Source organism: Allokutzneria sp. A3M-2-11 16 (assembly GCF_024213555.1).
In the GTDB taxonomy this organism is placed as follows: Bacteria; Actinomycetota; Actinomycetes; order Mycobacteriales; family Pseudonocardiaceae; genus Allokutzneria.
Genome location: NZ_JANAVO010000001.1, coordinates 2,039,318 through 2,154,660, shown reverse-complemented (window position 1 = coordinate 2,154,660; position 115,343 = coordinate 2,039,318). Strand labels below are relative to the sequence as shown.

Here is a 115,343-nt window from a genome sequence, read left to right as displayed (position 1 = left end):
GAGGCGCACCAGGATCTCGTAATCGGCCAGGGCCAAATTGTGGTTGTCCTGCAGCTCCCGGTGCAGCCGGTATGACAGCATCTGGGAACCGACGATGTAGGCGCGCCACGCGCGCATCTCCTTGTCGTCGAGCCAGCGCGGCTCGGCGTCGGCAGTCCGCGTCACGCCGTCAAGGCTATGCGTACCCACCCGGTATCTGCCCTTCATCGTGATGTAACCGTTTGACCTGGTGTCGGCGGGCGGCAGCGGGCACACTCCTCGCCCGTGCGCCCAGGAGGCGCCTGGAGGAGGACGCAAGTATGACCACGACCACCCGGTCGGCGACCCGGCAGCCACGGCGCGGCCGCGCCGTGGCGGTTGTCGCCCTCGCCGCGGCCGCACTGGTGGCCGGCACGAGCGGAACCGCCGCCGCCACCCCGCGCGGTTGGACGAGCGATGTTCGCCTGATCGCCTTCAACGACTTCCACGGCAACCTGGAGCCGCCGTCCGGCTCGTCGGGCCGGATCACCCTCTCCGACGGCAAGACCGTCGACGCGGGTGGGGCGACCTACCTTGCCACCCATCTGAGGAATCTGCGTGCCCAGGCGCGCGACTCGATCGTGTTGTCCGCTGGCGACAACATCGGCGGTTCGCCCGCGGTGTCGGCGTTGTTCCACGACGAGCCGTCGATCGAGCTGATGAACTCGCTGGACGTGAAGGCCTCCGCCCTCGGCAACCACGAGCTGGACGAGGGTTACCAGGAGCTGCGGCGGATGATGCACGGCGGCTGCCACCCCAAGGACGGTTGCCAGTTCCGCAAGTCTTTCCCTGGCGCCAAGTTCCCGGTCCTGGCCGCCAACATGAGCTTCGAGAAGACCGGCCTGCCCGCGCTGATGCCGTTCTCGATCGAGTTCTCCGGGCTGATGCCGGTCGGCATCATCGGCGTCCCGCTGAAGGACCTGCCGTCCGTCGTCTCCGCCGAGGCCGTCAAGGGGCTGAAGTTCGAGGACGAGGTCAAGGCGATCGACCGGACCGCGAACCTGCTGGACCGCCTCGGCGTCAAAGCCCAGGTCGTGCTGCTGCACCAGGGTGACAACACCGAGGGCGGCGGTCCGAACGACTGCAAGACCACGCCCGGCCCCGCGCGGGCCATCGCGGAGCGCGCCTCCGCCAAGGTCGACGCGATCTTCACCGGGCACAGCCACCAGCAGTACGTGTGCTCGATCAAGGACCCGGTCGGCAAGCCGCGACCGGTGCTCCAGGGCGCGTCGTTCGGCCGCATCCTGTCCGTGGTGGACGCCAAGATCGACTGGTGGACCCGGGACATCGACCGGTCCACGGTGAAGGCGTTCAACCACGTCGTCACCCGCGACGTGGCCGAGGACAAGGCGACCAAGGCGCTGGTGGACGAGGCCAAGGCCAAGGCCGCCCCGATCGCCAACCGCAAGATCGGCACCATCAGCGCGGACGTGATGCGCGAGGCAGCGCCCTCCGGGGAGTCGCAGCTGGGCAACCTGATCGCCGACGCGCAGCTGGAGTCCACCAAGTCCGCGGGCGCGCAGCTGGCGCTGATGAACCCGGGTGGGGTGCGCGCGGACCTGGTCTTCAAGTCCTCCGCGGGCAACGAGGGCGACGGCGTGGTCACCTACGGCGAGGCGTACACCGTGCAGCCCTTCGCCAACATCCTGCAGACGATCTCGCTGACCGGGGCGCAGCTCAAGGCCGTGCTGGAGCAGCAGTTCCAGACCGGACCGGACGGCGCCCCGATCAAGCGGATCCTCCAGCCGTCCAGCACGTTGAAGTACACCTGGACGGCTTCGGCGGCCGCGGGCTCGAGGATCTCCGGGATCACCGTCGGCGGTCAGCCGGTCCTGCCGGAGACCAAGTACCGGGTGACGGTGAACAACTTCCTCCAGGCGGGCGGCGACGGTTTCACCGAGCTGTCCAAGGGCACCGAGCTGACCGGTGGCGCGGTCGACCTGGACTCGTTCATCGACTACCTCAAGCTCAAGCCGAACGTGGCTCCCCCGGCCACGGACCGGATCACCGCGAAGTAGTCACCTGAGTCGGCTAAAGGACGCCCTGAGTAGGTGGAAACGCTCTCAGGGCGTCCTTTCGCGTTCCCGGCCACGCTAGCTTCGGGCCGATGGGAGCACGGCACGGAATTGTCCTCGGCGGCGGACACGCCGGAATGCTGACCGCGGCGGTGCTGGCGCGGCACCTGGACGAGGTCACGGTGGTCGAGCGGGACCGGCTGCCGGAAGCACCGGAGGACCGGGCGGGACTGCCGCAGGGCAGGCACACGCACGCGGTCTCCGGCGGTGGTGTGGCCGCGCTGGGCAGCCTTGCCCGGCATCGTCGAGGAACTGGTCGACGCGGGCGCCCGCCGGATGCGCAACCCGGAGGACGTGCTGATCCACACCCCGGACGGTTGGCTGCCGCGCTACGACCGGATGGAGTCCTTCCTCAGCGTCAGCAGGCGGCTGCTGGACTGGAAGGTCCGCTCCCGGGTCCTGGCGAACCCGCGCATCACCGTCTGGCAGGCGACCGACGCCATCGGCCTGACCGGGGCCGCGGGCCGGGTGACCGGGGCGCGGCTGCGCTCGCGCGAGACCAAGGCCATCGACGAGCTCGGCGCGGACCTGGTGGTCGACGCGACCGGACGCGGCTCGCACGCGCCGAAGTGGCTGCGCGAGGTCGGGATCGCCCAGGTCCGCGAGGAACTCGTCGATCCCGGGCTGGTCTACGTGACCAAGGTCTTCCGCGCGTTGCCGGGCGCGGAGAACACGTTCCCGTCAGTCCTGATCAGCAGTGCGCCCGCGAGCGAGACGCCGAGCGGGGGCGCGCTGCTGCTGCCGGTCGAGGACGGCAGGTGGATGCTCACCGTCACCTGTCGACGCGGGGTCGCTCCGCCGTCCGACGACGCCGCGTTCGACGCGTTCGCGCGCGGCCTCGGCAACCCGCTCATCGACACGATCATCGACCGCGCCGAGCCGCTGTCCAGGCTGTACCGCTACGACCTCACCAACAACCGCCGCCGCCACTTCGACCGGCTGCGCCCCGCTCCGGAGGGGTTCGTGGCGATCGGCGACGCGCACTGCTCGTTCAACCCGGTCTACGGGCACGGGATGACCGTGGCGATGTTCGGTGCCCTCGCCCTGCACGGAGTGCTTGCGCAGCAAGGAATCGCGCCGAGCACCGCACGGCTCGCGCAGAAGGCCGTCGCGCGGGTGACGAACCCGGTGTGGTCGATGGCGCGGCGCTACGACATCCGTTTCCGCGGCACCAGGGGCACCAACGTCACCGTCCTCGACCGCGCGGTGCAGGCGTACGACCGCCGCCTGCAACGCGCCGCCATGGACTCGAGGGAGATCGTCGCCGCGCAGATCTCGGTGTTCGAACTGACCAGCTCGCCGAACCGGCTGCTCGCACCGCAGATCCTCTGGCAGGCCATGCGCAGGCCGCGCGCCACCGGCCTCGCCGAGCCGCCGCTGACCGAGCACGAGCGCGCCGTGCTCGGGCTCTGTTAGTCCCTGGCGCCAGGCCACGGCCCGATCGGCTTGTCCGCGACCTCGATCGTCGCCTCCTCGACCCGGAAGACCTCGAAGCCCCGCGCCTTGTAGTTGGCCAGCGCGGCGGGGCCGTCGAACGAGCACGTGTGCACCCACACGCGCTTGGTCGGCTGTAGCTGTGGCCAGCGCTGCGCGAGGTTCCACGCGCGGACGGCGCCCTCGTACAACATGTGCCCACCGAGCCCCCGCCCGATAAAGCCGGGCAGCAAACCGAAACAGGTGATCTCGACCTGGTCCTCCGGCTGGGCGTCCAGCTCGACATACCCCGCGGGGGTGCCACGCGACCACAGCACCCAGGTCTCGGTCCCGGGCTGCTCCAGCCACTTCGACCAGCGCTGGTGGTTCCACCCCAGGCGACTCGTCCAGTACCAGTCACCGCCGACCGCGGTGTAGAGGAAGCGGCTGAACTCCGGGCTGGGCACGTCCACCCGGACCAGGTCGACCGGCTCGGCAGGCGGCTTCGCCTGGCGGAGGCTGCCCGGATCGGTCTGCTCCAGCGACCACGTGGTCTCGATCCGCTCGCTCACCCGATCACGTCCACCCAGACGGCGTGGTGGTCGGAGGTGTCGTTGAGGCGGGCGAGCGGCGAGTGGCTCGGCTCCCAGAACACCCCGGCGCGCACCGGGATCAGCGGCAGCGACGGCAGCACGTAGTCGATCCGCAGGTTGCCGGGGCTCTTGTCGTTGAAGTCGCCGGTGTCCTGCCAGGACGGGCCGCGCTGGTCCTTGTTCGCGCCGCCCTGGACGAGCGCGGCCTCGACGGCGCCGATGCTGTGCGGCATCGGGTCGATCACCTTGTGCGCGTTGAGGAGCAGCTTCGCCGCGAGGTTGGCGCTGTCCCCGTCGACCGGATCGGCGTTCTGGTCACCGGCGAACACGAACGGGCCCTTGGCCAGCCCGCCGCGCTTGCCGGCGTCGTCGTAGATGTAGCCGTCCTTGCCGGGGTTGACGTAGTCGGCCCAGAAGCGGATCTCGTCGTGGTTGCGCTTGCCGTTGCGGTCCTCCGGGCCGTCGAAGGTGGGCGGCGTCGGGTGCGAGACGAGGAAGTGCACCTGCCTGCGGCCCACCTGGATCGGCAGGTCCCAGTGCGACTTCGAGGACAGCCGCAGGATCTCCTGAGCCTGCTTGGAGTAGAAGTCCTTGGGCAGCAACGGGTTCGGCATGTCCGCCCAGCGGAACTTCTGGAAGGTCCTGATCGCCGCGGTGTCGATCGGGTGCTTCGAGAGCACCACCATCCCGTACTGCCCGGGGAACAACCCGAAGCCGTACGCGTCGTCCCCGCCACCGATCTTGCCGTCGTTGTTGAGGTCGACGCCGGTCGGAACGCCGGTGTTGACGGGCGCGGTGAAGGCGTACCGGTACTCGATCGGCTTCGCGCCCTGCTGGCCGACTTCCAGGTAGTTGCGGCGGAACGCGTCCACCGCCCGGTTGCCCGAGACGTAGTCGAACTCGTTGAGCAGCAACACGTCCGGCCGAACGCGCTGCACGACCTCGGCGACCTTTCGCGCCTGCGGATCGTCCTTAGTGGACAGATTCGCCAGCAGTTCCCCTTCGGTGGCGCGGTTCAGCGACGCGTTGAAGGTCGCGAAGCGGGTGGTGAGCTTGTGCTCGGCGTAGGCCGTTGGGGCGGCGAGAACCACCATGGCGAGCGCGGCGGCGAGACTGCGACGGAACAACTTCGGACTCCTCAGGACTCCCGCACCACACTGGTGCGGTCCAACTGGGCAGGGTCGGCGTAACCGGAGAGCGCGAGCATCAGGTCGAACTCGGCGAGCAGGCAGCGCATGGCGTGCTCCACGCCCTGCCGTCCGGCGACACCGAGCCCGTAGATCCAGTGCCTGCCAACGAGAACGGCTGATGCGCCGAGGGAAAGGGCGACCATGACGTCCGCCCCGCAACGAATTCCGGAGTCGAAGAGCACCGGGATCTTGCTCGGAAGGGCACCGACGACGTCGGGCAGGCAGTCCAGCGCGGCGCGCGCGCCGTCCACCTGACGGCCGCCGTGGTTGGACACGATGATCCCGTCCGCCCCGGCGTCGACCACGGCGCGCGCGTCCTCGGCGTGGCAGATCCCTTTGACCACAAGGGGAAGATTGGTCCAGGACTTCAGCCGGGCCAGGTCGGCGAAGGTCAGCGTGGGGTTGCCGAACTGCCGGGACCACTCGGCGATCGCGGCGCGGAGGGCGTCCTCGCTGGACTCCGGCGGCTCGGCGAGCCCGGCCCGGAACACCGGATCGGTGAGGTAGTTGCCGATGCCCTGTCCACTGTGGAACGGCAGGTTGCGGTAGCCGAGGTCGCGTGGCCGCCAGGACACGGCGCTCGTGTCCACGGTGAGCACGATGGCCTCGTAACCGGCCCGTTCCGCCCGCGTGACAAGGGATTTCGCCAGTTCGTCGGTGCGCGGCCAGTACAGCTGGAACCAGCGGCGCCCTTCCGGCTCGGCGCTGGCGATCTTCTCCATCGGCGTGGTCGAGCAGGTGGACACGACGTGCACGAGTCCAAGAGAAGCTGCCGCGGCGGCGGGGGCCAGTTCGGCGTCGTCGTGCACGATGCTGTTGAGCCCCACCGGTGCGAGCAGCACGGGAGCGGCCATCGGGGTACCGAAGAGCGTCGTGGACAGGTCGCGCTGGGAGACGTCGCGGAGCATGCGGGGCACCAAACGCCAACGGTCGAAGGCGCTGAGGTTGGCGCGTGCGGTGCGCTCGGTACCGGCGGCTCCCGCGACGAAGGCGAAGGCCTGGGCCGTCATGGCTCTCTCCGCCGCGCGCTCCATGCCGTCGTAGGTGATCGGCAGTCCCTCGCCGGTGTCGGTGTAGATCTCCTGTTGGAAGTCCCCGAAGTGGCCCACCGGGGTATGTCTACCCGCCACATCGGGTACAGGGAAGGCTATCTTCGTCAGCTCTGGGGATCATCGCCGTGGAGGCAACGTGCGGTTCAACGAGGACGCCGAACTGGATGTCTCCCAGGTGGAGGACCTCCGCGGTTCGGGCGGCGGGGTCGGCGGGCGCGTGGCCATCGGCGGCGGCGGGCTCGGCATCGTCGGCCTGGTGCTCTACTTCCTGTTCTCGCAGTTCGGCGGCGTGGATCTGCCGGCGGCGCCCAGCTTCGGCCTGGACCAGGTGGAGCGCGGCGGCCGGGTGGACAACGCCAGGCTGGCCGAGGAGTGCCGGACCGGGGCGGATGCGAACGCCAAGCAGGACTGCGCGCTGGTCGCGGTGATCAACTCGATCCAGGGCTACTGGAAGCAGCAGTTCGCCGGTTCCGGGCGGACCTACCAGGCCGTGCCGACCAACTTCTTCCGCGGCGGCGTCAACACCCGTTGCGGCAGCGCGACCTCCGACGTCGGGCCGTTCTACTGCCCCGCCGACTCCGAGGTCTACATCGACCTCGGCTTCTTCACCGAGCTGCGGCAGAAGTTCGGCGCCCAGGGCGGCACCTTCACCCAGGCGTACGTGCTGGCCCACGAGTACGGGCACCACGTGCAGAACCTGCTCGGCACCTCGCGCCAGGTGCGCGGGAACGCGACCGGGCCGACCTCCGGATCGGTGCGGCTGGAACTCCAGGCCGACTGCTACGCGGGCGCGTGGGCGAACCACGCGACGACCACGCCGACCAGCTCGGGCAAGCCGTTGATCACTCAGGTCACCCAGCAGGACATCAACGGCGCGCTGGACGCCGCGGGCCGGATCGGCGACGACTTCATCCAGTCTCAGCTCGGCGGACGGCGGGTCGACCCGAGCCAGTTCAGCCACGGCAGTTCGCAGCAGCGGCAAAAGTGGTTCACCACCGGCCTGCGCACCGGCGATCCCGGCAGCTGCGACACCTTCCGCACCAACGACCTCGGCTGACGCTGACCTCGCGGCCCCGGGCGAGCACCCGGGGCCGCGACGGGTCAGGCGGTGATGTGGTCGTGCGTGTGCTTGGCCAGCTTCGCCGCGGGCGCCTTGCGCAGCGCCGCGAGCCTGGCGTCCTTGCGAGCCGCGCGCGAGGGAACGCCGTTCACGTCCTCCGTGCTGGTCGCGTAGACCCCGACCGACCAGGCGATCGCGCCGGAGTTCCGGTTCAGCGCCGCCCGGTTGATGTTGCCGAGGTTGTCGCACGCCTGGTGGTAGCACTTGTCGTAGGCCACGTTCGCCTGGCCGCCCCACTTCTCGGCCTGCGCGGCGGTCATGATGCCCTCGGCTCCGGTGAACAGGCCCCCGGCCGGGATGCCGACCGCGATGAACTCGCCGTAGTCGGAGCGACCGGAGAAGTCCGTGCCCTCACTGGCGACACCGCGGTTGCCGAAGTAGTCGACGAAGGTCTTCTCGATCTGCGCGGAGCCGTACGGGCCTGGCCCGGCGCCGGTCTTGTCCGAGTCGTCGCCGTCGTAGACGAAGTACGCCGCGTTCGGCGAGCCGACCATGTCGAAGTTCAGGTAGAGCGCGATGTCCAGCTGCTGCTCGAAGCTCAGGCCCTGGACGTACTTGGTCGAACCGACCAGGCCCAGCTCCTCCGCGCCCCACCAGGCGAACCGGACCGCGTTCTTGACCTTCGCGGTGCCGCCGAGCTGGAGTGCCGTCTCCAGCAGCGCCGCCGACCCGGAGCCGTTGTCGTTGATGCCCGCGCCGCCCTCGACGCTGTCCAGGTGCGCGCCCGCCATCACGACGTTGTCGACGCGGCCGGTGCGGGTCTGCGCGATCACGTTGCGGCTGGGCTTGGCCTCGATGTGCACGCGCAGGTCGACCGTGGTGGTGGTGCCCGCCTTGGCCGCGAGCGCGGTGCCCTCGGCCTTGGTCACGCCGCCGGTCGGGATCTTCGCGCTGGCGGCGTCGCCGAGGGTCCAGCCCTCCGGCCCGGTGTCGCTGTTGTCGGAGATGACCACGGCCTTGGCGCCGAGCCCGGCCGCGTTGAGCTGCTTCTGCGCGAACGAGCACGCGCCGCGGCGGATCAGCACGACCGCGCCGCTCACCGGGAGCCCGGCGAAGTCGCTGGTCTCGCAGCCGGGGGTGCCGTCCTCGGGCACGACCACCAGCGGGCCGCTGACACCGCCCACCGCGGTGTTCGGCGAGTACTCCAGCGGGTCGGCCGCCGCCTTCACGCCACCCGCGTCGACCAGCCCGGCGTCGATGACCTCGTGGTCGTAGGTGAAGGTCGGCGTGGTGACGTCGAAGCCCGCCGCGCGCAGCTTCCCGGCGACGTAGTCGACGCTGGCGTCGTAGCCCTTGCTGCCCGCGGCACGGGTGCCGCCGTTGGCGTCGGCGACGCGCTGCAGGGCGCGCAGGTGCCGGTGCACGTTGTCGACGGTGACCTTGCGGTCGAGCTGCTTGGCCAGCGCGGGTCCGTCGATCGCGCCGCCGGGGGCCGCGGGGCCGGGGATCGCGCCCGCCGACGCGGAGCTGATCGCCAGCCCCGCGCACACCGCGGTCGCGATCAGGGATGTTCGGAGAGCCGTACGGGGTGAACGCATGCATGCTCCTGAATTAGTTCCGCCCAATGGCGACACCCTCGTTGGCGCGTCCTGCCTGTTCAAGGGGTTATCCGGCCCTCTGGGCTAGGCCAAGCAGCCGTAGCGCCCCGGCCGACCTCTGCCGGAGAGCGCGTCTCGCTCGCGTAACCGTCTTATCCCGACTCGGTACGGGTGATGGTCGCTGCGCGTGGCACGAGCTTGCGCCGATTGCCGATAGCGTCGACGGCATGCAGGCGATCGTGATCCGTGAACCAGGTGGTCCCGAGGTGCTCAGGTGGGCGCCGCTGCCCGACCCGAAGCCGGGAAAGGGTGAGGTGCTCGTCGAGGTGACCGCGACAGCGGTCAACCGCGCCGACCTGTTGCAGCGCAAGGGTTTCTACCCTCCGCCGCCCGGCGCTTCCAAGGTGCTCGGCCTGGAGTGCTCCGGCACGATCATGGCCATCGGCCCGGACGTGACCGGCTGGAAGGTCGGCAACCAGGTGTGCGCCCTGCTCGCCGGTGGCGGCTACGCCGAACGGGTTGTGGTGCCCGCCGCGCAGCTGCTCCCCGTCCCCCAGGGGGTGGACCTGGTGACCGCGGCGGGCCTGCCGGAGGTGGCCTGCACCGTGTGGTCGAACCTGGTGATGAACGCGGGGCTGACCGAGGGCGAGACGCTGCTCGTGCACGGCGGCGCCGGCGGCATCGGCACCTTCGCCGTGCAGGTGGGGCGCGCGCTCGGCGCGAAGGTCGCCGTCACCGCGGGCACCGACACCGGCCTGGAGCGCTGCAAGGAGCTCGGCGCGGAGATCGCGGTGAACTACCGCACCGAGGACTTCGTCGAGGCGGTGCGCAAGGGCACCGGTGACCGCGGCGCGGACGTGGTGCTGGACAACATGGGCGCGGCGTACTTCGAGCGCAACGTCGAGGTGCTCGCCCAGGACGGCCGCCTGGTCGTCATCGGGCTCCAGGGCGGCGTGAAGTCGGAGCTCAACCTCGGCACCCTGCTGACGAAGCGGGCCGCCGTGTTCGCGACCGCCCTGCGCAGCCGCCCCGTCGAGGGCCGCAACGGCAAGGGCGAGATCGTCGCCCAGGTCCGCAAGCACCTGTGGCCGCTGATCGCGAACGGCCAGGTGCAGCCCGTGGTGCACACGAAACTGCCGGTCAAGTCCGCTGGCGACGCCCACCGCATCCTCGAAGCGGGCGGCGTCATCGGCAAGATCATCCTGGTGGTCCGCTCAACCTGACCCGAGTTCTCCACAGCGCTTGTCCACAACCCACCACCTACTGTGGACAAGCGCACCACGGAGTGGGGTCCCCGCCAAGGGGGTCCCCCATTTCCAGTGTTCAGGACGATTCGACCAGCACGAAAGCACCTTTCCTCAACCTGTGGACAACTACCCTCATTGTGGACAACTGCCCGCACCCGCCCACTCCGCCCCGGCAGTACGCGATCATCACCCCACCCGTGCGCGACCATCTCCCCAACACGCACACCTACGACCCCCACACCCCTCGTGGCGGCCGTAGTTTTTCCGTTTCGTACTCAAAGCCGTGGAATAGAGCGCTCTCATTCCCGCTATGAGTACGAAACGGGAAAAACGTGAGGGTTATTCGGTGGTGAGGGTGGCGATGGCGAGGCGGGTGCCGGAGGGATCGGAGCGGGTCTGGAGGTCGTACTCGTCCTGCCAGCGGGCCGCCACGGTCAGTTCGCCGGGGCGGTCGACGTCGTCGAGGACGAGGGTGGCCCCGGGCGCCATGGCCCAGCGCAGCGTCGGCAGGGCGGGGTAGCGGATCATCGCCCGGCCGGGGTCGGTGCTCGGCGGTCCGTCCACGATCAGCATGTCCACCAGGCCGTACTGGTCGACGTAGGCGGCGACGGCCGGGGAGACGATCTCCGTGGAGTACCACCGCATCCCGTTGGCGTTGTCGGCCAACGGCGCGTGCACCACCTTGGCGACGCCGTGCAGTCCTTCGCGGCGGAGCTGCGTCTCGGCGTAGGTGGTCCAGCGCTCGTCGTTGTCGATCGAGAGCAGGCGCCCGTACCCGCGCCTGGCCAGCAGCCGCGCCAGCACGATGGTCGACGGGCCGGTGCCGCACTCCACCAGCACCGTGCGCCCGCCGAGCAGGACCTCGTCCAGCAGCGCGGTCAGGCCGGTGGGGCGCAGGGTCGCGGTCGCCGAGAAGGGCAGGTACTCGGTCAGCAGTGGTCCCAGGCGAATCCACGCGCTGAGGTCCGCGACCGCACGGCGCAGCGACTCGTCCAACCCGGCCTCCAGCTCTTGGGTCAGCGCAGCTCGGCGATGGCGCGCACGAGCTGGTCGACCTCGACGGTGTTCGTGTAGTGCGCGAGGCCGATGCGGACGGCGCCACCGACCTCGCCGACGCCGAGTGCGGCGAACACGCCGTTCTGGCCGTTGTCGGAGAAGGCGCAGACACCGCGCTCGGCGAGGTGCTCGACCGCGGCCCACGCCTTGGTGCCCGCGATGGTGAACGCCACCGAGGGGATGCGGCGCATCGCGTCGCCGATCACCATCACGTGGCGCAGCGCCCGCAGTTCGTTGATGAGGCTGGCCATCAGGCCCGCCTGGTAGGCCTTGACCGACCCGAGCGAGGTCAGCAGCCGTTCGCGGCGCGGCCCGATCGCGGCGTCGTCCAACGTGGCCAGGTAGTCGACCGAAGCCACCACGCCCGCGAGCAGCGGGTAGGCGTGCGGGCCGAGTTCGAGCCGTTCCGGGCCGCGCGCGGTCGGGTCCAGCGAGCACGACGGCAGCCGGTCGAGCAGGCTCGCGTCGCGGAACACCAGCGCCCCCACGGGCGGACCGCCCCAGGCGGACGCGGAGACGGCGACGACGTCGGCGCCCATCGCGGTCATGTCCAGCGGCAGGAACGGGGCCGCCGCGGAGGCGTCGACCACCACGAGCGCGTTGGCCGCCCTGGCGTAGTCGGCGATCTTGCGGACGTCCGGGCGGGTGCCGACAGCGCCGGAGGCCGCGGTGATCGCGACGACCTTGGTGCGCGTGCTGATCAGGTCGTCGTACTGCCACGCGGGCAGCTCGCAGGTCTCGATGTCGACCTCGCCCCACCGGACCGTGCAGCCGGAGCGCTGGGCGGCGCGCTGCCACGGCAGGACGTTTCCGGGGTGGTCGAGGCGGGAGACGACGACCTCGTCACCGAGCAGCCAGCCCTGGCCGACCGCGTCGGCGAGCCGTTCCAGCAGCACCGGGGAACTGGGCCCGAGCACCACCCCGGCGGGATCGGCGCCGACCAGGTCGGCGAAGGCGCGGCGAGCGGCCTCGACGATCGCCTCCGCCCGTTGGGAGGCAGGGAAAATTCCCCCGGGACCGGAGACGGGGGCGCGCAACGCCGTCGACACCGCCGTCGCCACCTGTTCTGGCACTTGCATACCGGCCGGTGTGTCCAGGTGCACCCAACCGTCGCCCAGCGCAGGAAAGAGCCCACGGACTTGAGCGACGTCGAACGCCATGCGACACACCGTACGGAGGATGTCCAGTCCCGTGGTCGCCGGGTAGGCGACGTCACGCAGCAGAGTCGGACGGTTACCGCGGCCGGGTCGCATCGCGGCGGCGGCTCGGGCCAGGATGGGGGCATGACTCAGCCCAGCGACAACGACGGCGAGCAGCGGGTCGTGGTCATCGGACCGGACGGCACCCCGATGGGCGCGCTGCCGACCGGAGGTTTCGCCCAGAACGGCGAAGATGCCGACGCTCAGCACGAGGTGACCGATCTCGTCGAGCAGCCGGCGAAGGTGATGCGGATCGGCACCATGATCAAACAGCTGCTGGAGGAGGTGCGCGCGGCTCCCCTCGACGACGCCAGCCGCAGCAGGCTCCGCGAGATCCACCGCTCCTCGATCAAGGAGCTGGAACAGGGGCTGGCCCCGGAGCTGCGGGAGGAGCTGGAGCGGCTGACCCTGCCGTTCGACGAGGACTCGACGCCATCGGACGCGGAGCTGCGGATCGCCCAGGCGCAGCTGGTCGGCTGGCTGGAGGGGTTGTTCCACGGCATCCAGACCGCGCTGTTCGCCCAGCAGATGGCGGCGCGCGTGCAGCTGGAGCAGATGCGCAGGGGCGCGCTGCCGCCCGGTCTCGGTGGCGGGGACGGCGAACAGGCCGGCCCGAAGATCAGCGGAACCGGCCAGTACCTCTGAGTGCTCCGTTCGGCGGAGCCCTTCTCTAGTTGAAAATGGTTATCGTCTTCTCTGGACACTCCTTCCAGAGAGGCGATAGCCATGCGTTCGTTCTCCGCCATCGCGACCGCGCTGCTGAGCGCGGTCGCGCTCACCACCCCGGCGCAAGCCGCCCCGAGCCCGGCCCGATTACTGGTCGCCGATCCCGCCGCGAGCGCCGTCTACGTGCTCGACGCCCGCACCGGACGCGTCACGGGCACGCTGAGCGGCCGCAAGCTCAACGACCACGCGGGGACGGTCGTCCTCGCCGACGGACGCGTGCTCTTCGTGGACGACGCGGCCAAACAGCTCGTCGTGGTCAACGTCGCGGGAGCTGAGCCGCGCGTCGTCGGAACCGCCCCCGTCGAGGGCGAGGTCTCGCACTTCGCTGTGGACGCCGCGGGCCGCTTCGCCGTGGTGGCGGGCAGCGAGGGCCACGAGCACCGCGCCGAGGGGCACGCCACGCTCACCGCAGTCGACCTGACGACCTTCAAGTCCGGCCACGGCGTCGTCCACAGTGGAGAGCCGGGCGTGCTGGTGGACGGCGGCACGGTCCTGCACCGCAACGACGCACCCGCACAGCTGGAGAGCTACCGGCTCGGCGACGTCCTCAAGGCGGGCGGCGCCCACTTGACCGCTGCCGCAACCAAGGCGATCGGCGAGCACGGGCACGGCGAGGCGTTCTCGCCCAAGCACCGGCGGGCGATCACCGCCACGGAGCGCGGCGTCGACCTCACCGAGGTGACCCGGGCGGGTGACTTCGGCGCGCAGCGGGTCGCGGCGTGGGGCGGACCTGGGCGCGGCTTCTACCTGCGGCTGCACGATGACGCCGACACCGCTGTCACCTATGTGCGGGACACCTCCGACCCCGACTGGACAAAGTGGACGGAGCACGCGTTCCTGCTCGACGTGCGCACCGGCCGGACCACGCGCACGCCACTGGGCAGCGGTTACGTGTTCCGCTTCGGGCTCTCCGACGAGCTGGCCGGGTACGTGGTGCACGGCGCGGCGCGGGACGAGCTGGCCCTGGTGGACGTGAGCGGGCGTGGCTTCGGCGACCTGACACGTCGAGTTGATCTAGGGGTTCTGCCCGGCGGTCCACAGGGTGGGAAGGACCCGTTCGCCGCGCAGACGCGGAAGATCGCGCTCGACGACGCGGGCCGGACGGCCTTCCTGACCGCGGGCGGCCAGGGCCGAGTGGACATTGTGGACACCGCGGCCGGAAGGATCACCAGGTCACTGGCCGTGCCGACCCCGCTCGACCGGGGCGGGGCGATCGCGGTCTGGGAGCCCGGGGTGTCCCACGCGGACACCGTGGGGCGCTAGCACGGACGGGGCGCGCGTTCCGCCGGAAGTGGGACGCGCGCTTTTTCCACCCGACCGGGAATGCACTGGAGAAGCGCGAAAACGCCGTGGGTTGCACACTGGGGGACACAGCATTGCCCCTGACCCCTCGAATTCGGAGGAGCCCCCTGTGAATGCGCTCCGTGGCAGCAGAATCGGTGGCGTGAGCTACGAAGCCGACACCGACAAGGACCTCGCCCCGCGCCAGGTGACCCAATTCGCCTGCCCGCGCGGGCACGAGTTCGGTGTCATCTTCGCCGCCGACGCAGAGCCGCAGGACACCTGGATCTGCCGAAAGCACGGGGTCACGGCGGTGATCGTGGACGGGAAGCCCGCCGAGCAGCAGGCAAAGCCCGGGCGCACCCCGTGGGACATGCTGCGCGAGCGGCGAACGATCAGCGATCTCGAAGAGCTGCTTGACGAGCGGTTGGCGCTACTGCGTCAGCGGCGAGAACTCGACAACGAAGTCACCTAGCCGAATAACGCACCACCGCCCTTTTGGGCAACATTCATGCAATCGATTGGCCTAATCCCGGCGCACCCATCGCCAGCGCGTGCACAAGCCTGCGCCGGTGCCCGAGATCGAGCACGACGTCGATCCAGCAGCCCACCGGCCGGCACCTGAGGCCGTGCGCCGTGGCGCGCAGCCAAGCCCGGTGCACGGCCATTCCGGCGAGCACGTGCGTGCGCAACGCCTGCTCCGGCGTCGGATCGACCTCGCCCAGCACGAGCAGCAGCGCTCCGCACCCGGCCACCTCCGGTTGCCCGCAGGACCGCGCCGCCAGCGCGGCGGCCAGTTCGGGGTGCTCCGCGGGCTCGACCACCACGGCCTCGACGCCGTCCGCCGCCGCCAGCACCTCGTCGGCGACGCCTTGCGGAATCCGGCCTGACAGCGGCCAGGGCGCGCTGTGCCTGGCGAAGACATCGCTCGCCGCGACCGGCTCGGCCTTCGGGAGCGGGATCGGCGCGAGACCGGCCAGCTCCGCCAGCGCGTCCTCGACAAGCCCTGGTTCGGGCGTGTCCAATGGCGGCAGCTGTCCAATGTGGACAGAGCCGGTCGTCGCGAGCGGATACTCAGCGCGCGAGACCGGTGTGACGCCACCGAGGACGATCTCCTCTCCGGCCAATCCGGCGAGCGCGTGGCCGAGGTCCAACAGCAGCACCGGAAGCGAACGCGGGCCGTAACGCCAGGTCGTGCGGGACGGCACCAGCGAGAGGACGACGCCGTTGCCCGCGCCATCACGCGGCGCGGCCAGGGCGTGGGCGATCGGGTCGTAGGTCCATGCGACATCATCGATGACCACGTGCGCCTCGACCGGGTATCGCCCGCCCGCCGAGGGCACGCGACGAAGCCGAACTCCGCCGAGCGTGCGCGTGGGGTCGGCTGCGAGTGCGAGATCGAGCAGGCCACCGACGCCGTCGTCGGGCCAGCGCGGCAACGGGACCGACTGCCCTGGCCAGGTCCGGCGCACGGGCGGGCGCAGCTCGGGAACGGTCGGCCCGGGATCGACACCCGTCCAGGCGGCGTTGAGCGCTGCGCGGACTGCGCTCACAGGAACGGTGGCGGATCGAGCACCAGACCGGTCGGACCGGTGAGTGGATCAGCGCCAGGTGCCCAGCCGCGCTCGGCGATCACCTGGCGCCACCGCGGCAGACCGAGGTAGCGGAAGGCGGCAGGCGCGTTGGGCACCAGACCGGTCGCGCAGACGCGGCGCACGCGCAGCGGGGTCTCGGCGACGTCGGGGGTCGTGAGATCAACACTGGCGACCCGGCATCCGCTCGCGCGCAGGCTTGCTTGGAGCGAGTGGAGATCACCGCGCGGGAGGTCCTCGATTCCGATGACCTCGCCGGGCTCGGTGAACCTCGGCAGCAGCCGGTCCTGGACACGTTTGTCCAGCCAGACCTGCGGTTGAGCGCCCAGGTCCCGGACGCGTCCAAAGTGGACACCTGTGTCGTCCGCGTACGCGCGGTCCTCGCGATGCGCGAGGTACAGCCCTTCGGCCAGCACGCCCGCTTTGATCGCCGCGAAGACCCAGCCGTCCGGATCGAGCAGGCCGAGCGTGAACACCCACGTGTGCACGGCTTCGAGCACGGCCTTCACGCAGGCTTCGGCCGGATCGAAGCGCGCGGCGCCACCACCGGCGACGATGCCCGTCACCTCGTCGATCGCGACCGCCGCGACGCAGGCCACGGGGTGCTCGGTCGGCAGCTCCACGAGGTGCACGCGCAACCGCGATCCGGCCAGCTCACCCGCGAGTCCCGGCACGGAGTCCAGGTCGATCCCCCGGCTCGGGGCGCCGAGGTGCCACCACAGTTCCAGCGCGTCCCGCTCCAGCAGCTCCAGCAAACCGCGTCGGAAAGCGTCGTCCCCGTCCGCGCCGGTCGCGATGCCCGCGTAGTTGAGGTGGTGCGTGCGCGGCTCTCCGCGACGCTGCCCGGAGTGGAAGTTGAGGTGGACCCACGACGCGGGCAGCCAGCACAGCTGTCCGTCTTCCTCGCCCTCCACCCACAACTGGGACAGGTCGGGCGTGAAGGGCTTGAACGGAACTCGTTGCCACGGCGCGAAGAACGGCAGGTCGTCCGGCCCGAACAGGCGCGCGCCCTCGGCTTCGAGCTCGGCGGCCGTCGCCCGGCGCAACCCGTTGGGCACGCGGTTGCCGCAGTACCGTTCGACGGCTTCGCCGATCGCGGCGATGCGCGCTCGGTCCACATCGCCGAACGTGGTGCCGAGGCTGACCCGGTCGGCGGGCCACGCCCCGAGCCGCCTCGCGTCCGCGACCTCGGCGATCACCCCGCGATAGCGGTTCGGCGCGCCGGGCACTTGCTCGACGTCGACGAGCCGCCGGATGACTCCGGTCAGCGGATCGATCAGCGCGTCAACGGGCAGCGTCACCTGCCGACCTCCTTGATCACATCGACCGGAGCCCCGTCGGACCACGGCAGGCTGAGCGCGCAGTCCAGGACCTCGCGCAAGCTGGGCAGCAGTTCCGTCGCGTCGACGGCGTCGATCCCGGTGTGCGGGTTGCGGGCATGGCGCGGCCAGTGGTGCCCGGCGATCTCCAGTCGCAGCCGTGCGTTCGGCGGGACCTCGGCGCCGACCGGCCCGATCTCGGCGCGGACCTTGGTCGGCTCGCCAGGCGTGTGCCGATGCCGCACCACCGCGTGCCCGAGCTGCGGCCACGATCCGTCCGGCAGCTCCACCGCGAGGCGGAACACCCAGTCCGCGTCCGGCGCGTCCGCCACCGCCTCGATCTCCACCTCGACGAGCCCCGCCAGCACTCCGCCCTCGCCGCACTCCGCCAGCAGGAGCGCCCGATCCTCCCGCTCGGCGTCGCATCGAAGGTCGACCCCGACCTCGCGAGACGGGAACGGCCGCGTCGGCTCAGCCCTGAATTCCCGTTTCGTACTCATAACGGGGTTTGGGAGCGCTCTCTTCGCGGCTTTGAGTACGAAACGGGAAGAGACGGCGATGGCGGAGTGCCGCGGAGGCGGGGCGGTGGCCCAGGAGGTGTAGAGGGAACCGATGCGCCTGCCGCCGAGAGTATCTCGGGTGTCCAAATCGTGCGACCAGTCGCCGATGACGAGGGTTGTCGGGCCGCGCCAGGTTTCGGCCAGGCGGAGGGTGTGGCGGAGGAACGGGTCGCGGAGGCCGCCTACCGCTAGCAGCGGCGTGTCCATTGTGGATAGTTCTGTCCACAGTGGAGATAGCGGTGGTGCGTCCCAGAGGGACTGCCAGGCGGGGGTGGCGAAGGCGTCGCGGATCGGGAGGGCTTCGAGGGAGTAGGGCAGGGGTGTGGGGCGGGCGGTGGAGGTGCCGCCGTGTTCGGCCCACCAACCGAGGCGGCAGGCCAGGCGCGCGGCACCGCCGGGTTCGCGGGCGGTCTCGCCGAGCCCCAACGCGGGGACGGCCGCGATCACCCCGGCCAGCTCGCCTTCCAACGCGGTCACGACGGCGCAGTACGCGGCGTAGGAGGCGCCGACCGCGAAGGCTCTACCGTCGGAGAAGTCGTTGTCGTGCAACCACTTCAGCACTACGGCACCGTCCGCGCGCTCGTGTGCGTACGGCACGAAGTCCCCGGTGGACTCGTAACGACCCCGCACGTCGACGAGTACGCAGGTGAAGCCGCGCTTCGCCCAGCCATGCGCCTCGGCGATGTGGTTGTGGCGGCCGTAGGGCGTTCGGATCAGCACAGCAGGGCCCCGCGAAGCCGACCTGACGACAGTGGCTCCTAGACGGGCGCCGTCGAGGGGGATGACGTGCTGGGAGATCACGGAGCCGCCTCGGGCACGCGCAGCACGGCGTGGTCAGTGATCGCGGCCGTGTCCAGGTCGAGCACACGGAGGCGACGACGGACGGGCAGCGACGAAGTGAGCGAGCCGTCCCGCTTTGCCGCGCTTAGCGCCCACGCGCGGAGGTCCAGCGCGGCCAGCGACGCGACGGCTACCGCGTCGACCTCGTCCATGGCGGCGTCCCCGGTGACCGGAGCGTCCGCGTCCCAGAAAGCGGTGAGGTGTTCATGACCGGACCCGGAGGCGGCGAGGCGGCGCTTACGAACATCCACATGCCGGATATCCCCAGGCTCGGCGGCGACCGGTTCGAGCAAGGCGTGCCGCCCCTCGCGGCTCACCCGCTGCCACGCGATCCCGTGTTCGGGCAGGTCATCAAGGTTGTTCCACCAGGAGGGCGCGGGCCCGTCGGAAACGGCGCACACAGCCGCGAACCCACCTGTGGACAACTCTGTGGACAACAGGGCGGCAGTTGTCCACAGATCACCTCGCTCGGTGAGGGGTCCGAGAACACAGGGTTGTGCCCCGGCCCTGCTCAGGGCCACCTTTAGGGCCTCGACCAGCACGGACGAGCCGATTAAGGCCACGAACGAGTTATCCACAGGCCACTGTGCGCGACCGCCGAGGAAGCCCGCCTCGCGGAAGGCGGCCAGCTCAGCGGGCGCGTCGGCGGGGTTGTCCACAGTCAGCGCGTCGCGCACCGCGGTCGCCGTGACCGCGGGCAGCGCGACGTCCACGATCTCGCCGTCCGGGCAGCGCAGCGCGGGGCCGCGGCCGGGCACGTCGAACAGGACAGCTCCGGGGATGAGCCGCTCGCCCACTGGGGAGCCTCCAATCACACAGCGGTGACCGCCGCGCCCGGAGCGGGCACGGCGGTCACCTGTGGGTCAGTCCTGGTCGTCGAACGGGTTCTCCACCAGGGCGTTGCTGTGGCTGGCCGAGTTGTGCGGCAGCTCGCGCTCGGTCTCGACGCGCACGAAGATCTTCTCCATCTCGCAGTTCACCTCCCCCCGGGTCTCGTCGGGCCTCGGCTTCCAGGAGTACCACAAACGATAATCATTACCAACAGAGCTAAATGGGTGATGACTGACAATCGTTGTCAGTTAGCATGTCGCGGGTGAGCACCGAAACCCTGCGCGGGGACCCCGATTTCCGGCGATACCTGCTGGCCAGGGTGATCTCGGTGGCCGGGACCCTGGTGAGCCTCGTCGCGCTGCCGGTGCTCGTGTACCAGCTCACCGGGTCGGCGGCCTGGACCTCGGCGGTCGCCGCCACGGAAGCCTTGCCGTACCTGCTCTTCGGGCTCTTCGCGGGCGCCCTCGCGGACCGCGTGAACCGGCGGAAGCTGATGGTGGCGGCCGATCTGATCAGCTCCGCGCTGCTGGCGAGCGTGCCGATCGCCTGGGCCGCGGACATCCTCACGGCGCCGCACGTGCTGGTGGTCGCGTTCCTGGCGCAGACGATGTTCGTGTTCTTCGACGCCGCGAATTTCGGTGCCCTGCCAGCACTTGTGGGCCGCGAGCGCACCACGGCCGCCTTCTCCGCGGCGTTCGGCGCGACCACGGTGGTCGAGATCGCCGTGCCGCCGCTGGCCGCGCTCGCCGTGACGATGACCGTGCCCGCCCCCCTGATCGCCCTCGACGCGCTGACCTATGTGGCTTCCGCGATGCTGATCAGGGCCATCGTCCGTCCCCTGTCCACTTCGGACAGAGGACGACCGCGCTCAGGGCGCGAGGTCCTCGTGGACGTTCGCGGTGGTCTGTCCTTCTTGTGGCAGAACAAGATCGTGCGCACGCTGACCCTCGTCGGCGCGACGCATTCCGCGGTCGGCGGCGCGTGGATCGCGATGCAGCTGCCGTGGGCTGACCGCATCCTCGGCGTCGCTCCCTCCGGTGACGCGCGACTGGCGGTGCTGCTGAGCTGCTTCGCGGTCGGCGGCCTCATCGCCTCTCGGTTGGCGCCGCGGCTCACCGAGAAGCTCGGCGCGGCACGGCTCGCCCTGCTGGCGTTGCCGACGTCGCTCGGCACGGGTCTCCTGGTGACCGCCACCTCGCACTGGTTGGTGGCGACCTTCGCGATCATCTTGTGGGGCACGGCTTTCACCACTGTCGTGATCAATGGGATCACCTATCGGCAACAGGTCACCCCGGACGAGTTGCAGGGGCGCGTGAACACCACCGCGCGCATGCTGGCGTGGGGCGTCGGCCATCCGGGCGGTGCCGCATTGGCTGGAGCCGTTGCGGTGTGGGCCGATCCGCGCATCGGACTGGCTTCAACCTTGGTCGTGCTCGCCGTGGGCGTGATCGTCGCGTGGTGCTCACCGTTGCGAACCGAAGCCAAGAAGAAGCTTCAGAGCACCGCGTCGTAGGCGCACGCGGGGCGGCCGGTGGTCGTGTCGTGCCAGACCCGGCCACGGACGCCGAACACGTCGGCCAGGAGATCGGCGTCGACCGCGTCGGCAGCGGGGGCATCGGTGTGGACGATTCCGTTGTGCAGAGCCACGATCCGGTCTGCGTAGCGCGCTGCCTGCTGGAGATCGTGCAGCACGCTCACGACTGTGAGGCCACGCTCGCTTTGCAGACCGGCGATGAGTTCCAGGACTTCGAGTTGGTGGCGGACGTCCAGGTACGTCGTCGGCTCGTCGAGCAGCAGCACCGGCGCGTCCTGGGCGAGCGCGAGTGCGAGGCGGACGCGTTGCCGTTCACCTCCTGAGAGGTGGTCGACCGCAGCGTCCGCATAGGACTCCACGCCGGTCGCTTCCAGTGCTGCGTGGACCTGTTCGTCGTCGCCAGTGCGGAGCATCCCCAGCGGACCCCGGACCGCGTAGCGGCCTTGGCGGACGAGCTGGCGGACGGTGAGGCCCGGCACCGCGGGCATCGCCTGCGGGAGCGTCGCGACCTGACGCGCGATTTGCCTGCGAGACAAGGACTCCAGGGCCTTATTGCCGATGTGGATCGTCCCGTCGTCCGGCTTGTGCAGTCCGGCGATCACGCGCAGCAGGGTGCTCTTTCCGCAGCCGTTCCTGCCAACCAGCGCGACCCACTCCCCCTCGCCCACTGCGATGTCCACTGTGGACAGAATCGTGCGCTGCCCGAACTTGACCGTCACACCGGAGACGGTGATCACCGCGCTCCCCCTTCTACCTGTGCTCTTGACGCGCGCCGAGCCACCACCACGAGTACGACCGCGCCGAGCAGAGCTGTCACGGCTCCGGTCGGAATGCCAATGCGTTGCGAGCCCGACGACGGGACCAGCGCGGTGAGCGCTTGGGCGACGAAGTCGGCTCCAGCCACACAAGCCGCCCCGGCGAGCGCGGACGCCGGGAGCAGCCAACGGTGTTCCGCGCCAAGGACTTTGCGGACGGCGTGCGGCGCGAGCAGGCCGACGAAGGACACCGTGCCCGCCGCAGCCACCGCCGCGGCCGTCGCCAGCACCGCCGCCCCAAGCGCGCTCAGACGCCACGGCACCACCGCGAGCCCGACCGTGCGCGCGTGATCATCGTCTACCGCAAGGAGATCGAGCGCGGGCGCCAGCACGACCACGGCCAGCACCACGACGAGCAGCCATGGCCACAAGCCGTGCCAGTGCTCCCACGTGCGACCGGACAACGAACCGACCAGCCAGCGCGCAGCGGCTCCCGCGAGCTGCGGGCGGGCCGTGAGCAGGACCAACGACGCGCCCGCGAGGACAGCGGAGACCAGCACTCCGAGCACCGCGAGCCGCAGCGGCTCAGCCTTCGCCGCGATCAGCCACAACGAAGCCCCACCGAGGACTCCGCCGAGCACGGCCGCGATTGTCAGAGCTTCCGGCTGGTCGGCAATGCCGAGAAACACAGTGCCCGCAACCGCACCCAGAACGGCGCCGGAGCCGACGCCGGTCACCTCCGGGGAGGCCAGCGGATTGCGCAGCACCGCTTGCAGGATCGTGCCCGCGAGGCCGAGCGCCGCGCCCACGCCAAGACCGACAAGCACTCGCGGCACGCGGAGTTCGACGAGGACACCTCGGGTCAGCTCGTCGCCTCCGCCGAAGATCGCCGCGAGCGTGTCCGCCGGGGAAATCGTGGAGCCAACGAGCAGGGCCGCACAGGTCGCAAACACGACCAATACAGGCAAGACAACCAGGGTGAACCTCATCCCAGTTCCCCCCGTCGACGGATCACCAACGCGGCCAGCACGATCGCGACGAGCGCGGTGAGGCCGCCGACCGGAAGCTCCACCGGAGCGAGCACCGTGCGCGCGGCGAGGTCCGCGACGACCACGAGCAGCGCTCCGAACAGCGCTGACCAGGCCAACCAGATCCGCGGGTCGGCGTTCGGGCGGAGCCTGCGCGCGAGGTGCGGGCCGAGGAAGCCGACCCACGCGATCGGCCCGGACGGCGCCACCGCGATCGCCACCAGAGCACAGGCGACCACGAGCACGATCAACCGCGCTCGATCGGCGCGAACTCCCAGTGCTGACGCGGTTTCATCACCGAGCCGCAGCACCCCGAGCAACGGGACGCACAGCAAAGCCAAGGGCAGCAAGGCGATCAGGCCCGGCGCGGAGACCGCGACCGATTCCCAGGTCGTACCCGTGAGCGAGCCGAGGAGGTAGCGGAACAACACGCCCTGCTCGCGGGAGTCGGAGAGCGACACCGCCGTGAGCAGCAACGCCTGCATGGCCGCGTTCACCGCCACCCCGATGAGCAGCACCGCCGCCGGGCCGACCGCGCGCCTCGCGGCGAGCAGGGTGATGAGGCCGCCGACCACCGCTCCGATCAGCGCGGGCACGAGCGGGGCTCCGGGGAAGGGCAGCGCCCACACCACGCAGACCCCGACGAGCACCGCCGCTCCGCTGGAGACTCCGAGCAGTTCGGGCACCGCGAGTGGATTGCGCAGCGATTCTTGGAGGAGGAGCCCGGCCACCGCGAGCGCCGCGCCGACGAGCAGCCCGAGTACCAGGCGCGGGGCTCGCAGCAGCACGACCACCGCGTGTTCGAGGTCCGTCGCGCCCGCGAACGCGGCGGGCAACCGGTTCACGCCGACGAGCGGAGTGCCGAGACAGAGCGCGGCCACGCTCACCACGAGGAGGGTGAGCGTGGCCACGAGGACGCTCTTGGTCATGCCTTGGCGAGGAGTGACTGGGACTCGTCGATGATCAAGGAGAGGGAACGGGTGCCGCGGCCGGAGCCCCAGGGCTTGGGGGCGACCTCGTGCACCTGGCCGGTCTTCACGGCGGGGATCTGGGCCCAGACGGGGTTGGCTGCGAGCTGCTCGGAGAGTTTCTTTTCGGTGCCGAACAGCAGCGAGTAGACGAAGACGACATCTGGTCGTTTGACCAGGATCTCCTCGACGCTGAAGGTGTTCGCGGTCTCGGCGTTCGTGCCCTTCGCGGTCCAGGGGTACGTGTAGAGCGAGCCGAGCAGCTTGCCGACCACGGAATCCGTCGTGTCCACACCGATGGAGTCCGCGCTGCCGTACATCAGCAGCACCGTCTTCTTGGCGTAGCCCTTGTCGCGACTGGTCTTGACGGCGGCGGCCAGCTTCGAGCGGAAGCGGCCCTCGGCGTCGGTGGCCTGCTGCACCCGGCCGGTGAGAGCGCCGAGGTTGCGCAGGTAGCCGACGGAGTCCTTCCAGTCGCGGGGGTCGACCGTCCACAGTGGAGCGTTGAACTTGCCGACCGCCTGACGCAGCTGGTCGTGCACCCCGGCGAGACCGACCACCAGGTCCGGCCGCAGCCCCGCGATCGCCTCCACGTCCTCGGAGCCGAAGCTGCCCGGCACAACGGAAACGTCGCGCCCCTCCGAGCCGAGCAGCGCCGGGTGCGTGAGCAGGGCCGCGTTGCTGGTCCCGGCGGGCTTCACGCCCAACTCGGTCAGCATGTCGTCACACAGGCCGGTCAGGCACACCACACGGGAGGGTGCCTTCGGCAGAGTGATCTTGGTGCCGCGCGGGTCGGTGATGTCGAGCGCGGGCGACAGGGGCTCGACCCGGGTGTCGACCTGATCCACTTCACCTTGGGCGGCAGGGGTTTGCGCGGGCGCCGCGGTGCACGCGGTCAGTGCGAGCAGGGCGAGTAACGCGAGCGGGCTGCGCACGGACACCTCCGGGGTCGACCACCAGGACACCGAAGACGATAACGGTTTTCAAAAGCGTGTGTCGAGCGTCGTTATCGAGGCATTACCTGTCCAACCACAGGGCCAACCGGGGGCCGTGCGGCACGCCGGTACGCTCGTCCGCGTGTCCACCAGCACCATTGACGATCACGCCGCCCCACCGGCGCACACCCACCGCACCTGGGGCAAGGCTTTCGACGACTTGCGTCGCGGCTGGCAGCAGAAGGAACTGTGGGGCCATCTGGGCTGGCAGGACATCAAGCAGCGATACCGCCGCTCGGTGCTCGGCCCGATCTGGATCACGCTCAGCATGGCGGTCACAGCCGTCGGTCTCGGCTTGTTGTACTCACAGCTGTTCTCCGCCGACATCCCGAACTTCCTGCCGTACGTCACCGTCGGCTTCATCGTGTGGAACTTCGTCGCGGGCTGCGTCAACGAGGGCGCCGAGGTCTTCATCTCCAACGAGGGCCTGATCAAGTTCCTGCCGTCTCCGCTGTCGGTGCACGTCTATCGCCTTGTCTGGCGACAGGTCCTGTTCTTCCTGCACAACCTGCTCGTCTGGATCGCCATGCTGGCGATCTTCCCGCCGGACGGGGTGGTCGCGCACTGGAAGCTCACCATGCTGATGGCCATTCCGGCCTTCATCATCCTGGCGCTGAACGGCCTCTGGGTGGCGTTCCTGACCGGCGTGATCTCCACCCGGTTCCGGGACATCCCGCCGATCATCGGCAGTGTCATGCAGCTGCTGTTCTTCGGCACCCCGATCGTCTGGGAGCTGAAGACCCTCAGCGAGCGGACGCAGATCACCAAGGACGTGCTGGAGCTCAACCCGTTCCTGCACTTCGTGGAGATGCTGCGGCAGCCGATGCTGGGCAGGGACATCATCTGGCACCACTGGGTGGTCGCCGGGATCATCACCGTCGTCGGCTGGGTGTTGGCGCTGCTGTTCATGCGCAACTACCGTGCCCGCGTGTCCTACTGGGTCTGAGTGAGGCCGAAAACCAATGGTCAGCATTGACGTATGGAACGCTTCCGTCGAGTTCCCCATCTTCGACGCGAAGACCCGATCGCTGAAGAAGGCCGTCCTCGGCAAGGCTGGCGGCAAGATCGGCACCGATCAGAAGGTGCCCGTCATCGAGGCACTGCGGGACATCAACCTGTCGATCCAGCACGGTGACCGGATCGGCCTCGTCGGGCACAACGGCGCGGGCAAGTCCACCCTGCTGCGCCTGCTGTCCGGGATCTACGAGCCCACTCGTGGCGACGCCCGGATCATCGGCAGGGTCGCGCCCGTGTTCGACCTCGGCGTCGGCATGGACCCGGAGATCTCCGGATACGAGAACATCATGATCCGCGGCCTGTTCCTCGGCATGAGCCGCAGGGAGATGCTCAAGCGGGTCAACGACATCGCGGAGTTCAGCGAGCTCGGCAACTACCTGTCGATGCCGCTGCGCACCTACTCCACCGGTATGCGGGTGCGCCTCGCGCTCGGCGTCGTCACCTCCATCGACCCGGAGATCCTGCTGCTGGACGAGGGCATCGGCGCCGTCGACGCGGAGTTCATGGAGAAGGCCCGGGACCGCCTCAAGGACCTGGTCAAGCGCTCCGGTCTGCTGGTCTTCGCCAGCCACTCCGACGAGCTGCTCATGGAGCTGTGCAACTCGGTCATCTGGATGGACCGCGGCCAGATCAAGATGCAGGGCAGCCTGCGCGATGTGCTGACCGTGTACAAGGGCCGCGACCCGTTCGAGAACCTCCCCCAGCACGTTCTGGAAAGGATCGGCGAGAGCCGATGAGCAACCAGGCCACCCCCGAAAACCCGCCAGCGCTGCCGGCGGGGGCGGTCGTCGCCGTCATCGTCACCTGCCGCAGGCGGGAGCTGCTGACGGAGTCGCTGAAGGTGATGGCGTCGCAGACGCGGCAGCCGGACCACCTGATCGTCGTCGACAACGGCCCGGACCAGCCGGTCCGCGATGTCGTCGACAACTGCCCGCTGAACACCACCTACCTGCTGTCCAAGCGGAATCTCGGCGGCGCGGGCGGGTTCGCGCTGGGCATGCTGCACGCGCTGGCGATGGGCGCCGAGTGGGTGTGGCTGGCCGACGACGACGGCAGGCCCGCCGACGACACCGTGCTCGAGGTGCTGCTTGAGGAGGCCGACAAGCGCAAGCTGGCGGCCGTCTCCCCGGTGGTGGTGAACATCAACCACCCGGACAAGCTCGCCTTCCCGCTGCGCCGCGGCCTGACCTGGAAGCGCCAGCGCGAGGAGCTGTCCTCGGCGGAGAGCCCGGACTTCCTGCCCGGCATCGCGTCCTTCTTCAACGGCGCGCTGTTCCGAGCGTCCACTTTGGACGTCATCGGTGTTCCGGACTACCGGTTGTTCGTGCGCGGCGACGAGGTGGAGATCCACCGCAGGATCGTGCGCACCGGGCTGCGGTTCGGCACCACGCTGCGGGTGGCCTACGCGCACCCGGACGGCTCGGACGAGTTCAAGCCGATGCTCGGCGGCCGGTTCCACGCGCAGGACCCGGGCGACTCGATCAAGCGCTACTACACCTACCGCAACCGCGGATACCTGTTGGCGCAGCCGGGAATGCGCAAGCTCGGCATGCTGGAGGTGGCCCGTTTCGGGCTGTACTTCCTGGCCCAGCGCAAGGATCCGAAGGCTTTCGTGGAATGGGCGAAACTGGTCAACCAGGGCCGCTCGGAGAAGTTTTTCCGCCGTTGAGCCCGCCGGTTCGCCGTGAGCTGATCTGCTGACGGCGAACCGCCTTGCCGGTCCGGTCGCGTACTGGTCTGGTGAATGCATGGCTGACAAGAAAACCCTCGTGCTGCACCTGTCCGGCGTTCCCAGCCCGCTGCTCTTCGCGATCAGCGACGAGACCGCGGCCGAACTCACCGGTTCCCTCACCGACCTCGTCCGCTCCGGTTCCACCAGCCCGGTGCGCTGCGCGGACGGCTCCGACGTGGTCGTCGACTTCGGCAAGATCGTCACCGCGCACATCGGCCTGCTGCCGACGGTCGGCGAGGTCTACGGTGCGCCCGGACGGCGGGCCAGCGGCCTCAGCTGAACAGTCAACCGTCTTCACATGAAAACGCACTAATGGGCGATGCACATCAAAGAATCGATCAGCGTTTTCGCACAGTTACCTCAGGGTTTCTGAATCGAGATAGGTAGGAACGCGAGGGCCACAACACACTGACCGAATGGCGCGTGCGATTCGGCATTCGATGGTGACGGCCTGGGTCCTGATCGGTGCCGCTCTGGCGACCGCGGTGTGCGCTCTGCTGCTCCCGCTCGCGCCGGTGCACCAGGACGACCCGGTGCTGAGCTGGCCACAGGCCGGGGGGCGGGCGGAGAACACGGTCGTTCCGCTGATGCCCTACCGGCCGTTGGAGCTGACCGCGGAGCTGCCGTGCCGGACCCTCGCCTCGGTCGACGGCGACGTGCTGCGCACGCTGCCCGCGCGACCCGGCCAGGAGCCCGGCCGCGGCCTCGTGGTGCGGGCAAACGATGGCAGGCTGCGGATCAGCTCCTCGTCGACGGTGCTGCTGGACGAGGCGCGGCCCACCTCCGGGGAGTGCGCCTACCAGGTGCGCGCGGACGCGGGCGGAACGAGCGTGCTGCGCGACGGCGTGGTCCTCACGCAGCAGGCCGGGCTGCTGCCGCCGCAGGTTGCCATGTTCGAGACGGCCGGGGTCGGCCATGCGGCGACCGACGGGCTCAAGGTCACGCTGCACACCGACGCGCGCTTCCAGTCCTCACCGACCGCGACCAAGGCGATTCTTCTTGTACTGCAAGGGATTCTGCTTGTCGGTTGCACAGTGCTCGCCGTGCTGCGCTTCGGTGCGAGCCGCGCGGGGAGCCGGTTGCGCCTGTCCCCCGTGGACGCCGTCGTGCCCGCGGTCCTGCTGGGCTGGACCGTGCTCGGGCCGATCAACGAGGACGACGGCTGGTATCTGCGGCACGCGCTGAACTCGGCGAACAGCGGCTTCATCGGCAACTACTACCACTCGTTCAACACCTCGGAAGCCCCGTTCGTGGTGTCGCAGTACCTGCTCGGCGGCTGGGCCTCGATCAGCACTTCGTTGCTGTGGCTGCGGTTGTTCGCCGGGGTGATCGGGATCGGCACGTGGTTCCTGCTGCGGTGGTTCCTCGCGAGCGCGCTCGGCGACCGGCGGGTGTTCCGGGCCGTTCCGTGGTCGCTGGCGTTGGCGTTCCTGGCGTGGTGGCTGCCGTTCACACCCACGCTGCGCCCAGAACCCGTTGCGGCACTGGGGGTTGCCGCGACGCTGGCGCTGTGCGAGTACGCACGCCGCCGCGAGTGGCCGGGTCTGATCGCACCCGCGGTCGGCATCGCCGCGCTCACCACGCTGACCACCGTCGCCGGACTCGTGGCGTGGGGCGCGGTCCTCGTGCAGCTGCCGTGGTTGTGGCGGTGGCTGCGAACGCAGGCCGTGCGGAACCGTTTCGCTTACGTGGGCGCGGTTCTGGCCTCCGGGACGACCGCGTTCACCGCGGTGTTCGCCGACGCGAAGTTCACCGACGTCGTCGAGGCGACGCGCGTGCACTACCACTACTGGATCTCGATGCACTGGTACGAGGAGTGGTTCCGCTACGTAAAGCTCCTCGGCTTCGACCACCACGGCAACTGGGCGAAGCGCGCCGCGGTGCTGCTCACGTTGGCCGCCTTGGTGTTCGCCGCGTTCCGGCTCCGGCGGCGCGGCCGGCTCGACAGCACGATCGTGCGGCTGGCCGTTGTCGTCGTCGTCGGGCTGATCGCGCTCACGCTGTCGCCGACCAAGTGGTCGCACCACTTCCTGGCCATCGCCCCGCCCGCCATCGCGCTGCTCGGCCTGAGCGCGTTCGGCATCCCCGCGCCGCGCGGGTCCCGCGCCCTGGTGCCCGGACTGGTCACGGCCGCGCTGACCGCGGTGACCGCAGTGGTGATCTTCGCCGGGCCGAACCTCTGGTACGGCTTCTCCGACTGGGGCCAGCCGTTCGGTGATCACAGCTCGACGATCCCGACGTTGGCGTTGACGCCGGAGCAGACCGCCGACCTCATGGCCAGGTCGGCGGCGATGCGCCCGCCGCTGGACAGTCCGCTGCTGTGGGGTGCGGTGCTCGCAGCGTGCCTGCTGGTGGCACCGCGCGGCCGGAACGGCGGATGGGCGACGACCGGTTCCGCGCGGCTGCTGGTGACCGTGCAGGCGGCGGCCGTGGTGTTGCTGATCGCGGTGTTCACGATCGCTCCACTGAGGACTCCGGGCTGGTCGGTGGCCGGGAGCGTGCTGCGCGATGACTGCGGCCTCGCCGACGGGGTGCGGCTGTCCGGCGGCGAGGAGCTGATGGACGTGGTGCGCTCCCGGCCGGCCTCCATCGACTGGGAGTTCGGCCTGGTCCACCCGTGCGCGCCCACCCTGGCGATCGCCGATGGCCTGAGCACCGCGCCGGAGCTCCGCGTCCTGCCCGCGGGCCGGGGCCTGTTGGCGGGGGTCGTGCAGGGAGGGGAGTTCCTGGGCGGCACCCTGGGCTACCTCAGCCAGGTCGTCACCCGTGTAGAGCCGGTGCCGACGATCGGCCCGCCGAACGACGGAAGCGTCCCGACCTGGGGCGAGGTGCAGCGGGTGCACTACGCGCATCCGGTCGGCAAGTACACGCTGACGCGCACTTCGCGGGTGGTGAGTGGTCTGGAGGCCGCGCCGACGCTGGCGCAGACCGCATACGCGGGCATCCCGCAGGACTTCCTGCGCACCGTCCAGACCGGCGATGCGGGACGGGCCGCGGGCCAGCCCCGTTAACCACAATTCTCGACACTAAACATTGACTTCCTTCTTTACCGATTAAGGTTGTGACGGTTAGACATCTTCACTACAACTGGAAACAACGGCCCATCCGGGGTTACATGATTGCGGACCGCTGAGACCGTGATCGGGGATTCCCCATGCAGCAGCGCTTTACCGCGTGGATTTTGCTTGCCTCCGCGCTTGTCACCGCAGCAATGGCGCTGTCGCTCCCACTGGCTCCCGTCACCGTTGACCAGCCAGTCGTAACCTGGCCGAAACAGGGTGAGCGGGTCAGCAACACCGTCGTCCCGCTGCTGCCCTACCGGCCGCTCAGGTTCACCGCCGAGGTGCCCTGTTCGGCGATCTCGGCGGTGAACTCGCGGGGCGGTGAGGTGCTGCGCACGCTGCCTCCCGCGCGCGACGCCGCGCAGCAGGAACACGGCCTGATCATGCGCGTGGTGAACGGAATCGTGCAGGTCAGGGTATCCGGGAAGTCGATCATCGAGGAGCGGCTGCCCCGCGCGGACTGCTCCTACCGGGTGCACGCGGACGCGGGCGGGGTCGACGTGTGGCGCGACGGCATGCAGCTGGTCAGGCACGCGGGGGTGCTGCCGCCCCAGGTCGCGATGCTGGAGACCGGGGCGGCCGGGCTGGCCGAGTCCGATGGCATGCGGGTCGTGCTCGACACCGACGCGCGATTCCAGTCCGCGCCGACCAAGGCGAAATTCGTTCTGCTGATACTGCATGGATTGCTGTTGGTCGGTTGTGTCACACTCGCCGTTCTTCGCTACCGCGCGAAACGTCCATCCGATGATCGAATTCGATGGCGCCCGGTCGATTTCCTGGTCCCCGGAGTGCTACTCGCGTGGTCGGTGCTCGGGCCGACGAATGACGACGACGGCTGGTACCTGAGACACGCGTTGAACCTGGGCGACGTGGGATATGTGGGCAACTACTACCACTCGTTCAACGCGCCCGAGTCACCGTTCCTGCTCGCCCAGTACCTGCTCGCCGGCTGGACGTCGGTGAGCACGTCGATGCTGTGGGTGCGGCTGTTCCCCGCCGTGCTCGGCATCGGGGTGTGGTTCGCGCTGCGGTGGTTCCTGCACAGCGCGCTGGGCGAGCGCCGCGCCTACCGCGCGCTGCCGTGGCTGCTGGCGCTGGCGTTCCTGGTGTGGTGGCTGCCGTACAACCCGACGCTCCGGCCGGAGCCGGTCACCTGCCTCGGCGTCGCGCTGACGCTGGCGCTGTGCGAGTACGCGCGCCGCCGTGAGTGGGTGGGGCTGATGGCACCCGCCGTGCTGCTGGCCGCGTTCACCACGCTGACCATGGGCGCCGGGCTCGTCGCGTGGGCGCCGGTCGCGCTCCAGGTGCCCTGGCTGTGGCGGTCGGTGCACGGCCGGGAGCGGCTCGCGCTGATCGCGGCCGTGCTCAGCTCCGGAACGGTGGCGTTCACGGTGCTCTTCGCCGACGGCAAGCTGGCCGACCTGCTCGAAGCCACCAAGATCCATTACTACTACTGGATCACCATGGGCTGGACCGAGGAGTGGGGCCGCTACGCCACGCTGCTCGTGCCCACCGGCTCCGGCAACTGGGCCAAGCGCGCCCCGGTGCTGCTGATGATCGTCTGCCTGGTGTTCGTCGCGGTGCGGGCGCGGCGCAGACGGTGGCAGGTCGACGCGGTGATGGTGCGGCTGGCCGGGGTGCTCGGCTTCGGCATGGTGGCGCTGGCGATCATCCCGACCAAGTGGACCCACCACTTCGTCGGCATCGCCGCGCCCGCGATCGTGCTGCTGGCACTGATCACCTTCGCCGGGCCGCTGCCCGCACGTGTGCGCAGGACCGCGCCCGCGGTGGCGGCCGGGCTGTTCATCGCCTTCACCGGCGTGGTGATCTTCAGCGGTCCGAACATGTGGCACAGCTTCGGCAACTGGGGCCAGCCGTTCTCGCTGGCGGGCGATATCGACCCGATGCGAACGCTCGACCCGGACGAGAAGGACATGGTCGAGTCGCTGATGCTGGCCATCGGCCCGGTCAAGGTCAACAACGTGCTGGTCTGGGCGGGCGCGATCGGGCTCAGCTGGTACCTGCTGCGGCGGCGCAGACGTTGGGCCGACACCGGCTCGGCGCGGGTGCTGCTCGGCACCCAGGCGCTCGTGGTCGGCCTGCTGCTGGTGCTGTTCGTGATCGCGCCGCTGCGCCAGCTGCCCGGCTGGTCGCTGGCCAGCGGCACGCTGCGCAACGGCTGCGGGATCGCCGACAGCGTGCGCGTGCACGACGGCCGCACGCTCACCGAGCACCTCGCCGGGCGCGTGACGTACGTGGACTGGAGCATCGGCATCGGCTACCCGTGCGTCCCGGTCCCGCCGGTCAAGGACGGCATGGTGACGCCGCCGGAGTTCCGGGTGCTCGCCGCGGAGAAGTTCACGATGGGCGGGCTGGTCTCGGTCTACGAGGGCATCGGCGGCACCCACGGCTTCCTCGGACGGGTGGCGGAGATGGTCAAGGTGCCCGCAGATGCACCCAATGGAGTGGAATCTCCGTGGGGCGGCCTGGAGCGGGTGAAGTACCTGCACGAGCCCGGCCGCTACACCGTGACCATGACCCAGCGCGTGGAGCACGGCCTCCAGGCCCCGCCCACGATCGCGCGGCTCGACTACGCCGGGGTGCCCTCCGGCTACATCAAGCAGGCCATCGACCCGTCACGGCTGCCCACCGACGTCGACGACGACCGCTACGACACCCTCGGCCTCCGCTGACGCCCGCACCTCCACGAAACGGGAGATCCCTAGCTGGGCTTGAAGACGATGAGGCGGAGCATCACGAAGTTGATCGCGGTCGCGACGGCCTGGGCGATCACCCACGCGATGGTGATCTTGAAGATCGAGGCCGGGAGCAGGGCCAGGAACAGGGCGTTCACGCCTATGTTGACGAAGAACGTCACTCCGTAGAGCAGGATGAAGCCGCCCAGGCGACCCGCTCCGCTCGGCGCGGCCTGGAACGTGAAGCGCTTGTTCAGGAAGTACGCGGTGGTCGTGCCGAACACGAAGCCGAGCGCCTTGGCCAGGTGGACCCACACGCCGAGCGCCAGGATCAACTGGTAGCTGCCGTAGTCCACCAGCGCGGAGAAGCCGCCGACCAGCACGAACCGGGTGAGCTGGGCGGCGAGGCCGAGCTTGGGTGCCTCTCCCGAGGTCTGCTCCGCCGTTTCGGAGGTGGTCACAACGTCCGCCTTACTCGTTACACCGAACTGCCCTGGCAGGGTGCGCCCGAGCGGCGGACGCCCCGGAAGTACGCTACCGCGTGACCTGACCGCCTGAACGAATGGGCGTTTTCGCATGCCACGACGCCTTACGGGCCAACACGCAGTCACCGCGTGGGTGTTGGTCGGCGCAGCTGTGATCACCGCAGTGCTGGCAATCCTCCTCCCCTTCGCGCCTGTCCGCGTGCAGCAGCCGATCCTGAGCTGGCCGGAAGCGGGCGCGCAGCCGCGATCGACCGTGGTGCCGCTCGTGCCGTACCGGCCGTTGGAGATGACGGCGGAACTGCCCGGCAGAACCATGGACGCGCTGGACCGCAGTCGGTTCACGGCGGGCGGCAAATGGGCCGACGTGCTCACCACGTTGCCGGAGGACGAGAACCAGCCGGTGAGCCGTGGCCTGCGGGTGCAGACACGCGCCGGTGAGGTGCGGATCTCCGCCTCGGAGCAGGTGCTGCTGACGGAGCGCCGCCCCGCGGGAACGAAGAACTACCGCGTGATCGCGACGCCGAAGGGCGTGTCGGTGCTGCGCGACGGCAAGGTGGTCGCCGACCGCCAAGGGCTGTTGCCGCCCCAGGTCGCCATGTTGGAGACGGCCGCGGAGAACCTCCCCGAGGCGAACGGGCTCTCCGCGAAGCTGAACACCGACGCGCGCTTCCAGTCCTCGCCCGCGACGCTGAAATGGGTGCTGCTCGCGCTGTACGCGCTGTGCCTGCTCGGCTGCCTGTGGCTGTGCGTGAGCCGTTACCGCTACTCCGAGCGCGCACGGCGGGAACCGGACGAGCCGCGGTTCAAGCTCGGTCTCGTCGACATCGCCGTGCCCGCGATCCTGGTGCTGTGGGCGGTCATCGGGCCGTTCAACGACGACGACGGGTGGTACCTGCGGCACGCGCTGAACCTGCCGAACGCGGGGTACGTCGGCAACTACTACCACTCGTTCAACGCGCCGGAAGCGCCGTTCATGTTCAGCCAGTACCTGCTCGGTGCGTGGGGGCTGATCAGCAAGTCCACCCTGTGGATGCGGATGTTCCCGACGGTCATCGGGATCGCGGTGTGGTTCGTGCTGCGGCGCTACCTGCACGCGACGCTGGGCGGCAGGCGCGCGGCGCGCGGTCCATATCGGATGCTGCCGTACCTGCTGGCGCTGGCGTTCCTCGTGTGGTGGATGCCGTTCGAGCTCACGCTGCGGCCGGAACCCGTTGTGTGCCTTGGTGTCGCGGTGAACCTCGCGCTCTCGGAGTACGCCCGCCGCCGCGAGTGGCCCGGGTTGTACGCGGTCGTGGTCGCGATCGCCTCGCTGACCACGCTGACCACCGCGACCGGCATCGTCGCGTGGGGACCGCTGCTGCTTCACGCGCCGTACCTGGTGCGCTACACCAGGAGTTGGGTCGGCAAGGAGCGCCTCGCCTACCTCGGCATGCTGCTGGTGTCCGGAACCGCCGCGTTCCCCGCGATCTTCTGGGACATGACGCTCAGCGATCTGGTCGAGACGACCCGGATCCACTCCTGGTACTGGTTCGTCACGCCGTGGTACCAGGAGATCGAGCGCTACAACGCGTTGCTGCACCCGGGAACCCTTGGCAACTGGGCCAAGCGCGGCGCAGTGCTGCTGACCGTGGTGGCGCTGGTGTTCGTGGTGATCCGCCTGGCGACGCGGCGGGACCGCAACGGGCCGCTGGACCGGCTGGTCGTGGGCAGCGCGGCCATGTCCGGGATCGGCCTGGCGGCGCTGGCCATCTCGCCGACCAAGTGGGTGCACCACTTCGGCGGCATGGCGGTGCCCGCGATCCTGTTGCTGGCGCTGACCGCTTTCGCCAGCCCGATCCCGGCGCGGGTGCGGCGCACGGCGCCCGGCCTGCTCGCGGGCGGGGTCGCGGCCTTCGCCACGGTGGTGATCTTCAGCGGGACGAACTCCTGGCACGCCTTCTCGGACTGGGGCCAGCCCTTCGGCGACCACACCGCGATGGTCGACCCCGCCGCGGTGGCCAAGGACCCGAACGCCTTGAGCGGCAAGCAGATCCTCGAAGGACAGATCCCGCACATCGGTCCGCTGAAGTTCAGCAACATGGTGCTGTGGCTGGCGGTCATCGGCCTGTGCTGGTGGCTCGCGCGGCGGGCGATGGGCGGCGGCGGGCGGAGGTGGTCCGCGCTGGGCACCGCGCGGTTGTTCACGGTCGTGCAGACCTCGCTGGTGGTGTTGATGCTGACGGTCTTCGTGATCGCGCCGTTCAACCAGAGCCCGCAGTGGTCACCCGCGAAGGGCAACCTGAAGAGCATCACCGGCGGTTCCTGCGGGCTCGCCGACGATCTGCTCGTACCGCTGGACAAACTGACCCCGGTGCTGCGCGGACCGGACCGGCCCGCGGTGCGCGGCAACTCCGGTGAGATCCGGCTGCGCGAACTGCTCCGCGACCAGCCGACGTTCGTGGACTGGCCGATCGGGCTCGCCTACCCGTGCGTTCCGGTGCTGCCGGTGAAGGACGGCATGACCACTCCGGCCGAGTACCGCCTGGTCGCCTCCGACCAGCTCGGCGGGACCAGGACGGTGACGCTGAACGAGCGGGTCGGCGGGACGCAGGCGTTCATCAGCAGGGTCGCCACAATCGAGCGGGTTCCCGTGCGCGTGGTGCCGACGACGACGCCACGTGCGCCATGGGGGCACCTGGAGCGGGTCGTGTACCGTCATCCACCGGGCCGCTACACGGTTTCGCGCACCGAACGCGTCGAATGGGGCCTGGTCTCCTGGCCGAGGCTGGCCCAGTTCGACTACGTGGGCGCCCGCGACGGCTGGCTCAACGAGTAGCGCATCCACGGAGATTTGCACCTATGCCTGAGAAACTCGGCAGACTGACCGGATGGGGCCGCACCGCCCCGACCACCGCGAGGATTCTGGAGCGCGCCGATCGTGCCGAGCTGGCCGATGTCGTGCGCGCGGCCGACGGCCGGGGTGTGATCCCCCGCGGACTCGGCCGCAGCTACGGCGACGCCTCGCAGAACGCCGGTGGCCTGGTCCTGGACATGACCGCGTTCGACCAGATCCACCACGTGGACACGGAGACGGGCATCGTCACCGTGGACGCCGGGGTGAGCCTGGACAAGCTGATGCGGCAGATGCTGCCGCACGGCCTGTGGATCCCGGTGCTGCCGGGCACCCGCCAGGTCACCATCGGCGGGGCCATCGCCGCGGACATCCACGGCAAGAACCACCACGTGGAGGGCAGTTTCTGCAACCATGTGCTGGCGATCGAGCTGCTGACCGCGGACGGCGAGATCCGGACGGTGACCCCGGACGGCCCCGGTTCGGAGCTGTTCTGGGCGACCGCGGGCGGCATGGGCCTGACCGGCGTGGTGCTGCGGGCCACGGTGCAGCTGAAGTCGGTGGAGTCGGCGTACTTCCTCGTCGACACCGAGCGCACCAGGGACCTGGACGACCTGATGTCCAGGCTGATGGACAACGACGACCAGTACACCTACTCGGTCGCCTGGTTCGACGCCGCGTCCACCGGCGCGAAGATGGGCCGCGCGGTGCTCACCCGCGGCTGGTCGGCCAAGCTCGACGACCTGCCAGCCAAGCTGCGCAACGACCCGCTGAAGTTCAACGCGCCGCAGCTGGCGACCGTGCCGCCGGTGTTCCCGAGCGGCCTGCTGAACAAGCTGACCGTGAGCGCCTTCAACGAGGTCTGGTACCGCAAGGCGCCCAAGGAGCGGCGCGGCGAGGTGCAGAACATCACCCAGTTCTTCCACCCGCTGGACATCGTCGGCGAGTGGAACCGGGTCTACGGGCCGCGCGGGTTCCTCCAGTACCAGTACGCGGTGCCCTACGGCGCCGAGGACACGGTGCGCAAGTCCATGGAGATCATCTCCTCCGGCGGCGCGGTGTCGTTCCTCAACGTGCTCAAGCGTTTCGGCGCGGCCAACGGCGGTCCGCTGTCCTTCCCGATGCCGGGCTGGACCCTCGCGGTGGACATCCCGATCACCGACGACCTGGGGCCGCTGCTGGACAAGCTCGACCAGCTGGTGCTGGAGGCGGGCGGCAGGCTGTACCTGGCCAAGGACTCCAGGCTGACCGCGGACGCGTTCCGCTCGATGTACCCGCGCCTCGCCGAGTGGCAGAAGGTCCGGGACGCGGTCGACCCGCGTGGTGTGTTCAACTCCGACCTCTCCAGAAGGCTGATGCTGTGATCGACGCCGTTGGCAATCCCCAGTCCCTGCTGCTGCTCGGGGGCACCTCCGAGATCGGTCTGGCGATCGTGGACCGCTTCGCCGGCCAGCGTCCGCTGCGCGTCGTGCTCGCCGCACGCCCGTCCGAGCGGCTGGACGAGGCCGCGGAACGCTTGCGCGCCAAGGGTTGCACGGTCAGCACGCTGGCCTTCGACGCCCGCAGGCCGGAAACCCACGAGGAGGTCGTCGGCAAGGCGTTCTCCGACGGCGACATCGACGTGACCGTGGTGGCCTTCGGCGTGCTCGGTGAGGCCGAGCGCGCGTGGCAGGACGTCGAGCACGCGCGCGAGCTGGCCGAGGTCAACTTCGTCGCGCCGGTGACCGTCGGCGTCGCGTTGGCCAACCGCCTGCGCCAGCAGGGGCACGGCGCCGTGGTCGCGCTGTCCTCGGTGGCCGGGGAGCGGGTGCGCAGGTCGAACTTCGTCTACGGCTCCACCAAGGCGGGCATCGACGGCTTCTACCTGGGCCTCGGCGAGGCGCTGAAGCCGCACGGCGTCCAGGTGACCGTGGTCCGCCCCGGTTTCGTGCACACCAAGATGACCAAGGGCATGAAGGCCGCCCCGCTGGCCGCCCAGCCGGAGCAGGTCGCCGAGATCGCCGTCACCGCGGTGCGGCGGCGCCAGGACCTGGTGTGGGCGCCGGGCGCGTGGCGGTTCGTGATGTCGGTGCTGCGGCACATCCCCAGGGCGATCTTCCGCAAGCTGCCCATCTGATCCTGGGCCGTTCGGCGGCCTCCCAAGATCGCAGAAGGCGCACCCGGCTGGACCGGGTGCGCTTTTTCGCTGGTCGGGAGGTCTGGACCTGAGCAATATCATCGTTATTGTGACCGGCTCCCCCGCCTCCGCTCCGTCAACTCCCCCTCGAACCAGCGATCCCTCCGTTAGTTGCCGTCCAGCCGCGTGAGCTGGGCTTTGTTACCGAGTGTCAACTTGGTTACGGTCGGTAACACCATTGGCTTGTCCTACGAATGAGGGATCGTGCGCCTTCGCCTGTTCTCCGCCGCCACGGCAGCCGTGGTCGCCGCCAGCGCGGTCGTGCCCGGCGTCGCCGGTGCCGACGAGGTCCCGATCCTGCCCGCCGGTTTCGTCTTCACCGACCAGCGCAGCGGCCAGGAGCCCTTCGAGCTGACCGACTTCGCCCACCTCCCCGACGGCAGCGTGCTGACCACCGGGAAGAAGGGCACCGTGGCGTGGGTCCCGGCCGCCGGGGAACCGCGCACCATCGCCACCCTGCCGACCCGGTCCAACGGCGACCTCGGCCTGACCGGGCTCGCGCTGGCCAACGACTTCGCCACCACCCGGCAGCTCTACCTGACGCGCGCCGTCAACGTCGGTGTCGGCAAGGAACTGCGGATGAGCCGGTGGACGCTGGCGCTCAACGCGCAGCAGCAGCCGTCCGGGCTCGCCGACGAGGTGCCGCTGCTGCAGATCGTGGGCAACACCGACATCCACGGCATCACCGGCCTCGCGGTCGGCCCGGACGACTCGATCTGGGTCTCGGTCGGCGACAGCGCGGGCGTGCGCTACTCCGAGGGCGCGACCCCGGACAACGTGGACAAGTTCGCGTTGAAGTCGCTGGAGGTCGACGAGCCCTACGGCAAGCTCTTCCGGCTCAACCCGGACGGCAGCGGAGCGCCGAGCAATCCCTTCTACCAGGCCGACAACCCGCGGTCGTGGCGGAGCAAGGTCTACGCGAGCGGGTTCCGCAGCCCGTTCCGGATCTCCCTGGACCCGTCCTCGGGCGCCCCGCTGCTCGCCGACGTCGGGTGGGAGCGGCGCGAGGAGATCAACCTCGTGCAGCCGGGCCAGAACTACAAGTGGCCGTGCTGGGAGGGCGACATCCCCACGCCCGCCTACAGCCTGATTCCCTTGTGCACCACCGTGGTCAACACCTCGCCGCTACTGACCTACCTGCGCAACGAGGGCAACGCGATCACCGGCGGCATCGTGTACTCCGGCACGGCTTATCCCGAGGAGTACCGCGGCGCCTACTTCTACGGCGACTACGCGCAGAAGAAGATCTGGACGCTGCGCTACAACGCCGACGGCACGATGGTGCCCGGCTCGCAGAAGCCGCCCTTCGGCACGCAGATCGGCGGGCCGGTGAAGTTCGGCGCGGCGAGCAACGGCGACATCGTGATGGCCGACATCTACTCCGGCCAGCTGCGCAGGCTCAGCTACTCCTCGGCCAACCACGCGCCGATCGCGAAGGCCACCTCCACGACCGCCGCGTCCACCCGCACGGTCACCTTCAACGCGAGCAAGTCCTACGACTTCGACGGCGACGCGTTGACCTACAAGTGGGACTTCGGCGACGGCAGCACGGGCGAGGGCGTCGAAGCCACGCACAAGTACACGACCAGCCAGAACGTGCTGACCGCGAAGCTCACCGTGACGGATGCGCTCGGCAAGTCCGGCACGGCGCAGCTGACCGTGGCGCCCTCGAACAACGCGCCGAAGATCACGCTGACCAAGCCGCAGGCGAACAAGGTCTTCGCGGTCAACGAGCAGGTCCAGCTGAACGCGACCGCCACCGACGTCGAGGACGGCGCGCTCGCCGTGACCTGGAGCAGCGACCTCGTGCACTGCCCGACCAACGCCGCGTGCCACTCGCACCCGGACGTGGGCGGCACCGGCCCGAGCTTCGGCATGCCGTTCACCGACCACCCCGAGTCGCGGGTGGACATCAGCGTGAAGGCGACCGACCGCTACGGCGTGACCACCACGGAGTCCTACTCGGCGATGCCGTGGCAGCAGCGGCTCACCGTGGCCAGCAACATCCCCGCGGGCGTGCGCATCGGCTCCAACGGCGCGACCACCACGGCGCTGATGACCGTGGGCTCGGAGGTCGGCATCGAGGCCGCAGTGCAGGCTTCGGACGGCGTGGCGACATTCGCGAAATGGACCGACGGCTCCACCGCGCGCACCCGCAACGTGATCATGGGGCAGTCCGACGTCACCGTGACCGCGGACTACGTGACGCCGATCGACAAGCGCTACGACGGTGACGAAGCGCTGCGCGCGCAGTTCGGGGCGCCGCTCGCACCGGAGGTCTCCGAGGGCGGTCTGCGCTACCGCGAATACGAACGCGGACGCCTCTACTGGACGCCCGCGACCGGGGTGAAGGCCGTCCACGGCGCGATCCTGGGCACCTACGTCAACAACGGCGGGCACTCCAGGCTCGGCGCACCGACCACGGACGAGCTGCCGACGCCGGACGGAACCGGCCGCTTCAACCACTTCGCGGGCACCCCGTACAGCGGCTACGCCTCCGTCTACTGGACCCCGCAGATCGGCGCCGTGGCGATCTGGGGCGACATCCGGGGCGCGTGGGCCCGCACGGGTTGGGAGGCCGGACCTCTCGGCTACCCGATCACCAGTGAGACCGGAACGCCGGACGGGGTCGGGCGGTTCAACCACTTCAGCAAGAACGGCTCGGTGTACTGGACCCCGTCCACCGGCGCGCAGGCGATCTACGGCGACATCCGGCGGACCTGGCAGCGCACCGGATGGGAGGCCGGACCTCTCGGCTACCCGACGACGGACGAGCTGGGCACGCCGGACGGGAAGGGCCGCTACAACCACTTCAGCAAGGGCGGTTCGATCTTCTGGACCGGTTCCACCGGCGCGCACGAGGTCCACGGTGCGATCAAGGCGCGCTGGGTCGCGCTGGGCTGGGAACGGTCCTACCTCGGCTACCCGACCTCCGGGGAGCAGGAGGTGCCCGGTGGGCGGCGCAGCCTGTTCCAGAACGGAAAGATCTTCTGGGAACGGGCGACCGGGAAGGTGACCGACTCCCGCTGACGAAGACCCTCTGAATGTCCCTTGTGGACAGATGGCGGCGACGGTGTGCAGGGCGCCGTCGCCGCCGTCTTTTCCCCGGTTCGCACCTATCCCAAGAAGATCATTTGGTCGTACCGTGCGGGGATGCATCCAGGGCTTGAGATCGCGAAGACCATCGCGCGCGTCGGCGGCCACGTCCTTCGCGAGCGGGTCACCACCGCGCGCGCGACCGGCGTGGCGGACATCCCCGTCTCCGGCAAGGAGATCACCACGGAATGGCTGACCACGGTGCTCTGCGCCGAGCACCCCGGTGCGAGCGTCACAGCGTTCCGCACCGAGGACGTGAGCAGCGGGACATCGACCCGCTGGCGGATCACCGTGACCTACAACGAGATCGGCCGGGCTACGGACCTGCCCGAAGTGTTCTTCGTGAAGACCACCCGGGGGTTCAAACAGCGCCTCACGCTGAGCCTCGCCCACGTGCTGGACGGCGAACCAAACTTCTTCAAGCACCTCAGGCCGCAGCTGGGCATCGAGGCCGCCCGCGGGTTCCACGGCGCGGCCGATCTGGCGTCGGGGCGCTCCATCTCGCTGATGGAGGACATCACCGCCACCAAGGGCGCGACCTTCTGCACGCCCAAGACACCGATCTCCCGCGCGGAGATCGAGGAACTGCTCGCCACCATGGCGCACTGGCACGCGCGGTACTGGGACTCCGACGAGCTGAGCGGCCACGCCTGGCTGAAGCCGCCGAGCGGGCACTTCCACAACCTGGACAAGCTCATCGGCTTCGCCAAGCGCGCCGAGGTCGGGGCGCAGCGGGCCCGCTCCGTCATCCCCGACTCGCTGATCTCCTTGCAGGACAAGCTCTATCGCGGTCTCGAACGATCACTGGAGATCGCCAGCGAGGGCCCGCTGACCCTGCTGCACGGCGACTCGCACATCGGCAACACCTACCGCACGGCGGAAGGCCGGATGGGCTTCACCGACTGGCAGATCGTGATGCGCGGCAGCTGGGCCTACGACTTCGCCTACACCGTCAACTCGGGGCTGGACATCGAGGACCGCCGGGCGTGGGGCCGGGAGCTGCTGGAGTTCTACCTGGACCGCCTCAGCGCCGCCGGAGCCGCGGCCCCGGACCCCGACGCGGCCTGGCTGGCCTACCGCCAGCAGGCGTTCTTCCCGTACTTCGTCTGGCTGGCGACCATCGGCCACAGCGCGATCCAGCCGAAGTACCAGCCCGACGAGGTCAGCCGCGGCATCATCGAGCGCGCCGCGACCGCGCTGGTGGACCTGGACGGGCTCGCCGCGCTGGAAGAGTAGCCCCGGAGACGGCGGAACCGCCGCCCCGGAGACCGGGAGCGGCGGTTCGGCGCGTGCGGGTCTAGAGGTAGTAGGCGATGCCCAGGAAGGCGACCCAGGCGAGGCCGAGGACCTGGAGCCAGCGGTCCTTGAGCACAATCTCCTCGGGCTCACCGCCGTTGCCGCTGTCCACGTCCACCGCGTAGCGCAGGATCGCGACCACGAACGGCACCATGGAGACCACGGACCAGGTCGACTTGACGGTCTCGTTGAGCTCGAACGCCCACAGGCCGTAGGTCATGATCACCATGGCCGCGGCGATGGCCCAGACGAAGCGCAGGTAGCTGGCGGTGTAGCTCTCCAGCGACTTGCGGATCTTGGCGCCGGTGCGCTCCGCCAGCCGGATCTCGGCGTAGCGCTTGCCCGCCACCATGAACAGCGAACCGAACGCGGTGACCAGCAGGAACCACTGGGAGAGCGGGACACCCGTCGCGGCACCACCGGCGATGGCGCGCATCAGGAAGCCCGAGGCCACGATGCACATGTCGATCACCGGCTGGTGCTTCAGGCCGAAGCAGTAGGCCAGCTGCACGACCTCGTAGACCCCGATGACGATGACCAGGTCCCAGCTCGCCAGCGTGGACACGCCCAGCGCGCCGAACAGCAGCACCACGGCGGCGCTGAACGCCAGCGGCACCGGGACGATGCCCGCGGCGATCGGCCGGTTCCGCTTGGTCGGGTGCGCGCGGTCGGCCTCGACGTCCTTGCTGTCGTTGACCAGGTAGATCGCCGACGCCGCGAGCGAGAACGCCACGAAGGCGATCAGCGCGTCGACCAGCACGTTGACGTTGGCGACCTGGCCCGCGGCGAACGGCGCGGCGAGCACCAGGACGTTCTTGATCCACTGGCGCGGCCGGGCGGCCTTGATCAGGCCCTTGGCGGTGCGCACCAGGCTGGGCTTGTTCTCGCCTGGGTCCACGGTGGTGGCCTCGGGGGCGGACGTGGTCATGAGGGTCACTCCGAACGTTCGGATTTGCGCAGCCAGCGGCTGACGCCGGCGCCGATCGTGGCGCCCAGTACGGACCCGGCCAGCACGTCGGTCGGGTAGTGCACACCCAGCACGAGGCGGCTGACCAGCATCGGCGGCACCAGCAGCGGGGTGAGCCGCTTGCCGGTGAGCCCGCCGTAGATCACCGCGGCCGCCGCGGTCGAGGTGGCGTGCGAGGACGGGAAGCTGAGCTTGCTCGGCGTCCCGACCAGGATCTCCACGTCCGGGCTGTCCGGGCGGGGCCGCCGCACCACGCGCTTGACCGCGATCGACGCGCCGTGCGCCGCGGCCACCCCGGCCGCGCCGACCAGCCACTGCTTGCGGCGCTTGCGGTCGACCACCGCGCCGAGCGCGCCGATGGCCAGCCAGCCCGCGGCGTGCTCGCCGAAGAACGACATCGCCCGCGCCGCCTTCACCACCGGGGGCTTGGCGATCCGGCGCTGCACCTCGGAGAGCGCGGCGGTTTCCTGCGTAGACATGTTTCTCCAGCTTTCACGTGTGTGAGACGCATCGACCCGGGGCCGCGCGCTGTTATGACGCGCGGTCCCGGGCCGGTGTTGCGTCAGGAGCCGAACAGCTGCTTCCACGCGTCCCGGCTGGACAGCTGCGGCAGCGCCTGGCGGTACTCCCGCTGCACCCGCGGCCATTCCTTGGCCAGCCGCTTGTGGTTGTTCAGCGCGCGCGCCATCAGCTGCTTGAACAGCTTCGGGTCGCGGCGGCGGAACGCGACCCCGCTGCCGTCGGCGTTGGAGACCGTCGCGCTGTCCAGCGCGCCGAGCAGGAACCAGCGTCCGGCCTGCGCCGAAACGTTGATCTGCGGGCGGTCGATGGCCTCGCGGTCGGGCTCCTTCAGGTGGTGCGCCAGGGAGAGCGCGGCGCGGGCCGCGATGACCACCGGGTTCACCGGCGGCTTGAGCAGGCGCTCAGCCTTCACCGGGTCGAACGTCGGCGGCGGGAACTCCCTGGCCGAGGGCAGGATGTGCGCGTCGGTGTACTGGTTGCGGATGTCGAGGATCTCCCGGCGCTTGGTGCCGAGGGTCTCGAACAGCTTCCCGGGACCGTCCAGGAAGTCCTCGATCGCCTTCTGGTGCAGGGCGACCGTGGAGTACTCCATCGAGAACAGGTGCCGCAGCGAGAGCTTCAGCCCCTGCTTGAGCAGCGGGCCGCGCACGTCGTACGGGCTGTGCAGCGCGGCCATGATCAGCCGGTTCCGCACGTGGAAGTACGCCGTCCAGTCGGTGGCGTCGTCCTTGTCCGTCCACGGCATGTGCCAGACCGCGGCACCGGGCAGCGACACGGTCGGGAACCCGTGGGCCCCGGCGCGCAGCGCGTACTCGGTGTCGTCCCACTTGATGAACAGCGGGAGCGGCAGGCCGATCTCGTCGATCACCTGGCGCGGGAACAGGCACATCCACCAGCCGTTGTAGGTGCCGTGGATCCGCAGGTGCAGTTCCTCGGTCTCCCGCAGCGGCTCCTCGCCGAAGTCGTGGTCGGTGACCGCGCCCGGCGCCTTGCGCCACATGGCCGACTTGAGGTCGACCACCTCGGCGAAGCTGTGCAGCCGCGCCCTGGCCTGGAGGTTGAGCATGTGCCCGCCGACGACCACCGGGCTGGACGCGGCCCGCGCGAAGGCGTTGGCGCGCAGCACGCTGTCCGGCTCCAGCCGGATGTCGTCGTCCAGCAGCAGGATCTGCTCGCAGTCGGTGTTCTCCACGCCCTCGTAGAGCGCGCGGGTGAACCCGCCGGAGCCGCCGAGGTTGGCCTGCTCGATGACCTCGAGCTTGTCGCCGAGCCTGCGGACGGCCTCGGGGTAGCCCGGCTCGTCGCGGACCTTCTTGGCGCCCTGGTCGACCACGAACACCTTGCCGACCACGTCCAGCACGGCCGGGTCCTCACCGAGCGCGTGCAGGGCGATGACCGCGTCCGCCGGGCGGATGGTGCAGATGCCGACGGCGACCTTCTGCTCCGGCAGCTCCTTGTCCGTCGCCCAGACCGCGTCCTTGATCTCCAGCTGCGCGTCCTCGGTGAAGACGTCGAACCAGATCCAGCCGCCGTCCTCGAAGGGCTGGAGCGAGGTGTGGAACTCCAGCACCGTCCAGTTCTTCGCGCCGCGGACGGCCTTGCCCTGCAGGTGCACGATGTCGCCGCTGGGCTTGGAGCGGTAGACGTCCACCCGGCCCGAGCCGCGGACCGTCAGCCGCAGCACGACGTCGCTGACCCACGTCCACCGCTTCCAGTAGCTGGCGGGGAACGCGTTGAAGTACGCGGCGAAGGAGGTCTTCGTCGAGGCCGGGACCGTCACCGAGCGGCGCGAGGTGAAGTGCACCCGGTTCGAGGCGTTCGCCGGCTCGTCCACGTAGAGCGGGCGGACGTCCAACGGGTCCTCGTCGCGCGGGAAGATCACCCGCTGGAGGACGCGGTTGGCCGGGATGTCGCTGTTCCGGCCACCAACGCGGACCGAGCTGACATCGCTCAGCTTGGCGTCCGGCGCGTCGTCACGCCCCTGCGCGGTCGCGGTGCTCTGCTGCTCGGCCACTTCTCTTCAATCCTCCAGCGAACCGTCGAACGCGCGACCCTCGGTGAAGTACGGCGCGATCTTGTTGTCGAACATGCTCATCGCGGATCCGATCGCCATGTGCATGTCGAGGTACTTGTAGGTGCCCAGGCGACCGCCGAAGAGGACCTTGTTGTTCTTGGCCTCGGCCTTGGCCAGCTCGCGGTAGCGCTCCAGCTTGGCGCGGTCCTCGGAGGTGTTGATCGGGTAGTACGGCTCGTCTTCCTTCTCCGCGGCCCGGGAGTACTCGCGGACGATCACCGTCTTGTCCGTCGGGTAGTCCCGCTCCGGGTGGAAGTGCCGGAACTCGTGGATGCGGGTGTACGGGGCGTCCGCGTCGTTGTAGTTCATGACGGCGGTGCCCTGGAAGTCACCGATCGGCAGGACCTCGGGCTCCAGGTCCACGGTGCGCCAGCCCAGCCAGCCCTCGGCGTAGTCGAAGTACCGGTCGAGCGCGCCGGTGTAGACGATCGGCGTGCCCTCGGGGATCTCGTTCCTGATGTCGAAGAAGTCCGTGCTCAGCCGAACCTCGATGTTCGGGTGGTCGGCCATCTTCTCCAGCCACGCGGTGTAGCCGTTGACCGGCAGACCCTCGTAGGTGTCGTTGAAGTACCGGTTGTTGAAGGTGTAGCGGACCGGCAGGCGGCTGATGACGGCGGCGGGCAGTTCCTTGGGGTCGGTCTGCCACTGCTTCGCGGTGTAGTCCCGCACGAACGCCTCGTAGAGGGGGCGCCCGATGAGCGAGATCGCCTTCTCCTCCAGGTTCGTCGCGTCCTTGGAGTCGATCTCGGCGGCCTGCTCGGCCACCCACTTCTTCGCGTCCTCCGGCGACATGTACTTGCCGACGAACTGGGAGATCAGACCCAGGCCCATGGGGAACTGGTACGCCTGCCCCTTGTGCATGGCGAACACGCGGTGCTGGTAGCCGGTGAACTCAGTGAACTGGTTCACGTAGTCCCAGACGCGTTTGTTCGACGTGTGGAAGAGGTGGGCGCCGTAGCGGTGCACCTCGATACCGGTCTCTGGCTCGGCCTCGGAGTACGCGTTGCCTCCGATGTGGTCGCGGCGGTCGATGATCAGCACACGCTTGTCCAGCTGGCTGGCGACGCGCTCGGCAACCGTAAGGCCGAAGAGTCCGGAACCGACGACAATCAGGTCATAGCCTGCGAAGCTCACGGTTGGCCAGGGTACCGACGTCCGGGCGAGGTTCCGAACCGGCCCTGTCAAGGGCTTGATCAGGTGTTATCACTCACCGCGCTCGACCGTTGCGGCCGAGGCCGATGTCAGCGCTCCCGGTACCGGCGAAACTGACCCGTTCGGCCCAACGCACGCGCGCAGCAGTCGATCGCGTCCCTGCCTCCTGAGCAGCCGAGACCCGCGAAAGCGCGCCGGGCGGTAACCGTGCCGACATCCAACCGTCGGGTGATAGGACGATCCGCGCAACCGTATTTGACCAAGCACGCAACGTGACCGTCGCGCGTGTCCCAGATCGCCCCGAGACCTACCTCTCAGCGCCGGGTTCCCCGGTCTTCAAGTACCCCCCACCCCCGCCCCAGCGGTCGTTAACCGCCACTAACCCCGGGGTTAGTGGCGGTTAACGACGGTTCTAGGTGGGGTGCGTTGTACTTGAAGACGGGTCAACCCCGGCTGGGTCAGCGGCGGCGGCGTTGGACGATCGTGAGGGCCAGGGCGGCCAGGAGGCCCACCGCGGCGCCGCCGACGCCGATCCAGAGGCCCGGAGGGGTCCAGGTGAGGCTCAGGCGTCCGGCGGAGACGTCGGCGGGTAGGTCGACGGTGACCAGGCCGCCCGGGCCGTTGCGCACCTCGACCGGCTTGCCATCCACCGTCGCCTTGTAGCCCGGCCAGTTCAGCCGCGCGAACGTCAGCGACAGCGGCCCCTGCGCGGTCCCGCGCTCGAAGGTCACCGACTCCTTGTGCTGGGCGGGCATCGTGTCCTCAAGGACCTTCATGCCCGGTGTCGTGCGGCTGAGCCGGGCAGCGCCCCAGTCCGGCATGTCGCGCTCGCGGCGGAGCACCGTCACGAAGTTGGTCCGCTCCGCGACCGTCCATCCCGGTGGCACGTGCGGGGAGTCGATCAACGCGCGCTGCACCACGATCGTGCGGGCCTTGATCAGATCCGCGAGGGGGACGCCCGCCGGGGTCTGCGCCCACAGGTTGGCGAAGGTGTCGCCGGGGCACTCGCGCACCTTGGCGCCGCCGTAGTCGTTGAGGCACAAGGCTTTGTGGAACGGCTTGAAGCCCATCCCGGAGTACGAGGTCGTGGTGTCCACGCCCGCGACCCGGTAGACGTTGCCGAACAGGAGGTCGCGCCACACCGCGGTGTCGGGCTCCAGGAACTGGCCCTTCCCCCGGTATATCACCGGATCGCGGTCGGCGACCTGGACCATCGTGCCCGGGTAGCGCGACGCGAAGGTCTTCAGCTCCGCGACCGAGCTCGGGAACCCGTACGGCGCGACGTCCCGGTTGATCGGGAACCACACCATCTGGAGCAGCAGCGCCGCGGCCGTGCCGACGTGCAGCACCGCGACCAGGGGCCTGCTGCCGCCGCGCCGGAACGCGATCACCGAGAGCGCGATCAGCACGCCGAGCAGCAGCACCGAGACCACGTGCCACGCGGCGATCTTCGGCCACGAGGAGAACGACAGGTAGGCGGTGAACGCGAGCGCGCCTGCCGTGATCCAGGCACGCCGCCGCACGTGGTCGCGGCGCAGGCCCGCGGACAGCAGCACCGCGAAGAGCACCATCACCGCGAGGTAGAAGTACTCCACCAGCCGCAGCGGCCAGCGGAACATCCAGAAGTTCGACGGCCCGAGCGTGGCGACCAGGTACACGCCGCCGATCACGAGCACGCCGAGCAGCTGCCGCCAGCGCTGCCGCAGCACCGACCAGTCCAGCCACGCCAGCAGCGGCACCACGAACCACGCCAGGTACATCGCGGGGAACGTCATCCGCACCGAGATGGTGGAGAAGGAGTGGATGTCCGGCACGTAGCTCGGCAGGCTCGAACCGAGGTAGTCCTGGAGCGATGGCACGAGCTGCGTGTTGTTGAACAGCTCCTTGCTGTTGCGCCAGCTGACCTTGGAGTTGCCCAGCAGCGGCAGGAACACCAGCAGCGCGGCACCGCCGACCGTGGCGCCCAGCGCGAACAACCGCACGATCACCTTGCGCGCGCGGAACTCGATCATCAGCACGAGCAGCACGAGGCCGACGCCGAGCAGGCCGTAGGGGTTGCCGACGGTCACGCACAGCGCGCCGAACAGGAACGGCCAGATCGTGCCGACGCGACCGCGGGCGAGCTTGCGGGCGGCCCACCAGAAGTGCGGCACCCACGCGAAGGCCATCAGCCCGGCGATCCAGATGCTGGCCTCGAAGTACAGGGTGAAACCGGAGAACGGCAGCGCGACCGCGACGGCCGAGGCCGCCCAGCGGGAGGCGCCGTACTCGCGGGCGAGGAAGTACACGCCGAGCGCGAGGATGACCAGGAACTCGGCCTTCACCACCGCGCCCGCGCTCGCCAGGTCGTCGAAGCTCGCGACGAGCAGGTAGTTGAGCAGGTTGACCGGGTTCCACACGCCGAACATGGCCTCGGCGGTGAGGTTGCCGCCGATCCACGCCTCGGTGTCCAGCAGCAGCGGGAAGTCCCCGGACATCAGCCGCTGGCCGAGCCGGTACCACATGGGCAGGAACTGCGCGGCGCTGTCGTCCCAGTAGTAGAAGACGCGGTTGACCAGCACCGGGATCTGCGCGAGCACGGCGACGAGCACCGCGACACCGACCGGAACTCCGAAGCGCAGCAAGGGTTTCTCGTTCTTACCGTCCACAGTGGACACATTGGGCACAGTGGACGGAGGGGGCACGGTCGTCACCGCGGGTTCTCCTGTGGGGCGGCGGCGAGCGCGCTCGCGGCGGCTGGGCGATCGGTGAGGACGAACTTCGCGACCAGGTAGGTGATCGGGATGGACACGGCCATGGTGATCAGCGGCGCGTGGTCCTCGTGCATGCCGATCACGTCGACGAGCAGGTAGAGGCCCGCGGTCTGCACGATGAAGCTCGTGGCGTTGGACAGCGGGAAGAGCAGGAACTTCCGCAGCGTCGGCCGCACCTTGAAGGTGAAGTAGCAGCTGAGGAAGTACGAGCCCACCATCGCGATCAGGAACGCCGTGATGTGCGCGACCTGGTAGTGCGCCACCTGGCCGAGCAGCAGGTAGAGGCCGTAGTAGACGCCGGTGTTGATCGCGCCGACGACCGCGAACCGGACGATCCGGTCGTATTTGCCGAAGTTCACTTCGCCGTCGATTCCGGGTGGCTGTGCACGTGCTGGAGGAACTCGGCGTGTTCCAGTGCTTCGGTGCCGAGCGCGACGGTGACGGGCGTGTCCCCGCTGGACTCCTTGACCAGGAAGTGCGGGCGCCGCTTGCTCTCGTAGTAGATGCGGCCCAGGTACTCGCCCATCACGCCGAGGAACACCAGTTGCAGGCCGCCGAAGAGGATCACGCCGACCATGACGGTGGTGTAACCCGGGGTGTCGACGCCGCCGATGATCGAGTCGAGGATGACGTAGACCGCGTAGATGAACGCCAGGCCGGTGGTGAGCAGGCCGAGGTAGATGGCCATCCGCAACGGCTTGCTGTTGAACGACACCACACCGTCGATGCCGTAGTTGAGCAGCTTGCCGAAGGTCCACTTGGTCTCGCCGTGCTGGCGCTGGACGTTCTCGTAGGGCACGACCGCGGTGTCGAAGCCGATCCACGAGAACAGGCCCTTGGAGAAGCGGTTGTACTCGCCGAGCGAGAGCAGCGCCTTGACCGCGCGCCGGGACAGCACGCGGAAGTCGCCGACGCCGTCCTTGAGCTCGACGTCCACCATCTTGTTGATCACGCGGTAGTAGAGCCGGGAGGCCAGCGTGCGGACGGGCTTGTCGCCCTTGCGCGTGCGCCGCGCCACCACCTGGTCGTAGCCGTGGCCGAGCAGCTCGACCATCTTCGCCAGCAGCTCCGGCGGGTGCTGGAGGTCGGCGTCCATCAGCGCGACGGCGTCGCCAGTGGCCTGGGAGAGCCCGGCGAGCATCGCGGCTTCCTTGCCGAAGTTGCGGCTGAGCGCGATGAACCGGAACCGGGTGTCCTCGGAGCAGATGCGTCGCAGTTCGCACAGGGTGCCGTCCGAGCTGCCGTCGTCGACCAGCAGCACCTCGAACTCCTCGGCCGCCTCGGCCAGGACCGTGCTGAGCGCCTCGTGGAGTTGCTGAAGTCCGCGCTCCTCGTTGAAGCACGGCACGACTACGGACAGACGCACGGCCACTCCCCCAAACGGCCCAACCAGCCGCTCTGCCAAGCTATCACGCTGGTTACGACGCTTCAGCTGAGCTTCAGGTTGCCTTGCTATAGGGCGCGGCTTCGCCCTGCGCGGGCCTTGGTTACCGTCGCCACCATGCGTCGCAGTGGGGTCTCGGTGGTTCTCGCGGTCGTGCTCGCGGCGGCCTTGTTCTCCTGTACGGAGCTGGTCACCGCGCCACCGCCCGCTACTGCCCCGAGCTCCACCCCTGAAGTTCGTCACCTGCAGGTTGTCGCGCACCAGGACGACGACATCCTCTTCATGAACCCTGACGTCAGCACTGCCATAAAAGTTGGCCAGCCGGTCACGACTGTGTACTTGACCGCAGGCGAGGCCAACGTTGCGGATACGGCCGGTTACGCCGCGAAGCGACAGGCGGGGACTCGCGCGGCCTACGCGCACATGGCGGGCGTTCGCGATGAATGGCGCGCGGAACCGCTCGTGGTGGACCACGACCACCGCGTGGAGCTTTACACGCTTAAACCACTTCCGAGCGTTCAGTTGGTGTTCGTGAACCTGCCGGAGAACGCGGACACGAAGGCGCTCGGTGGACCGCGCGCGCTCGTGCGCCTGTGGCAGGACCGCGCGAACTTCGTGCACGTGCGCGCTCTCAAACCCACGGGCGGCATCGACGGGGTCAACTGCCTCTACGACCGGCAGTCGGTGATTGACACGTTGGTCGGGCTCTACGCGCACTTCCGGCCCACGGTGCTCCGGTTGCAGGACACCGCGCCCGACCGCCGCTACACGGGGAACTGGGTCCCCTTCCACGACCACCCCGACCACGTGATGGCCGCGCTGTTCGCACGCGAAGCCGCCGACCTCCACCAGCGTTCAGGAACCGGTCCGCGCTTCGTGTCGATGCACTACCGCGACTACAACGTGGACGAGGCGCCGATCAACATCACGCCCGAGGAGCAGCGGGAGAAGCTGGACACCTTCTCCGCGTACGTCCCGCACGACGACCAGGTCAGCATGGGCGGCCCCTACGACGCGTGGGCCCGGCGCACGTACTACCGCTGGCCGCGTGGGGTGAACTGGGTGGGCACCGACGCGACGGGGCGGCGGAGCGCGTTCGCCGTGCTCGCGGGTCGGCTCGTGCGGTGGAGCGAGACCGACTCCGCCTGGACCGGACCGGTGACGACCGCTGATCCCGGAGGGCCGCTCGCGCCGACGATTTCCGTTGCGGGACAACAGGTTTTCGCACGGCGACAGGACACCAACGACGTTCTCGTGCTGTCGGAGTCCGGTTGGAGGAACCTCGGCAACCCCAACCGGGGCGGTGCGCGCGAGTTCGAAGGCGGCGCGCCGGTCGCGGCCGTGGTGAACGGCGAGCTGTCGGTGTTCGTGCGCAACGGCGGCGGCGGGGTGAGCATGCTGACCGCGCCGGACGGCCGGACCTGGCCGACGCGCTGGGCCGATCTCGGCGGCTCCGACGTGCAGGACGGCATCGCGGTCGCGGCGAACGGCACGGGCTGGGACCTGTTCGCCCCGACCCGGCAGACGGTTTTGCGCTGGTCCCGACGTGGCGGCGAGGCTCCGCGGCCGGATCGTGCCTTCCGCGCTCCGGCTCCGAGCGGGCCGCTGGCGGCGACCACGACCGATGGCGACCAGACCGCGCTGGCCTACCGCGTGGCGGACTCCGCGGCCGTGGCGGTCATCCGGCCGGGAAGCGCCCCGGTCCTGCTACCCGCCCCCGGTGGCCTCGGCGCCCCCGGCCTGGCGTGGACCGGCGGCCAGTTGTCGATCTTCGTCCGCGATCGCGCGGCGGGCGTCTCGGTCTCCACCGGCGGCCCTTGGACCCCACTACCCGGCCGAATCGCCGACAGCCCAGCGGTCTCCCTGCGCGACAACAAGATCACCCTGTTCGCGCTCGGCGAGGACGGCCGCCTCATGACGACGCACCAACCCTCCCCCGCACACCCCTTCTCCCCCTGGACCCCCCTCGCCACCTAACGCCGTCTTTTCCCGTTTCGTACTCTTAAAAGGAAAGAGAGCGCTCCCAAATCCCGTTATGAGTACGAAACGGGATTGGTTTGGACCACACCGGCTCAGGATGAGGGGGCACACGGGGTGGTGGGCATGGAATGAGTGTAGGCGGTGTCAGGAATCGAGGCGCTGGACGATCTTCTCGGCGAGGCCGTCGACGACCTTGCACGGGTCGACTTCGGGGAACCGGCCGTTGGTCAGCGAGATCCCGGCGACCTGGCCGTAGTCCAGGGTGAAGCGGGTGACGCAGCCCTTCTGGCCCTTCTCGTCGACGTCCGCGGTCTGCACTCCGCGCCGGTTGCCGTACATCATTGGCTTGTCCGCTGGGTTCTTCGGATCCACCCTGATCTTGGTGATCGAGCCCCAGATGACCAGCGCCATGAACGGTTTGAACGGGATGAGCTCGTTGTTGTCGAAGGAGCACCCGTCGGCGAACACCTCGTCGGGCGCCTGGGGGTTCGGCGGCCGGTGCCGCGGCGCGATGTCCACCTGCGGACGCACCTCCAGCGGGAAGTCCGCCCAGGTCACGATCTTGCAGGGGTCGAACGGCGCGGAGCCCGGCGCGCGGGTGGGGGTGGTGCTCGGCGTCGGCCCGGCCAGCGCCTCACCGCGCACCGGCTGGGCACAGCCCGCGGCGACGGACGCGATGACGAGCAGGGCAGCGATCAGGGATGTACGCCTCACCCGACGAGTGTCCATCACCCTCGGCGGGCCAGGTCAAGCAACCGGCCCAGCTCGTTACCGGTCAATGCGGCCTTTGCCCGGCCCCACTTCGCGGCGGCCTCGCCCCAGTAGTCGAAATCGCTGCCCGGCCTGGCGAGCAGCCCGTGGTGGATGCAGAACCACAGCGTCCAGGTGAAGTTGGACATGATCGAGAACAGCCGCACCCGCGCCAACGCCCCCGCTCCGAAGTCCGCGCCGAAGTACGAACGGGCCAGCAGTTCGGTCAGCTCCGGCGTCAGCTGCGACTCGGCCGCGATGTTGCCCAGCTCGAACCCGGGGTCGTTCATCCCGCTCAGCTGGTAGTCGACGATGCGTACGCGGTCGCCGGTCTCGATGAAGTTCTCCGCGAGCAGGTCGTTGTGGCACGGCGCTTTCGGCAGCGGTGACGCGGACAGCGCCGCCCGGACGTCCTCGACCAGCGGCAGGTGCTCGCGGTAGTCCTCCGGCACGGTCAGCCCGTGTTCGTCGCACAACCCGAGCAACTGGGCGAGCTTGTCGAAGATGTCCATGTCGTTGACGAACGGCCGGGTCCCGGTGTGCAGCGCGCGGACGGCGGCGGCGATCTTGGTGATGCGCGCGGGATCGCGCACGTCGGCCGCGCACAACGTGGTGCCCGGCAGGTACTCCAGGACCAGCGTCGGCGGCTCTTCGAGCACGTGCAGCACGGCCGCGCCCACGCCGGACTCCGCGGCGCGCACGGTGTTGGCGATCTCCTGCTCCAGCGGCACGCCGAGCCCGGCCTCGGACACCGCCGGGTCGAGCACCCGCACGATGAAGTCCGCGCCATCCACCCGCACCAGGCCGACCTGGTGGCTCAGCCCGCCGACCAGGGGAAGCCGGTGCACCGGCTTCCCGGCCCACCCCGGAACCAGCGCGAGCACGTCGGAGATGTCCATCGCGGGAGTGTCGTGCGGGTGATCTTCTGGCGTCAAGGCGTTCCGCCGGGGGCGGCGGCCCGGTACGAATGGGGCGTGGCCACGGACCGAACGCTCCCCGCCCGCGCCCGCGTCGTCGTGATCGGCGGTGGCGTCGGCGGCACGAGCATCGCCTACCACCTCGCCGAGCTGGGCGAACGCGATGTCGTGCTGCTCGACCGCGCCGAGCTGACCAGCGGCTCCACCTTCCACTCCGCCGGGCTGGTCGGCCAGCTGCGCGCGGACCCCACGCTGACCAGGATGAACACCTATTCGGCTGAGCTGTACGCGAAGCTGGAGGCGACCGAGCACCCGGTCGGCTGGGTGCCCTGCGGCGGCATCCGGCTGGCCTGCACGCCGGAGCGGTTGCAGGAGACCCGCCGCCAGATCGGCTGGGCGCGCACCTTCGACCTGCCGCTGCGGGAGATCTCCGCGGCCGAGGCCAAGGAGCTGTTCCCGCTGATGAGCACCGACGGCGTGCTCGGCGGCTCGTACCTGCCGACCGACGGCTACGTGGACCCGTCGCAGCTGACGTACTCGCTGGCGGCGGGCGCGCGGGCGGGCGGCGTGCGGATCTTCACCAAGACCAGGGTGCTCGGCATCGACCTGCGGGACGGGCGAGTGCACCGGGTGCGCACCGACTCCGGCGAGATCGAGGCGGAGATCGTGGTGAACTGCGGTGGCATGTTCGCCGCGGAGATCGGGCGGATGGCCGGGGTCCGGGTGCCGATCGTGCCGATGTCGCACCAGTACCTGGTCACCGATCCGGTGCGGCCGCGCGACGGCACGCACCTGCCGACGCTGCGCGATCCGGACAACCTCGTGTACTGGCGCGAGGAGGTCGACGGGCTGCTGATGGGCGGCTACGAGCGCGACTCCCGGCCGTGGGCGCAGAGCGGCGCCGCGTTCGAGGCGATTCCGGCCGACTTCAACGGGAAACTGCTCTCCGAGGACTGGGACCGGTTCACCGAGATCGGCGCGAACGCCGAGGCGCGCGTCCCGGTCATGGGCACGATCGGCGTCCGCCGCATGATCAACGGCCCGGAGGCGTTCACCCCGGACAACGAGTTCTGCCTTGGCGAGACCGAGGTCGGCGGGTTCTTCGTGGCCGCGGGCTTCTGCGCGCACGGCATCGCGGGCGCGGGCGGCGTCGGCAAGGTGATGGCGGAGTGGATCGTCAGCGGTGATCCCGGCCTGGACGTCTCGCACATGGACATCCGCCGCTTCGGCAGGCACTACGGCTCCCCCGCCTACACCCGCAAGCGCGTCGTGGAGAACTACGAGACCTACTACGACATCCCGTACCCGCACCGCGAGCGCTCCGCCGGGCGACCGCTGCGGGTGTCCCCCGCGTACTCCTGGCACGTCGAGCACGGCGCGACCTTCGGCGAGAAGTCCGGCTGGGAGCGGGTGAACCAGTATGAGTCCAATGTGGACGGTGGAGACGCCTCGTTGCGGCCGCACGACTGGGCGGGGCGCAACTGGTCCCCGGCGATCGGCGCCGAGCACATCGCCACTCGCGAGCGCGCCGGGCTGTTCGACGAGTCGTCCTTCGCCAAGATCTCGGTCAGCGGGCGCGGCGCCGCGGAACTGCTGAACTGGTTGTGCGCCAACGATGTTGCGCGCGAGATCGGCGCGGTGACCTACACCCAGGCGCTGAACGCCCGCGGTGGGATCGAGTGCGACTTCACGGTCACCCGCCTCGCCGAGGACGAGTTCATGATCGTCACCGGCACCGCGTTCGGCTCGCACGACATGGGCTGGCTGCGCAAGCACGCGGGCCCCGACGTCCGGATCGCCGACGTCACCGGGCAGTTCGCGTGCTTCGCGCTGTGGGGGCCGCGCGCCCGCGACATCCTCGCCCCGCTGACCCCGGCGGACCTGGGCAACGAGGCGTTCCCGTACCTGACCGCGCAGGAGACCACGGTCGGCGACGTTCCGGTGCGCGCGCTGCGGGTGACCTTCGTCGGCGAACTCGGCTGGGAGCTGTACTGCTCGGCCGAGTACGGCGCCGCGTTGTGGCGGGCCCTGTGGGCGGCCGGGGAGGAGCACGGCCTGGTCGCGGGCGGTTACCGGGCGATCGACAGCCTCCGCCTGGAGAAGGGCTACCGGCTCTGGGGCTCCGACCTCTCCCCCGAGGTTCACCCGTACGAAGCAGGGCTCGGTTTCTGCGTGAAGCTCGACAAGCCGTTCCTCGGCCGGGACGCCCTGATCGCCGCCAGGGAGCGCGGGCTGACCAGGAAGCTGGCGTGCCTGGTGCTCGACGACCCGCGGCACGTGGTGCTCGGCAGCGAACCGGTCCGGGTCGACGGAAAGGTGCTGACCAGGGTCACCTCCGGTGGCTACGGCTACACGGTCGGCGCGTCGATCGCCTACGCGTACCTGCCGGTCGAGCTGGCCAAGCCGGGCACCCGCGCCGAGGTCGAACTGTTCGGCACCTGGGTACCGGCCGTCGTCTCCAAGCAGCCGCTCTTCGATCCCCGGGGGGAACGCGTTCGACAGTGAGCGACGAGTCGGTACCTTCGACTCTCGTGAGTACCCCCAATCGAGCGACCACGGCCCACACGCTCTGTCCCGGCTGCCTGGGCATGCGAGAGCGCAGCGTCGGCCGCTGCGGCATCACCGAGGGGCGCCCGAGCACCCTGGACGAGGTCCGCCCCTGCCGCTCCTGCGAGGGCCGGGGCCGCTTCCCGGGCCTGGTCGCGCCGGTCTAGCCGGTGCGCGTGGCGGGGAGGCGCTGCCAGGTGAGGTCGTCGGCGGGGGTGTAGACCCTGATCCGGAGATCACCCGCGCCCTCGACGACCAGCTCGTGGTTGACGAAGCTCAGCGTGCCGGCCGCGCGGTGCCGGAACCGCAGGCAGGTCGGCGTGGGAGCGGCGACGTCGTGCCGCGCCCACAGCTCGCGGAACTCCTCGCTCAGCTCGCTGAGCCTGCGGATGTCCTCCTCCCATTCCGGGTCGTCGACGTGCCGCGCGTACTCCGCGCGCAACCGCCCGACGAAGTACGGCAGCACCTGGTCGTAGTTCTCCAGCTGTTCGCGCGCGAGCGGCTCGGTGACGCAGCACCACAGCAGGTTCTTGTGCACGCACGGCAGGCTGTGCCAGCCGAAGAACATCTCCTCGTGCGCGGCGTTGGACGCGAGGATGTCGAACCGCGCGTTGAGCAGGACTGCGGGCAGCGGGTCCAGCGAGCGCAGCACGACGTGCACCGACTCCGGGACCTCGGCGGCCGGTGTGGCGAACCGGGCCGGTGTCGCCTCGGCGAGGTGGTAGAGGTGCCAGCGCGCGGGCGCGTCCAGCAGCAGCGTGCGGGCGATGGCGTCGAGCACCTGGTAGCTGGCGTTGATCGGCCGTCCCTGCTCCAGCCACGTGTACCAGGTGAGGCCGACCCCGGCGAGCAGCGCGACCTCCTCGCGGCGCAGCCCCGCGGTCCGGCGCCGCCCGCCCGGTTCCAGGCCGACGTCGGCGGGGTCGATCCGCGCCCGGCGCGCCTTGAGGAACTCGGCGAGCGCCGTGCGCCGTCTCCCCATGGTGGTGGTCACGGGCGGAGTGTGGCACCAGGGACCGACATCGCGACGGTGGTAGTGGCACTACCAGCATCGATGAGCTCTCGGTAACGCGTCGCTCCGGGCCGCACGGTGGTTGCCATGACCACTGTCAGCGAGCCACCGGCACGCACCGACCGCCGCAGCTGGCTGCTGCTCGGCACACTGTTGCTCGGCCAGTTCATGGCGCTGCTCGACGTCACGATCGTCAACGTCGCCCTGCCCAGCATCCGCGCCGACCTGACCGCGTCCGGCAGCGAGCTCCAACTCGTCGTCGCGGGCTACACGGTGAGCTACGCGACGCTGTTGATCACCGGAGCGCGGCTCGGCGACCTTTATGGCACGCGCAGGCTTTTCCGGACCGGTGTGCTGATCTTCACCGCCACCTCGCTGCTGTGCGGGCTAGCCCCGACCGCCATGACGTTGGTCATCGCGCGGTTCGCCCAGGGCGCCGGGGCGGCGCTGATGATGCCGCAGATCATGAGCGTCATCCAGCTGCGGTTCACCGGGGCGGCGCGGGCGAAGGCGCTGTCGGCGTACTCCGCGGTCCTCGCCACGGGCGGCGTGGCCGGGATGCTGGTCGGCGGCGTGCTGATCGAGGCAGACCTGTTCGGCCTGGGCTGGCGGCCGGTGTTCCTGATCAACGTGCCGATCGGCCTCGCGGTGTTCGCGCTGGTCGCCCGCGTCGCACCGGTCGACCGGCCCAGCGGCACGCGCAGGCTGGACCTGGCCGGGCTCGCCCTCTCGCTGCCCGGGGTGCTGCTCGTCGTGACGCCGCTGGTGCTTGGGCACGAACAGGGCTGGCCAGGGTGGACGTTCCCGGTGATGGCGCTGGGCGCGCTGCTGCTGGTGATCTTCGTCGGCGTCGAGCGCCGCGTGCGCGACCCGCTGCTGAACCTCGGCGTGCTGCGGGTGCCCGGAGTGCGCTCCGGACTGATGACCCTGGCGCTGGCGATCGTGGCCTATGGCGCGTTCCTGTTCAGCGCGGCGTTGCACCTCCAGGTCGGGCTCGGCGACACCCCGCTGCGCGCCGCGCTGACCTTCACCGCCTTCGGCCTCACATTCGGCCTCGGCAGTTTCTACTGGCAGCGCCTGCCGAAGCGGGCGCACCGCTGGCTGACCCCGGTCGGCCTGGTGATCAGCGCGATCGCCTGCCTGGTCGTGGCGGCGGGCTTCGCTTCCGGAGGGCACGGCGGCATCGCGGTGATCGGCGCGCTGGCGGTCTGGGGCGCGGCGATCGGCATCGGTTTCAGCCCGCTGCTCGGCAACTCCCTGCGCCACGTGCCGCCCGCCGAGGCCGCCGACGCCAGCGGGCTGCTGACCACGACGTTGCAGCTCAGCCAGGTCGTCGGTGTCGCGACGTTCGGCAGCGTCTACCTGGGTTTGGCGCCCGGAGCGCACGCCATCTCGGTCACCCTCGGCCTGCTCGCCGGGCTGCTGGTGCTGGCAGCGGCGAGCGGCACCGTGCTCGCCAGGACCTAGTCGGCCGCGTCCTGCACGTCGTCACCAGCAACCGTGACGCCCCCCGTGCTCGCCGCCCCAAACATCACCACCGCAGCCCAAAATCCCGTTTCGTACTCTTGCCGGGATTTGGGAGCGCTCTTTTTCCCGTTATGAGTACGAAACGGGGTTCTCTAGACCACGCGCGCGGGGGATGGGGTGGCCGGGCGCGTGGAGTGCATGGGCTCAGTTTACGTGGTGCGCGGAGTGCGGGCGGGCCTCGCAGGACACGGCCTAGTCGGCGGGAACGTGGGTGGCGATGTGCCGGGCGATCTCCAGCGCGCTCGTCGCCGCCGGGGAAGGCGCGTTGAGCACGTGCACCTGGTGCTGTGCCGTCTCGATCAGGAAGTCGTCGACGAGGCTGCCGTCCGGGTTGAGGGCCTGGGCCCGGACGCCGGACTCCGCGGGGACGAGGTCGTCCGCGGTGATCGCCGGGACCAGGCGCGCGAGGCTGGCCGCGAACCGCTTGCGGGAGACCGAGCGCGCCATCTCGTCGATGCCGGTGCGCACGTGCTTGCGGGCCATCCGCCAGAAACCCGGGAAGGCGAGCGTGCCCGCCAGGTCGCGGGGGGTCACGTCGCGGCGGCGGTACCCCTCGCGGCGCATCGCGAGCACCGCGTTGGGGCCCGCGTGCACCGTGCCGTCGAGCATGCGCGTCAGGTGCACGCCGAGGAACGGGAAGCGCGGGTCCGGGACCGGGTAGATCAGCCCGCGCACCAGATCGCGGCGCTCGGCGCGGAGCTCGTAGTACTCACCGCGGAAGGGCACGATCCGAGCGGTGGGGCGCAAACCGGCCATCCTGGCCACCCGGTCGCTGTGCAGTCCCGCGCAGTTGACCAGGAAATCGGCCTTGAGCTCGCCGTCCGTCGTGCTGAGCACCACACCGTCCACAGTGGACGAAATACCGCGAACCGTCGTACCGGTGCGGAGATCGGCGTCGCGGGCGCGGACCCGCGCCACCAGCGCGTTGCACACCTCGCGGTAGTCGATCACGCCCGTGCTCCGGACGTGCAACGCGGCCACGCAGAAGGCTTCCGGCTCGATCTCCATCGCGTCGGAGGCGTCCAGGAAGTCGGCGGGAACGCCGTTGGCGACCGCGCGCTCCTCCAGCACCCGCAGGTGCGGCAGCTCGGCGGGCGAGGTCGCCACCACGAGCTTGCCGCAGACCTTGACCTCAACGCCGTTGCGGCGGGCGAACTCGACCATCGAGGCGTTGCCCGCGACGCACATCTTCGCCTTGTGGCTGCCCGGCTTGTAGTACAGCCCGGCGTGGATCACGCCGCTGTTGTGCCCGGTCTGGTGGGTGGCCCAGTCGGATTCCTTCTCCAGCACCGTGACCTGGTGCCCGCCGACCGTCGCCAGCTCGTGCGCCACCGCGAGCCCGACGATGCCGCCCCCGACGATCGCGACGTGCACTGGCGTCAGACTCTGGTTGTCGCGGACAGGCGCGCGGTCCTGCGGTGCTTGCGGCGCACGCTGAGCAGGCCGACACCCATGTACCAGACGTCGGCGAGCTTGATCCGGGTCCCGTGCTCGCCGTGCGAGGCGCGCAGCCGCACCGGCACCTCGACCGTCCGCACGCCCTGCCGCTCGGCGATGTAGATCAGCTCGGTGGTGAGCAGGAAACCCTTCTCCTCCAGGCGCGGCGCGATCTCGCGCACCCAGTCGCCGTTGAGCACGAAGGTGCCCTGCGGGTCGCGGGTGCGCATGCCCAGCACCAGGGTGCGCAGCACCAGGAACCCGGTGGTGGCCACCCAGCGGACGACGCCGCGGCCGACCTCGGACTGCGGGTGCGCCTTGGAGCCGACCACCACGGGGAAGCGGTTCAGGTCGACCTTGAGCGCGGCCTCGTACTCGTCGAAGCCGAACGGCAGGTCGTCCGCGGTGGTGACGACGACCTCGCCGCGGGAGGAGAGCAGGCCGAGCTTGAGCGCGTTGCCGAGACCCTTGTCACTGGTGAGCGAACGGAACTCGACGCCGGGCACCGACCAGTTCGCGGCGATGCGCGCGAGGACCTCGGGCGTCTCGTCGGTGGAACCGTTCTGCACCACCAGGATCTCGGCGTTTCCACCGCTGAGTCTTTCACCCAGCTCCCGTACTGTGGCTTCGATGATGGCGGCGCAGTTGTGCGCCGGCACCACGTAGCTGAGCGAGATGGTGGTCCCTGAAGTCGGCACTGGAGCTCCCTGGCACGATATGGCCGCCGGTGGACGTGAAAGTCCGGCTACGGCGGCCCAGACCTTACACGGAGCCTCGACGGGCCCTTCCGCAGCTGACCCACTACGGGCCCCGGCCCCGATCCACGGGCGTGTTTCATAGGTCTCGTTCGATGAGAGTCGGGATCGGGGTCGTTCCTGGCAAGACTCGGGGGAGGACGCGTACCGGTGTTGTACGTGGCCTTCGCCGAGACGCCGCCAGGGGCGGGCTCGGCCCGGCTATCGCGAACACGGACCTGTGAAACACGCCCACGCAGCCGGTTGCGCGACGCGCAGCCCCAGGAAGGACCCCCGTGACGGCGACGGAGACCCGCAGCGACGCGGACACGCCTCCCCCCGCTCAGGAGCACCGCCAGCACCCGCCGGAGCGGCTGAGCGGCCTGCGCACCCCGCTGGTGGTGGCCGCGGTCGTCGGCCTGCTCGCGCTGTTCCCGCTGATCAAGAACCCGATCTTCTACTTCTGGGACGATTCGGCCGCGGCCTTCCTGCCGTACTGGCACGAGATCGGCAAGCAGCTGCTGTCCGGGGACTGGCCGGTGCTGCGCCCGGACATGTGGATGGGCGGCAACCTCGCGGGCGAGGCCCAGATCAGCCTGTGGAACCCGGTTTCGCTGCTGAACTACGTGCTGGTGGCGCTGCTGCCCGACCTGGCGCTCGCGGCGACCATCGTCAAGGTCGAGTTCCTGATCGTGCTCGCGCTCGGCGTGTACTTCCTGGCCCGCGAGTACGGCGCGAAGGAGTTCGCCGCGGCGATCGTCGCGATCTCGCTGCCGGTCTCGGGCTACACGCTCTACGTGGACGCCTCGGCGTGGATCGCCGGGTTGATCGGGTTCGCCTACCTGACGCACTTCTGGTGGTCGCTGCGCCGGTTCTCCCGCGGCCTGCTGAACCCGATCGTGCCGTTCCTCTTCGGCGCGCTCGCGATGACCACCGGCAACCCCTACGGCGCGCTCGGCGTGATCGTGGTGCTGCTGGTGATCGGCGTGGAACGCTTGCTGATCAAGGACATCAAGCGGTTCTGGCAGATCGTGATGCTCGGTGGCTCGGTCGGGCTGACCGGCCTGGTGGCGTTCCTGCCGCTGCTCACCGGTGCCGCGGTGACCTGGCGCAAGCCCGCCGGGGTCTTCAACAACGGCTTCATGGTCCCGGGGATCGGCGATCTCGCCACGATGTCCTCGCCGACCTACCTGCCGCGCATCGAGATGTTCGACCCGACGTTCACCACGTTCCCGATGACCTACCTGGCGTGGTTCATCCTGCCGCTCGCGCCGTGGCTGTCCTTCCGCGCGATGCGAGCCGGGCTGCGCACGCGCTTCGGCCTGTTCCTGTTCGGCACGATCTACCTGTTGATGGCGATCGCGCCGTCGGACCTGTGGCTGTTCCGCTGGCCCGCGCGGCTGACCCAGTACGTGTTCCTGCCGGTGCTCGTGCTGGTGGCGATCGCGTTGTCGGTGGGCCTGCGCACCAGCCAGTGGCGGCGCAGGGCGCTCGGATCGGCCGCGATCATCTTCGTCGGCACCTACCAGGCGTGGGCGACCACGCCGCAGAACGTGGAGTGGCACGCCGCCGCCTTCCTCCTGGTCTCGGCGGGCACCGCGGCGGCCGTGTGGGTGGTGTTCAAGCACCGCGCGAAGCTGCTGCCCCCGGTGCTGGTGACCGGAACCGCGCTGGTGCTGTTGATGCAGGTGCTGGTGATGCCGCACAACGGCAACATCACGCCGTGGTTCTTCCCCACCAACGTGGCCGAGCTGGAGAAGCGCTTCGCCGACCGCTACACCGGGAACACCCTGCAGATCGCGGACATCTACCCGGCGATCGGACGGCACGGCTACAGCCCGGACGGCGCGTGGCGGGACCTGCTGTTCGGCAACATGTACCACGTGGCCGGGGTGAAGGCGCAGAACAGCTACACCGGCATCGGCTTCACCGCCTTCGCCGAGGAACTGGACATGGAGTACCACGGCGCCACGGAACCCGTTGCCTACCAACGGTTGTGGCAGAAGCAGCCGGGAAACGGCGGCAAGACGCTGGCCGACCTGATGCGCCTGGAGACCGTGGTCATCCTCAACGACTACGTTCCGGACTTCGACCCGGCGAAGCCCCCCGCGGGCTGGTCGGTCCGGCAGACCACGCACATCGTGAACGTGCTGCACCGCAACGCGAAGATCGACTGGCCGGACGGGCGGGTGTCCTACGCCGCGCCGGGCGTGCGGATCAGCGAGGACCGCTCGACCGGGTTCACCGGGGAGTCGGTGAAGTACTCCGGCGGCGGCCGGATGACCTTCGCGATGCTGGCCTGGCCCGGTTGGAAGGCCGAGGTGGACGGCAAGCCGGTCGAGGTGAGGCAGGGACCGGCCGGGCTGATCCAGGTCGAGCTCCCGCAGGCGGCCAACGGCACGCTGCGGCTGAGCTACTTCCCGCCAGGATGGGGCCTCGGCATCCCGCTGCTGGGCATCGGCCTGCTCTTCGGCATCGGCTTCAGCGTGTTCACCGCGGTCCGTCGACGGCGGGCCTGACCGCGCCCGGCCCCACGCCGGAACCCCGCCCCAGGACCCTTTTGGACGCATAGCGGGTGCAAGCAGCGCCCGATCGCCCGCTATGCGCCCGAAACGCGGCCAGGCGGTGTCCTGTCAGTGGTCGGTAGCGATCGCGACCCCACCCCGCGCTCGCCCGCCCAGAACATCAGCAGGGCAGCCCAAAACCCGTTTCGTACTCTTAACGGGATTTGGGAGCGCTCTTTTTCCCGTTAAGAGTACGAAACGGGGTTCTCTAGACCGCGGCCGCCCCGGATGGGGTGAGCAGGCGGATGAGGTGCACGAGCAGAGTTTACTTGGTGTGCGGCGCTTGGGTGGCTTACGGGACAGCGTCTAAGCGGCGGGGCCGGTCAGCACCAGGTCGTCGACGTCACCGGCCATCAGCACCCGGCCCTCGTCCAGCACGACGAGGTAGTCGCACAGCCCGTCCAGCTCGGTGACCGTCTGGGCGGAGACGACGACGGTGCACCCGGTCTCGGCCTGCGCGGCCCGCAGCGCGGACACGGTTTCCTTGCGCGCCAACGGGTCCAGGCCCGTCACCGGCGCGTCCAGGATCAGCAGCTCCGGCGTGGTGGCCAGCGCGACGGTCAGCGCGACCTGGGCCCGCTGGCTGCAGGAGAGCTCGCCGACCTTGCTGTCGAGGGCGATCCCGCGCTCGCGCAGCCGGTCCTCGGCGATCCGCTGCGTCCAGCGCGCGTTGAACAGCCGCGCCGCGGTGAGCAGGTCGGCCACCTTGAAGCCGCGGCAGAGCGCGTCCTCCTTGGCGATGTGCGCGACCCGCTCCAGCACGCTGGTCGGCCCCACGCGCTCGCCGAGCAGTTCGAGTTCACCCTCGGTCGGGTGCAGCAGGCCGACCATCACGTTCATCAGGGTCGACTTGCCAGAGCCCGCGGGGCCCACGACGCCGACCACCCGGCCCGCGGGAATCCGCAGGGTGCAGTCTCGAAGTGCCCACTTGGCGCCGTACTGCCTGCCGAGTTTGGTGGTGGCGATCGCTGTCTCGGTCATCGAGGGATGCCTTCCGCACCGGAATCCGATTACTACGTGCGGTCACACAGCGTAGAACTGCACCCATTCGGCGTATAGACCGGGGTCAAGTTCTCAAATACCGGAGGGCTTGCCGGGGCGGGCGCCGGGCACGTACGGCAACAGGTTCCGGGTGTACCTGGTGATGCGGTCGGACCCGTCCTTCCAGGTCGTGCCCTTGGGGAAGGTGGAGAACACCACCACGACGCTCCGGTCGTCCTTGCCGACCGTTCCGGTGGTGTGCAGCAGCGGGCTGCTGAGGTCGACCACGTCCTCCTTGGCCGCGGGCACCGGCGGGCCCGCCGCCATCCGCGCGGCACCGAGCGCGCAGTCCTGCCCGGCGGGCGGGGTCGCGCCCCACGCGGACCACCCCTGCTTCGCGCTCCACGGTTTGCCGAAGGCGCGCGGAATTCCGAAGGACTGGTCCCACGCGTCCTCTCCGCACTTCTCCCACATGTGGATGTTGGTCATGATGAAGTCGCGGTACTTCGCCGGGGCGTCGTCGAGAATGTGGTTGTAGACGCGCACGATGTCGTGCGGGGTGACCGAGGTGTAGCCCCACATTCCGGGCTTCTCCGGCGGCTTGGTCCCCTTCAGGCCGATGCGTTCCACCATGCGCTTGAGGATGTCGGCATATCCGCCGCGCACCCAGAAGACGCTGGCCGCGTAATCCCAGCTCCCGCGCAGCATCGCGCGCAGGTAGAGGATGTCATTGCGCGCCGCGTCGGTCTTCGCCTTCTCCAGCACCAGCTCGGGATCGTGCTGGTACAGGTGGTCGAGCGCGATCAGCAATTTGACCACAGAAGCGGAGCGGAACGGTTTGTCCGCATCCCGCTCGACCGTGAACCGATCGCGCTGGCGGTCATAGACGGCGACCGCGGCGGTCATGTCCGCGGGCGCGAGCGGCTCGGCGAGAGCCGCGGGCGAGAAACCGGCGACAAGGGCGGCGGTGGAAAGAACCACAATGGAGCGGCGCACGAGCGGAATATAAAGCATCAATCCGAGGACCGAAGAACGCGAAGACATTTCAGTTCGGCCCTGGACGAAACGAGAACTCGTGGCAACCGAATGAACCCCTCGACGGTGTAAGGGGTCATGCTTGCCTCGACGGCACTGCGGGCGCGGTCCGCTGTGCTCCCCACCACCTGGTTGCGGCCCGCGGCGCACACCGCCTGGGTGCTGCTGCTCAGCGGCTGGGCGGTCGCGCGGATCGGCCGGTTCGGGTTCCACCCCACCGACCAGGGCTTCACGCTCGCCCTGAGCTGGCGCCTGCTGCACGGCGAGGTCCCGCACCGCGACGTCGTCTCGGCGCGGCCGCTGGGCTCGGCGTTGCTGCACACTGTGGACTTCCTGGTGCCCGGCCCGTTGTTCCTGGTCTCGGCGTTGATCGCGATGATCGAGCTGACGGTGGCGACCATCGCGCTGGCGACCCTGGTCACCGGCCGCGCCGTGCGGACCTGGGGACCGCTGTTCACCGGGCTGGTCGCCGCGGCGGCGCTGGTCAACCTGCACACGTTCCCGCTGATGGCCTGGCACACGATCGACGGAATCCTCCTGGTCGCCTGCGGCTGGTGGGCGTTGCGCGCGGGCCTGCGGTCGGGCGGGGCGCTGCCCAGGTACGGCGGGCTGTTCCTGCTCGGAATGGCCGCGTTCACCAAGCAGAGCTTCGTCTTCGCGGCCGCCTGCACCCTGACCTACCTGTTCCTGCGGCATCGTCTGTCCATTTTGGACATTCTGTGGACGAGCGCGTTCCCGTTGGGCTACGGCGGTTTCGTCGCCCTCTCCGGCGGGCTCCGGCCGATGGTCGAGCAGCTCGGCGGCGCGCACGGAGCATGGCCGCAGCGCGCCTTCACCGTCTGGGAAGCACCGGAGGCGATGACCGCGATGCTCTGGGCGGCCGGCTGCATCATCGCCGTGGTCTTGTTGCGGCGCAAGGACACCGCGATGATCCCGGCCGTGGTCGCCGCGGCGGTCGTGCTGCTCGTGGTCGTGCAGAGCGACATGCTGCGGTCCGGCGACTGGGGCATGGTGCTGCTGTGGGTGCTGATCTTCGCCGTGGTGGCCCGCTGGGTGCTCGACGCGCATGCGCCCCAGGGCGCGCTCGCCGTGGTGGCACTGGCGTTGATGTCCGCGCTGTCCTGGGGGTACGACTCACCGACCCTGCTCGGCGGAACGCTCGCGCTGAGCGTGCTGTGGCTGCTCTCGCCCCAGTTGCCCAGGTGCTCGCTCGGCCCGGCGGGCGGCGTCGCGATGGCGCTCGTCCTGCTGCTGGGCACGTCCAAGCTGGTCGTCGACGCCCACGACGCCTCGCCGTACCGCGACCGTCCGCAGTGGGAGCTCTCCGCGAGCCTCGGCCGGATCGCCCCGACCCTGAACGGGCTGCGGACGAACCCGTCGATGTACCGCTACGTCGAGCAGATCGAGGAGTGCGTGCGCGCCCACCCCGCCACCCGCGTCGCGGTGTTGCCGGACAACGCCTTCGTCTATCCGGCACTGGGTTTGCGCAACCCGTTCCCACTGGACTGGCCGCTACCGCTGGAACTCGTCGGGGACGCGTCGAAGCGGATGCTCGACACGGTGCCGAGGCTGAACACCGGAGGTGACTACCTCGTGTTGTTCCAGGCGACCGGCTACACCGATCTGGAGGCGCGGATCAGCAGTGGGCTCAACGGGCGGCGCATCGCGTGCGGTCCGTTCTCCGGGGTGTGGGCGGCTCAGCCCCGGGTCGCGCAGTAACCGTCGACGGTGATCGGCTTGGGGAGCTGAGTCACATTTCCCGTGGGGCCGTAGGCTTCAACGAACTTGTGGTCACCGAGGCCCTTGTAGAACTTCAGCTCGGACTTCCCGGCCACCCAGACGGCCAGCACCTTCGCGGTGTTGCCGAATTCGTCCACCTCGCACACCTTGGGGTTCTTCTCGCCCGCGACCGCGCACTTCCAGCCGCTCATCTTCCTGCCGCCCTCGGTCCACGTCATCTGGAACGCGGCCTGCGGGGCCTGCACCAGCTCGGCGAACTGCTTGCAGGCCTCGGGCATACCGGCAGGTGCGGCGCTCGCGGTACCGGTGAAGCCGACCGACAGCGCCGCGGCGGCGACCACGGGGAGCAGAATTGAAATACGCACGCTTTCCTCACAAGAACGAGTTCCAACGGGGACAGCGACGACACTACTCAGCCCGGAAACGCTGGCAATCCTCAAGCAAACGTCAATAAATGCGTTCGATTGACGTGATCTTGATCAACCTCGAATTCGAGAACTGCTCGCAAAACAAAACGCGGCGGTGAGAACGAGTCTCACCGCCGCGTTTCGCGTGGTTCGGAGCTAGACGGCCGCGACCGCCGTCGCCGAGACGGTCGCCTCGTGCACGGCGCGGTGCGCGGGCAGGATCGCCTTGCGCTCCGCGTCGACCCCGGCGCCCGTGTCGAGCAGGTTGAGGAAGTGGTCCAGCTGCGCGGCCAGCGGCTCCGCGCTGTGCTGGATGGACGGGATCTCGATGACCGTCTGCTGGCGGTAGCCGACGCCGTCCGAGGCGGGCGAGTCGGCGACGTGCCGGTAGATGGTGATGCCCTTGCGCAGCAGGTCGATCTCGATCAGCCGGTGCAGCTCCATCACCGAGATCTCGCGGATCTTGCGCTGGCTGATCCGGCTGGCCGAGATGGTGGCCAGCGCGCCGTTGGTGAAGGACATGGTGGCGTCGGCGCTGTCCTCGGACCGGTTGGACTTCGACTGGCTGTGGAAGTAGCCGAAGGAGCCCTTGACCGAGTCCGGCTCCTGACCGGTGAACCCGATCGCCAGGTCCACGTCGTGGATCAGCAGGTCGGTGGCGACACCGGTCTTGATCCGGGAGACGAACGGCGAGTGCCTGGTCGCGTTGACCTGGACCACGTCACCGATGAACTGCTTCGCGGTGAGCACGGCCGGGTTGAACCGCTCCAGGAAACCGCACAGCAGCGGCAGGCCGCGCTGCTCGGACTCCGCGACCAGTTCGGCCGACTGCTCGTAGGAGGCCGCGAGCGGCTTCTCCACCAGCAGCGGCTTTCCCAGCTCCAGCACCCGCTTGGCCAGCGCGTAGTGCGCCTCGGTCGCCGCCGCGATCACCACGGCGTCCACATTGGACAGACCGTCGAAGTCCGGGGCCCACGCCGCGCCGTGCTTGTCGGCCAGCAGCTTGCCGGACTCCTGGCGCGGCTCGATCAGCTGGACGAAGTCGGCGCGGGCGGACTGGGCGAGCACGCGGGCGTGCAGCGAGCCCATCTGGCCGCCGCCGATGAGGGCGATCCTGGGGTTGCTCATGCGCCGAGCACCTCCCTCACGGTGCCGACGATCTTGTCGATGTCGGACTCGGTCAGCTTGGGGTGCACCGGCAGCGACAGCGCCTGCTGGGCGACGCGCGCGGTGACCGGCACGTCGGAGGCGATCACGCCGGGGTGGTCCCGGTAGCAGTCGTAGTCGAAGACGACCTTCGGGTAGTAGATGCCGTTGCCGACACCCTTCTCGGTCAGCTTCGCCGACAGCTCGTCCCGGTCGACCGCGGCGTCCGGGCCGACCAGCACGGTGTACTGGTGCCAGACGTGGGTGCGGTCGGCGAGCACCTGCGGCAGCCGCAGGCCGGGCACGTCGGCCAGGCCCTTGGACAGCGCCTCGGCGTTGCGCTGGCGCAGCTCCGTCACGCTCGCCAGCTTCTCCAGCTGCGGGATGCCCACGGCCGCGTGCAGGTCGGTCAGCCGGTAGTTGTGCCCGGCGACCTCGTACTGGTAGCGGGCCCGCATGCCCTGGTTGCGCAGCACGCGCAGCCGGTCGGCCAGCTCGTCGTCGTTCGTGGTGATCACGCCGCCCTCGGCGGTGGTGATGTTCTTCGTCGCGTAGAGCGAGAAGCAGCCGAGGCCGTAGCTGCCCGCCTTGTTCCCGGCGAAGCTGGCGCCGACCGCCTGCGCGGCGTCCTCGACCATGGCAAGGCCGTTGCGCTCGGCCAGCGGTGCGAGCCGGCTCATGTCGGCCATCTGCCCGTACAGGTGCACCGGCATCAGGACCTTGGTCCTCGGCCCGATCGCGGCGGCGACCGCGTCGGGGTCCACGCAGAAGTCGTCCTCGGAGATGTCGGCGAAGCGCGCGGTCGCGCCCGCCTCCAGGATCGCGTTCAGCGTGGCGACGAAGGTGAAGGGTGAGGTGACGACCTCGTCGCCCGGCTTCAGGTCCAGGACCTGGATCGAGGCGACCAACGCTGTGGTGCCGCTGTTCACGGCGATCGCGTGGCGCACGCCAGCGACCTCGGCAAAAGCATCCTCGAACCGCTTGACCATCGGGCCCTGGGCGATGACGCCCGAACGCAGGACCTCCATGACCAGCGGTTCCGCGTCGGCGACGTCGACGACGGTGATGGGGATCATTCACTCGTCTTTCGGCTCGGCAGGACCAACATGGCAATCGGCCACGTTACCGATGTATCGCCGGTCACCCCGGTGGTGGGCCGCCCCGGCGTCATGGCGGGCGTCCTCCCCCGTTGCAGGGATATGGCACACGACACGCTGCCGGGAGGCGAACGTTGCGGGCCCCTCGAGCGAATACACAGGTGATGGAGCCTTCACGAGCGCCCGGGAAGGGCACGGCGACGCGCCTGTGGCAGCAGGAGCGGACCCCGCAGCTGAACGCGGTGCTCACCGGTGTGGTGAGCACCGCGACCCGGGTGTGGGCGCTGGGCTTCCTGGTCACCAGGACCGGCCACCTGACCAAGGCGCTCTGGCGGGACGGCGCGGTCTGGCGGGAGGCCCCCGTTCCGGACATCGGCCGGGTCACCGCGCTGACCGCGCCGGGCGACGAGATCTGGGCGGCGGGCGACAACGGCCGGATGCTGCACCACTTCGGCAGCGGGTGGCGGCAGGTGGACACCCCCTTCCCCGCCGACTCGCACGGCTCCTACCTGGGCATGGCGGAGTTCGGCCCGGACGACGTGTGGGCGGTCGGTGACCTCTGCCGCCGCTCGGACAGCCACCGGCGCGGCCTGGTCCAGCGCTGGGACGGCAGTCGCTGGGCGGAGCTGCCGCTGCCGGACATCGGCGAGCACTGGGGCCTGTCCGGGATCGCGGGCACCTCCGCCACCAACGTGTGGGCGGTGGGCTGGGCGTTCGCGAACGGCCTGGAAACGGCCGTGGTCCTGCGCTTCGACGGCGACTACTGGCAGCGCTTCGCCACGCCGTCCGAGCTCGGCATGGAGCACAGCCTGCAGGACGTGACGGTTCTCCCGGACAGCGGCGACGTGGTCGCGGTCGGCTACCGCACCGACGAGGCCGGGGTGCGCTCGCCGCTGACCATGGCGTGGACCGGCTCCGGCTGGCGGATCACCCCGTCGCCGGGCGACGAGGGCCAGCTCAACGCGGTCGATGGGCGCATGGCGGTCGGCTACGCCGAGGGCGATGACGCCTACGCCGCGCACCTGGGCACCCGGGCGTGGCACCGGCTGCGCACGCCCCGCCCGCTCGGCCCGCGCGGCAGGCTGACGCTGAACGGGGTGCTGGGCATGCCGGACGGCAGCGCCATCGCTGTCGGGGTGGAACGACTGCCCCAGCCCCTCGCGTCCTCGCCCTCGTCGGAGGCGCTGCGGCCGCTGGTGCTGAACTGCTCGCCGAGCGCGCTGCGGGAGCTGGGTTTCGGCGGCTCATGGCCCTGGTCCGAAGGCCATCGCAGCGTGCAAGGCGAATAGCACACAACTTTCACCCAGGTGTCCTAATCGCCGCTTTTCCCGCCGAACGGAGCAGGACCGGCTGCGTTTCGCCGGAGGGCGGCCGGTAGCCTCCATGGGCCGGACTGGCACGCACACGCACGGGACGAGCGGAAACTGTGACTGATCTCAGCCCCAAGCTCGACGAAGGCGGACGCCCGGTGGCGGTCGCCCGGTGAGCAGCCCGCTGGTCGCCGACGGCGCGCGGCTGATCGACGCGCCGACCGGCACGGAGCTGGGCGGGCCGGAGCTGCAGGCCCGGATCGCGGTGGTCGCCGGGGAGCTGGCGGCCCTGCCCGCCGGGGTGATCCTGGCGCTGACCGCCGTCGACCTGCCGAGCACCCTCCGCTACCTGGGCGCCTTCCAGGCGGGGCGCGCCGTCGCGGTGCTCGCCCCCGACCTCGACCCGGAACCGCTGAACGATCTCGTCGAACGTTTTCAGCCCGCCGCGGTGCTCGGCGTCGACCCGGTGGTGGCGGTCCCGGACGGCTACACCCCGGCCGACCTGACCGGCCCGGCGTGGGTGCGCACCGGCGCGGACGGCGTCGAGCCACACCCCGACCTCGCCGTGCTGCTGTCCACGAGCGGTTCGACCGGCAACCCCAAGCTCGTCCGGCTCTCCCGGTCCGCCGTGCTGTCCAACGCCAGGGCCATCGCGCAGGCGCTGCGGCTGGACGCGCGCGAGGTCGCGCCGACGAGCTTGCCGCTGCACTACGCGTACGGCCTGTCCGTGCTCAACAGCCACCTCGTCGTCGGCGCCACCGTGCTGATCGAGCCGAACGGGGTGACCGCGCCGTCGTTCTGGCGCGCCGTCGACGAGCACCGCGCGACGTCCCTCGCCGGCGTGCCCTACCACTACGAACTGCTGCACCAGGTCGACTTCGACCCGGCCGACCACCCCGCGCTGCGCACGCTTACCCAGGCGGGCGGGCGGCTGCGGACCGACCGGCTCACCGACTTCGCCGGGCGGATCGAAGCGGCGGGCGGGCGGATGTACGTGATGTACGGCCAGACCGAGGCGACGACGCGGATGGCCGTGCTGCCGGCGGAACGACTGGCGGCGAAGATCGGCTCGGTCGGCCAGGCACTACCGGGCGCGGAGTTCTCCATCCGGCCGTTGCCCGGCGAGCCCGCCCAGGCCCAGGGCGAGGTGGTCTACCGCGGCCCGAACGTGATGATGGGCTACGCGGAGAACGCCGCCGAGCTGGCCGGACCGGACGAGCTGCGCGGCGAGCTGGCCACCGGCGACCTCGGCTACCTCGACGACGAGGGCTTCCTCTTCATCACCGGGCGGCTCAGCCGCATCGGCAAGGTCTTCGGCAACCGGGTCAACCTCGACGACCTGGAGCACCTGCTGCGCGGCCACGGCCTCGCCGCGGCGGTGCCCGGCGACGAGGACCGGGTGGTGATCTGGCTGGAGGGCGCGGACGCCGAGTCCTGCACCGCGGCCGCCAAGGAGCTGGCCGAACGCCTGCACCTGCACGTGTCGGGCTTCCTGGTGCGCCGGGTGGACCGACTGCCGCTGCTGCCGAGCGGCAAGATCGACTACCGCACGTTGGAGGAGCGATGACCGGTTACCCCAACGAGGTGAATCCCACCGCTTCCGCGCGCACCGGGCAACCGTCCGCGCGCAACGGCGTCTTTCAGATGGTGAGCACTGTGCCCGGGTCCGCCCCGAGGCGTGCTGCCCTCGCCCCAGCAGTCGCCGGTCCCGGCGCCGGGCATCCCACCAGGGTTGACGGGTAGCCGCCGCATGCTGTTCCGAACGAAGAGAGCCAACGGGAGCAACGGAGGTCCCATGACCGTGCAGGACGAGGCCGCGCCGGCCGCATCGGCAGCGCCCGCCCCGCAGCCGGCCCCGCGCTCGGGCAAAGCCGCGCTGATGACCTGGCTGCGCAGGGCCCTGCTGGTCCTGGTGCTCGCCGCCGCGGGCTGGGCGCTGTACTCGCACTGGGGCGGCGTGTCCAAGACCCTGGTCACCGTGCCGTGGCACTCCACGGTGCTCAGCCAGCTCGCCGTCGTGCTCGGCATCGCCTGCGGCACCCTCGGCTGGCAGACCATCGTCGACGGCCTCGGCAAACCGATCGGCGCCTTCCGCGGCGCGCAGATCATGCTGGTCGGCTCGCTCGGCAAGTACGTCCCGGGCTCGGTGTGGGCCTACCTGCTGCAGATGGAGCTCGGCCGCCAGGCCGGCCTGCCACGGGCCAGGGTGTTCACCGCGACGCTGATCAACCTCGGCGTCGGCGTCGTGGCCTCGCTGCTGCTCGGCGTGCTGGCGCTGCCGGTGATGATGAGCTCGACGCCCGGCCTGGTGTGGCTCTACCTGCTGCTGCCGATCGGCCTGATCGCGCTGCACCCGAAGGTGCTGACGTGGGGCGCGTCCCTGGTGCTGCGGGTGCTGAAGAAGGCCCCGCTCGACCACGTCCTGCCGTGGAGCACCGTCGGCCGCTCGCTGGGCTACGCGCTGCTGTCCTACGTGCTCTTCGGGGTGCACCTGTGGCTGCTGTCGATCAGCTCCGGCCCGGTCAGCGTGCGCGTGCTGCTGCTGTGCGCCGGTGCGGTGGCGATCGGCATGACCGTCGGCCTGATCGCGTTCATCCTGCCGTCCGGCGCCGGTGTCCGCGAGCTCGTCCTGGTCTCGGCGCTGAGCACCACGATGCCCGTCGAGCAGGCCATCGCCTTCACCCTCGTGTCCCGGCTGATGTTCACCGTCGCCGACATCGCCATGGCGGGTGCCGCGGCCGGTCTGGCCCGGTGGCAGCTCGCCAAGAGCAAACCGGTGGATGCCTGAACCACCGTCATACGTCAGGTTGCGGGGCCCGCGAAGTCACCTTTGCGGGCCCCGCAACCTTGTTACGGTCGATCCATGACGGACATCGGGGGGATATCCGGCGATCCGCGGTGGCGCACGGAGTGGACAGCGATTCCCACACGTGAGGAAGCGACCGCGCCCGGGACGCTGCGCATCGACCGCGACAAGATCCCGCAGGCCATCGCCCTCTTCGCCAAGGTCAAGCAACGCATGGAGAAGCTCGCCTGGGAAGCAGAGCACGCACTGAAGGTCGAACCCATGGCCGAGGACCGGGTCAGCGCCTACATCGCGGCTGAACTCACCGCAAAGGGGCTGACCGAGCCGGAATGCGCCATCAACGCCATCAAGGCGTTCCGTGATCAACTACAGGGCATGATCGACCGGCTTGAGGACACGCGGCGCATGATGACCACCATCGAAGACACCAACCGGCGAGGACTCCACGGTGGCCACCATGGCTGAACGTCGCCGTCTTGTTTGGCTCGGTGCCACGATGCTCGCGCTGTCACTCGCCGGTTGCGTCAACGTCGTCGGAGCCGATGTACCCACCACCACGGTGTCGACCACTCCCCCGGTCCAGCGACCACGCCTCCTCGACATGACCAAGGTCGATCCCTGCGCACTATTCACCCCTGAACAGCAACGCGCCTTCGGCATCGACCTGCCACCAACCCCTGATGACAGTGCGGTCTTCCAGTCCAAATCCTGCTTCTTGGCCAACGAGAAGGGGTTCGAGGCCATCGGTTTCATCGCGATCCCGCACTCGGGTGTCGATCGGTTCTCAGCGGGCAAGGTCAACGCCGATGTTCGAGACCTCACCGTCAGCGGTTTCCCAGCCAAGGAGAACGTCGTCCGGATCACGATCCCCGACTACCCGCCGACATGTGACGTTGTTGTCGACGTCGCACCAGGTCAGGTACTCAACGTGACCTATAAGGAGACCGTGCGGAGTGGGCCGCCGGTGCGGGATCGGGAGTACGTCTGCCGACGCGCGAAGGAAGCGGCCGAGGCGGCGATCAGCACGCTCATGAACAAGAAGTGACGAGTCCGGGGGGACGAGATGGGCGACGTGTCGGGAGTCAACTGGCTGGCGATCTCGCATGAGCAGCTCCACAGGGAGATCCGCTCGGGGCGGGGCGTCTCGGGGGCGCGGTCCTCGGAAGCCTTCTACCGGAAGCTCCGCAAGGAGTACGAGGACGCGAGGTTCGACCTGGCCGAAGGGCTGAAAGCGCTGGGCGCGGCGTGGGAGGGGCTCGCCGCCGACGGCGCGAAGGCCAACATCGGGCGGTTCGGGCCGTGGACCGAGCTGTCCGGGTCGAGCGCGTTCAGCGGCACGACCTCGACGGTCGCGCAGTCCGACTACTACACGCGGGCGAGGGACACCATGCCGGAGCCGCGAGCCGTGCTGGCGATGCCGGACAACGGTGCCATCCAAGGGATCGCGAACTTCTTCGGCATCACCACGGATCGACAGCGCCAGGAGAAGGCGGCGCACGAAGCGCACCTCCGGGCCGTCGACGTGATGCGCACCTACGCGCAGAACTCGAAGCAGACGGCGACCGGGTTCCCGGCGTTCGCTCCGCCGCCGCAGGTCGGGCTCGACGTCCCGGGAGCTCCTGTGCCCAGGCCTCGCCCGCCGATCGGTGGTGGGCCGCCGATTCGCGGTCCTCGGGGTGGTCAGATCGACGGCGGCAACTCGTCGAGTGGGCAACAGCAGGGCGGTGGAGGGGATCAGCCCGCGCTGAATGACCCCGCTCGACGCGGAAACGTGGAGCAGCAAGGATTTCAGCCGACACCGACCGATCCGGTCGTGCAGCCGATCGCCCGGGACGGTGGCGGCTACACGGGTTCCGGAGGCGGGTTCGCCGGGGGTTGGGGCGGCGGTGGCTTCCCCGGCGGCGCTGCGGGAGGCGGTGGTTCCGCAGGTGGTGGTTCCGCGGGAGGCGGGCAGCCGGGCGGCGGGACCGGCAGGGTTGGCGCCACAGCAACGCCGCAGTCTGCCGCCACGAGCGCCGGGCGGAACGCGGCGGGGAAGCCCGGGCAGTCCTTCATGCAGCCCGCTCTTGGTTCGCCGCAACGGGAAGAGGACACCGAGCACACCCGCAAGTACTCGGTGACCGATGACCTCGTCGGCGAGCTGCCGAAGGTCGCTCCCCCGGTCATCGGCGAGTAGCGGTGTTCACGCTCTCAGCGTCTGCCTACCAGGTGTTGTGGGAACGGCTCGCGCTGCCGCAGATGCCGATGGAACTAATGGTGCTACCGCGTGGGATCGAGGAGCACGAGCGGCGCGCGGAGATCGCACGCGGCCTGGAAGAGCTGCGCGCCAACGGTTTGCTCGAAAGCAGCGAACTCGCATCGGCACTGTGGGTGCTGGCGCATGCGGAGTCCACTGTAGACGGTCGCTTGTGGAACGCTCGGGCGCTCACGGCGCGCGCGAGTGGTCGTGCGGTGCTCGGTGTGCTCGCCGACGATCGGATCACCGTGCGGTGGATCGATCCTGGAGATCTCGCTCGGGCCGCGGTCGCCGTGCTGCCGCCGCTCGCGGCCGGGATGGGCCAGACCGTGAACGTGCCCAGCGAGGTGCTGGGCGCGGCGGCTCGGACGGCTGGCGCGTCGGAGTGGGCTTTGGTGGACGCGCTGTCGGCCGCCGGTGTGCCGAGCGGTGATGCGCGGCGGCTGGGGAACATGATCCGGGGCCGGTGCAATGGTGCGCAGTTCGGCGTGACCGTCGCGTCGGAGCGGGGTGACCGGGTCGTGGCGTGCTTCGACACTCCCGCCGGGCGGTACTTGATCGAGGAGCAGCGGGGGTGGACGACGGTCGCTCCCGCCGACGCGCAGCGGATCGGTGCGCGCGTCGACCAGGTGCTCGCGGAGGTGGTCAGCCGATCTCACCGAGGAGGTAGCCGATGAACCCGGCCGTCGCCGAGGCGGGGAACGCCAGCGCCGCAAGGCTTGCGAGGCGCCTGCCGAGTTCGTCGAGTTCTCGGGAGCGTTGCAGGTAGAGGCAGCCGTCCCGGTGCGGGACGTAGCCGACCTCCATGTCCGGTTCGTCGAAGTGCAGCAGGGTGAACGGCCCGTCGACGCCCGGGTGCAGGCCGACCTTGTTGGGCACGACGCGGACGTCGATGTGCGGTGACTCGACGAGCGCCTGCACGTGGTGGAGCTGTTCGCGCAGCACGTCGACGCCGCCGATGGGCCTGCGCAGCACGGACTCGTCCAGGAAGAGGCTGACGCCGAGGGGGTCTTCGGCGCGGCCGATGAGGTCCTGGCGGGCCACGCCGAGCGCGAGCAGCTGGTCGCGGCGCGCGTCGTCGGTGCCGACGCGCCAGTCGGCGGCGAGCACGGCGCGGGCGTAGTCGGTGGTCTGCAGCAGCGGGTGGAACGCGTGGGTGTCGATGCCGCAGAGCAGCGACGCCTCGGACTCCAGGCTGAGGTAGGTGCGCTGCACCTTGGGCAGGTGCCGCTCGAAGGGCTGCCAGTAGCGGGGCCGCTCCGCTTCCTTGATCAGGTCGAGCACCTGGTCGCGGAGGTGGTCGGGGGCGCCGTAGATGTCGAGCAGGTCGTGCACGTGCCGCGGCATGATCTTGTTCTGCCCGCTTTCGATGCGGGAGATCACCGCGCTGGAGGACTCGATCCGGCCCGCCACGTCGGTGTGGCTCAGCCCGGCGCGTTCCCGCAGCTCACGGAGGATCCGCCCCACCCGGCGCTTGCGTACGGTCGGCGTGTCGGTCACAACCGATCATGGTTGTGGCGCCGGGTGGGGGCGGACCAGGTCCGTGGTGCCAGCTTCACCGGATCGGGTCAGTCGGCGAGCACCCTGCGACAGGTGGCCATGAGCACGCCTTCCGCGCTCTGCGGGGTGGCCGGGCTGGTGCCGACGGGTTGGGACGAGGCGAGGGGAACGGGCCAGCCGAAGGCCATCATGCTGGTGCCGCGGCCGCTGAACTTCGGGTTCTCGTCCCAGCCGGACTCGTAGTGGCAGGCGGGTCCCGGCCAGTGCCAGAGCACGTCGTCGGCGGGCACGTAGCCGGGGATCTCGTTGGCGTAGGCCATCACCCACAGTTTGCGCTTGGTCGAGGCACGAAGGCCGACGTTGTAGCCGGAGAGGGCTTCGCCGCCGAGCCCGAGGATGCCGAAGTCGCTGCCGAACTTCCAGCACTGCACCGGCACGTTGTAAACGACCGGGGTGGACCCGTCGGCGAGTTCGCGGCGCATCGCCTCGCAGAACCGGACTCCGGCGGCGTCTCCTTCCTGCGCGGCGCGGACGCGTTCCTGTTCGTAGGCGGCGTCGAGGCGGAGCAGGGTCTCGGGGTTGGTCAGGTCTTCTGCGAGGGGCAGCCGCGCGGCGCGCAGGATCGCCCTGATGGGTCCGCGGACCGGGTTGAGCGCGCCGTCGCGGACGATCTTGGCCGCGCCTTCGCCGACCCGGGTGCCCACGTTGACGACGTCGGCGTCGCTGCCCATGCGGTCGGGGTTGCGGTCTCCGGCGGCGCCGTTGAAGAAGAACGCGGGGCAGCCGAGTTCGGTTTCGAGGACCTTGCCCGCGACGCCGGGGAAGTCGCTGTCGAAGACCGGTTCGCTGCCGCGGGCGACCGGGTGGCAGGCGTAGCCGAACAGGGCGAGGACCGGCGCGTGGGTGCCTTCGCGCCTGGCGAGCAGCACCGGGACCTCGTCGGTCTGCCAGCCGAGGCCGACGCGGTTGACCGCGGCTTTCGCGATGCCCTCGCCGTAGGACAGCGTGACCGCGGTCGGGTTCTTGGCGACGGTTTCCCGGACGAGCGCGACGATGCGCCGGATGAGCCAGTCGGCGTACTCGTTGACCTCGTCGAGCTGGCTGCCGGAGAGCCCGTAGATGATGTACGGGTCGGGTTCTTCCGGCAGCGCCGGGCCCGAGTGGGTGTGGCTGGACTGCAGCATGAACGACGCGTTGCCGGTGAGCCGGAGTTCGTTGATCACCCGGGCGCGGATCCTGCGGGACATGTACATGGGCAGGTTGAGCAGGTCGACGCGCACCGCGATGAGCGGGTCACCGGCGGTCTGGCGGATCATGACGCATTCCGCGCGGAGCGGCCGCGCGGTGGTGAAGTTCGGGTTGCCGCGGGGATCCCAGCCGTAGCCGGCCATCCACCTGTTGCGGGCCGTGTTCGGCCCCGGGGTGATGTCGGTTCGGGTGAAGGCGACGGAGAACTCGGCCATGCTGTACTCCCCCTCGTTGCGAAGTAACGATCTCCAACGCTAGTGACGGTGACCGGTCACAGCTAGCGCCACCCGAGCGAGCCCCGCTCCCCCGTCCCGTTCGGGCAGCGCCACATTTTTTCTCCGCCCCAGAACACCCCCCACCCTCCCAGGGGGGCGACCCCGGTCCCATTATCCCTCGTAAAGCCACCGCGAAGTGCGACAACGCGTCGCCTGTGGACAACCTCGACCACTGTGGACAACTAGGCCGCGCAACGGTTTCGCGTGGCCCTTTCCGCTCAGTGGCATGAAACAATTGTTATCGGGGGGGGGACCCGATCACGGTAAGCGTTGCCATGGGGTGAAGGGGGCGTCTGCGCCGGGGTCGGCCTGGACGCGTTCCCACACTCCGCCGTCGCCGCTCTGCGCGAGGAGGCGGATTCGGCCCGTTGCGTCGAGGTGGGCGGAGAGGCCGGACTCCACGCTTCCGCCGAGGTCGGTCCACGTGGTGAACCCGCCGTCCTTTTCGGACTGTCGAGCCATGATCACGCCGCCGGAGTCGTTGCGCGCGAACACGACCATGCGGCTGTCGGGCATCGGGGTGGTGACCGCGATCGGAGTGGTCCAGCCGCTTCCGCCGAGGTGGGCGATCTGCGGGGACCAACCGCCGCCGGGCAGCTCGTGGGCGGTGCCGAGCGCCCCGTCGACGTGTTCGCGGTTGAAGATCTGGATGCGCCCGTCGGCGTTGCTCGCCACGGCGGACGCGCCGACGCACTCGATGCGCGGGAACGCGGAGTCGAGCGCGAAACCCACCGCCGCGGCCCGCCAGCGCAGGGTGTTGCCGCGGCCGTCGGCGAACACGTCGATCTGGCCGTCCGGGCCGAGGAACGCGGACATGGAGTCCTGCACGTCGGGGCCGCCGCCGAGGTCGCTCCACGTGCCGAACCGGCCGCCGGGGCTGGTCTGCGCCGTCCCGCTGAGACCGCCGGAAGTGTTGCGGGCGAACAGGTGCAGCCTGCCGTCCACTCCCCTGACCATGGTGGGCGTCGAGGAGAACTCCCCGGTTCCCGGCGGACGGCTGATCGTGGACCACACCCAGACCGAGCCGCTGCGCAACGCCGTGCGCAGCTGTCCGTTGTCGAGGTCGAGCACCGCGACCTGTGGGCGGCCGTTGGCGTTGAGCGCGGCCGTGACGCGGGGTGCGTACGAGCCGGAGCCCGCGAGGACGGGTGCCGACCAGCCGGAGGAATTCCGTTGCCACACAAGGAGTCCTTCGGCGGTGACGGCGAAGGCGTAGCCGGGGATCGTCCAGCCGCCGTCCACCGGCCAGCGGCGGTAGACGCGGCGCAGGTGCGGGTCGAAGGTGCCGCCGGTCAGCGGGTCGAATGACTGGAACCGTTGGAACGCCAAGGTTTTCTTGGCCAGGTGCGGTTCGGGAACGCACTCCGGGAAGTGGTCGATGCCGTAGCAGCGGTACGCGGAGATGTAGGCCCTGCCCCGGTACGCGCGCGCCGCCTTCATGGCGAAGTTGGCGGTGGCGACGTGGTCCTCGTGTTCGCCGAGGTCGCCCAGGTACCGCGGGTCCGGAACGGTGTCCTGGAGCCGGATCACGGTCGGCGCGAACCGACGCATCAGCTCGGTGAGCATCGCGGTCAGCGAAGTGTGGTCGTAGCGCTGGACCGCCGCGATCGGCCCGCCGGTCGGCACGAGGGTGTCGGTCGTGAAACCGGGGCGGGACCAGAGGTTGGTCATCGGGTGGTCGTAGCGGTCGTCGAAGCCGTCGGGGATGTTGACGAACATCAGCTCGACGTGCGGGGCGGCGCGCAGCGTGTGCAGTTCGACCTGCTTGCCCGCGATCGTCACCGCCGTCCGCGTCCAGTCGTCGGCGACGCCCGCGAGCACGGCGTACGCCGCGTGCATTCCCCGTTGCAGGTCAGCGGCGTACTGCTCGCGGGTGAGGGTGTCCGTGCCGTTGTACTCACCCGCGGTCAGGAAGACCGTGCGGGTGGCGCAGCGGCGGGCGATGCCCTGCTGGATGTCGGGATTCATGAACAGCAGGTCGTCATCGGGATGCCCGACCACCGCCAGGTGCCGTTCCGTGGTGTTCGCCGCGAGCGCAAAGCTCGGCAGGCCGACTGTTCCGACCACCGCGCCGACTGCTCCGGCCGCGAGCAGCGTCCTTCTTTTGATGCACGACATTCGTCGCTCCCCCCAGACAGATCGTGACCCCCGTCACTGCTTCGAGTGTTGCGAGTTCGCTCCATCGGCGGACACGACGTCGCGAAACTGTGACCAATCGGCAAGCGACTTGACCCTGACGCAGCGTCAACCCCCGACGCTGGTCGCATGAAGCGATTGGTGGTCCTGTTCCTCGGCGCGGAGACGTTGTCCCTGCTGGGCAACTCCGTCGCCGGAATGGCCCTGCCCTGGCTGCTGCTCACCCGGACCGGGGATGCCGCGGCCGCGGGTGTCGTCACCGCCGCGACCGGGATCCCGATGCTGGTCGCGGCGATCGCGGGCGGCGTGGTGATCGACCGCGTCGGGCGGCGGAGGATCTCGATCGGTGCCGATCTGGCCTCGGCGGCGTGCATGGCCGCGCTCCCCGTGGTCGACGCGCTCTTCGGGCTCGACATCGGCTGGTTCATCGCGCTCGGCATCGCCGGGGCGGTCTTCGACATCCCGGGGATGACCGCGCGCGAGACGCTGCTGCCGGATGTCGCCAAGGCCACCGGGATGTCGCTGGAACGGCTCAGCGGGCTCCGCCAGGCCATGATCGGCGCCACGCTGATCGCCGGTCCCGCGCTCGGCACGCTCGTGCTGGGCTGGTTGGACAGCGCGACCGCGCTCTGGGTCACGGCCGCGACGTCCGCGCTGGCGGCGCTGCTGACCTGGTTGCTGCCCGCGAGCCTGGGCAGCACCGGCGTCGCCGAGAAGGAGCCCTTGACGGCAGCTGTCAAGGTCGCGGTCACCGTGCTGCGGAGCGAGCCCGTGCTCATCGCGCTGACCGTGCTGTCGGCGGCGAGCGTGCTGGTCATGGCGCCGCTGCAGATGCTCCTGCTGCCCGCGCACTTCGTCGCGACCGGCGGCTCGGCGAGCCAGCTCGGCCCGGTGATCATGGCTTCGGCGCTCGGCATGATCGGTGGGAACCTCGTCTACTCCGCGGTCGGCACCCGGCTGTCCCGCCGCGGCTGGCTGACCGTCTCGCTGATCGCGTCGATCGGCGCCATCGGCTGGCTGGCCGCACTGCCCGGCTACTGGTGGCTCGTCGCGGCCTCCGGAGCGCTCGGCGTGGTCAGCGGGCCGATCCAGCCGCTGATGCTGGTGCTCACCAGCGAACGGGTGCCGGAGGAGGCGCGCGGGCGGGTGTTCGGCGTGCAGAACGCGGTGCTGCTGAGCGCGACTCCGGTCGGCGTCTTCGCGGGAGGCTGGCTGATCAGCGGGTTCGGCGTGCACACCACCGGCACACTGATCACAGTGGTGTGGGCCGTGCTGGCGGTCGGCATGCTGCTGCTCCCCGGGACCAGGCAGATGGAGGAGGTGCGGGTCGGTGCTGACCATCGGTGAGCTGGCCAGGCTCGCTGGCACCACGGTGCGCGCGGTCCGGCACTACACCGCGGAGGGCCTGATCGCGGAGCCGCCGCGCGACGCCTCCGGTTACCGCCGCTACGGCACCCGGGCGCTGATCACCGTCTCCAGGATTCGCCGCCTGCGTGAGCTCGGCCTGTCGCTAGATCAGATCCGAGGGTTGATCGGCGAAGAACCGCGCTCACTGGAGGAAGCTCTGTCCACTTTGGACGAAGAGCTGGCCGGGCAGGAGCGGCGGATCTCCGCGCAGCGCAAGCGGATCGCCGAGCTGCGAGCCTCCACGGAGGACCCGGAGATCCCCGGTGCGCTCGGCGAGATGCTGCGCGGGCTGGAAGCCGCCGGAGCGGACGAACGGATGCTGCGCCGGGAGAAGGAGGCGGTGCTGCTGATCGCGGTGACCTCGCAGGAAAGCGTCGATCAGCTGACGGAGGCGTACCGAACCCTGTGGGGCGACCCCGCGCACCTGGAGTCGATGGTCGAGTTCTCGCGCGGCTTCCAGGAGCTGGCGGACTTGCCGGAGGACAGCCCCGAGGTCGAACGGCTCGTGGAGAAGTTGTTGGCGGGCAACCCGAGGATCACGGAGGTGGCGCAGGCTCAGCAGCCGGCGCCCGAACTGAAGGACGGGTTGTTCCTCGATTTCGTCGACTCGTTCGCGCCCGCGCAACGACGGTTCATGTACGTCATGGCCGAGCGCGTATCCCGGAAGGAGGACGAGTGATCGAGTTCCGATCGCTGTTCCTGTTGCTGCGAGGCAGAAAGGACGTGCCGGAGGGCGGCACCGCAGTGCGCTACTCCGGTGAGTCCACGACCGTCCTCATCGCACTCCTGGTCGCCTCGCTGATCGAGATCGTCGCCGTGGAGTTCCTGGTCCCGTGGGCGACGGTGCGCTGGATCCTGTTGGTGCTCAGCGTGTACGGGGTCGTCTGGCTGGTCGGGTACATGGCAACGCTGATCACCCGGCCGCATGTGATCGGCCCCGAGAACCTGTTGCTGCGCAACGGATCGCAGGCCGAGCATGCCTTCCCGCTCACGGTGGTCCGGAAAGCGCGGGCCGAGCGCAAGGGCAACCACGAACGCTCCGTCGCGGTGGTCGGCGAGACGCTGAACATCGCCGCTGGCGACACCACAACGGTTTTTGTCGAGTTCGACCCGCCACAGGAAGTCGACGGCCGCACCGTCCGTGGCGCCCGCTTCCACGCCGACGACCCGCAGGCCGTAGTGCGGCTGCTGCGCTAGAACCAGCGCTCCAGCACCTGGGCAACGCCGTCCTCGGAGTTCGGCGCGGTCACCTCGTCGGCGGCCTCCAGCGCGGACGGGTGGGCGTTGCCCATGGCGACGCCGATCCCGGCCCAGCCCAGCATGGCGATGTCGTTGGGCATGTCGCCGAACGCGACGACATCGGCCGCGGTCAGGCCGAACCGGTCCGCGAGGAGTTCGAGTCCGGTGGCCTTGCTGACACCGCTGACCACGAGCTCGATCAGCCCGGAGCCGATGGAGAAGGTCACGTCGACGGCGCCGTCGAGCACGGCCTTCGCGGCGGTGGCCATCTCGTCGCTGGTCAGCAAGGCGTTGCGGACCAGCAGCTTCACCGCGGGCTTGCCGAGCAGCTCGTCGCGCGGCACCAGAACCGCCTCGGTGTTCGCCCACGCGTGGACGTAGCCCTCTTCGACGAGGAAGCAGTCGGTGTCGGCGCCTTCGGCCCGTTCCACCGCGAGCGTGCTGCCCGGGATGGCGCGGGTGACGGCCTTGGCCGCGTCGCGAAGCAGGATCGGATCGAGGGCCGCCTGGCTGAGCACGCGTTCCTCGGCGAAGTCGTAGACCATCGAGCCGTTGTTGCAGACCGCGGGACCGCGCAGGCCGAGCTGGTCCAGGATCGGCCGGGTCCACCTGGGCGGTCGCCCGGTCGCGACGACGAACACCGCGCCCGCGTCGATGGCTCGCCGGACGACGGCGGCGGTGCGGTCGCTGACCCGCTCCAGCGGGGTGAGCAGGGTGCCGTCTGCGTCGGATGCGATCAAGCGTGGAGTCGTCACACCGCCAATACTGCCCAATCCTCCGATAGCGTCTCCTCGTGCGCTTCGGAATCGTGATCCTCCCTGATCAGCCCTGGTCCCAGGGCGGCGACCGGTGGCGGAGGGCGGAGTCCTACGGCTTCGACCACGCCTGGACCTACGACCACCTCGCGTGGCGTTCACTGGCGGACGGCCCCTGGTTCGACGCGGTGACCACGCTGACCGCCGCCGCGCTCAGCACCTCGCGCATCCGGCTGGGCACGCTGGTCGCCAACCCGAGCATCCGGCACCCCGTGAGCTTCGCCCGGCAGTTGATGGCGCTCGACGACCTCTCCGGCGGCCGGTTCACGCTCGGGGTCGGCGCGGGTGCCGCCGTGCTGGACCAGGAGATCCTCGGGGACACGCCGCTCACCCCGCGCGCGCTGGTCGACCGCTTCGGCGAGTTCGTGGAGCTGGTGGACGCACTGCTGACCACCGACCACGTGGACTTCTCCGGCGAGTACTTCACCGCGGTGGACGCGCGCACGCTGCCCGGCTGCGTGCAGCGGCCGAGGCTGCCCTTCCTGGTGGCGGCCAACGGCCCGAGGTCGATGCGGATCGCGGCGCGCTTCGGCCAGGGCTGGGTCACCACCGGACCGAAGGTCGACGACCTCGACGCCTGGTGGAAGGGCGTGGCCGAACTCGCCGACCGGCACCGGGAACTGACCAATGAGTCCGAAGTGGACAGATGCCTTTCCCTTGACGCGGGACCGGTCTTCTCACTGTCCAGTGTGGACTATTTCGCCGAGGCGACCGGGCGCGCCGCGGAACTCGGGTTCACCGACGTCATCACGCACTGGCCACGGGAGAGCGAGTGGTACGCGGGTGACGTCGACGTGCTCGAAGACGTGGTGACGAGCGTCATTCCCCGATACCGGTAGGCGGGCGTAGCGTCGCGGGTCATGCGGACCGGAGTGCTGGACCTCGGGCGGACCCGGCTGGCGTGGACCAGCGACGGCGGCGGCGATCCGATCGTGTTCGTGCACGGCTCCTGGGACGATCACCGCAGCTGGGACCGCGTGGTCGGGCCGCTCGGCGAGCACAACACCGTGATCCGGTACGACCGGCGCGGGCACACGGCGAGCACCGCGCCCCGTGGCCAGGGCAGCATCCTGGAGGACGTCTCGGACCTGCTCGCCGTCGTGGACCAGGTCGCGGGCGGCCGGGCGCACCTCGTCGGGCACTCCTACGGTTCGTCGATCGTGTTGCTGGCGACGGCGAAACGGCCCGAGGCGGTGCGCGGCGCACTGGTGCACGAGCCACCCCTGTTCGCCACTCTGTCCACAAAGGACGATGAACTGCGGTTGGCAGCCGCGCGGCGGATGCGGGAGGCCGCAGAGCTGCTGGGCTTCGGCGACGTCGAGGCGGGCACGCGGACGTTCGTCGAGCACGTCGGGTTCGGCGAGGGCAGCTGGTTGGGCCTGTTCGACGCGGAGCAGCGCGCCACGATGATGGCCAACGCGGAGACCTGGCTCGACCAGTACCGCGACCCGGACCGGCTGGCGGTGGACCCCTCCGCGTTGGCGGGGCTCGGCGTGCCGATCACCGTGACCACCGGCGGGGACACGCTGCCGATCTACCGCGCCGTGGTTCGGGCGATCACCGAACACCTACCGGAAGCACGAATCCAGGTGATCCCGGAAGCCGGACACGCCCCGCAACTCTCCCACCCGGAGCCGTTCGTCGAGGCCGTCCGCGAGCACCTCCGCACACTCAGCGAAGTGCGACAGTCTTCAAGTCCTACGAACCCCGCCTCCGACGACCACTAACTGCCTCATACCCGCGGGGAATGAGGCAGTTACGGACGGCTGGGAGCGGGGTTCGGGGTACTTGAAGACCGGCGAACCTGGGTTAGGCCGCTGACTTCTCCTTGAGCACGAACCAGGACAGCGCCGCCGCGCTCACCAGGAGCACCGAGGCGACACCCGCCGCGACCACGGCGCCGTCGACGAAAGCCTGCCTGGCCACGTCGACGAGCTGGGCGGCCTGCTCCGGCGGCAGCTTCGGGGCAGCGGCGAGCGCGCCACCGATGGACTCCCGCGCCCCGCTGTACACCTCCGGCGGCAGCACGGGTGCCAGCACGGCCATGCTGTTGCGGTAGACGATCGAGGTGGCCGAGCCGAGCAGTGCGATGCCGAGCGCCGCGCCGAGCTGGTACGCCGTCTCCGACAGCGCCGACGCCGCGCCGGACTTCTCCTTGGGGGCCGCGGTCAGCACCATGTTCGCGTTGACGGTGAACGCCAGCCCGGCGCCGCCGCCCGCGGTGAACATGACGAGACCGACCGTCCACGCGCTGGTGTCGGGCTCGAAGCCGAGCGCGATGCACAGCCCGCCGCCGATCACCGCGAGCCCGATCGAGGTGGCCTTCCTGGCCGACCAGCGGTGCGCGATGGTGCTCGACATCAGGCCGCCGGTGACCGCGCCGACCGTGCCGGGCAGGTTCAGCAGGCCGGAGTTCAGCGGGCTGTAGCCCTGCACCAGCTGGAGGAACTGGGACAGGATGAACGAGGCGCCCGCGAGGCCGAGCACGGCGAGCAGGGTGGACAGGATGGCGCTGCTGAACTTGGGGTTGGCGAACAACCGCACGTCCACCAGCGGGTGCGGGATCACCATCTGCCTGCGGCAGAACCAGACCAGCGCGAACACGCCGAGCCCGGCGACGGGCAGCGCCAGCGGCTGCGCCCAGCCGTAGACGGTCAGCTCCTTCACGCCGTAGACCACCGCGACGACACCGATCAGCGAGGCGAACACGCTCGGCAGGTCCCAGGCGCCCGGCACCGGGTCCTTGGACTCCGGAAGCACCCACATGCCCACGCCGATGAGCACGATCATCACCGGCACGTTGATCAGGAAGACCGAGCCCCACCAGAAGTGCTCCAGCAGCACGCCGCCGATCAGCGGGCCGAGCGCGGCACCGGCCGAGGCCATCGCGCCCCAGACGGCCACGGCGAACCCGCGCTCCCTGGGATTGGTGAAGATGTTGCGGATGATCGACAGCGTCGAGGGCATCAGCGTGGCACCGGCGAGGCCCTGCACCACCCGCGCCACGATCAGCAGGTTGGCGCTGGGGGCGAAGGCGGCGATGGCGGAGAAGATGCCGAACCCGGCGGAGCCGATCATCAGCAGCTTCTTGCGGCCGATCCGGTCGCCCAGCGTGCCCATCGTGACCAGCAGCCCGGCCAGCACGAACGAGTAGATGTCCCCGATCCACAGGATCTGGGTGCTCGTCGGCTTCAGGCTCTCGGTCAGGTGCGGGATGGCCAGACTGAGCACCGTGGTGTCCAGCGACACCAACAGGATCGCCAGGACCAGCGTGGCGAGGGCGATCCACCGGTGGCGCACGCTCACCGGGCTGGTCTCGTGGACGGAGGACAAAGCGGTCACTCGGTTTCTCCTCGCGTGACGCCACCCACCAGCAGGTCGATGACAGCGCGGGGGTTGTCGTTCCCGGGCAGCCTGCCCGCCCGGGCCGCCAGCGCGGCGGCGAAGAGCAGGCTGGCGAGCGCGTCGACCATCCAGGTCGCGGGCAGGTCGCTCCGGAACGCGCCGGAGGCCTGGCCGCGCCGGAACAGCGCGGTCAACCGCTCGTCGAGGGCGTGGTAGCCGACCTGGAACTCAGGGGTGGTCTCGTCCAGCGGCTGGGTGGTGACGAAGCGGAACAGCTCGGCGACCGGGGTCAGCGCCAGGATCACCCGGTGGAGGGCGGCGAGCGGCTCGCCGGTCTCGGGTTCGGCCGTGGTCAGCGCGGCGACGGTCTCGCCGAGGCCGAGCCAGAGCAGCTGGTCCAGCAGGGCGTCGCGGTTGGGCACGACGCGGTGCAGCGTGGCCCTGCTGATCCCGGCGGCCTCGGCCACCTCGGTCATGGAGGCACCGTGGTTGCGCACCAGCAGCGACGCGGCCGCGCGCAGTACCTGGTCCCGATCGGTCACCACGGCGGGGACGCTAACACGGTTGAGACAGCAGCGTCTCAGTAATGCGGAGAACGTATCGAACTAATGATCTTGCAACGGCGAACCGTCCACTCGCAACATCGCCCGCGAGTTCTTCAGACGGATTCCCGTTGGCGAGGGGTGTCCACTTCGGACACCCCTCGCCGGGGGTCAGCGAACGGGTTCGAGCACGTCCTTGCCCAGGAACGGGCGCAGCGCCTCGGGCACCCGGACCGAACCGTCCTCCTGCTGGTGGGTCTCCAGGATCGCCACGATCCACCGCGTGGTGGCCAGGGTCCCGTTGAGCGTCGCCGCGACCTGGGACTTGCCGTCGGAGTCGCGGTAGCGAACCGACAGCCTGCGCGCCTGGAACGTGGTGCAGTTGGAGGTCGAGGTCACCTCGCGGTAGGCCTGCTGGCTGGGCAGCCACGCCTCGCAGTCGTACTTGCGGGCCGCGCTGCTGCCGAGGTCGCCACCGGCCACGTCGATCACCCGGTAGGGCAGCTCGACCTTGGCCAGCATCTCCTCCTCCCAGGCGAGCAGCCGCAGGTGCTCGGCGTGCGCGTCCTCCGGGCGGGTGTAGACGAACATCTCCACCTTGTCGAACTGGTGGACCCGGATGATGCCCCTGGTGTCCTTGCCGTAGGAGCCCGCCTCGCGGCGGAAGCAGGTCGACCAGCCCGCGTAGCGCTTCGGCCCCGCGCTCAGGTCGAGGATCTCGTCGGCGTGGTAGCCGGCCAGCGGCACCTCGGAGGTGCCGACGAGGTACTGGTCGTCATCGCGCAGCCGGTAGACCTCGCTGGCGTGGGCGCCGAGGAAGCCGGTGCCCTCCATGATCTCCGGGCGCACCAGCACCGGCGGCACCATCAGCGTGAACCCGGCGGCGATCGCCTGCTGGGCGGCCAGGTTGAGCATGGCCAGCTGCAGCTGGGCGCCGACACCGGTGAGGAAGTAGAACCGCGAGCCGGAGACCTTCGCCCCGCGCTCCATGTCGATGGCGCCGAGGCGCTCGGCGAGCTCCAGGTGGTCCTTCGGCTCGAACTCGAAGTTCTGCGGCTGGCCGATGTGCTTGAGCACGACGTAGTCGTCCTCGCCGCCGTGCGGGGCGCCGTCCTCGACCACGTTGGAGACCCGGCGGTGCGCCGCGGTGAACGCGGCGTCGGCCTCGTGCTGCTCGGCCTCGGCGGCCTTGACCTCCGCGGCCAGTTCCTTGCCCTTGGCCAGCAGCGCGGCGCGCTCCTCGCCCTGGGCCCGGCCGACCTGCTTGCCGAACTGCTTCTGCTCGGCGCGCAAGGAGTCCGCGCGGGAGACCGTGGCGCGGCGCCGCTCGTCGGCGGAGAGCAGCGCGTCGACGAGGGACGGGTCCTCGCCCCTGGCGCGCTGCGAATCGCGTACGGCTTCCGGGTTCTCGCGGAGCGTCTTGAGGTCGATCACACCTGGTGAGCTTAGTGGTGCGGAAAACCGGGAATCGACGGACCGCCGATTCCCGGTTCTCCTTGATCGACTAGGAGATCCGGCTAGCTGATCGCGACGGCGACCACGAGGCCGAGCGCCAGGTGCGCCGAGGCCACCACGAGGCTGGCCGGGGTGTAGACCTCGGAGCGGATCAGGTTGCCGATGTCGATCCGGGTCACCCACTCCAGCAGCCGCACCGCGAGCACCTGCACGATCACGCCGACGAAGCCGAAGATCAGCGCGGAGAGCAGGCCCTCGGACAGCTTGCCGCCGGCGTTGTTGATCACCACGACGACGATGAACGCCATGCTGATCAGGCCGGCCGAGGTGATCACGACCGCGTTCGGCGCGCCGTCGCGGACGAGCTGGCTGAGCTTGCCGGGGGTGGTCAGGTCGATGGCGTAGAACCCGACGAGCATGAGCAGCAGGCCGACGACCGCGTACAGCGCGATGGCGCCGACGCCCCGCAGGAGCGCACCGCCGAAGCCCTCCTCCAGCGCCAGGCTGGAGACGGCGAGTTGGGTGGTCACGAACTTCCTCCTACGACCCAGCCGGGGAAAACGCTCCCCGACTGTCCTTTATGGATAGTGAACTGGCGGTTTCAGGACTCGGGGATGCGGTGCGGCACGAACGCCGCCCCGTCGTCGGTGACCAGGCCGACGGTCTCCCGGATGCCCAGGCCCGCCGAGTGGTCACCGACCACCCACGCGCCCAGCACCGGGCGCATGCCGTCGAACTCCGGCAACGGGTCGAAGAGCTGGTAGACGTAGCCCTCCTTGCCGTACACGCCGCCGGTCTCGTGCTCCATCCCGGGAGCGACGATCTGGATGTTCGACCCCTCCCTGCCGAGCCGCGGCTTGCGCACGTACTCGGTGAGGAAGCCGGGTTCGTCGAGGAAGCACGGCAGCAGGTTGGGGTGCCCGGGGTACATCTCCCAGAGCACCGCGAGCAGCGCCTTGTTCGACAACAGCATCTTCCACAGGGGTTCGACCCACAGCGTGCCGGGCTGGCTCTCCACCGCGTGCTTGCCGAACGGGTCGTCGACGACCCACTCCCACGGGTAGAGCTTCACCACGGTGGACATCACGTCCTCGCGCAGGTCCACGAAACGCTTGAGCTCGGGGTCCCAGCCGATCTCCTCGATGGCCAGGCCGACCGTGTCCAGCCCGGCCTCGGCCGCGGTCTCCTGCAGGTAGGCGGCGGTGACGTGGTCCTCACCGCTGGAGTCCGCCGCCGACCAGGTGAAGTGCGCCTGCCCGGCGGGCAGCCGGTCGGCGAGCTGGCTCCACCGCTCCACCAGCTTCTCGTGGATGGAGTTCCACTGGTCGTCGCCCTCGTGGGTGTCGGTCAGCCAGTGCCACTGCACGACGGCCGCCTCCAGCAACGAGGTCGGCGTGTCGGCGTTGTACTCCAACAGCTTCGCCGGGCCGGAGCCGTCGTAGCGCAGGTCGAAGCGGCCGTAGAGGTGCGGGTCGCCGCGCTTCCAGGACTCGGCGATCGCGGGCCACACCCACTCCGGCAGGCCGAAGTCGCGGTAGCGCTCCGTGGTCACCACGTTGTCCACCGCGTCCAGGCACATGGAGTGCAGCAGCTCGACGTCGGCCTCGACCGAGAGCACTTCGTCGAGGCTGAACACGTAGTGCGTGGACTCGTCCCAGTACGGGCGTTGCACGCCACCCGGCCCCGCGGCCGGACTGCCGAACACCAGGCCCTGGTCGGCGACCTTGCGCTCCCAGTCGGCGCGCGGTTCGGAGGTCTGCCTCTGCACTCAGCTGCCTCCGCTGCTGCTGCCGCTGCGGACGCCGAAGCCGCCGCGCTGGACCGACTTGCCGGACGGGGTCGAGATGTTGGCGCCGCTCGGCCGGATCGAGGAACCGCCGGTCACCCGCTGCCCGACGGCCCCGCTACCGCCGTAGTTGTAGCTGTACTGACGGCCGCCGCCACCGAGGTAGATGAACGTGCTGCCGCCGCCGCTGCTGTAGCCGCCGTTGGAGCGCGCGTAGTCGTCGTCGCAGTACTTGTCGTCGACCACGACGTTGTTGTTGTCGACGCAGCGCGCCTCGACGTCGTCGGGCTGCGACGCGGCGTACCAGATGGCGACCACCGCGACCACGCCGACGGAGACGCCACCGCCGATCAGCAGCCGTTTGCGCAGTTTGGCCTTGCGTGCGGCCTCCGCCTCCTCGGCTTCCCGGCGGGCCCGCGCCTCGCGGCGCGCGGTCTCGCGTGCGCGCTGCTCGGCCACGGTCGGCGGCCGGGCCCTGGTGGTGCCCGGGTCCTGGAAGTTGATCTGGCCGCGCTTCGGCTTCGCCGGTGCCTCGACCGGTTTGTCCTGCGCCGTGGACTCAGGCTTCGACTCAGGCTTCGACTCGGACTCGGACTCGGCCGCCGGTCCCGGCTGGGCCTGCGGGGTCGCCTTCGGCTCGGGCTGCTGCTCGCCGCCCGGCGTTTCGTTGTTCGTCATCAACCACTCCCGAGCGGCACCGTACCTAGGTCCCCGGTGTGACGTAGGACAGTGGCCAAATAGCAACCCAGGTCACCCGGATAGACGCTTGGGTTGTCCGGAGCGGGCATCATGGGGTAGATGCCGTTAGCCCCTGCCGTCCACACCCGCGATCGGACCCAGCGCATGGATCACACCCAGAGCACCCGCAGAGTCATGGCGGGTGCGTTCGCCGGTGCCCTGCTCATCCTGGTGGCGAGCACGGCCTTCGGTTGGCAGCTCGGTTCGGACGCGGCCAGCTCCGGCCCGGGGCACGTGCTCGCCGACGCACCGCCCGGCACCTGCCTGAACTGGACGAAGCCCGATGCCGGTGATGTGGCCAAGGTCCCGTGCGAGAAGCCGCACCTGTTCGAGCTGACGTTCACGGCGGACCTGTCCACCGACCCCAACTTCGGCGACGAGGCGGCCTTCCCCGACGAGCTGCGCTGGGCCCAGATCGGCCAGAGCACCTGCGCGGAGAAATCCGTCGAGGTGCTGGAGGGCAGGCTGGACCCGGCGGGCAGGCTCAGCGTGAGCGCGCTCAAGCCGACCCAGAAGAGCTGGGAGAACGGCGACCGCAAGCTCTGGTGCGGGGTCCAGGCGGCGGGCCCGTCCGGCGTTTTGTACCCGATCGTGGGAAGCGCGAAGGCCATCGACCAGTCCGACGTGCACTCGGTCGGCCTGTGCGTCGGCATCAGCGGCCGCGCCGTCGCCGACCCGGTCGCCTGCGACAAGGCGCACGCCTACGAGGTGGTCGGCGTCGTCGACCTCGGCGCGCACTTCCCGTCCGAGTACCCGGACGAGAGCAAGCAGAACACCCTGCTCGGCACGCAGTGCCCGAAGCTGGCCGCCGAGTACGCGGGCGGCCCCAACGTGGTCGAGCAGAAGGGCCTGACCGTCTACTGGGACACCCGCAAGCAGGACAGCTGGATGGCGGGTTCGCGCCGGGTGGACTGCAAGGTCGGGACGCAGCTGCAGGACAAGTCCGGTCTCGCGCCGATCAGCGGCAGCGTGAGCAAGGACAAGCCGGGCGCGATCAACATCAGCAAGGAGCCCGCGCTGGCGCAGGTGCCGGTGGCCCCGCCGGGCGCGCCCGCCCCGCCCGGCTCGCCGGGCACCGACGTCTCCGACCAGCTGGAGGACGTGTCCATCGACCAGAACGGCGGCGGCCACGACACCGGCGGCGGCTCCACCCCGCCCACGTCGCAGGGCGGCGGCTGATCCGCCGGTGCCCGTCGAGATGTCGCGGCTCCGCTTCGACGAGCTCGTCGCGGAGGCGCTGGACCTGATCCCCTCGGAGCTGGCCGCCGCCATGGACAACGTGGTCGTGCTGGTCGAGGAGCGGAACCCGGACGAGCCGACGCTGCTCGGGCTGTACGAGGGCGTCGCGCTCACCGAGCGCACCTCGACCTACGGCGGGGTCCTGCCGGACCGGATCACGATCTACCGGGAAGCGCTGATGGACTTCTGCTCCGACGAGGACGAGCTGGTCGACGAGATCGCCGTGACCGTGGTGCACGAGGTCGCTCACCACTTCGGGATCGACGACCACAAACTCCACGAGATGGGCTGGGGCTAGGCCCTACACCAGCTCCTCCTCCGGCCAGGCGAGGCAACGCCAGCCGGTGTCGTCGCACTCCAGTACGACTCGCCCGGTGTTGGGCAGGTACAACCGGCCCGCGGCGACGTCGTCCAGGTCCTCGACGAGCTGCCCGGCCATCAGGCGGATCACGCCCGCGTGGCTGACCAGCACCACGGTGCCCTCGCGGTGCGCGCCGGTGATGCGGTCGATCGCGGCGAGGTACCGCTCGCGGATCTGCCTGGCGGTCTCGCCGCCGCCCGGCATGGCGCGGTCGAGGTCGCCCTCCACCCACGCGCCGTAGACCTCGCGGTACCGCTCGACGGCGGGCATGTCGGAGCGGCCCTCCAGCTCACCGATCTGCACCTCGTGCGTTCCGGGCAGCACGACCACGTCCAGTCCGTGCGCGTAGGCGATCGGCGCGGCCGTCTCGCGCGCGCGGGTGGCTGGACTGGCGTAGACCGCGAGCACGGGCTCGGTGGCCAGCTCGATCCCGGCTCGCAGCGCCTGCTGCCTGCCCTCCCCGGTGAGCGGCGGGCCGGGCAGCTTCGTGTCCAAGATCGCGTCCACATTGGACTGCGTTTGCCCGTGCCGGACCAGGATCAGGCGTAAGGCGCTCACGCCCGCCCTCCGGAGCGGATACCGGCCAGCCACTCCGCGGCTGCGGTGAACGCCTCGTCGGAACCGCTGGACCCGCCCTCGTCGGCGCGCGGGAACGAGCCGAGGAACCGGACGTCCTTGCAGTGCCGCCGCAGCGCCGCGAGCGCCTCGCCGACGTGCGCCTGGTTGACGTGCCCGGCGAAGTCGAGGAAGAACCGGTACTCCCCGAAGCTGCCCTTGATCGGCCGCGACTCGATCCGGGTGAGGTTCACCCCGCGCAGCGCGAACTCGTTGAGCACCCTGGCCAGCGAGCCCACCGAGTCACCGGTCTCCACGACCACGGTCGTCCGGTCGGCGGCGGTGGGCGGCGGCACCTCTCCGGGGCGGCGCACCAGCAGGAACCGGGTGACCGCGTCCTCGACATCGGCGACCTGCCCGGCGAGCACGCCCAACCCGTACCGCTCGGCGGCCAGCGGCGCACACACGGCGGCGTCCGCCTGCCCGTCGCGCACGGCGACCGCAGCGGCGGAGGTCGAGGTCGTCGCGGACTGGACGGCGTCGGGCAGGTTGACCGACAGCCAGCGGCGGACCTGCGCGAGCGCGTGCGGGTGGCTGGTGATGGTCCGGACGTCCTCGACGGTGGTGCCGGGGCGGACCAGGATGTCGAAGCGCACCGGCAGCATGGTCTCGGCGACCGCGACCAGCGGCTCTCCGTCCGCGAGCGCGTCCATCGTCGAGGTGACGGAGCCCTCGACGGAGTTCTCGATGGGCACGCAGGCGGCGTCCCGCTCACCGGAGCGGACGGCGTCCAGCGCGGCGGAGACGGACTCGGCGGGGATCAGTTCTGCGGGGGCGTCGGCAAGCAGCTGACGCACGGCTTGCTCGGTGAACGTCCCCTCGGGACCCAGATAAGCGATGCGCGGCACACGCTCCACCTTAAGCGGCCATACCCACACTGAGCGGGCGAATCAGCTGCGGCCGAATGGGTCAGATCGGAGTGAGACGCGAAAGACATATCGAGTCCCCTGTTCAACCCTTGCAATGTTTCCCCCCTCTCGGGCGATGCTTGAGCTGTGAGCGGCAATGCGGAACGCATGGACACGGCTGACCGACGGATCGACGAGACACCCGCACTGATCCCCGCCCCCCGCCGCACCCCGCAACTCGTGCTCTGCGCGGTCGAGGACGACCTGGCGGAAGCGTGGTTGGAGATCGCGCGGGACCGGCCGGAGATCAGCGTGCACCGGGGCTCGATCCTGGAGCTGGACGTCGACGCGGTGGTCAGCCCGGCGAACTCCTACGGCTGGATGCGCGGCGGGATCGACGCCGTCTACGCGCAGGTGTTCCCGCAGATCGAGGAGACCGTGCGGCGCGCGGTGCTGACCTACCACGGCGGTGAGCTGCCGGTGGGCGAAGCGCTGGTGGTGCGCACGGGTCGCCCGATGCCCGCGTGGCTGGTGAGCGCGCCGACGATGCGGGAGCCGGGCGAGCGGCTGCCCAAGGACACCGTGCACCCCTACCTCGCGGCGCGCGCGGTGTTCCGGCTCTGGTCGAGCGGGCGCCTGGAGAGCGGCACGCCGCTGCGGCAGGCGGTCAGCGCGCTGGCCATGCCCGGCCTGGGCACGGGTGTCGGCGGTGTTTCACCTCAGGACTGCGCGCGGCAGGTCGCCGCCGCGTGGGATGAGGTCATGGCCTAGGCAGGCGTCCCAGCCACCGGGTTCGCCGGTCTTCAAGTACCCCCAACCCCCGTCCCAGCGGTCTTCAACGACGGCGAACCCCTGGCCCAGGAAAGGCGACGGCGCCCTGGTGGGAGCCAGGGCGCCGTCGCGGGCAGCGTCAGCTGACAGCGCCACCTTCGATACCGCGGACCTTGATCTTCGCGGGCTCGACGGGCTTGCGGACGACGCCGCGCACCCGAACGCGGAGCAGGCCGCGGTCGTAGTCGGCTTCGACGTTGTCGCCGGTCACGCCCTCCGGCAGGCGGAACTCTCTGCGGAACTCGCCGCCGCGCAGCTCGCGGAAGACCGCGCCGTCCTCGGTGCCCGCCTCGCGACGGCCGCTGACGGTCAGCTTGCGCTCGCTGACCTCGACGTCGACGCCGTCGGTGTCGACGCCCGGCAGCTCCAGGGTGATCACGACGTCCTCACCGTCACGGTGGACGTCGGCCGGGGGAACGAAGGCCCCGGCACGGTTGTTGACCCCGAAGGCACGGCGGGTCAGCAGGTCGAAGTCGGTGTCCAACTGCTTGATCAACGACGTGAACGGGTCACGCACTGCGAGAGCCATTCCAATCCCTCCCTACGCATTCTGACTACCGGGTTTAGCACTCGGCGTCTATGAGTGCTAACGAGGGACCCGCCGCCGTTGTTCCCAGTACCGTGTGACGCGTGACAACCAGGGTGCTGCTCGTCGACGACCACGAGGTGGTTCGCAGGGGCCTTCGCGACCTGCTCGACTCCGAGTCCGACATCGAGGTCGTCGCCGAGGCGGGCACGGCCGAGGAGGCAGTGGTCCGCGCACAGGCCACGAGCCCGCGGGTCGCCGTGGTGGACATGCGCCTGCCGGACGGCGATGGCGTGACGCTCTGCCGCAGGCTGCGTGATCTGCCGGAGCCGCCGTTCTGCCTGGTGCTGACCGCATTCGACGACGAGCAGGCACTGGTGGGCGCGATCCTCGCCGGGGCGTCCGGGTACCTGCTCAAGCAGGTGCGCGGTCAGGACCTGGTGACGGCGATCCGCGAGGTCGCCGCGGGGCGTTCACTGCTCGACCCGCAGACCACAGCACGGGTGCTGGAGCGGATGCGGCGCGAGGCCGCCGAACCCGCCGACGAACTGGCGGCGCTGACCGACCAGGAACGCAAGGTGCTGGAGCTGATCGGCGAGGGCATGTCCAACCGCGAGATCGCGGAGCGGCTCTTCCTGGCCGAGAAGACGGTGAAGAACTACGTCACGTCCGTGCTGGCGAAGCTGCGCATGCAACGACGCACACAGGCCGCCGCCTGGATCGCTAAGCGGACGCGAGGGGAATCTCCCAGGTGACCTTGGTGCCGCTGCGGGCGGAGGACGTCACCCGGCACCGCCCGCCCGCGGCCTCCGCGCGCTCCTCGAGGTGACGCAGTCCGCGCTTGGACACGTCCTTCGGGATGCCGCAGCCGTCGTCGACGACTTCCAGTCGCAGCAACGAATTCTTCTGCCGCACGCGCACGCTCACGGTGTGCGCCCCGGAGTGTCTGACCACATTGGACAGTGCTTCGCGGAGCGCCGCCCGCGCGTGGTCGGCGGCTTCGGCGGGCACGTTGTCCAGGTCGCCCTTGGCTTCCAGGCTCGGCGGGAACCCCAGCAGCTCCCCCGCGATGTCCACCTCCGCGCGCACCGACGCGAGCAGGTCCGCGGGCGGCTCGGGATCGGGCGAACGCAGCGCGCGCACGGTGCCCCGGACCTCTTCGATGGTCTGGTCGAGCTGGTCGACGGCTTCGGCGAGGCGCGCGGAGTCGGCCCGGTCCAGCCGCGTCGCCAGTCGCCGCCCCAACAGGTCGAGCTGCATACCGGCCGCGTAGAGGCGCTGAACGATCACATCGTGCAGATCCCGGGCGATGCGTTCGCGCTCTTCGTAGATCGCGATGCGTCGACGGGCGGTGGCGCCTTCCGCGAGCACGAGCGCCAGTCCGGCCTGGGCGGCGAAGCTGGCGAGCAGGTCCACGGTGACCTGGCTGAACGGCTCCGCCCCGCGACGCCGGTAGACCGCGAGCGCGCCGAGGCGTCTCTCCCGGGTCCCGAACGGCGCCACTGCGAAGGGCCCGTAGCCGCGGAGCGCGGCGGGGACGAACGGCGCCGTCCGCGGGTCCACCACGAAGTCGTCCACCGCGACGGGCACTCCGCCCCGCGCGACGCGAGCGGCTGCTGAGCGCGCCGACAGCGTGAGCCCGACCGGATCGTCCTCCACGGTGGGGTGCGCCGCCTCGACCGTCAGCCTGCCGTCCTCCGCGCGGACCATGACGAGCCCGAGGTCGGCTTCGGCGAGCGCGGCGGCTCGCTGGACGACGAGCGGCAGCACGCCGTCCACGTCATCGCCTTCAAGGGCGGCCGTGGTGATCTCCGTGGAGGCCGCGAGCGCGCGGGCCGCGAGCGTGGGGTCCACACTTGCCAGACTACGCATGCGCGGGCTCGTGCAGCAGCACCCGACCTGCGGCGACCTCGACGACGGTGTCGCCTTGACGGATGTCGTCAAGGCGATGCGTCACGTGGACGACCGTCCGCCCGTCCAGCGCGTGCCGCAGGCGTTCAAGCACCTCGTTGGCGGTGCGTTCGTCAAGGTGCGACGTGGGTTCGTCGAGCAACACCAGATCGGCTTCGTCCGCGGCGAGCAGCATCCGCGCGATCGCGATCCGCTGGGCCTCGCCGCCGGAGACCGCGGCACCGCCCGCGCCGAGCAGCACGTCCAGCCGCTCGACCCATTCGCTCATGCCCGCTGTCCGGAGTGCGGCCCCCAGCTCGTCGTCGGTGGCTTTGGGCTTGGCGGGCAACAGGTTCTGGCGCAGTGTCGTCGACACGAGCTGCGCGTCCTGCGGGCACCAAGCGACCCGCTCCGGCACTTCGGCGCGCCCGGCGCTCGGTTCCAGGAAGCCCAACAGGAGCGCGAGCAAGGTCGACTTCCCGCTCCCCGACTCCCCCATGACAACGGTGTAACTCCCTCGCTTCACCTCCATGTCGACACCTCGAAGCACCTCGTCGCGGCCCCACCCGACGTTCACGCCGTGCAGTCGGACACTGCCAGTTGTCTTGTGAACACACTTCACAGGCAAGCGGGTTGTGTCAGCGCGCACGTGGTGGGTGCGGAGCGCGCGGAACTGCTGGAAGGCGGGCGGCAGCAGGGCGAGGGCCTCAGCCGTGGCGAGCGGGATGAGGGCCAGGACCGGCACGAGAAGCGGCTCGATCCCGGCCGCAGCGCCGAGCGCGATGCCCGCGAGCGCGGTGAGACCCGTCGCGAGAACGATCACCGCGTTGGCGGCGCCGACGCCGAGGGCCTGGCGGCGGGAGCGCGCGGCCAACCCGGCGTCCACCTCCGCCAGGTCCACCCGGCGATCATGGTGCGCGCCAAAGGAAATCAGGTCCGCCGAGGCTTCGAGCAGCACGAGCACCTTCGCGCTCACATCGCGCCGCCCGTTGGCGAGGGCGATCGACGCGCGCCGCTCCACCGCCAACGCGGTCACCGGCGCGAGCACCGCGGCGAGGCCCAACGCGATCAGCGCGACCAACCCCGCTTCCGGCAGGATCACCGCTTCGACGCTCACCGCCGTGGCGAGCACCGCGACCGAGACCAGCGGCGGGACGAGCACGCGGGGCACGAGGTCGCGGATGGTATCCGTGTCCTCGGCGAGGCGCTGCGCGGCTTCACGATCGATCCGCGCGGGGCCGAGCGCCACGAACGTTTCCCACAGCCGCACCCGGAGGCGGCTCGCGAGGCGGAACGCGGCGTCGTGCGACACCAGGCGTTCGAGGTAGCGCAGCACCGCCCGCCCGATGCCGAACGTGCGCACCGCGACGACCGTGACGGTGAGGGTGAGGATCGGCGGCTGCTGCGACGCCTTCGCGATCAGCCAGGCCGAGATCGCGGTGAGCGCGATGCCGCTGCACAGCGCCGCCGCTCCGAGCAGCGCCCCGCCGATCGACCGCGCGGTGACCAGCTCGCGGAGGGGTGCGGGCCGGTGCGGGCGATCAGCTCGGGAGATCGCCCGCACCGTGCCACCACCGCCGGTGTCCAGTTCGGCGGCGGGTTCATGGGTGTGGTGAGCGGCGAGGAGCACCGCGACACCTCTGCGCGCGGCTTCGTGCACCGCGGTCATGACGCGTTGTGCTGTCGGGGCATCGAGGTGCGCCGTGGGCTCGTCGAGCAGCAGGATGCGCGCACCCCGGTTCACCCGCAGCAACGCGCGGGCGATCGCGACGCGCTGCCGCTCCCCGAGGGAAAGCTCGTCCACGTCGCGGAACCGGAGGTGCAACGCGGCGGCCGAATCCAGTGCCTCCGCGAGTTCTTCGGCGGTCGGTTCGACCACCGCCAGCGCGAGCTCCTGGGCAATCGTGCCCGCCGCGAACGCGGGCCGCTGCGGCACCCACGCGATCTGCTCCCGCCACTGAGCAATGTCCACAGTGGACAGTTCAATGCCGTCGACGCTGATCGAGCCCGAATCCGACCGTACGAAGCCGAGAAGCACCCCGAGCGCCGTGGACTTCCCCGCGCCACTGGGCAGATCGAGCCGGGTGATCTCGCCGGGGCGCAGCGTGAAGCTCAGCCCGTCCGGCGCATGCCGCCCCCGCCGCTCGACCCGCAACGCGTCCACGACCACTTCGTGCCGGAACACCGCCTGGGCCGTCCCGGTGGCGGGCTGGTCCTGGGAGTCGATCTCCGTGACCCGTCGCACCGCCTCAACGCCGTCCTCACTCGCGTGGTGGGCAGCCCCGGCCGCGCGCAACGGCAGGTAGCACTCCGGCGCGAGGATCAGCGCGAACAACCCGACCGCGAGCGTGAGATCGCCCGACACCAGGCGCACTCCCACGAAAACAGCCACGACGGCAACGGAGATCGTCGCGATCAGTTCGAGAACGAACGCCGACGCGAACGCCACCCGCAACGTCGCGCCGGTGGCCCGGCGGTGCGCCTCCCCCACTCGGCGCACCGCCTCCACCTGCGCCGCGGCCCGCCGCAGCGAGGTCAGCACGGGCAGTGCCCGCACAAGCTCCAGTAGGTGGCCGGACAGCCGTTCGTTGGCGTCGGCGGCCCTCGCGACCTGGTCCTCGGTGTGCTTGCCGATCAGGATCGCGAACAACGGCATGAGCGGGATCGTCACCGCGATGATCACCGCGGACACCCAGTCGGAGAACAGGATCGATGCGCCCACCACGAGCGGCGTGGCCACCGCGGACAGCAACGCGGGCAGGTAGCGGGTGAAGTACGCGTCCAACGCGTCCAGGCCGCGCGTGGCGAGCGCGGTCAGCTCAGCGGGGCCGCGCCCGGTAATCCACTCCGGTCCGCGCGCCAGTGCGGAGTCCAGCACGCGTGCGCGCAGTTCCTCCTTCGCACCCGCCGCGGCCCGAGCGGCGACCGCTTCGGTGGCCCACGCCAACGCCGCGCGCGCCACGACCGCGCCCGCGAGCACGATGAGCGGGAAGCGGAGATCGGACGCGGCACCGGCAACCACGGTGGCCAGTGCGGTGGCGATGGCCCACGCCTGGGTCACCAGGGCGATGGCGGTGAGCACCGACAGCACACCGGTCACGGCCAGGGCCCGCCGCGCCGACACCGACATTCTCGGCAACGAACCGAGGGGGCCGCGCGTTCCCGATTCCGCACTGGTGGGGGGAGATGCGCTCATGGGACGTGCACCGGGGGGATGTGCGCGGTGCTGATGCGTTTCCGGAACACCCAGTACGTCCAGCCCTGGTACACGAGAACGGCCGGGGTACCGAAGAGCGCGACCCAACTCATCACCCCGAGCGTGTAGGGGCTGGATGCGGCGTTGCGCACGGTGAGCGAGTTCGCGACATCCAGAGTCGACGGAAGAACATCGGGGAACAGCGCGCCGAAGAGCGTGACGACCGACAAAGCGAGCGCGATGCCGAGCCCAGCGAACGCCTGCCCCTCACGCCCGACGCGCAGGCGCAGCAGCGCAATCACGACCGCGACGAGCGCCAACATCAGGGGAACAAGAGTCCACGTGAAGCCCTCGCGCGACTGCACGAGAACCAACAGCGCCACCAACGGCAACAAAGCAACAGGCGCGACGCGAAGCGCCAACGACCGCGCCCGATGGCGGATCTCTCCGTCGGTCTTGAGCGACAGGAACACCGCGCCGTGCACGAGCGCGAAACCCGCCACGGCAACCGCACCGAGCAGCGCGGGCCACTGGAACGCCGCGAAGGCCGAGCCGACGCGATCGCCACGGGCATCCAACGGAAGCCCGAAAACGTTGGTGGACAACACAAGCCCGACTCCGAGCGCGGGCACCCACGAGCCGATGACGATCACACGGTCCCAGTTGCGGCGCCACCGCGGCGAATCGACCTTGCCGCGGTACTCGAACGCCACGCCCCGCCCGATCAACGCGAGCAGCACGAACAGCAGCGGCAGGTAGGCCGCGCTGAACAGCGACGCGTACCAGCCGGGGAACGCCGCGAAGGTCGCTCCCGCCGCGACGAGCAGCCACACCTCGTTGCCGTCCCAGACCGGACCGATCGTGTTGATCAGCACGCGGCGCTCGGTCTCGTCGCGGCCGAGCACGGGCAGCAGCATGCCCACGCCGAAGTCGAAGCCCTCCAGGAACAGGTAGCCCAGCCAGAGCAGGGCGATGATCACGAACCAGATGACCGGCAAGTCCACTGTGGACACTCCTAGTAGGCGAAGGCCAGCGCGTCGGAGTCAGGGGTGCGATCGGGCGGCATCACGCCCTCCACCCCGGCGCGGACGAAGCGCCGCAGCAGGAAGACCTCCACCACCGCGAGCACCCCGTACACCGTGGTCAGCGCGATCAGCGAGAACAGCGCCTCGCCGACGGTGACCCCGGCCGAGACCGCCTGCGCCGTGTACATCCACACCCCGTCGACGCCGGTGGGGTTGGGCACCACGACGAACGGCTGGCGGCCCATCTCGGTGAAGATCCACCCGAAGCTGTTGGCCAGGAACGGGGTCGCGATCGACAGCAGCGCGACCGGCGCGAACCACCTGCTCCGGGGTACCCGGCCGCGCCTGGTCAGCCAGAGCGCCAGCGCGGCCGCCATGGCGGCGATCGCGCCGAAGCCGATCATCAGGCGGAAGCCCCAGTACGTCACGGGCAGGTTCGGCACGTAGTCGATCGGCTTGCCGGACAGTTCACCGAGCCGCGGATCTACCGGGTAGTTCGCGCCGTAGCGGGTCTTGTACTCGCCGACGAGCTGCTCGATCCCCTTGACCTCGCTGGAGAAATCCCCGTTGGCCAGGAAGGACAGCAGCGCGGGCACGGTGATGCTCTTGACGCTCTCGCAGTCCGCGCGCTGCACGTCGCCGTAGGCGAACACCGAGAACCCGGCGGGCTTTTCCGTGTGGCACAACGCTTCCGCCGCGGCCATCTTCATCGGCTGCTGCTCGAACATCAGCTTGCTCTGAAGATCGCCCGTCAAGGCGACCGCCGCGAACGCGACGAGCCCGACCCAGCTGCCCAGGCGCAGCGACGCGAACCAGACCTTGCGGTCGGGGTCGTCCGAAGGGGAAGTGCGGTGCTTGCGGGCGAGGTGCCACGCGGCGATGCCGACGAGGAAGGTGCCCGCGACAGCGAAGCACCCCGCGATGGTGTGCGGGAACGCGGCGAGCACGGTGGAGTTGGTGAGCAACGCCCAGATCGAGTTCAGCTGGGGCTTGCCGTTGACGTACTCGATGCCGACCGGGTGCTGCATCCACGAGTTCGCCGCGAGGATGAAGTAGGCCGACGCCATGGTGGCCAGCGAGAACGCCCAGATGCACGCGAGGTGCACGCGCTTCGAGAGCCGCTCCCAGCCGAAGATCCACAGGCCGAGGAAGGTGGACTCGACGAAGAAGGCGAGCAGGCCCTCCATCGCCAGCGGCGCGCCGAAGACGTCGCCGACGAAGCGGGAGTAGGCGCTCCAGTTCATCCCGAACTGGAACTCCTGGACGATGCCGGTGACCACGCCCATGGCGAAGTTGATCAGCATCAACTTGCCCCAGAACTTGGTCATCTTCAGGTACTGGGGCTTGCCCGTGCGGTACCAGGCGGTCTGCATGACCGCGACCAGCAGGGCCAGTCCGATGGTCAGCGGGACCATCAGGAAGTGGTAGACGGTGGTGACGCCGAACTGCCACCTGGCGATGTCGAGTACGTCCACGCCCCAACGGTGCCCCGCCCGGCCCCGTCAGCAGCAGGTCAACACGTCCTCAGTCGCCCGACCGAGGGTCCCCCGCCCACGGGACCTAGGTCCTGCGGGCGGGGTGGGCGGTCAGCCCTCGTCGCCGCCGAAGAAGGAGTCGCCGACCTCGTCGAAGACCTCGCCGAGCACCATGCCGCCGACCAGACCGGCCGCACCGGCGGCGACGATGCCGCCGACGCCCATGCCGCCCCCGCCGTGGTGGCCGCCGCCGTGGTGGTGCCCGCCGTGGTGGGACTGGCGGCGGGAGGACACCTCGTGCAGCCAGTTGTCGATCATCCCGGCCCAGTCGGCGCTCATCGAGTCCTGGTGGGAGAGCTGGAAACGGCCGAAGGCGTCGTGACCGGAGCTGAGGAAGCCGCCGCGCTTGTCGGCCTCCAGCACCACGGCCATGCCGTGCGGGTCGGCGACGAAGGTCAGCTCGACCTCGTTGAGCCGCCCGGCGAACTGGTGCGGCGGCAGGAACTCGATCTCCTGGAAGAACGGCAGCTGCTGGTGCAGCCCGGCGATGCGGCCGTGCTCGACGTCGGCGCGGCGGAACCGGAAGCCCAGCTCGCCGAAGGCGTCGAGAACGCGCTCCTGCGCGGGCAGCGGGTGCACGAACACCGGGTCCAGGTCGCCCTTGTCGACCGCGCTGGCCACCGCGAGCTCGGTGCGCAGGCCGATGGTCATGCCCGGCAGGCGCTGCCCGTAGACGTCGGTCACCGGGGTCTCCCACGGCACCGGGAACTGGAACTGGATGTTCCTGCTCTCCTTGGCCGCCAGGCGGAAACGGCCCTCGACGACGATGCGGTGGAACTCGGCGTTGATGTTGCGCTCGTGGTCGCCGTGCTCGGACTCCACGCGCGTGACCAGGCCGAGCGCGACGTGCTCGATCTCCACGTCGTGGTCGCCGCCCTGGATGCGCACCTCGCCGCTCAGGACGCCGCCCGGCCGGGTGTTCGGGTCGAACAGCACCGTGTCAACGGACGGGCCACCGATGCCCAACGCGCCGAGCAGCTTCTTGAAGACCACGAGATCCCCTTCTTCGGGACGGAACAGCCTTGTCGGTCGCTCAACGTACCGGGGCTTCACAAAGTGCCCGGTTCACCTCAGGGCCGCGGCCACCTCGGCCGCCGCGGCGACCACGAGCGGCCCGACCTCGTCGCTGACGAGGGTTTCCATCGAGACCACGCCGACGCTCGCGCGCAGCCCGACGACGCCGCGCACCGGGGCGGCCACCCCGAAGGCGCCCGGCTGGAGTTCGCCGGAGGTCGCGAGCCACCCCATGCCGTCCGGCGGCAGGTTCAGCGCCTTGCCCGCGGCTCCGCGCTGCACCGAGTGACGCGTGCCCACGCGGTAGGCGACGTGGTAGGCCGTCCACGTGGGTTCGACGACCGCCACGGCCTGCGCCTCGTTGCCGTCCGCGATGGTGAGGTGCGCGGTCGCGCCGACCCGCTCCGCCAGGGAGCGCAGAGCGGGCAGCGCGGCGAAGCGCAGCTGCGGCATGACGCGCCCGGCCAGCCGCAGCACGCCGAGCCCGAGGCGGACGCGGGAGCCTTCCCTGCGCACCAGTCCCCTGGCCTGCAACGGCACCAGCAGCCGGTAGACGGCGGCGCGGCTGGCGCCGATCGCCGCCGCCAGATCGCTGATGCTGGGCGCCTCGGTGTCCGCGTCGGCGACCGCCTGGAGCAGGGCGAGGCCCCGCTCCAGGGTCAGCGAGCTCTCTCTCGGCACGCCAGCCGCGGACACGGATCAGTCCACCGGAGCCGCGAGCACGGTGCCGCTGACCTCGGCGAACCCGATGACCGAGCCGTCGGGTCCCGGTGCCGTCGCTGTGATCACCACGGTGTCCCCGTCCTCAAGGAAGGTGCGTTCGGCACCATCATCGAGCACGACGGGCTCTTTGCCCGCCCACGACAGCTCCAGGAAGCTGCCGCGTTCCTGCTTCTCCGGGCCGGAGACGGTGCCGGAGGCGAACAGGTCGCCGGGGCGGAGGGTGGCGCCGTTGACGGTCATGTGCGCGAGCTGCTGGGCGCAGGTCCACGCCATGGACGCGAACGGCGGGCGGCTGACGAGCGTGCCGTTCCACCGCACCTCCAGCCGGATGTCCAACCCGAGCGGCTGCTCCTCCACCAGGTAGTCGTGCAGCTCGTTGCCCATCGGCGCGGGCGCCACCCTGGCCTGGGACAGCGCGTCCAGCGGGGTGATCCACGCGCCGACCGAGGTGAGGAACGACTTGGCCAGGAACGGGCCGAGCGGCACGTACTCCCACGCCTGCAGGTCGCGGGCGGACCAGTCGTTGACCAGCGCGACGCCGAAGATGTGCTCCGCCGCCTTGTTCACCGAGACCCGCGAGGTGACCGGACCGCCGCAGACGAAACCGACCTCGGCCTCGATGTCCAGCCGGGTGCTGGGCCCGAAGGCGGGCGCGGGGTCGTTGGGACCCTTGCGCTGGCCGTGCGGCCGGACCACGTCGGTGCCGGAGACCACGACGGTCCCGGCGCGGCCGTGGTAGCCGACCGGCAGGTGGGTCCAGTTCGGCAGCAGCGGAGCCGAGTCGGGCCGGAACATCCGGCCGACGTTCTCCGCGTGGTGCCGCGACGAGTAGAAGTCCACGTAGTCGGCCACCGTGAACGGCAGCCGGTTGGTGACCTCGCTCAGCGGCACCAGCTTCGCCCCGCGCGGCGCCGAGCCCGCGGTGACCAGTTCGGTCAGCCGCGCGCGCAGCTCGCTCCACACCGGGCGCCCGGCGGCCAGGACGCCGTCGAGCGAACCGGCCGCGACCAGCTCGGCGAGCCGGTCGCTGAAGGAGCCCGCGATCGGCCGGAGCGGGAGCGCGTGGTCGCCGACCCGCACCGCGACGGACGGTCCGTCCAGTTCCGGGGCCTCGACGACCCCGTACGGCAGCGTCTGCGGGCCGAAGGGCTGGTCTGCGCCGAAGGCCGGATCTTCGATCCAGGTCACAGCAGCCCCAGTCCCTTCAGGTCCTCGACCGGCTCGGTCAGCGAGCACGAGCCGTAGGAGGCGAACACACCGCGGACGGCGTGGGCGGCCGCCTCGGAGAGGTTGCCCGCCTCCTCGGCGAGCGCCTCCGGGTCGTCGCTGGCGAGCGCCGCCCTGGCGTCCCCGCCGGAGAGGGTGCGCGCGGTGGCGACGAGCAGGTTGAGGAAGCCGTGGTGCTGGAAACCGGTGTTGTCGTCGACGTGCCGGATCGCGTTGTGCAGCCCGGCGGTCGCCTTGAACGGCACGCCCGCGCTGCTGCTGACGGAGAGGAAGTCGGCGACCTCGTTGATCCCCGGGAACGCGTCGGAGGTCATGCCGCCGCAGCGCAGTTTGGGCCAGCTGCCGTGGTCGGCGACGCGGCGCACGCTGGCCAACCACTCCTCGTGGCTGATGGTGCCGTTGGTGGTGCCGGGACGGCGGGGTTCGACGACGCGGATCACGTCCTCGGGGACGAACTCGGACACGCGCTCCAGCCAGACGTCGTCGACGTCGGATGGAGCGGGCATCTCGACCATGCGCAACGCCAGCAGCTCGTTGCGCGATTCGACGATGGATACGGCCTTGGGTACACCGCCGAGGCCCGTGTCGATCACCAGTGACAGGCCGACCGGCTTGGCCGGCTTCGCCTTGATCAGCTCGGTGATCAGCTCGGGCAGCCGGGATGCCGGGCAGAGGAACAACCCGATCATTCCGGCCCAGTTCTCCGAGCGGGAGTCCAGGTGGTGACGCACCGCGTCCGCCATCGGGGCTTCGCCCGGTGGGAACAGCGCCGCGTCGTCAACCAGTCGGGCTAGCAGGGGCGGTGTGCCGCGCGGACCGGGCGCGCGGAGCTCCTCGACGCTTGACACGCCTGACACGCTAGTGGTGTCTACCTGAACGAACAAAAATGTCCGCTCTGCGGACACTCGGAAAGGGGCCGGAAAGGCGATGCCGTACTACCGCACGGTTGGGGAACTACCCCGAAAGCGCCACACCCAGTTCCGCAATCCGGAGGGTGGGCTCTACGCCGAGGAGCTGATGGGCGTCGAGGGTTTCTCCTCCGACTCCGCGCTGCTCTACCACCGGTTCCTGCCGACGGCGATCGTGAACGCCGAGCTGGTGGAGGACACCCGGGGCGGCACCGTGGCCAACCTCCCGTTGAAGCCGCGGCACTTCCGCACCCAGGAGCTGAAGTGGGCCGAGCCGGACCGCGTCGACGCGGTGACCGGGCGGCGGTTGCTGTTCGGCAACGCCGACGTGGCGATCTGCTTCGTCGCGGCGAACGAGCCGAGTCCCCTGTACCGCAACGCTTTCGGCGATGAGCTGCTGTACGTGCAGACCGGCGCGGGCACCCTGGAGACGATCTACGGCGTACTGAAGGTCGGTGTCGGCGACTACGTGGTGATCCCCACGTCGTGCACCTACCGGATCGTGCCGGAGGGCGATCAGGAGCTGCGGCTGCTCGTGCTGGAGGCGACCGGGCACATCGGCCCGCCCAAGCGCTACCTGTCGGCCAAGGGCCAGTTCCTGGAGCATTCGCCGTACTGCGAGCGTGATCTCCGCATGCCGACCGAGCCGTTGCTGGCCGAGGGCTCCGAGGCAGATCTCACTGACGTGCCGGTGCTCGTGCGGCACCGTGCGGGCCTGACGCGGTTCACCTACGCCAACCACCCCTTCGACGTGGTGGGCTGGGACGGCTGCCTCTACCCGTGGGCGTTCAACATCGCCGACTTCGAGCCGATCACCGGCCGCGTGCACCAGCCGCCGCCCGTGCACCAGACCTTCGAGGGCCCGAACTTCGTGGTGTGCTCGTTCTGCCCGCGCAAGGTCGACTACCACCCGCTCGCGGTCCCGGTGCCCTACAACCACGCCAATGTCGACTCCGACGAGCTGATGTTCTACGTGGGCGGCGACTACGAGGCGCGCAAGGGCTCCGGCATCGGCCTGGGCTCGCTGTCGCTGCACCCCTCTGGTTGCGCGCACGGGCCTCAGCCGGGAGCCGCGGAGGGGTCGCTGGGCGCGGAGCGCTTCGACGAGACCGCGGTCATGGTCGACACGTTCCGGCCGCTCAACCTCGGCGAGGCGGCGGAGGCCAGCGAGGACCCGCGCTACGCCTGGAGCTGGGCGCGCCGGGGCCCCGACTGGAGCTGATCCGCGACGGCCAGGATCGGGCTGCCCGGGACACCGACCGCGAAGGTGCTCCCGGGCTCGCCCGCGATCCACACCGTGCCGGTGTTCCGCATGTACTCGGCGACATCGACGCCCAGCAGCGGCAACCGCACGGGAAGTTGTTCCCCGTTGGCGAGCGTCAGCGTCGCGGTCGCGTCGGCGGCGCCCCGCGGCCCCGGCTCCCACGGCTCGTCGAGCTCGGCCGTCGCGCGTTGCCACGGGCCCGCTTCCAGCAGCTGGGTGAGCTTCGGCCAGCCCGCCAGCCGTTTCCGCGCTCGCACGAAGAGCCCGCCCGCGATCAGCACGGCGACGGCGCTGATTGGCACGAGCACGAGTTCGCCGGTCCACGCGACCGGGATCAGCACGCCGAGCGCGATCGAGAGCGCAATCTTCGCGGGCAGGTAGAGCTGGTGGGAGAGCCGGACGAGGGCGACGGCCGCCACCGAGGTGACGGCGTCGGTCGACGCGGGAGCCGTGGGGTCGTAGGCGGAGATCGCCGTGCGCGGCGCATCGGGCTGCTGCCCGATGCGCCCGGGGAACGGGGCGCGCATACCGGCGAGGTGCAGCGCGACCCAGCCGTTCTTGTCCGGCCCGACGATCCACAACCGCTCGGCGCGCCCCAGGGCCTGCAGGAACGAGCCCATGCCGACCGCGAGCCGGACGTGGACCACGTCCTCCGATTCCAGTTCCAACTCCAGCCAGCGGCCCCGTAGTGCGCGCACGGTGACCGGCCGCCACGGTTCGGCGGCGAACATCCGCGCGGCCGCGTGCAGCCAGCGGCCGACCAGCACCTGCTGGGCGACGGCGAAGCCGGTGAACATGGCCGTGACGACGATGATCGCCACCGTGGCCAGCGGCCTGGCGGCGAAGGCGAGCGCGAGCGCGCTGAGCACCCACATCACCGCGGCGCTCACCCAGAGGTTCCGGAGCTGGCGCCGGGCAGCGCGCAGCGCCAGGTCGAGGTAGCGCAGCTCGAACGCGGGCCCGGTGGTCGGCGGTGGCGGGGTCACGGGAATGAAGGTAATCCGTTCAGCTCACAAAAGGGCAAGGTCGACCAGCGGATATCCAGGAACTCCGATGGCGCTGGCCGAACCCGGCTTCGGCACTCCGGCGAACCACATCGTGCCGGTGGCCCGCGTGTACTCGACGACATCACAGCTGACCAGGGGCAGTTTCACCGCCACCGGCTGCCCGGATGGCAGCCGCACCGTGGCGCTGCCATCGGCGTAGCCGCGGGCGTTCGGCCGCCAGTTCTCGTCGATGGCCGCGGGTAGCCGTGTCCAAGTGCCCGCGGCGAGCAGTTCGGGCAATGGCTTCCACACGGCCAGCGGACGCGCGCCGAGGAACATCGGCACCGCGCCGACCACGCACAGCGCCAGGAGCGCTGCGCCGATCAGCGGCCCGCCGAAGAGCCAGGCGACGGCCAACGCGATCACGCCGAGCACGACAACGGCGCCCGCGGTGGCCTGAGCGCGCGCGGTCGCCCCGGCCTTGATCTTCGCCTGGCCCGCGACCACGAAGTCGTCGGCGGCGGGGGCGTCCGGGCCGGTGATCGGGGCTTCCGGCAGCACCGGGTTCGCCGGGCGCGCCTTGCCCTTCTCCAGCTTCCCGCCCAGCGGCGCGTGCAGACCGGGGGTGACCAGCACCGTCCAGCCGTTCTCGTCCGGGCCGACCACCCACACGTTCCTGGTGCGGGCCAGCACCTCGCGGATGAGGGCGGGCATGCCGAGGGTGCGCAGCCGGAAGGTGTCGCCGTCCTTCTCGGTGACGGTCATCATCAGCGTGTTGCGGCCCGCCTGCTCCAGCTCCGCGGTGGCCGGGCGCCAGGTGCCCTCCGGCAGCAGCCGGTCGGTGGCGCGGGTCCAGCCGTCCAGCATCAGCAGCAGGTCGATGGCCATCGCCACGAACACGCTGACCGAGACCCAGACCACGGCCTGCACGTAGCCGGAGACGTCGGCGACGCTGGCCGCGGTCGCCCCGCCGACGAGCACGGCGAGCAGCAGCCACCAGTGCGTCAGCTGCCGTTTCATCAGCCGGATCGCCATCCGCAGGTGCGGTGTCTCAGCCGCTGGACGGTCGGTTGGGGGGACCGGAACGGACTGCGCAGCAGCCTGGCTGGGGTGCACGCCCCCCATGGTGGCCGCTGGAGGCCCGGTTGGGACCCCCTGAATCAGCAGCACTGAACGGGGCCCTTCCCCCTACCCCGAACACAGGTTAGGCTCACCTAAGTCGGAGGTGAGCGTGAACGTCGAGACCACGAAGGCACCCGCGCCGAGCGCGGCGGAACGGGCCCGGACCATGGCCACCCGGGGCGGGCCCGCGGTGCTGATGCCGACCCAGGAGGCAGATCCCACACGCGTCGAGCCGCTGCTGCACCACGTGCACGCGGACGGCACGGCGGCGCTGCTGATGCCCGCGCACCACGAACTGGTCGGCCTGGCGTGGCAGGCGCCGAGGGGCGAGCTCACCGCGATGCTGGAGATCACCGACTCGGCCCCGGTCCGGTTGCGGGAACCGGTCCGGGGCCTGCTGTGGCTCACCGGCTGGCTCCAGGCGCTGGACCCGGCGGAGTCGCGGGCTGAGGCGCTCGCGGTGGCCGAGAAGCGCCCCGACCACCGGCTGCTGGACGTCGGACACGGCGCGGTGATGCTGCGCCTGGTCCCGGCGTCGCTGGTGCTCGCCGACGCGGAGGGGACCGCGTCGGTGGAGCCCGTCGAGTTCGCCGACGCGCGCCCCGATCCGTTCTGCCTGATGGAGACGGGCTGGCTGCGGCACCTGGAGTCGGTGCACGGCGACGTGGTCGGGCAGCTGGCCAGGCACATCCCGGACGAGCTGCGCGGCGGGCACGTGCGCCCGCTCGGGCTGGACCGCTACGGGCTGCGGCTGCGGGTGGAGTCGATCACCGGGGACCACGACGTCCGGCTGGCCTTCTCCCAGCCGGTCGGCGACGCGCGCCAGCTGGCCGAGGAGCTGCGCCGCCTGGTCGGCTGCCCGTTCCTGGCCCAGACGCACGGTCACTGACTACCCAATGGCCGCTTGTTAGGTGAAGCGCTTTCCTGGACGCTAGCCGGATGCGTCTGCTGGTCGCGGCCCTCGCGCTCGCCCTGCCGTTCACGTCGATGACACCGGCGAACGCGGCGGCTCCCCCGTTCACCGTGCACATGGCTCCGGGAGCCCCGGCGCATAACGACGGTCTCACCGCGCGCACACCCGTGGGCACGCTCACCCGCGTGCAGGAGGTGCTGCGCGAGCACCGGCCGAAGACCGACGTCGAGGTGCGG

The 115,343-nt window shown here is 70.1% G+C and carries 101 protein-coding genes (2 of these 101 running past the window's edge); 44 read left to right on the top strand and 57 right to left on the bottom strand.

Translation table 11 applies throughout. The features are described 5' to 3' along the window. Positions 1-117 carry the 5' end (the start) of a MarR family winged helix-turn-helix transcriptional regulator gene (locus tag NLX83_RS10670; RefSeq protein WP_254236168.1) on the bottom strand. It extends 315 nt beyond the left edge of the window, so the window shows 117 of its 432 coding nt (coding positions 1-117); it begins with the start codon at positions 115-117; its stop codon lies beyond the left edge, outside the window. 182 nt (positions 118-299) lie between these two features. Between NLX83_RS10670 and NLX83_RS10665 the strand changes: the two genes are divergently transcribed. Then, positions 300-2,036, top strand: coding sequence for a bifunctional metallophosphatase/5'-nucleotidase (locus NLX83_RS10665; RefSeq protein WP_254234668.1), 1,737 nt, complete (start codon positions 300-302; stop codon positions 2,034-2,036). A gap of 264 nt (positions 2,037-2,300) precedes the next feature. Next, positions 2,301-3,509 carry an NAD(P)/FAD-dependent oxidoreductase gene (locus tag NLX83_RS10660; protein ID WP_254234667.1) on the top strand — a complete coding sequence of 403 codons (1,209 nt, stop codon included), beginning with the start codon at positions 2,301-2,303 and terminating at the stop codon, positions 3,507-3,509. On the opposite strand, the gene NLX83_RS10655 is transcribed toward NLX83_RS10660, so the two are convergent. The 3 genes from NLX83_RS10655 to NLX83_RS10645 are packed head-to-tail and all read right to left on the bottom strand — an operon-like array spanning position 3,506 to position 6,398. Continuing rightward, complete coding sequence (locus NLX83_RS10655) at positions 3,506-4,078, bottom strand: GNAT family N-acetyltransferase (RefSeq protein WP_254234666.1); 573 nt, start codon at positions 4,076-4,078, stop codon at positions 3,506-3,508. The two genes, NLX83_RS10660 and NLX83_RS10655, sit on opposite strands and share 4 nt — an antisense overlap. Further along, complete coding sequence (locus NLX83_RS10650) at positions 4,075-5,193, bottom strand: endonuclease/exonuclease/phosphatase family protein (RefSeq protein ID WP_254236167.1); 1,119 nt, start codon at positions 5,191-5,193, stop codon at positions 4,075-4,077. Before NLX83_RS10650 ends, NLX83_RS10655 begins: the two co-directional genes overlap by 4 nt. 44 nt (positions 5,194-5,237) lie before the next feature. Beyond that, entirely contained in the window at positions 5,238-6,398 is a 1,161-nt protein-coding gene (locus tag NLX83_RS10645) for an alpha-hydroxy-acid oxidizing protein (protein WP_254234665.1), read from the bottom strand. Between the two features lie 79 nt (positions 6,399-6,477). Here NLX83_RS10645 and ypfJ point away from each other — a divergent pair, with 79 nt between their 5' ends. Next, on the top strand, positions 6,478-7,398 hold the full coding sequence (gene ypfJ, locus NLX83_RS10640) for a KPN_02809 family neutral zinc metallopeptidase (protein ID WP_254234664.1): 921 nt from the start codon (positions 6,478-6,480) through the stop codon (positions 7,396-7,398). Positions 7,399-7,442: 44 nt separating this feature from the next. Here ypfJ and NLX83_RS10635 read toward each other — a convergent pair whose 3' ends face one another. Beyond that, entirely contained in the window at positions 7,443-8,999 is a 1,557-nt protein-coding gene (locus NLX83_RS10635; RefSeq protein ID WP_254234663.1) for a M28 family metallopeptidase, read from the bottom strand. A 227-nt stretch (positions 9,000-9,226) separates the two neighbouring features. Here NLX83_RS10635 and NLX83_RS10630 point away from each other — a divergent pair, with 227 nt between their 5' ends. After that, entirely contained in the window at positions 9,227-10,222 is a 996-nt protein-coding gene (locus NLX83_RS10630) for an NAD(P)H-quinone oxidoreductase (protein ID WP_254234662.1), read from the top strand. 363 nt (positions 10,223-10,585) lie between these two features. Here the strand turns inward: NLX83_RS10630 and NLX83_RS10625 are convergent, their stop codons facing one another. Together NLX83_RS10625 and NLX83_RS10620 are read right to left on the bottom strand one after the other, a co-directional pair. Further along, positions 10,586-11,242 (bottom strand): class I SAM-dependent methyltransferase, encoded by a 657-nt coding sequence (locus tag NLX83_RS10625; protein WP_254234661.1) that lies wholly within the window; start codon positions 11,240-11,242, stop codon positions 10,586-10,588. A 20-nt stretch (positions 11,243-11,262) separates the two neighbouring features. After that, positions 11,263-12,462, bottom strand: a complete 1,200-nt coding sequence (locus tag NLX83_RS10620; RefSeq protein ID WP_254234660.1) for a cysteine desulfurase-like protein — start codon at positions 12,460-12,462, stop codon at positions 11,263-11,265. A 123-nt stretch (positions 12,463-12,585) separates the two neighbouring features. Here NLX83_RS10620 and NLX83_RS10615 point away from each other — a divergent pair, with 123 nt between their 5' ends. The 3 genes from NLX83_RS10615 to NLX83_RS10605 all read left to right on the top strand — a co-directional run bounded on the left by NLX83_RS10615 (position 12,586) and on the right by NLX83_RS10605 (position 14,983). Next, positions 12,586-13,146 (top strand): bacterial proteasome activator family protein, encoded by a 561-nt coding sequence (locus NLX83_RS10615; RefSeq protein ID WP_254234659.1) that lies wholly within the window; start codon positions 12,586-12,588, stop codon positions 13,144-13,146. A gap of 81 nt (positions 13,147-13,227) precedes the next feature. After that, entirely contained in the window at positions 13,228-14,490 is a 1,263-nt protein-coding gene (locus NLX83_RS10610) for a YncE family protein (RefSeq protein ID WP_254234658.1), read from the top strand. Between the two features lie 148 nt (positions 14,491-14,638). After that, positions 14,639-14,983, top strand: coding sequence for an RNA polymerase-binding protein RbpA (locus tag NLX83_RS10605; protein WP_254234657.1), 345 nt, complete (start codon positions 14,639-14,641; stop codon positions 14,981-14,983). A 34-nt stretch (positions 14,984-15,017) separates the two neighbouring features. On the opposite strand, the gene NLX83_RS10600 is transcribed toward NLX83_RS10605, so the two are convergent. The 5 genes from NLX83_RS10600 to amiA form a co-directional block, all read right to left on the bottom strand. Further along, positions 15,018-16,061 (bottom strand): hypothetical protein, encoded by a 1,044-nt coding sequence (locus tag NLX83_RS10600; protein WP_254234656.1) that lies wholly within the window; start codon positions 16,059-16,061, stop codon positions 15,018-15,020. After that, on the bottom strand, positions 16,058-17,401 hold the full coding sequence (locus tag NLX83_RS10595; RefSeq protein WP_254234655.1) for a YcaO-like family protein: 1,344 nt from the start codon (positions 17,399-17,401) through the stop codon (positions 16,058-16,060). The genes NLX83_RS10600 and NLX83_RS10595 overlap by 4 nt, the downstream gene beginning before the upstream one ends. Then, entirely contained in the window at positions 17,398-18,780 is a 1,383-nt protein-coding gene (locus tag NLX83_RS41815; protein WP_308209293.1) for a CocE/NonD family hydrolase, read from the bottom strand. The genes NLX83_RS10595 and NLX83_RS41815 overlap by 4 nt, the downstream gene beginning before the upstream one ends. Continuing rightward, positions 18,777-19,616, bottom strand: coding sequence for a hypothetical protein (locus tag NLX83_RS10585; RefSeq protein ID WP_254234653.1), 840 nt, complete (start codon positions 19,614-19,616; stop codon positions 18,777-18,779). Before NLX83_RS10585 ends, NLX83_RS41815 begins: the two co-directional genes overlap by 4 nt. A 66-nt stretch (positions 19,617-19,682) precedes the next feature. Beyond that, positions 19,683-19,787 (bottom strand): streptamidine family RiPP, encoded by a 105-nt coding sequence (amiA, locus tag NLX83_RS10580; protein WP_254234652.1) that lies wholly within the window; start codon positions 19,785-19,787, stop codon positions 19,683-19,685. Positions 19,788-19,903: 116 nt separating this feature from the next. Between amiA and NLX83_RS10575 the strand changes: the two genes are divergently transcribed. Beyond that, positions 19,904-21,163, top strand: coding sequence for an MFS transporter (locus tag NLX83_RS10575; protein ID WP_374118718.1), 1,260 nt, complete (start codon positions 19,904-19,906; stop codon positions 21,161-21,163). Here the strand turns inward: NLX83_RS10575 and NLX83_RS10570 are convergent. The 4 genes from NLX83_RS10570 to NLX83_RS10555 are packed head-to-tail and all read right to left on the bottom strand — an operon-like array spanning position 21,145 to position 24,900. Continuing rightward, positions 21,145-21,921: an ABC transporter ATP-binding protein gene (locus tag NLX83_RS10570; RefSeq protein ID WP_254234650.1), complete on the bottom strand. Its 777-nt coding sequence runs from the start codon at positions 21,919-21,921 to the stop codon at positions 21,145-21,147. The two genes, NLX83_RS10575 and NLX83_RS10570, sit on opposite strands and share 19 nt — an antisense overlap. Further along, positions 21,918-22,892, bottom strand: coding sequence for a FecCD family ABC transporter permease (locus NLX83_RS10565; protein ID WP_254234649.1), 975 nt, complete (start codon positions 22,890-22,892; stop codon positions 21,918-21,920). Before NLX83_RS10565 ends, NLX83_RS10570 begins: the two co-directional genes overlap by 4 nt. A gap of 32 nt (positions 22,893-22,924) precedes the next feature. Continuing rightward, complete coding sequence (locus tag NLX83_RS10560; RefSeq protein ID WP_254234648.1) at positions 22,925-23,896, bottom strand: FecCD family ABC transporter permease; 972 nt, start codon at positions 23,894-23,896, stop codon at positions 22,925-22,927. Next, complete coding sequence (locus tag NLX83_RS10555; protein ID WP_254234647.1) at positions 23,893-24,900, bottom strand: ABC transporter substrate-binding protein; 1,008 nt, start codon at positions 24,898-24,900, stop codon at positions 23,893-23,895. The genes NLX83_RS10560 and NLX83_RS10555 overlap by 4 nt, the downstream gene beginning before the upstream one ends. 112 nt (positions 24,901-25,012) lie before the next feature. Between NLX83_RS10555 and wzm the strand changes: the two genes are divergently transcribed. The 6 genes from wzm to NLX83_RS10525 all read left to right on the top strand — a co-directional run bounded on the left by wzm (position 25,013) and on the right by NLX83_RS10525 (position 33,434). After that, positions 25,013-25,876, top strand: a complete 864-nt coding sequence (gene wzm / locus NLX83_RS10550) for a galactan export ABC transporter permease subunit Wzm/RfbD (RefSeq protein ID WP_254234646.1) — start codon at positions 25,013-25,015, stop codon at positions 25,874-25,876. Between the two features lie 16 nt (positions 25,877-25,892). After that, positions 25,893-26,684, top strand: coding sequence for a galactan export ABC transporter ATP-binding subunit Wzt/RfbE (wzt, locus tag NLX83_RS10545; RefSeq protein ID WP_254234645.1), 792 nt, complete (start codon positions 25,893-25,895; stop codon positions 26,682-26,684). Then, positions 26,681-27,616 (top strand): galactofuranosyltransferase GlfT1, encoded by a 936-nt coding sequence (gene glfT1 / locus NLX83_RS10540; protein ID WP_254234644.1) that lies wholly within the window; start codon positions 26,681-26,683, stop codon positions 27,614-27,616. The genes wzt and glfT1 overlap by 4 nt, the downstream gene beginning before the upstream one ends. 79 nt (positions 27,617-27,695) lie before the next feature. Beyond that, positions 27,696-27,959, top strand: a complete 264-nt coding sequence (locus tag NLX83_RS10535; RefSeq protein WP_254234643.1) for a hypothetical protein — start codon at positions 27,696-27,698, stop codon at positions 27,957-27,959. 136 nt (positions 27,960-28,095) lie between these two features. Continuing rightward, positions 28,096-30,690 carry an arabinosyltransferase domain-containing protein gene (locus NLX83_RS10530; RefSeq protein ID WP_254234642.1) on the top strand — a complete coding sequence of 865 codons (2,595 nt, stop codon included), beginning with the start codon at positions 28,096-28,098 and terminating at the stop codon, positions 30,688-30,690. Positions 30,691-30,833: 143 nt separating this feature from the next. Then, positions 30,834-33,434, top strand: a complete 2,601-nt coding sequence (locus NLX83_RS10525; RefSeq protein WP_254234641.1) for an arabinosyltransferase domain-containing protein — start codon at positions 30,834-30,836, stop codon at positions 33,432-33,434. Positions 33,435-33,463: 29 nt separating this feature from the next. Here NLX83_RS10525 and NLX83_RS10520 read toward each other — a convergent pair whose 3' ends face one another. Beyond that, positions 33,464-33,898, bottom strand: coding sequence for a GtrA family protein (locus tag NLX83_RS10520; protein ID WP_254234640.1), 435 nt, complete (start codon positions 33,896-33,898; stop codon positions 33,464-33,466). A 223-nt stretch (positions 33,899-34,121) separates the two neighbouring features. Here NLX83_RS10520 and NLX83_RS10515 point away from each other — a divergent pair, with 223 nt between their 5' ends. The 5 genes from NLX83_RS10515 (at position 34,122) to NLX83_RS10495 (ending at position 43,260) form a co-directional block, all read left to right on the top strand. Beyond that, a complete protein-coding gene (locus NLX83_RS10515; protein WP_254234639.1) occupies positions 34,122-36,737 on the top strand; it encodes an arabinosyltransferase domain-containing protein in 2,616 nt (871 codons plus the stop codon). 23 nt (positions 36,738-36,760) lie between these two features. After that, positions 36,761-38,116 (top strand): FAD-binding oxidoreductase, encoded by a 1,356-nt coding sequence (locus tag NLX83_RS10510; RefSeq protein WP_254234638.1) that lies wholly within the window; start codon positions 36,761-36,763, stop codon positions 38,114-38,116. Then, complete coding sequence (locus tag NLX83_RS10505) at positions 38,113-38,868, top strand: decaprenylphospho-beta-D-erythro-pentofuranosid-2-ulose 2-reductase (protein WP_254234637.1); 756 nt, start codon at positions 38,113-38,115, stop codon at positions 38,866-38,868. Before NLX83_RS10510 ends, NLX83_RS10505 begins: the two co-directional genes overlap by 4 nt. Before the next feature lie 264 nt (positions 38,869-39,132). After that, the gene (locus NLX83_RS10500; protein ID WP_254234636.1) at positions 39,133-41,958 is read left to right on the top strand and encodes a PQQ-dependent sugar dehydrogenase; all 2,826 of its coding nucleotides are present in this window, start codon (positions 39,133-39,135) and stop codon (positions 41,956-41,958) included. 123 nt (positions 41,959-42,081) lie between these two features. Continuing rightward, on the top strand, positions 42,082-43,260 hold the full coding sequence (locus tag NLX83_RS10495) for an aminoglycoside phosphotransferase family protein (protein ID WP_254234635.1): 1,179 nt from the start codon (positions 42,082-42,084) through the stop codon (positions 43,258-43,260). A 61-nt stretch (positions 43,261-43,321) separates the two neighbouring features. Here the strand turns inward: NLX83_RS10495 and NLX83_RS10490 are convergent, their stop codons facing one another. From NLX83_RS10490 to NLX83_RS10460, 7 genes are all read right to left on the bottom strand, one after another. Then, complete coding sequence (locus NLX83_RS10490) at positions 43,322-44,248, bottom strand: decaprenyl-phosphate phosphoribosyltransferase (protein ID WP_254234634.1); 927 nt, start codon at positions 44,246-44,248, stop codon at positions 43,322-43,324. Between the two features lie 5 nt (positions 44,249-44,253). Then, positions 44,254-44,766: a phosphatase PAP2 family protein gene (locus NLX83_RS10485; RefSeq protein WP_030428063.1), complete on the bottom strand. Its 513-nt coding sequence runs from the start codon at positions 44,764-44,766 to the stop codon at positions 44,254-44,256. An 83-nt stretch (positions 44,767-44,849) separates the two neighbouring features. Beyond that, positions 44,850-46,823: a glycosyltransferase gene (locus tag NLX83_RS10480; RefSeq protein WP_308209292.1), complete on the bottom strand. Its 1,974-nt coding sequence runs from the start codon at positions 46,821-46,823 to the stop codon at positions 44,850-44,852. Between the two features lie 6 nt (positions 46,824-46,829). Further along, positions 46,830-48,017 carry a UDP-galactopyranose mutase gene (glf, locus tag NLX83_RS10475; protein WP_254234633.1) on the bottom strand — a complete coding sequence of 396 codons (1,188 nt, stop codon included), beginning with the start codon at positions 48,015-48,017 and terminating at the stop codon, positions 46,830-46,832. Positions 48,018-48,493: 476 nt separating this feature from the next. Beyond that, positions 48,494-50,728: a hypothetical protein gene (locus tag NLX83_RS10470; protein ID WP_254234632.1), complete on the bottom strand. Its 2,235-nt coding sequence runs from the start codon at positions 50,726-50,728 to the stop codon at positions 48,494-48,496. Beyond that, complete coding sequence (locus tag NLX83_RS10465; protein ID WP_254234631.1) at positions 50,725-51,147, bottom strand: GtrA family protein; 423 nt, start codon at positions 51,145-51,147, stop codon at positions 50,725-50,727. The genes NLX83_RS10470 and NLX83_RS10465 overlap by 4 nt, the downstream gene beginning before the upstream one ends. Next, the gene (locus tag NLX83_RS10460; RefSeq protein ID WP_254234630.1) at positions 51,144-52,154 is read right to left on the bottom strand and encodes a glycosyltransferase family 2 protein; all 1,011 of its coding nucleotides are present in this window, start codon (positions 52,152-52,154) and stop codon (positions 51,144-51,146) included. The genes NLX83_RS10465 and NLX83_RS10460 overlap by 4 nt, the downstream gene beginning before the upstream one ends. Positions 52,155-52,289: 135 nt before the next feature. Between NLX83_RS10460 and NLX83_RS10455 the strand changes: the two genes are divergently transcribed. Continuing rightward, a complete protein-coding gene (locus NLX83_RS10455; RefSeq protein ID WP_254234629.1) occupies positions 52,290-54,149 on the top strand; it encodes a PIG-L family deacetylase in 1,860 nt (619 codons plus the stop codon). 147 nt (positions 54,150-54,296) lie between these two features. Here the strand turns inward: NLX83_RS10455 and NLX83_RS10450 are convergent, their stop codons facing one another. Further along, the gene (locus NLX83_RS10450) at positions 54,297-54,866 is read right to left on the bottom strand and encodes a DUF3558 family protein (RefSeq protein WP_254234628.1); all 570 of its coding nucleotides are present in this window, start codon (positions 54,864-54,866) and stop codon (positions 54,297-54,299) included. A 14-nt stretch (positions 54,867-54,880) separates the two neighbouring features. Further along, entirely contained in the window at positions 54,881-55,801 is a 921-nt protein-coding gene (locus tag NLX83_RS10445; RefSeq protein WP_254234627.1) for a choline/ethanolamine kinase family protein, read from the bottom strand. Between the two features lie 75 nt (positions 55,802-55,876). Between NLX83_RS10445 and NLX83_RS10440 the strand changes: the two genes are divergently transcribed. After that, positions 55,877-58,324 carry a GcvT family protein gene (locus NLX83_RS10440; RefSeq protein WP_254234626.1) on the top strand — a complete coding sequence of 816 codons (2,448 nt, stop codon included), beginning with the start codon at positions 55,877-55,879 and terminating at the stop codon, positions 58,322-58,324. Between the two features lie 83 nt (positions 58,325-58,407). Continuing rightward, positions 58,408-58,533 (top strand): hypothetical protein, encoded by a 126-nt coding sequence (locus tag NLX83_RS40900; protein WP_256563044.1) that lies wholly within the window; start codon positions 58,408-58,410, stop codon positions 58,531-58,533. On the opposite strand, the gene NLX83_RS10435 is transcribed toward NLX83_RS40900, so the two are convergent. Further along, positions 58,530-59,360 carry a helix-turn-helix transcriptional regulator gene (locus NLX83_RS10435; RefSeq protein WP_254234625.1) on the bottom strand — a complete coding sequence of 277 codons (831 nt, stop codon included), beginning with the start codon at positions 59,358-59,360 and terminating at the stop codon, positions 58,530-58,532. The genes NLX83_RS40900 and NLX83_RS10435 overlap by 4 nt on opposite strands. A gap of 105 nt (positions 59,361-59,465) precedes the next feature. Here NLX83_RS10435 and NLX83_RS10430 point away from each other — a divergent pair, with 105 nt between their 5' ends. After that, a complete protein-coding gene (locus NLX83_RS10430; protein WP_254234624.1) occupies positions 59,466-60,845 on the top strand; it encodes an MFS transporter in 1,380 nt (459 codons plus the stop codon). Positions 60,846-61,097: 252 nt separating this feature from the next. Here the strand turns inward: NLX83_RS10430 and lhgO are convergent, their stop codons facing one another. Beyond that, positions 61,098-62,279, bottom strand: coding sequence for an L-2-hydroxyglutarate oxidase (lhgO, locus tag NLX83_RS10425; RefSeq protein ID WP_254234623.1), 1,182 nt, complete (start codon positions 62,277-62,279; stop codon positions 61,098-61,100). A 5-nt stretch (positions 62,280-62,284) separates the two neighbouring features. After that, complete coding sequence (locus NLX83_RS10420; protein ID WP_254234622.1) at positions 62,285-63,040, bottom strand: glycosyltransferase; 756 nt, start codon at positions 63,038-63,040, stop codon at positions 62,285-62,287. Positions 63,041-63,372: 332 nt separating this feature from the next. Here NLX83_RS10420 and NLX83_RS10415 point away from each other — a divergent pair, with 332 nt between their 5' ends. After that, positions 63,373-65,595, top strand: coding sequence for a hypothetical protein (locus tag NLX83_RS10415; protein WP_254234621.1), 2,223 nt, complete (start codon positions 63,373-63,375; stop codon positions 65,593-65,595). Positions 65,596-65,946: 351 nt separating this feature from the next. Here the strand turns inward: NLX83_RS10415 and NLX83_RS10410 are convergent, their stop codons facing one another. Together NLX83_RS10410 and NLX83_RS10405 are read right to left on the bottom strand one after the other, a co-directional pair. Further along, positions 65,947-66,621 (bottom strand): ATP-binding cassette domain-containing protein, encoded by a 675-nt coding sequence (locus tag NLX83_RS10410; protein ID WP_254234620.1) that lies wholly within the window; start codon positions 66,619-66,621, stop codon positions 65,947-65,949. 93 nt (positions 66,622-66,714) lie between these two features. Continuing rightward, positions 66,715-67,617, bottom strand: coding sequence for a hypothetical protein (locus NLX83_RS10405; RefSeq protein WP_254234619.1), 903 nt, complete (start codon positions 67,615-67,617; stop codon positions 66,715-66,717). 117 nt (positions 67,618-67,734) lie between these two features. On the opposite strand from NLX83_RS10405, the gene NLX83_RS10400 reads away from it, so the two are divergent. After that, positions 67,735-69,375 carry a hypothetical protein gene (locus NLX83_RS10400; RefSeq protein WP_254234618.1) on the top strand — a complete coding sequence of 547 codons (1,641 nt, stop codon included), beginning with the start codon at positions 67,735-67,737 and terminating at the stop codon, positions 69,373-69,375. Here NLX83_RS10400 and NLX83_RS10395 read toward each other — a convergent pair. The 3 genes from NLX83_RS10395 to NLX83_RS10385 all read right to left on the bottom strand — a co-directional run bounded on the left by NLX83_RS10395 (position 69,354) and on the right by NLX83_RS10385 (position 72,025). Beyond that, positions 69,354-69,761 carry a hypothetical protein gene (locus tag NLX83_RS10395; protein WP_254234617.1) on the bottom strand — a complete coding sequence of 136 codons (408 nt, stop codon included), beginning with the start codon at positions 69,759-69,761 and terminating at the stop codon, positions 69,354-69,356. The two genes, NLX83_RS10400 and NLX83_RS10395, sit on opposite strands and share 22 nt — an antisense overlap. A gap of 198 nt (positions 69,762-69,959) precedes the next feature. Next, entirely contained in the window at positions 69,960-70,931 is a 972-nt protein-coding gene (locus NLX83_RS10390) for a Gfo/Idh/MocA family protein (RefSeq protein WP_254234616.1), read from the bottom strand. Further along, the gene (locus NLX83_RS10385) at positions 70,928-72,025 is read right to left on the bottom strand and encodes a DegT/DnrJ/EryC1/StrS family aminotransferase (protein ID WP_254234615.1); all 1,098 of its coding nucleotides are present in this window, start codon (positions 72,023-72,025) and stop codon (positions 70,928-70,930) included. Before NLX83_RS10385 ends, NLX83_RS10390 begins: the two co-directional genes overlap by 4 nt. Positions 72,026-72,210: 185 nt before the next feature. On the opposite strand from NLX83_RS10385, the gene NLX83_RS10380 reads away from it, so the two are divergent. The 7 genes from NLX83_RS10380 to NLX83_RS10350 all read left to right on the top strand — a co-directional run bounded on the left by NLX83_RS10380 (position 72,211) and on the right by NLX83_RS10350 (position 79,075). Further along, on the top strand, positions 72,211-73,335 hold the full coding sequence (locus NLX83_RS10380; RefSeq protein WP_254234614.1) for a hypothetical protein: 1,125 nt from the start codon (positions 72,211-72,213) through the stop codon (positions 73,333-73,335). Positions 73,336-73,528: 193 nt separating this feature from the next. Further along, entirely contained in the window at positions 73,529-74,923 is a 1,395-nt protein-coding gene (locus NLX83_RS10375; protein WP_254234613.1) for an AMP-binding protein, read from the top strand. Between the two features lie 228 nt (positions 74,924-75,151). Next, complete coding sequence (locus tag NLX83_RS10370) at positions 75,152-76,144, top strand: lysylphosphatidylglycerol synthase domain-containing protein (protein WP_254234612.1); 993 nt, start codon at positions 75,152-75,154, stop codon at positions 76,142-76,144. Between the two features lie 75 nt (positions 76,145-76,219). Then, positions 76,220-76,627: a hypothetical protein gene (locus NLX83_RS10365; protein WP_254234611.1), complete on the top strand. Its 408-nt coding sequence runs from the start codon at positions 76,220-76,222 to the stop codon at positions 76,625-76,627. Beyond that, positions 76,620-77,207, top strand: coding sequence for a DUF3558 domain-containing protein (locus tag NLX83_RS10360; RefSeq protein WP_254234610.1), 588 nt, complete (start codon positions 76,620-76,622; stop codon positions 77,205-77,207). The genes NLX83_RS10365 and NLX83_RS10360 overlap by 8 nt, the downstream gene beginning before the upstream one ends. 18 nt (positions 77,208-77,225) lie before the next feature. After that, positions 77,226-78,338 carry a PPE domain-containing protein gene (locus NLX83_RS10355; RefSeq protein WP_254234609.1) on the top strand — a complete coding sequence of 371 codons (1,113 nt, stop codon included), beginning with the start codon at positions 77,226-77,228 and terminating at the stop codon, positions 78,336-78,338. Positions 78,339-78,340: 2 nt separating this feature from the next. After that, the gene (locus tag NLX83_RS10350) at positions 78,341-79,075 is read left to right on the top strand and encodes an ESX secretion-associated protein EspG (RefSeq protein WP_254234608.1); all 735 of its coding nucleotides are present in this window, start codon (positions 78,341-78,343) and stop codon (positions 79,073-79,075) included. On the opposite strand, the gene NLX83_RS41810 is transcribed toward NLX83_RS10350, so the two are convergent. The 3 genes from NLX83_RS41810 to NLX83_RS10335 all read right to left on the bottom strand — a co-directional run bounded on the left by NLX83_RS41810 (position 79,044) and on the right by NLX83_RS10335 (position 83,539). After that, positions 79,044-79,898, bottom strand: coding sequence for a helix-turn-helix domain-containing protein (locus tag NLX83_RS41810; protein ID WP_254234607.1), 855 nt, complete (start codon positions 79,896-79,898; stop codon positions 79,044-79,046). The two genes, NLX83_RS10350 and NLX83_RS41810, sit on opposite strands and share 32 nt — an antisense overlap. A 68-nt stretch (positions 79,899-79,966) precedes the next feature. Then, positions 79,967-81,361, bottom strand: a complete 1,395-nt coding sequence (locus NLX83_RS10340; RefSeq protein WP_254234606.1) for a hypothetical protein — start codon at positions 81,359-81,361, stop codon at positions 79,967-79,969. Positions 81,362-81,679: 318 nt separating this feature from the next. Further along, positions 81,680-83,539 (bottom strand): PIG-L family deacetylase, encoded by a 1,860-nt coding sequence (locus NLX83_RS10335; RefSeq protein WP_254234605.1) that lies wholly within the window; start codon positions 83,537-83,539, stop codon positions 81,680-81,682. Positions 83,540-83,686: 147 nt separating this feature from the next. Between NLX83_RS10335 and NLX83_RS10330 the strand changes: the two genes are divergently transcribed. From NLX83_RS10330 to NLX83_RS10320, 3 genes are read left to right on the top strand one after another with little or no spacing between them, the layout of a single operon-like run. After that, on the top strand, positions 83,687-84,904 hold the full coding sequence (locus tag NLX83_RS10330) for an MFS transporter (protein WP_254234604.1): 1,218 nt from the start codon (positions 83,687-83,689) through the stop codon (positions 84,902-84,904). Next, entirely contained in the window at positions 84,888-85,643 is a 756-nt protein-coding gene (locus tag NLX83_RS10325) for a helix-turn-helix domain-containing protein (protein WP_254234603.1), read from the top strand. Before NLX83_RS10330 ends, NLX83_RS10325 begins: the two co-directional genes overlap by 17 nt. Continuing rightward, positions 85,640-86,161 carry a hypothetical protein gene (locus NLX83_RS10320; protein ID WP_254234602.1) on the top strand — a complete coding sequence of 174 codons (522 nt, stop codon included), beginning with the start codon at positions 85,640-85,642 and terminating at the stop codon, positions 86,159-86,161. The genes NLX83_RS10325 and NLX83_RS10320 overlap by 4 nt, the downstream gene beginning before the upstream one ends. On the opposite strand, the gene NLX83_RS10315 is transcribed toward NLX83_RS10320, so the two are convergent. Beyond that, the gene (locus NLX83_RS10315) at positions 86,158-86,958 is read right to left on the bottom strand and encodes an HAD family hydrolase (RefSeq protein WP_254234601.1); all 801 of its coding nucleotides are present in this window, start codon (positions 86,956-86,958) and stop codon (positions 86,158-86,160) included. The genes NLX83_RS10320 and NLX83_RS10315 overlap by 4 nt on opposite strands. Positions 86,959-86,996: 38 nt before the next feature. Here NLX83_RS10315 and NLX83_RS10310 point away from each other — a divergent pair, with 38 nt between their 5' ends. Further along, on the top strand, positions 86,997-87,857 hold the full coding sequence (locus NLX83_RS10310; protein WP_254234600.1) for an LLM class flavin-dependent oxidoreductase: 861 nt from the start codon (positions 86,997-86,999) through the stop codon (positions 87,855-87,857). Between the two features lie 21 nt (positions 87,858-87,878). Beyond that, the gene (locus tag NLX83_RS10305) at positions 87,879-88,745 is read left to right on the top strand and encodes an alpha/beta fold hydrolase (RefSeq protein ID WP_254234599.1); all 867 of its coding nucleotides are present in this window, start codon (positions 87,879-87,881) and stop codon (positions 88,743-88,745) included. Between the two features lie 82 nt (positions 88,746-88,827). On the opposite strand, the gene NLX83_RS10300 is transcribed toward NLX83_RS10305, so the two are convergent. The 6 genes from NLX83_RS10300 to NLX83_RS10275 form a co-directional block, all read right to left on the bottom strand. Next, positions 88,828-90,360, bottom strand: a complete 1,533-nt coding sequence (locus tag NLX83_RS10300) for an MFS transporter (protein ID WP_254234598.1) — start codon at positions 90,358-90,360, stop codon at positions 88,828-88,830. Further along, positions 90,357-90,908: a TetR/AcrR family transcriptional regulator gene (locus tag NLX83_RS10295; protein WP_254234597.1), complete on the bottom strand. Its 552-nt coding sequence runs from the start codon at positions 90,906-90,908 to the stop codon at positions 90,357-90,359. The genes NLX83_RS10300 and NLX83_RS10295 overlap by 4 nt, the downstream gene beginning before the upstream one ends. A 168-nt stretch (positions 90,909-91,076) precedes the next feature. Continuing rightward, complete coding sequence (gene serS / locus NLX83_RS10290; protein ID WP_254234596.1) at positions 91,077-92,339, bottom strand: serine--tRNA ligase; 1,263 nt, start codon at positions 92,337-92,339, stop codon at positions 91,077-91,079. An 83-nt stretch (positions 92,340-92,422) separates the two neighbouring features. Continuing rightward, positions 92,423-92,890, bottom strand: coding sequence for a DUF350 domain-containing protein (locus NLX83_RS10285; protein ID WP_254234595.1), 468 nt, complete (start codon positions 92,888-92,890; stop codon positions 92,423-92,425). A gap of 71 nt (positions 92,891-92,961) precedes the next feature. Further along, complete coding sequence (locus NLX83_RS10280) at positions 92,962-94,128, bottom strand: glutathionylspermidine synthase family protein (RefSeq protein WP_254234594.1); 1,167 nt, start codon at positions 94,126-94,128, stop codon at positions 92,962-92,964. Then, positions 94,129-94,824, bottom strand: coding sequence for a hypothetical protein (locus NLX83_RS10275; protein ID WP_254234593.1), 696 nt, complete (start codon positions 94,822-94,824; stop codon positions 94,129-94,131). A gap of 165 nt (positions 94,825-94,989) precedes the next feature. On the opposite strand from NLX83_RS10275, the gene NLX83_RS10270 reads away from it, so the two are divergent. Further along, positions 94,990-96,063, top strand: coding sequence for a septum formation family protein (locus tag NLX83_RS10270; protein WP_254234592.1), 1,074 nt, complete (start codon positions 94,990-94,992; stop codon positions 96,061-96,063). A gap of 7 nt (positions 96,064-96,070) precedes the next feature. Beyond that, positions 96,071-96,421 carry a metallopeptidase family protein gene (locus NLX83_RS10265; protein ID WP_254234591.1) on the top strand — a complete coding sequence of 117 codons (351 nt, stop codon included), beginning with the start codon at positions 96,071-96,073 and terminating at the stop codon, positions 96,419-96,421. A gap of 3 nt (positions 96,422-96,424) precedes the next feature. On the opposite strand, the gene NLX83_RS10260 is transcribed toward NLX83_RS10265, so the two are convergent. Beyond that, the gene (locus NLX83_RS10260; RefSeq protein WP_254234590.1) at positions 96,425-97,042 is read right to left on the bottom strand and encodes a histidine phosphatase family protein; all 618 of its coding nucleotides are present in this window, start codon (positions 97,040-97,042) and stop codon (positions 96,425-96,427) included. Continuing rightward, positions 97,039-97,947, bottom strand: coding sequence for a prephenate dehydratase (gene pheA / locus NLX83_RS10255; protein ID WP_254234589.1), 909 nt, complete (start codon positions 97,945-97,947; stop codon positions 97,039-97,041). The genes NLX83_RS10260 and pheA overlap by 4 nt, the downstream gene beginning before the upstream one ends. A 168-nt stretch (positions 97,948-98,115) precedes the next feature. Here pheA and NLX83_RS10250 point away from each other — a divergent pair, with 168 nt between their 5' ends. After that, positions 98,116-98,718: a macro domain-containing protein gene (locus tag NLX83_RS10250; RefSeq protein WP_254236165.1), complete on the top strand. Its 603-nt coding sequence runs from the start codon at positions 98,116-98,118 to the stop codon at positions 98,716-98,718. Positions 98,719-98,857: 139 nt separating this feature from the next. Here NLX83_RS10250 and NLX83_RS10245 read toward each other — a convergent pair whose 3' ends face one another. After that, complete coding sequence (locus NLX83_RS10245) at positions 98,858-99,307, bottom strand: Hsp20/alpha crystallin family protein (protein WP_254234588.1); 450 nt, start codon at positions 99,305-99,307, stop codon at positions 98,858-98,860. Between the two features lie 101 nt (positions 99,308-99,408). On the opposite strand from NLX83_RS10245, the gene NLX83_RS10240 reads away from it, so the two are divergent. Further along, positions 99,409-100,059: a response regulator gene (locus tag NLX83_RS10240; RefSeq protein WP_254234587.1), complete on the top strand. Its 651-nt coding sequence runs from the start codon at positions 99,409-99,411 to the stop codon at positions 100,057-100,059. Here the strand turns inward: NLX83_RS10240 and NLX83_RS10235 are convergent. The 8 genes from NLX83_RS10235 to NLX83_RS10200 all read right to left on the bottom strand — a co-directional run bounded on the left by NLX83_RS10235 (position 100,028) and on the right by NLX83_RS10200 (position 110,762). Further along, positions 100,028-101,158 carry a GAF domain-containing sensor histidine kinase gene (locus NLX83_RS10235; protein ID WP_254234586.1) on the bottom strand — a complete coding sequence of 377 codons (1,131 nt, stop codon included), beginning with the start codon at positions 101,156-101,158 and terminating at the stop codon, positions 100,028-100,030. The genes NLX83_RS10240 and NLX83_RS10235 overlap by 32 nt on opposite strands. 10 nt (positions 101,159-101,168) lie before the next feature. Next, complete coding sequence (cydD, locus tag NLX83_RS10230; RefSeq protein WP_254234585.1) at positions 101,169-104,324, bottom strand: thiol reductant ABC exporter subunit CydD; 3,156 nt, start codon at positions 104,322-104,324, stop codon at positions 101,169-101,171. A 62-nt stretch (positions 104,325-104,386) separates the two neighbouring features. Continuing rightward, a complete protein-coding gene (gene cydB / locus NLX83_RS10225; protein WP_254234584.1) occupies positions 104,387-105,394 on the bottom strand; it encodes a cytochrome d ubiquinol oxidase subunit II in 1,008 nt (335 codons plus the stop codon). A gap of 11 nt (positions 105,395-105,405) precedes the next feature. Next, entirely contained in the window at positions 105,406-106,890 is a 1,485-nt protein-coding gene (locus NLX83_RS10220; protein ID WP_254234583.1) for a cytochrome ubiquinol oxidase subunit I, read from the bottom strand. Between the two features lie 111 nt (positions 106,891-107,001). Beyond that, complete coding sequence (locus NLX83_RS10215) at positions 107,002-107,943, bottom strand: sporulation protein (RefSeq protein WP_254234582.1); 942 nt, start codon at positions 107,941-107,943, stop codon at positions 107,002-107,004. A 72-nt stretch (positions 107,944-108,015) separates the two neighbouring features. Then, a complete protein-coding gene (locus NLX83_RS10210; protein ID WP_254236164.1) occupies positions 108,016-108,645 on the bottom strand; it encodes a helix-turn-helix domain-containing protein in 630 nt (209 codons plus the stop codon). An 18-nt stretch (positions 108,646-108,663) separates the two neighbouring features. Then, entirely contained in the window at positions 108,664-109,875 is a 1,212-nt protein-coding gene (gene fahA / locus NLX83_RS10205) for a fumarylacetoacetase (protein ID WP_254234581.1), read from the bottom strand. Then, positions 109,872-110,762, bottom strand: coding sequence for a hypothetical protein (locus NLX83_RS10200; RefSeq protein WP_308209291.1), 891 nt, complete (start codon positions 110,760-110,762; stop codon positions 109,872-109,874). The genes fahA and NLX83_RS10200 overlap by 4 nt, the downstream gene beginning before the upstream one ends. 79 nt (positions 110,763-110,841) lie before the next feature. Between NLX83_RS10200 and NLX83_RS10195 the strand changes: the two genes are divergently transcribed. Further along, positions 110,842-112,044: a homogentisate 1,2-dioxygenase gene (locus NLX83_RS10195; RefSeq protein ID WP_254234580.1), complete on the top strand. Its 1,203-nt coding sequence runs from the start codon at positions 110,842-110,844 to the stop codon at positions 112,042-112,044. Here the strand turns inward: NLX83_RS10195 and NLX83_RS10190 are convergent. Further along, positions 112,002-113,072, bottom strand: a complete 1,071-nt coding sequence (locus tag NLX83_RS10190) for a hypothetical protein (RefSeq protein ID WP_254234579.1) — start codon at positions 113,070-113,072, stop codon at positions 112,002-112,004. The two genes, NLX83_RS10195 and NLX83_RS10190, sit on opposite strands and share 43 nt — an antisense overlap. 24 nt (positions 113,073-113,096) lie before the next feature. Beyond that, positions 113,097-114,092, bottom strand: coding sequence for a hypothetical protein (locus tag NLX83_RS10185; protein WP_254234578.1), 996 nt, complete (start codon positions 114,090-114,092; stop codon positions 113,097-113,099). 268 nt (positions 114,093-114,360) lie between these two features. On the opposite strand from NLX83_RS10185, the gene NLX83_RS10180 reads away from it, so the two are divergent. Both NLX83_RS10180 and NLX83_RS10175 read left to right on the top strand, forming a co-directional pair. Beyond that, complete coding sequence (locus tag NLX83_RS10180; RefSeq protein ID WP_254236162.1) at positions 114,361-115,083, top strand: DUF2470 domain-containing protein; 723 nt, start codon at positions 114,361-114,363, stop codon at positions 115,081-115,083. A gap of 50 nt (positions 115,084-115,133) precedes the next feature. Beyond that, on the top strand, positions 115,134-115,343 hold the beginning of the coding sequence (locus NLX83_RS10175) for a hypothetical protein (protein WP_254234577.1). 906 nt of this gene lie beyond the right edge of the window; only the first 210 of its 1,116 coding nucleotides appear in the window; it begins with the start codon at positions 115,134-115,136; the stop codon falls past the right edge of the window.

What these genes read in the sequence shown, in the direction of transcription:
- NLX83_RS10665 (WP_254234668.1), top strand. Translation starts at nt 300, where the DNA reads ATGACCACGACCACCCGGTCGGCGACCCGGCAGCCACGGCGCGGCCGC.
- NLX83_RS10650 (WP_254236167.1), bottom strand. Translation starts at nt 5,193, where the DNA reads ATGGTGGTTCTCGCCGCCCCAACGGCCTACGCCGAGCACAAGCTCACC.
- NLX83_RS10635 (WP_254234663.1), bottom strand. Translation starts at nt 8,999, where the DNA reads ATGCGTTCACCCCGTACGGCTCTCCGAACATCCCTGATCGCGACCGCG.
- NLX83_RS10630 (WP_254234662.1), top strand. Translation starts at nt 9,227, where the DNA reads ATGCAGGCGATCGTGATCCGTGAACCAGGTGGTCCCGAGGTGCTCAGG.
- NLX83_RS10620 (WP_254234660.1), bottom strand. Translation starts at nt 12,462, where the DNA reads ATGGCGTTCGACGTCGCTCAAGTCCGTGGGCTCTTTCCTGCGCTGGGC.
- NLX83_RS10615 (WP_254234659.1), top strand. Translation starts at nt 12,586, where the DNA reads ATGACTCAGCCCAGCGACAACGACGGCGAGCAGCGGGTCGTGGTCATC.
- NLX83_RS10610 (WP_254234658.1), top strand. Translation starts at nt 13,228, where the DNA reads ATGCGTTCGTTCTCCGCCATCGCGACCGCGCTGCTGAGCGCGGTCGCG.
- amiA (WP_254234652.1), bottom strand. Translation starts at nt 19,787, where the DNA reads ATGGAGAAGATCTTCGTGCGCGTCGAGACCGAGCGCGAGCTGCCGCAC.
- NLX83_RS10575 (WP_374118718.1), top strand. Translation starts at nt 19,904, where the DNA reads ATGTCGCGGGTGAGCACCGAAACCCTGCGCGGGGACCCCGATTTCCGG.
- NLX83_RS10560 (WP_254234648.1), bottom strand. Translation starts at nt 23,896, where the DNA reads ATGACCAAGAGCGTCCTCGTGGCCACGCTCACCCTCCTCGTGGTGAGC.
- wzt (WP_254234645.1), top strand. Translation starts at nt 25,893, where the DNA reads ATGGTCAGCATTGACGTATGGAACGCTTCCGTCGAGTTCCCCATCTTC.
- glfT1 (WP_254234644.1), top strand. Translation starts at nt 26,681, where the DNA reads ATGAGCAACCAGGCCACCCCCGAAAACCCGCCAGCGCTGCCGGCGGGG.
- NLX83_RS10535 (WP_254234643.1), top strand. Translation starts at nt 27,696, where the DNA reads ATGGCTGACAAGAAAACCCTCGTGCTGCACCTGTCCGGCGTTCCCAGC.
- NLX83_RS10530 (WP_254234642.1), top strand. Translation starts at nt 28,096, where the DNA reads ATGGCGCGTGCGATTCGGCATTCGATGGTGACGGCCTGGGTCCTGATC.
- NLX83_RS10525 (WP_254234641.1), top strand. Translation starts at nt 30,834, where the DNA reads ATGCAGCAGCGCTTTACCGCGTGGATTTTGCTTGCCTCCGCGCTTGTC.
- NLX83_RS10510 (WP_254234638.1), top strand. Translation starts at nt 36,761, where the DNA reads ATGCCTGAGAAACTCGGCAGACTGACCGGATGGGGCCGCACCGCCCCG.
- NLX83_RS10495 (WP_254234635.1), top strand. Translation starts at nt 42,082, where the DNA reads ATGCATCCAGGGCTTGAGATCGCGAAGACCATCGCGCGCGTCGGCGGC.
- NLX83_RS10490 (WP_254234634.1), bottom strand. Translation starts at nt 44,248, where the DNA reads ATGACCACGTCCGCCCCCGAGGCCACCACCGTGGACCCAGGCGAGAAC.
- NLX83_RS10485 (WP_030428063.1), bottom strand. Translation starts at nt 44,766, where the DNA reads ATGTCTACGCAGGAAACCGCCGCGCTCTCCGAGGTGCAGCGCCGGATC.
- NLX83_RS10455 (WP_254234629.1), top strand. Translation starts at nt 52,290, where the DNA reads ATGCGTCGCAGTGGGGTCTCGGTGGTTCTCGCGGTCGTGCTCGCGGCG.
- NLX83_RS10445 (WP_254234627.1), bottom strand. Translation starts at nt 55,801, where the DNA reads ATGGACATCTCCGACGTGCTCGCGCTGGTTCCGGGGTGGGCCGGGAAG.
- NLX83_RS40900 (WP_256563044.1), top strand. Translation starts at nt 58,408, where the DNA reads ATGCGAGAGCGCAGCGTCGGCCGCTGCGGCATCACCGAGGGGCGCCCG.
- NLX83_RS10430 (WP_254234624.1), top strand. Translation starts at nt 59,466, where the DNA reads ATGACCACTGTCAGCGAGCCACCGGCACGCACCGACCGCCGCAGCTGG.
- NLX83_RS10410 (WP_254234620.1), bottom strand. Translation starts at nt 66,621, where the DNA reads ATGACCGAGACAGCGATCGCCACCACCAAACTCGGCAGGCAGTACGGC.
- NLX83_RS10400 (WP_254234618.1), top strand. Translation starts at nt 67,735, where the DNA reads ATGCTTGCCTCGACGGCACTGCGGGCGCGGTCCGCTGTGCTCCCCACC.
- NLX83_RS10390 (WP_254234616.1), bottom strand. Translation starts at nt 70,931, where the DNA reads ATGAGCAACCCCAGGATCGCCCTCATCGGCGGCGGCCAGATGGGCTCG.
- NLX83_RS10385 (WP_254234615.1), bottom strand. Translation starts at nt 72,025, where the DNA reads ATGATCCCCATCACCGTCGTCGACGTCGCCGACGCGGAACCGCTGGTC.
- NLX83_RS10380 (WP_254234614.1), top strand. Translation starts at nt 72,211, where the DNA reads ATGGAGCCTTCACGAGCGCCCGGGAAGGGCACGGCGACGCGCCTGTGG.
- NLX83_RS10370 (WP_254234612.1), top strand. Translation starts at nt 75,152, where the DNA reads ATGACCGTGCAGGACGAGGCCGCGCCGGCCGCATCGGCAGCGCCCGCC.
- NLX83_RS10365 (WP_254234611.1), top strand. Translation starts at nt 76,220, where the DNA reads ATGACGGACATCGGGGGGATATCCGGCGATCCGCGGTGGCGCACGGAG.
- NLX83_RS10360 (WP_254234610.1), top strand. Translation starts at nt 76,620, where the DNA reads ATGGCTGAACGTCGCCGTCTTGTTTGGCTCGGTGCCACGATGCTCGCG.
- NLX83_RS10355 (WP_254234609.1), top strand. Translation starts at nt 77,226, where the DNA reads ATGGGCGACGTGTCGGGAGTCAACTGGCTGGCGATCTCGCATGAGCAG.
- NLX83_RS10340 (WP_254234606.1), bottom strand. Translation starts at nt 81,361, where the DNA reads ATGGCCGAGTTCTCCGTCGCCTTCACCCGAACCGACATCACCCCGGGG.
- NLX83_RS10335 (WP_254234605.1), bottom strand. Translation starts at nt 83,539, where the DNA reads ATGTCGTGCATCAAAAGAAGGACGCTGCTCGCGGCCGGAGCAGTCGGC.
- NLX83_RS10330 (WP_254234604.1), top strand. Translation starts at nt 83,687, where the DNA reads ATGAAGCGATTGGTGGTCCTGTTCCTCGGCGCGGAGACGTTGTCCCTG.
- NLX83_RS10305 (WP_254234599.1), top strand. Translation starts at nt 87,879, where the DNA reads ATGCGGACCGGAGTGCTGGACCTCGGGCGGACCCGGCTGGCGTGGACC.
- NLX83_RS10275 (WP_254234593.1), bottom strand. Translation starts at nt 94,824, where the DNA reads ATGACGAACAACGAAACGCCGGGCGGCGAGCAGCAGCCCGAGCCGAAG.
- NLX83_RS10270 (WP_254234592.1), top strand. Translation starts at nt 94,990, where the DNA reads ATGGATCACACCCAGAGCACCCGCAGAGTCATGGCGGGTGCGTTCGCC.
- NLX83_RS10250 (WP_254236165.1), top strand. Translation starts at nt 98,116, where the DNA reads ATGGACACGGCTGACCGACGGATCGACGAGACACCCGCACTGATCCCC.
- NLX83_RS10245 (WP_254234588.1), bottom strand. Translation starts at nt 99,307, where the DNA reads ATGGCTCTCGCAGTGCGTGACCCGTTCACGTCGTTGATCAAGCAGTTG.
- cydD (WP_254234585.1), bottom strand. Translation starts at nt 104,324, where the DNA reads ATGTCGGTGTCGGCGCGGCGGGCCCTGGCCGTGACCGGTGTGCTGTCG.
- NLX83_RS10195 (WP_254234580.1), top strand. Translation starts at nt 110,842, where the DNA reads ATGCCGTACTACCGCACGGTTGGGGAACTACCCCGAAAGCGCCACACC.
- NLX83_RS10185 (WP_254234578.1), bottom strand. Translation starts at nt 114,092, where the DNA reads ATGAAACGGCAGCTGACGCACTGGTGGCTGCTGCTCGCCGTGCTCGTC.
- NLX83_RS10180 (WP_254236162.1), top strand. Translation starts at nt 114,361, where the DNA reads ATGGCCACCCGGGGCGGGCCCGCGGTGCTGATGCCGACCCAGGAGGCA.